Here is an 82,111-nt window from a genome sequence, read left to right as displayed (position 1 = left end):
GCACCGCGGGGCTGAAAGACCGCACTGCGGCAGGCGCGCACGACAGGTGTCGCGCCTGCCGTCGTCCGACTTCGAAGGGACGACGAGGAGTAATTGTCAAGACCTGTGGATGGCCGTCCTTCTTCGATGCGCGCAATAGCGATGCGGTGGAACTTGTGGCGGACCGGTCGCCGTACTCGTTGCGGCGGGGCTCCTCATCCCCCTTCTCCCCGGCGTCGGACCCGTGCCTGGCGACAGCGTACGCATCCTCCTGCTTGCCTCCGGAGCCCTCGCCCTGCTCCCAGCCGCCACCACCGATCTGGCCCGCAGCAACGTCCAAGGCGCGCTGGACAAAGCTCTGTTCAGCCAAGACAAGATCTAGGAAGACGGCTTCCGACGGAGCTGAAGTTTCCAACCGCACGTTACTGACACCGGGTCCGACCACGCCGCGTTCACACCTGGTCAGCGCATTACGTCTGCCGGTGCCAGGACTCGGTCCAGTGGACTCGTTGGTCGGGGTCGTGGGCGGGGCGCCACAGGGGTGAGGAGGGGCCGTGGTGGAGCAGGTCGGCCAGCGGCGCCGCGAGGACGGGGACGTCGTACGGGAAGCGGGCCAGCAGCCCGGCCCCGGCGCGCAGGGCGCTGATCCGGTTGGTGACACCGGTGGGTCCGGTGCCGTCCAGGACGAACAGGATCCGGGGGAAGAGCGGGTAGCGGCGCCGCCACTCCTCGACTGCCGGTTCCTGGAGGGTCGGCCGGCGTCCCGGGTGCACGGGTACGTAGTGGTGGAGGCGTTCGTAGGAGGTCAGTTTGGCGGCGAGGCGTTCGGGGCCCGTGGTGGCCCGGTCGACTTCCACGAAGGCCCGCAGCATCGCCCCGTTGTCGCCGTCGGCGGGGCCGCGCCAGTAGTACAGGAGCGCGTCGGGGATGACGGCCTCGCCGCTCCCGATCGGATGGTGGACTTCGGTCATCCAGTCCAGCGGCTGGCACACGTCGCCGCGGCGGCGGGCGTCCTCGAGGAAGACGAGCGCGGTCTCGGTCACGGTCAGCGCGTGGCCCATCTTTAGAAGTCGTCTCATTTGGCGCGTTCGATAGTCTGCGGTCGTGGACATCGTGGAGCGGCTGGTGCCGGATGAGTTGTGGGAGTTGTTCGCGCGGGTGGTGCCACCGGCCCCGACACGGCCTCAAGGTGGTGACCGACGGCGGTATAGGGATCGCGAGGTGCTGGCCGCGATTGTGTTCGTGGCCACGTCAGGGTGCACGTGGAAGCAGTTACCGCCATCCTTCGGCCCGTCGGGGCCGACCGCGCACCGCCGGTTCAGCGAATGGAGCAGGGCCCGGGTCTGGGCCAAACTGCACCGCCTGATGCTGGACGAACTCGGCGCTCGCGGAGACCTGGACTGGTCGAGGTGCGCGGTCGACTCGGTGAACATGCGGGCCTTGAAAGGGGGGACCTGACAGGTCCGAATCCTGTCGACCGGGGCAAGAAAGGGTCGAAGATCCACCTGATCACCGAGCGGACCGGTCTGCCCATCTCCGTCGGTATATCGGGCGCCAACCTCCACGACAGCCAGGCCCTGCAGCCCCTGGTCCGCGGGATCCCGCCGATCCGCTCCCGCCGCGGCCCGCGCCGACGCAAGCCCGCCAAGCTGCACGCCGACAAGGGATACGACTACGACCACCTGCGTCGATGGCTGCGCAGGCGCGGCATCACCCACCGCATCGCACGCAAGGGCATCGAATCTTCCACGCGACTGGGCCGCCACCGCTGGACGATCGAGCGCACCATGTGCGCCACGAGGCGCTCTGTTTGTATCCCCGGCTCAGCCGGGAGGAACTCGGAAGGAGGTTCTTGGGCCTGATGACTTACCTGGATCCGAAAGGTGAAGGGGACAACAGCATGTCAGGAAACCAGTGACCGGGCTCAGTTGTCGGAGACGGTGTGCCGGGAGGCCCGCGCGATATGGCGAAGACTGGATTGTTTGAAGCCCAATCTCCAGCAGATGCAAGTTCTCATCCGCCGGAAGGACAGCTGAAACCGGCGCCGCACCCTGCACGGGGTTCGATCGTGCCCCCGTGCACCTCCGGGGTGCGGAGCGATGCCCAGCGAGGGCATTCAAGGAGATGAGTGGGACGCCTAACTCGCGCTAGAACGTACAGACAGGGACGAACGTGGGATCGCCTACGGGACGCGAGTCCTAGGGCGACGGAGGCCCCGTAGTAGTCGCCGGATTAACGCCCGGCCAGGGAGGACGGGAAAGCCGTCCACAGGGCGAAGGGGGCCAGGTGACTTGGACACACCAGACCCGGGAGGTATGCGAAATGCAGATCGCCGCAACGGCGCTGTGTGTCCTGCGCGAGCAGCCTGAACCGCTCACGCAGTAGTCACTGGAGAGCCGGATGACGGGAAACCGTCACGTCCGGTTCGGCGGGAGGCCGCGCGGAACAGGACCTGCCACGGCAGGCACCTCGCCGCGCGGCCGACCCAACGGCCTGGCTCGCCGGCTGCCGTCGGCTCCACCGCCGCTACGAGCGCAAGGCTGAACACTTCCTGGCCTTCACCGCTATCGCCTGCACCCTCATTTGCTACCGCCGACTCGCCAAATGAGACGACTTCTACAGGCTGGCGATGCTGTCCTGCACCGACTTACCCCAAGCCACACCTTCGGCGTGGGTGTTGGCGAAGTCCGGATCCACGTAGATGTGGACCCTCTTGATGAGTTCACCCTCGAACTCGAACACATTGCAGAACAGCCCGAAGGAGGAAACACCGTCAGGGAAATCCACGCCTGACGTCGTGGTTCCCCTTTCCACCCCCTCGACGATCACGTAGTTCCCGGACGACAACACGGTGAAGCCCTCGATCTCGTGCTTGAGCGACGCGATTCCCCGACCGAGCCCCTGAGCGAACGCTCCGATCTGCGCCTTCCCACGTGCGATGCCAAACTTCGGGTAGAACATACGAGCATCGTCCGTGAAGACGTCGATAACCGCAGGGTTGCCGGCGTCCACCATGCGGAAGTAGTTGATAGCAATCTCTTCGCGACGCTTCTGAATATCGCTGGTGGCGTTCACTTTTCCTCCTGGTACGTGGTGTGTTGTGGTGCGCTCTCGCGCTGGTTGAAGGGCGCGGTCAGACCTGCGCCATGCCTGCGTCGACGAGCCAGTCGACACCGTTGACGAAGCTGGAAGCGTCCGAGGCCACGAACGTCGCCACGGCGGCGATCTCGTCCGGGCGGCCGATCCTGCGGAGCGGCACCTGCGAGGCGAGCTGGTGGGCCGGGCCTACGGCGCCGACCAGGCCCGGGGTCTCGGTCGGGCCCGGGGTCAGCACGGTAACCCGGAACTTCCGTTCCTGCGCGCTGAGCGCCCAGCTGCGCACCAGGTTGCGTACTGCTGCCTTCGATGCGCCGTAAGTTGCCAGGCTCGTTCCGGGAGAGATCGCATTGGTCGACCCTATATTCCGCGCCATCTGCGGTGTCACACTGCGAGTAGTCGAGCAAATACACGCTGCCGCCGCGAGATCATCGTGGCCGAAGACTCGGTATCAACTGGGCTTGTGCGGACGAAAGGGAGCTCCTCCACTCGTCCCAGTTGCCGCACAACGTGCCGCCTAAATCAGGTAGTTGGCGAGCCGTCATCGGCGCTGCAACTCGCTTCCAGGTTCACTCGCCCCGACTTTACTGTTCTGGACGCGCTGAAGCGGAGCCCCGGGGCTAGGGTGAACTTCGCAGGATGTACCCAGTTCCGTCACAGCCCTAACCGGCGTGACGCGTGAGGTTACAAGCCAGCTTCGAGAGGACATCAGACCATGCCTTTCGCCGCCACCAACGACGGTACGCAGATCTTCTACAAGGACTGGGGGGCAGGACAGCCCGTAGTCTTTTCCCACGGCTGGCCGCTGACCGCGGACGCCTGGGACCCGCAGATGAAGCTCATGGCGGACAACGGCTACCGGGCCATCGCGCACGACAGGCGCGGGGGCGGGCGTTCCGGGCAGACCTGGGACGGCAACAACCTCGACACCTACGCCGATGACCTGGCCGCGGTCATCGAAGCGGAAGATTTGCAGAACGTGATCCTGGTCGGTCACTCCACCGGCGGCGGTGAAGTCACCCGATACATCGGCCGTCACGGTACGAGCCGGGTCGCCAAGCTGGTCCTCCTGGGCGCGATTCCGCCTCTCATGCTCAAGACGGAAGCGAACCCCGAGGGTCTGCCGCTCGAGGTGTTCGACGAGATCCGCGAAGGCGTGGCGACGGACCGGTCTCAGTACTACAAGGACCTGAGCGTCCCGTTCTACGGCGCCAACCGCGAAGGCTCCACCGTCTCCCAGGGCACGCTAGACGAGTTCTGGCTCTGGAGCATGACTGTCGGGATCAAGGGCGCCTACGACTGCATCAAGGCGTTCTCCGAGACGGACACCACCGAAGACCTCGAGAAGGTCGACGTGCCCACTCTGATCGTGCACGGTGACGACGATCAGATCGTTCCGATCGTCTCCGCAGGCGCCAAGTCCTCGAAGATCGTCAAGGACGTGGTTTACAAGGTCTACGAGGGCGCGCCGCACGGTCTCGCCATGGTGCCCAAGTACGCCGAGACCTTCAACAAGGACCTCCTCGAGTTCGCCCGCAGTTGAAGTCGGACCGCTGGCCCCGAAGACGCGGGCCGAGGCTCCGCTCGCTTCGGACCGCACCGTAGCCGATCCCGAGCCCCGAGCTCTGTGAGCTCGGGGCTCGTACTTTTCAGAGGCTGCTCGAAAGAACGGCCGTTCTCGCAGGTGCCCCGTCTCCGCTCGTCAGCCATCCCAACTGCAGCTTGCTGCAGCGCACACGACGAACGTCCCGGAATTGCCCAGGCCCTGTGTAGATACGCGGATTACATGGCCAGAGAGCAGAACGGTGAAGCACTGCCGGAGTGACGCCGTACGAGAGGATCGCACCGGCCGAGATCTCTTGCCGGCGGCCGCAGGTACGCACGACAAGCAATACGCGCAGGCCGCCAGGCTCCGGACTTGTGTCCGCGCCCTGGGGGAAGTCAACCTCCTCCCGGGGCAACTCGTTTGGCATCCGCCAAGAACTCGGACCGGGGCAGGTTCCCAGCCGTGCAAGTGCTTCACCATTTACCCGGTTTGGCGGCTTGAGGCTGGGCGGCGCTCAAACCGCCGTACCGGAGGCAGCTCCTTCTCCGCGCTCGGCGTCCATCTGTGTGATGGGAGACCATGATGGCAGCTCCTCTACTGATAGCAGCCGGTGCTACCGCTACCACCCTGCTCGGGGGGTGGGTCGCGCAACATGTGGGTGACCGACGACATCTCGTGCTCGGCCTCACAGCAGGATTGATGCTGGGAATTGTCGGTTTCGACCTGCTACCCGAAGCGCTGGAAACGAACGAGACGAAGACATTCGGGGTCCCTGTCCCGCTGCTCCTGTTCATAGCCGGATTCCTTGTACTGCACGTAACGGAACGCTGTGTGGCTATCCACAGGGCACATGAAGAGGAGTACGGGCCTCACTCGCACCCGTTCTCAACGCCTCACCATCATCATGGTCATGCACCCCGAGATGGGCGAGCCCAAGGGCTGGGAATTGCTGCGGCGGGCGCGCTAGTGGCGCATAGTTTTCTTGACGGATTCGCTATCGGAGCGGCGGCTCAAGCGGGCGGGACCACAGGCACCGTGGTCGCCATTGCCGTAATCTCCCACGACTTCGCCGACGGGTTCAACACGTTTACCATCACCCAGCTATACGGTAACGACCGACGGAAAGCTCTAGCACTTGTCGTGGCCGATGCCGCTGCTCCGATCGCAGGCGCGTCAGTGACTTTGGCATTCACCATCTCCGAACACATCCTGAGCATATTTCTTGGCTTCTTCGCCGGTTTCCTGCTCTACCTGGCGACGTCAGACATTTTGCCTGAGGCACATAGTCCGCATCCGACCCGGGCGACCCTCTTGTTCACCATCGCGGGAGTGGCGTTCATGTGGCTGGTCATCGGATTGGCCAGCTGATCTCAGACACTCAATCGCCATGCCCTTCCCCTGCAGTGCAGTCTTTGTTCCGATCCACGATCGCGGATCGCCCCCCCCAAATCCAGGTTCGCATGTCATGACCGGATCAGGAACAGGCGCTGAGCTTGTTCTTTATGGTCCGAGCTCAGATGTCCCGCTTCCGCGCCGTCAGCTGGAACAGCCGAGCGGTGTGCATGTAGGGCGGACGCGCAGTCGTGGCGAGTTCCAGTTGCTCAAGGTCGGCGTAGAACGTCGGGTCGTACTTTCGCGCGTCGTCGGTGATGTAGTCGCAGAAGCTGCGGATGCCGTAGTGCTTTACGTCCTGACAGCCGAGGCCTTGCAAGACAGGGATGATCTCTTCGGCCGTGTGGAGTGTCACCGCCGAGTTGAATATCTGGGTCCGGGACTGGTCTGTGCCGAGCGAGGCCAGCGCGGCGGCAGGGTCGGCCTCGCGAAGGGCGATGGTTAGGGCGGCCGAATGACGGTTGATCGCCATCATCGAGAACAGCCCGCCGGACTTCAGCGGCGCAAGGGCCGTGGCGAGGACGCCCGGCACGTCGTCCACGTACTGGAGAAGGTTGTGGCACAGGACCACATCGAAGGCTCCATCGGCGAGATCGGCGGGCAGAGCGGTCACGTCGGCGCGCACGCAGGTGATCAGTTCTGTCAGGCCAGCCGTCGAGGCTCGTTCGGTCGCAGCGGTGAGCGAGCAATGCTCAATACCTGTGGATCGGCCTGACGGAAGGAGGCGTACCTTCCCGATGGATCGATCGATAGGTCATCGAGCAAGGCCGACGTTCGCAGCATCGGTCGGGAAGGCACGCCCGTGCTTACGGTAGTCAACGAGGACGGCACGACGCCAAGCGGCAGCTCGCTGCTGGATGAGATCGTCCGTGAGGGTGCCCGGCGGATGCTGACCGCCGCGCTGGAAGCCGAAGTCAACGCCTACATAGCCGATTTGTCCCACGAGCGGGACGGTGACGGGCGTCGGCTGGTGGTCCGTAACGGCTACCACCAGCCCAGGAAGGTCACCACCGTGGCCGGAGCTGTCGAGGTCAAGGCGCCGCGCGTTAACGACAAGCGCGTCGACGAGGCGACAGGCGAGCGCAAGCGGTTCTCGTCAGCGATCCTGCCGCCATGGTGCCGCAAGTCCCCGAAGATCGCGGAGGTGCTGCCGCTGCTCTACCTGCACGGCCTGTCCACCGGCGACTTCGTGCCCGCGATGGAGCAGTTCCTGGGCAGCTCGGCGGGGTTGTCGCCGGCCACCATCACCCGGCTGACCACGCAGTGGCAGGCCGACCATCGGGCGTTCATGGACCGCGACTTGTCCGCCACGGACTACGTCTACGTGTGGGCCGACGGAGTCCACCTGCGCATACGGCTGGACGAGGCCAAGGCCGCCGTGCTCGTCTTCATCGGCGTCCGGGCCGACGGCACCAAGGAGCTCATCGCCCTGGACGACGGCTACCGCGAGTCGGCCGAGGCATGGGCAGCACTGATGCGTGACTGCGCCCGCCGGGGCATGCGCGCCCCTGTCCTGGCGGTCGGCGATGGCGCGCTCGGGTTCTGGAAGGCCCTGAGGGAGGTCTTCCCCGGCACCGCCGAGCAACGATGCTGGGTGCACAAGACCGCCAACGTCCTCGACGCGCTGCCCAAGTCCGCTCAGCCCGCAGCGAAGAAGGCGATCCAGGACATCTACAACGCTGAGGACAAGAACCTTGCCAGCGCGGCGATCCGCGTGTTCGCCAAGCTCTACGGGGCGAAGTTCCCCAAGGCCGTCGCGAAGATCACCAATGACGAAGACGTGCTGCTTGCCTTCTACGACTACCCCGCTGAGCACTGGATCCACCTGCGGACTACCAACCCGATCGAATCGACCTTCGCCACCGTCCGCCACCGGACGAAGGTCACCCGGGGCGCCGGCAGCCGCGCGGCCGGGCTGGCCATGGTGTTCAAGCTGATCGAGTCCGCCCAGGCCCGCTGGCGCGCCGTGAACGCACCCCACCTGGTCGCTCTCGTGCGCGTTGGAGCCCGCTTCGAGCGCGGAATCGTCGTCGAACGCGACGAGGTAGCAGCCTGAACAGCCCCAGCCGCTGACCCGACCGGTCCGGTTACGCCAGGGCAGTCTGGGGCGTCGGCAGCTCTGGTCCGGTGGAGTCGTGCGACATATCCGATCCAGGAAACACCTGCAGTCGGTCAGCTGGCCAGGGCGATGGCCGCGTCACCACGATGGGGCGGCGGGGCGCAGCCCGTCGAGAAGCAGGCGGAGCACCGCCTGTGCCTCCACCTCCCAGTCGGGCAGTTCGTGCGAGGTGCAGACGCCGCCCATGGCTCGGAAGACGGTGTGCGGACTGACGTCGGCACGGATCTCGCCGGCCGCGACGGCGGCGGCCATGATCGAGGCGAGTGCGTCGACCATGGCCGCCCTGGCCTGAGCGAAGACCGGTGATCCGGAGTTCATCACCGTCTCCAGCGCGAGCGCCATGCCCCGGCTGGCCGCGGAGTGCGCGACGAGTTGCTGCAGGAACGCGCGCAGCGCCTGCTGCGGAGGCAGCGTGGCCAACAGGCCAGGTACCGCCGTGCACAGCTCGTCGACCCGCTGGCGGTAGACGGCCTCGACCAGGGCCTCGCGGGTGGCAAAGCGCCGGTAGAGCGTGCCTACTCCCACACCCGCGCGGTGGGCGATCTCCTCGATCCGGATGTCCACCTCCCCGGCCTCGAACGCCTCGCGTGCGGCCGCCAGCAGAGCGTTGCGGTTGCGCAGGGCATGCGCGCGCAGCGGTCTGTCGGCTGCGGATTGCGGGTCCGGCCCGGCTGCCGGAGCGGTGGTGTCCGCGCTGGTATCCATTCAGTGCCTCCTGCCGTCGCCAGCATACCGGAATCTGATTCCGATATGCTTATCGGAATTAGATTCCACTTTTACGACCCTGACAGGGGCAGACTCATGCGCTACACCACCTTCGGCCGACGCACCGGCCTGCGCGTATCCGAACTCGCGCTCGGCACCGCCAACTTCGCCACCACCCGCGCCACCAGCCAAGACCGCGACCAGTATCGGGCGATCTTCGACGCCTTCGCCGAAGCCGGCGGCACCTTCCTCGACACCGCAGACCACTACCAGGGCGGCGAGGCGGAGCTAATGCTGGGCCAACTGCTCGCCACCGACCGGGATCACTTCGCGCTGGCCAGCAAATACACCCGTGGCAGCGCCGAACGCACCGGGATCAGCGACACCGGCAACAGCCGCAAGACGATGGTCCGTTCGCTGGAGGCGAGCCTGAAGCGGCTCGGCACCGACTACCTCGACATCTACTGGGCCCACCTGCCCGACACGATCACCCCCGTGGAGGAGATAGTCGCCGCCTTCGACGACCTGGTGCGTGCCGGGAAGATCCTGCACGGCGGGCTGTCTAACTTCCCAGGCTGGCGGGTCGCGACCGCCGCGACCATCGCCGACCTGCGCGGCCGAGCGGCGATCATCGGCATTCAGACCGAGTACAGCCTGGCCGAGCGCACCGCCGACCGCGAACTGCTCCCCATGGCCGAGGCGTTCGGCCTCGGCGCCGCGCTCTACTCCCCGCTGGCCGGCGGCCTGCTGACCGGCAAGTACCGGCACAGCGACGAGGGCCGCCTCAGCAGGTGGGGCGCCGGGGTGCGCACCGAGGACAGCGCGCAGAAGACCGCGACCCTCGACGCCGTCCTCGCCATCGCCTCCGAGACCGGAGCCACCGCGGCCCAGGTGTCGGTAGCCTGGCTGCGCGCCCACGCTGCCCGCTCCGCCACCGCTCTCGTCCCCGTCGTCGGCCCGCGCACCACCGCGCAACTCGACGAGTATCTCGGCGCCCTTGAGTTCACCCTGAACGACGAGCAGTACCGTCGGCTACGTCAGGCCAGCGACATACCCCTCGGCAGCCCGCACGAGACTGCCGCCGCGGGCCTCCCGGCGAGTCTGGGCGGCCAGGCTCACAACGTTGATCGCCCACTCGTCCCCGTAGTCTGACCCGAGACGGCTAACGCCCGTTCCGGCCGAGGACCGGGAACGGGCGTCGCCACGAAGTGACCAATCCACAGGTCTTGACAATTGCTCGTTGGGGTGGGGCCGGTCGAAAACCGTGGTGGGATCAGGCCCAGTTGCCGGGCCAGGTCCTGAACTCAGTTCAGGATGGCGAGTGTGATGCCGGGCCGGGGCACCCACTTTGTCCTGGCTGGAACGGGCCTCGAAACTACGGCTGGATACCGTCGATCAATTTCGGGCTGTGGCGTGCTGCCCGTGGGAAGGCCTTGGACGTCAGACGTCGGTCCGTGGTCAGGGGGACGGAGCAGTGAGCAAGGTACGGCATGAGATAGAGACCGAGTACCGGCAACTGCAGCAAAGGCTTCTCGCCTGTCATGGCGAGATGGCCCGGTATGAGGCAGGGGATGAGAACTTCGGTGCCGAGTACGCCCGCCTGCTCCAGGCGGCCGACGAGCTCTTGGCATTCGAAAAGACCATCCCCGCCAAGCTTGCTGAGCCCGAGCGGCAGCTGAGCGAGCGCATCGTGCGGATCTCGTGGCTCGGACAGACCGCTGTCGCGCTCGCGCTGATCGTGCTCACCTTCGCCCTGGGGCACTCGGCCTGGTGGCTGGTGGTGTTGGTACCCCACTGCATCGCCACACTGTCCCTCTCCTTCCAGAAGGTCACGCACAAGAACCACCGCTTCTACCGGCACTTGACCATCGGCCTGCACCTGGAGTGCTTGCTGGTCGCGCTCATCACCTTGAGCGTGATCTCACTGTGGTTCGTGATCCTCGCCATCATCGGGTGGCTCGTCCTCGCCGTCACCGTCAGCGAAGGACCGGGCGACACGGTCAAGAAGGGACAGTCCAGGTGAGCCTGAGCGACGACTACAGCTACAAGATCCGGAGCCTGGACAGCCGCATCGAGGACCTGGAAAACGACCTGGAGTCACTGAAGACAAGCTTCGGCTACATCGACGACCTCGAACACGAACTCCGCAGCATCCGCAGCGCAGTGAGCGACGCGGACAACAAGGCCGACGAAGTCCGCAGCAACCTCGAAGACCTGGACACCGACGCCCGCGGACACATCGCCGACACCGACCGGGCCCTGAAGAAGCTGACCGCGCGCATCCAGCTGATGGAGGCGAACCTGACGGCCGCGGACAAGATGCCCCGCGCCGACTTCGACTCGTTCCCCGCCTCGTGGCGCGCCCTTGGCGTACTCGCCGGCAAAGCCCGCGCAGCCCGCACCATGCTTCTCACACACGTTGAGCGGGACAGCAATTCCTCCTCCATCCACTCCCACCAAGAGGCCGTCGAGCAGCGCGACGAGCAGTACGCGGCCGTCCTGACTGCTGCCGAAACCCTGGCCAGCACAGCGTTCGACGCACCCCAGCACACGCAAGCCAGCCAGGCCTTCACCACGGCCCGACGCCAGGCTGACCAGTACGCTCGAACGGCAAGCCATCGTGCCCCCTACGCCTTGCACGCGCGGGCCGCGCTGGCCCGGGACCGTGAGACGCGAGTGCGCGACGCGGAGCTCCTCACCGAAGGCGTCGAGGCTCAGAAGCAGCTGCACCAGAAACTGCGCAATCGCATCTCGGACGCGATCCGGGACAGGTCTCTGCTGCCCATGTGGTTCGTGACGGTGCTCGGCCCGGTTGCGCCGACCCGCAAGACAGAGGACTGGCTGGAGGCAGCGACATCCCTGCTTGCCTACCGCATCACCTACAATATCACCGACCAAGTCCTCGCCCTGGGCGGAGAACCAGACGACGATGATCCCGGGCGTGATCAATGGCATCAGGAACTGACCGAGGCACTGCGCCACTGGTAACGCCCGGCGAGCATGCCGTCGCGGCACAGTGCCGCGACTGGCCGAGGTGGTTCTGGGTGCGATGTGTCGGTTTGGTGTCAGTGGTGGGTGGCGGTGACGGGGTGTCAGTCGGGGGTGTTTGTGCTGGTGGGTGCTGAGGTTGGGAGGGGTCGCTGACGTGGGGTGGTGTCTGTTGTGGGTGTTGCTGTCGTGGGGCGGTACACACCTTCTCGTGTCGTTGCCACGGGAACGGTGCTTCTGATCCTTTTGCGGGGAGGGTCTGGACGCCGCGGTGCAGAAGGCGTTCACCCGCCCGGTGCCCAAGAGCGCGGGTGCGGTACCTGGTCAAGCGGCTGGGGGGCGCCAAGGCGGTCGCCCAGATGCTGCGGGTCTCCCAGTGCACCGTGGAGCGGTACGTGAAGGAGCAGATCAAGAAGCCGCGCCCCGATCTCGCTGCCCGCCTGGAGCGCGAGGTGAAGGCACGGTGGCAGCCGCAGACCCGGGCCAGGGCCCGGCAGAGGGCGGCGACGACCGGCGGCATCGTCATCGACACCCGCGCCCGGCTCGGCTACACCGCGCCGATCGGGTCGACGGACCAGGACCGTATCCGACACCTGACCGTCGCCCTGCCGCCTCACTACGCCGCGCGCCTGTTCGACGCCCAGGAGCAGGGCGCCACCGAGCAGCGCCTCCAGGAACTCGCCGCTGAGGCACTCAAAGAGGTGTACTTCCAGGACGGCGGCCGCCGCGCCGGCAGCCTGGAAGAGGTGCGCTTCACGGACATCGAGCACTTCGAGTTCGACCTGTAGGCAATCCGGTGCACGTCCGTCATGCCAAAGGGACAGCCCCCCGCCCGCCCGGGCGGAGCGTGTGCCGTCGTTGGCGACGCCGCACCGTGCAGTGAAGGACGCCCGCACCTCGCGCCGTCAACCGCACTCCCTCGGTACCGCTCGCCGGGCACGCCATCTGGCAGCAGATATACCTGCCCCGCAACAACTCTCGGCATCCCGGGCCCTGTCCGCGATGTCTGACATAGCATCCCGGAGGCCGGGCACGAACCGCGCAGGTTTGACGAGGAGATCATGTGCAACGGATCGTCAGGTGGAACGCGGGATTGTCCGGCAACCGCTGGGAGTTACCCGGCGATCTCTGGAACGACCTCGACTACGGACACGTCGGCTACTTCGACCTGACTGCCGAGAATCTGGGCAAGGTCTCCCCGGAACTGCGAACAGCCCTGACGAGCAACGGCCGGGTTGGGCGGATCACCGATCACAGCTTTGTCGTTGAGGGCGCCCACCGGATCTTCACGTTTGTGGTGTCGTTCGACTGACCGCGCGGATACGGCACGGCCCGTAGGCCGTGGATCACGTGGTTCACCGACTGCGCGACGAACACGGCAGTGAGTTTGGTCCGCCGACTCTTGTTGCTAGACAGGAACACTCCGGGTTTCATTTTGGTCCCGTCCGGCAGAACCTCGACGTGGGGGCGGCCGACAGGCCCTGCAGGCCGGTGCGGGGCGTCATCGCGTTCTTCCCAGGAAGGCGAGGCCCCGGCCGGATGGGGTCGCTGCCCGGGTCGCGTGCTCCCGCAGCCCCTATGAAGGGGGGCACGGCTACGTCCCGCTGCGTCGGCCATCGCCTTTCCCGAGTGCGGCCGCCTCGGCCGCCGCCGCCCTTGCCTCGTCATGGCGTCCGAGCGCGGCTAGGTGGCGCGCCTGCTTGCGCAAAGCCTTGGCGAGGACGGAGACGTAGATACCGGGCTGGTCGGCGGCTAGACGGCGCCTGATGATGACGGCTTCAGCGACGGCCGTCACTGCCTCCTCATGGCGGCCCACAGCGGATAGCCGGGTCGAGAGGTTGCTCAGACAGGTGGCGAGGTGGGGCTCGTGGACTGCGGGCCTGACGGCGGTCAGGCGGCGCCGGATCGCCACCGCCTCGACTATCGCAGTGAGGGCCTCTTCACGGCGGTCCATCTTGCCCCGGCGGACGGCCAGGTTGTTGAGGCTGAAGGCCAGGGCGGGGAGAGTGGCGTCCGGAACGCTGTCGGCGAGCCGGCGGCGGATCTCCACGGCTTCCTCCGAGGCGGCCAACGCCTCCTCGTGGCAGTCCGCGGCCACCAGACGCGTCGACAGATTGGTGAGGTTGACGGAAAGGGCGAACCAGTGCTGCTCCGGCTGGACGGCGACCAACTCGCGGCGGATTGCGACCGCCTCGCGCATCGCGTCCAGTGCCTTCGCCGTCCATTCAAGCTCTCCCAGCCGGAGCGAGAGGTTGTTGAGGCTTTTGGCGAGATCGTTGCGGTAGAGGTCGGGCCGTTCAGCGGCCAGTCCACCACGGATCTCCACGGCTTCCCGGGTCGCGGTCAGCGACTCCTCCTGTCGTCCCAGCGCGGCCAGACGCAGGCTCAGTCCGTTGACGCTCTCCGCAAGGTGCGCCCGGTCCTCAAGCGTGGGCGGTGACCCCCGCGCGCACAGCTCGCGCCAGATAGCCACCGCCTCCCGGCTGGCGTCCAGTCCCTCCTCGTACTGGCGTAGCGCCCCGAGCCGGTACGAGGCGCGGTCCAGGGCGAGTGCGTAAGAGGCCGGCCGGTCGCGGCCGCCGTCGGCGTGGTCGCGGTGGTGCTGTACCAGCCGCAGCAGCAGCCGGGCAGCGACGCCGGCGAGGTTGTGGCTGTGCGGCGGCAGACGGTCAGCCAGGTCTTCCAGGAGGGCGCGGGGGGTGTCCGGGTCGTCGGAAATACGCCGCAGGGCCTCGACCAGCGGCTCTGGATTCTCGGTGCGGGTGACGACCTCGACGGCCGGTGCGGCGAGCAGCCCGGGGTGCGCGGCGCACAGCGCGGTCAGACCGGGACCGAGCCGGTGGCGCAGGTCGGGCTGAGAGGCCGCCCGGGCAAGGACGGTGAGTAGCCGTCCGGCCTGGGCCGGGCCGGAGCCGGGCAGCAGACTTTCCGGCAGGCGCGGATGACGGTGCACGTGGCGCCCAAGGAAGCGCTCGGCGAGCCGGTCGGGTTGGAGACCGTCCCACACGCGGGCGTCGTCCGGCGGATACAGGGCGCGGATCCAGGCGCGCACGGCGCCCCGGCGGTCGCGGGGCTGGTCGGACAGGTTCGGCACCCTCGCGAGGAGCGCGTCTGCCTCGTCCCCGTCGTCAGCCCCGTACAGGAACGCGGCGGCCAGAGCGTCGACGAGGGTGCTCATGGAGAGCTGCGGATGGAGGTGGCGCGCGGTCGCGGCGGCCTTCCAGTAGCGACGCTCGTGGACCAGCAACCGGTCCTCGACGGTGCTGGCACCGCCGAGGACCGGCGTGTCCGAGTAGCCGTGGGTGTCCGGCTCGTCGGGACCCGTTTTGGTGGCCGCGTCGAGGAGGTCCGCCAGCACAGTCATGTGCAGGGTGAGGGCGCTCGCCAGGCCGGGCCCGTCCAGCGCCGGCACGGACATGCTCGCGGCCAGCGCGGACCAGGGATGTTCCTGCCAGCCCTGCACACTCCGTAACTCGGCGGCGAATCCGTTCGCCGCCTCGCGGTAGGCCGCCTCCCGGTTGCTGGATTCGGGCTCGAGCGGCTTCAGCGCAGTCACCGACGCTCCGTCGAGTAGATCCTCGGCCTCGAAAGTGTCGCCGCGCAGGTCGTCCCACCAGTCCTCGGAGGTCCGGGCCAGCAGGATAAGTTTGATTCGGACCGCCCCGTCGTTCCTGGCCAACAGCCTTAACAGAGCAGTCAGTTGGCCAGGACGTGTCTCGGCGTAGTCGACGACCACCAGTGTGGGAACCGCGGCCGACGCGAGCACGGCCAAGTCTGCGGCTGAGGCATCGGTGCGCAGCCACAGCGTGGCCCACCGGGGCGCACCCTGTTCGAGTCCGGTGGCGAGCTGATGGGCGAGACGGGTCTTGCCTTGTCCGGCCGGACCATGCACCAGCCAGACGCCGAATCCCGGCGTGTCGCACCATGCGCGCATCTGTCTCAGCAACTCCTCCCGGCCCCGGAACGGCACCACTGCGCGCCGGGCCCGCAGCAGCACGGCAGGGGAAGCCAGGAGTTCCGTTGCAGGGCGGGTGTCGTTGGTGTCGGCCAGATGCCGCCACTCCACCGGCTCCAGCGGTTCCCCGCCGCCCGACGCCGCTCCGTACTTGGCCAAGGCCGCCCGGAAGGCCGGGTCGTGGTGGAGGACGTAGGCGGGTACGACGCCGAGGCCAGCGTGTCCGAATCCGGCGAGGTCGGCGGCGACAACCCCGGTGAGCAGGCCGCCGCTGAAGACCGCGGCCCCAGACAGGCCACCCCAGGGCGACGTGCCGTCGGCCGTCGGCACGGGGACCTCGCGCAAGGTGACAACATGCCGGTTGTCCGCCCGGCCAGTCAGGGGATTAAGGGTGCCGGTCGCTTGCCACATCTCGCGGGGACCGTTGGGACGCTGGATGGCCTCGGGCGTCCCGGCGAGCTCGCAGGGCGTACCGGGCCGGTCGGTCACCAACCGTCCCCAGCCGGGCGCGACGCCCTCCGGCGGCACCCACGCCGGATCGGTGACGGACAGCAGGGCCGCATCGTCCCGGCCGCCCGAGGTGCCGCGCCAGACCACGGTGGCCCGGCAGGCTGCCCCGTCACCCGGCCTGAACACCTCGGTCCTCGCAGCGCTCTGGACGACGTGCGCCGACGCCAGCACCAGCCGGGGCGCGATCACGTACCCCGAGCCCCGTTCACCTGAGCCCTCCACGGCCACCACTCGCTGACGGTGCATCGGCCCCCTGACGGACGCTTCGGGAAGTGGTGCGGGGCGGCTCCTGAGCTGCCCCCTGAACTCCGGATCAGTCCGGGATGCGGTCCGCCGTGTTCCCGGGGCCGGCAGGCCACTGGGCGCCGCCGCCGACGAGTAGGTCACCGCCGGTGGCCTTGCGCGGTGTGAGCGTGAACGACACGCGATGGGTGCGGCCGCGGGAGATACCCGCCTCGGCTTCCGCTCCGACCGCCCAGAGCCGGAAGCCTGCTTTCGCCTTCGCGTCCGCCCTGATCTCCACCTCGAACTCCATCTCCACGGGCCCGACCGCGAAGACGAGGTCGGGGTGGTTGCCGCCCACCCCTGCCGCCTCGATCAGCTCGTCGCGTACCGCGGCGACCGCCTCCACCAAGGGAATGTCCACCGAACCCTGTTCCTCTCGTCCCGCCCCGCACGTCGCCGACACCACCGTAGAGCCCTTGTGTCCTTTGTACAGACGAAATGGGCAGCCACGAGCGGACGCAGTCAGTCACGCTGTGCCGACCGCCGGGCCCGCGTAGAAGCCCGCCCGCAAGGCCGTCACGGGGGATGAGGATGTCAGTGAGGGCGCCGGGCCGGCAGGTTGGTGAACCCGTTTCGCAGATCTCGATTGTGCCGACCGGACGTTGGTGAGTCGATGGTCACCACAGGCGCGGGGCTGCCGCCGAGACGGCGGGCAGCCTCGGATCGCCAGAAGGCACCGTCACCGCCGTTACGCCCACTCCATGCCGAGCTTCCGTAGCGCGTCCAGCTGGTCCTGGGCGAGTTTGTCGCGCCTCGACTTGGTGTTCGAGACCCACACGCCGAGCCGGACCGATACTGGCTCGGTTTCGCTGTCGATGGTGATCTCTTCAGCGTGTCCGCGGGGTACGGGCCGGTGTGCGCCTTCCCGTTCGATCCACTGGGCGAGGGCCGCAAGGCCGCGTTGGAAGGCCTGTTCCGCCTTGCCTGAGCCATTCGCAGGCTTCGCCGCTGGGGCGGGAGCTGGGGCCTGAAGTGGTTGTACGCCCAGCTGGGACAGCCGCTCCTGCTGCTCGGTGGACAGCTGCGCCCAGGTGCCCGGACTTTTCTGCCTCTCCAGCCACCGCCCGATGTCGTCACCGTCCATCAGCACGCCGGGCCGGATCTCGGGCAGGCTGCCGTCGGCGTTGACTAGGCCGGCGAGGACGCGGTAGTGGCGTTGCCAGTCCAGTGGCCACGGGCAGTTCCAGTCCTTGTCGATGGCGGTCAGCTGCGCGGCCCGCGCTGTGGCGCGCTCGGGGTCCTTCCCGAGGCCGCCCGTGCGGCGGAGGTTGGCCGCATGCTGCCCGATGGGCACCATCGCGTCGCCCTCGCCCCACACCTGGTCCTGACGGGGAGCAAGGTGCCCGGTGGCCTGCCGGTAGGACCGCAGTGCGGCGAGTTTGGTCTCCCAGGCTTCTTCGCCGGGTTCCCAGACCATCCCGGCTTCCGGCGCGTCCAGCAGTTCCTTGCGTCGTTCCTCCAGTTACCCGGCCCGCAGTGCCTTCCGCTGCTGGTGCACCCATCTGCCGAGCGGGAAGTCCTGCGTCACGCCCACCGTGGTCTCGGTGTCGTAGGGCACGGCGTGCAGGCCGGTGATCTCGTGTTCGGCCCGCCAGCGGATGAGGGCCTGGTAGCCCTCCAGCCACACCAGTGACTCCGGCCGGTACACCCGCGTACGGAGGAAGGCCGCGATGGTCGCGGCGTCGCGCGGGCTGGAGAAGTGCAGCAGCGCGGACTCGGCAGCCGCGTCGGTGTCGTCCTGCTCCTGGTCGTCGCTCTCGCCGCCGGCCCTGACGATCCGGCCCTCCTGATCGCGCCGGACGTGGATCTTGCGTTTGCCGCTGGTGAGGGCGCGGGAGGCGAGCTGCTCGACCAGGCGCTCATCGTGCGAACGCAGACCTTTTATCTCAGGGAGGGCTGTCCGGTAGGCACGTTTGGTGTGGTGGAGCCTGCAGCCGTAGAGGGTCATGGTCTGGTCATTTTGTGATGGTTTGCGCGGTTGTCGGTGGGTGGGAGTAGGGTCGCGTGGCGCGGTTCCCGAACGGGTGAGAACCGATGGGATGTCGTGGGGGAGTGAGGCTGGGTGGGGCTGGCGGGTGGGGCTGCGGATAAGGCGGGTAACCGGTACGAGGACTGGTGGACCGCGCTGCGGGTGGCGGAGTTGCTGCGGGGGCGGGCGTCACGGATTCGTCTGGAGCCCCCGGGGCCGGCGGGCGCCGGCATCGAGTTCGAGCTCGAGGCGGACGACGGCACGTGGTGCGAACAGGTGAAGGACGTCCCCTCGAAGGGGCCGTGGACCCTGGATGCTGCGGGGAAGATCCTCAAGGCGGTCACGGGACATCTCGCGGAGGGCAAGAAGGTGCGCCTCGTGCTGTCCACAGGGGCTCCTGAACTGCACGATCTTGCCCAGCGGGCCCGGCCCGCCGAAACACTCGCCGAGTTCGAGGGCATCATCACCAAGGCCCAGCTTCCCCAGTTCGTACAGGTGCTCGGGAACTGGTCTGTCAACGAGGTCCCGGTCGGCCGGGAGGTCGGCTGGCGGTATCTGCAGGCCGTGCACGTGGAGCACTACTCGCCGGAGGCGCTGCGCCGTTTGGTGGTCTCCGAGTATGAGCTGCTGTTCGTCGGCGATCCGGAAGTGATCGTCAAGCAGCTGCGCGGCTATCTCGACGAGCACCTGCACCAGCGCCTCACCGCCTCCCAGATCCGCAGCCACCTTTTGACCGTGCCGGGAGTACGCCCACGCCTGCTGGCCGGTGACACCGGAACACTCACGGCGCTGGCCGGGACCTTCGAGCGCTTTGTGCGGCGCGTGCTGCGGGATGAGCCTGTGTTCGGGATGGCCGCCCGCCCGCACGCGGAGCGGTTGTACCAGCGCCTGGTGGCCGAGGACGGCCCGCAGATCGTGGTCTGCGAGGGCGGCGCTGGCCTGGGTAAGTCAGCGGTCGTCACCGACGTCCTGGTCCGGCTGACCGAGCAGGGATGGCCGACGGCCGCGGTCCGGATGGACGGCGCCGACGCGAGCGTGCAGACGGCCAAGGATCTGGGGACCAGGATGACCCTGCCGGACTCGCCGGCGGTGCTGCTGGCTGGGGTCGCGGACGAAGCGCCGGCGCTGTTGGTGATTGACCAGCTGGATGCGGTCAGCACCTACAACGGCAGGATGTCGGACGCCTACGAGGCCGTGGAAGACGTACTTGCGCAGCTGGTCATCGCTCCGAACGTCAAGGTGCTCCTTGTAGCGCGCACCGTCGATATCGACAACGACCGGAGGCTGTCCCGTCTGGTCGCAGACCCCGCCCGGGCAGTCCGCTTCCCCCTCAGCGTCCTGGACCTGGAACAGGTGCGGGCTGTCCTGTCCGCCAGCGGGACGGATCCCGACAGCCTGGGGCCGGTGACGCTGGAGTTGCTGCGAACTCCGTTGCACCTGTCGATCTTCAGCCGGCTGTCGCTCTCCGCACGAGCGGCTTCGTACCGGACTTTGCAGGAGCTGTATGCGTGCTACACCGATGAACGGCGCGAGGAGATCGAGCGCCAGGTCACCGCGCTGGACTGGCGTGGGATCACGGGCATGCTGTGCGCGTCCATGAGCGAACGGGAAACGCTCCAGGCACCCATGGCTCTCCTCGACGGTTTCGCCCGCCAGCACATCAAGGTGCTCGAATCGCACGGTGTACTGGTGCGCGACGGGGAGCAGATCGGGTTCTTCCACGAGACGTACTTCGATTTCCTCTTCGCCCGGTCTTTCATCTCCACCGGAGAGGACATCCACGATTTTCTGGCCAATTCAGGTCAGTACCTGTTCCGTCGCGCTCAGACCCGGCAGATCCTCGAACACCTTGCTGGCACAGACCCTGAACGTTTCCGCGCCACAGTCGCCCGGCTCCTGGGCTCCGACCGGATCCGCCTGCACCTGCATGATGTGATCATCGCGGTCCTTGGGCAGCTCGATGCCGCGCTGTCTGACTGGAAGGCCGTCGAACCGGTCGCTTGGGGGCAGGCTCCTGTGGCGGGCAAGGTACGAGGTCTGCTCGCCCTGCCGCAATGGTTCGACGCCGCCGACCACGATCAGAGGTGGGAACGCTGGCTGGGCGCGCCGCAGAGTGCCGATGCTGCGTTCCCTGAACTGCTAGCCGTCGCGCGCCACCGCCCCGAGCGTGTTGCGGAGCTGGTGCGACCGTATGTGGGCACCACGCCACAGTGGGGACAGCGGCTTCTGCGGCTGATTGAGTGGGCGCTCACACCCGACCTTGTCGACCTCGCCGTCGACCTGGTCGAGAGCGGACATGCGGATGAGGCGCGTGGACCCATCGCGGTGAACAGTGACTTCTGGTCACTCCTCTATGGCTTGGCCGAGACTGCTCCCGCTCCCGCTGCGCGTCTTGTAGGTGCCTATCTGCGGCGTCACCTTGTCCGAGCGCGCGCCGATGGCTCCGGTGACTCCTTCGAATCCGGGCACTTGTCAACGCATTCGCAGGTTGCCGATACGGTCCTCTCCCGCATCGCGGAGGCCGAGCCGGAAGCCTTCGTGAGCCAGGTCCTGCCCTTTGTCATCGACGTGGCTACGGCAGGCAGCACGGGGCGCACCGATACCTACGCCCCCAGCGGCCGGTGGGCTCACCGCCTTGTGGGCGGCCACGGCGTCGACGCTGCACTGCTGGCCGCCCTCGACACGGCACTGCGCTCCCTGGCTGCCAACTCCTCGGCTGCCGCGGCGGACGCCTTGCAGCAACTGACTCCCTCACCGGTTCACGAGCTGCGCTTCCTCGCCTGCCGTGTCTACGCCGTCATGGACCAGGCAGACGAGGCGATCGCCTGGCTCCTGAACGATGAACGCAACCTGCGCCTGGGCTGGCTGAGCAGCGCGCGCTGGGCCTCGCGTGAACTCATCGAGGCAACCACGCCCCATTGCAGTGACGAGACGTTGGAACGTCTGACCGCGATGCTGCTCGACTTCTACCCGGCGTGGGAACACCGACGGCAGAAAGGGCAGCGCAGCGACTGGGGCTGGAGCCAGTACGAGCTGTTGTCGGCGATCTGCCCCGCGCGCCGTAGTGACGCGGGACGCCGCCGAATCGCCGAATGGGAACGCAAGTTCCCTGGCCAGGTCCCGTCGTCACCGACACCAATCCAGACGGGGTTCGTCGGCTCGCCGATCAGTGACCATGCGGCCCGGCACATGACCAATGAACAGTGGCACCGAGCCCTGAACAAGTACGCCCAGCCCCAGACCGAACGACCCTGGCCTCCTCAAGGGAGTGCTCACGAACTGGCCCAGACGCTGAGCAGCCGCGCGCAACAGGAACCCGAGCGCTTTACCAACTTCGCCTTCACGCTTGACCCCGAGGCACCGGCCGCTTACCTGTGCGCGATCGTGGAGGCGGTCACGCCGCATTTGGACGCCGACCGCTGGGAGCAGTTGGCTCTCCACACCCACCAGACCCTCGGCCCCGCCGCCGCGCCCACAATCTGCCGCGCCCTGCAGTCGGCTCCGCAGAACTTCACTGCTGCTTCGCTGCCGGCCCTCGACAGCTACACCACGGATCCCCACCCCGAGCAGGACATCCGCGACGCCGATGCCAAGGGAACCCGAACGGATCTGCTGACCGCCGGCATGAACGCCACCCGCGGCCAGGCAGCGCTCGCCGTTGCCGCCCTGCTCTTCCACGGCAGTGAGCACCTGCACGCCTTGACGCCCCTGGTCACCCGCCTCGCCGACGACCCTGTGCTCGCGGTCCGAGTCTGTGCCGCCCAGGCCGTGCTGGCCCTGATGAAGCACGACCCTCAGATTGCGCTGGACACCACCGAGCAGCTTCTGAACCACCAGGACGCCAACGTCTACAACGCGTCCACCACCCAACGGCTGCTCATCAACACACTGGTCCGTGAATCCTCACGTTTCGCTGCCCACCTCGCCCGGGCCCTCCAAGGGCCGGGCGATACGGCCGAACTCGCCGGCCAGTCCTGGGCTGTTGCCACTATCCACGGATGCCTCACCCCAGACCTCCCGAACAGCACGCACGAACTCAACGCCCTCGCCCGCCGTGGGGCGGCAGCAGTCTTCGCCGACAACATCGACCACTACCCGCACCTTGTCCCGCTGTTCAACGACGACGACACTGACGTGCGAAAGAACGCCTCCCAGGGCATGCGGCAGGCATTCGACCTGCTTCCTGCGCAAGCCGACGAACTCGTCAGGGCTTTCCTCGATAGCGACGCGTTCCCCGACCACCTCGAACATCTGGCCTTCGCTCTCTACGACCACACCGGCCCCCTTCCCGCCGTGGCTATTGACGCCTGCGAGCGCATCGTCCAGTACGCGGGCAAAGACCTCGGCGACCTGAGAACCCACCGAGCAGCGGACGGCCACTACCTGGTCTCGGCGGTCCTCCGCCTCTACCGTCAAAGCCCGAGGCCCCAACGGATCCAATGCCTGGACATCATCGACAGGCTCTCGCAAGCAGGTGCCTACGGGTTGAACGCGGCTTTGGAGAACGAGCGCTGACCCGACGAATCCTCAGCAACCCGACAGACCCTGCTGCTAAGCCCAGTCGACTCCGAGTTCGGTGAGTGCGGTGCGCTGGTCGTGGGTGAGTTTGTCGCGGCGGGTTTTGGTGTTGGAGATCCATACGCCGAGTTTGTGCTGGTGTTCCTGGCCGTCGATGACGACGGCTTCGACGTGTCCCCTGGGTACTGCCTTGTGGGCGCCCTCGCGCTGGACCCACTGGGCGAGGGCCGCCAGACCGCGCTGGAAGCCTGATGCTTTCCCGGATGCCTTCGAGCCGTCCGTGGTGGCTGGTGCGGGCTGTTCGGCGGGCTTCACTCCCAGGCTTGCGAGTCTGCGCTGCTGCTCCTCGGAGAGCTGGAACCACTCGCGGGACTGTCGTTGCAGCCATCGTCCGAGGTCGTCGCCGTCGAAGAGCACTCCGGGCTCGACGGCCGGGAGGATGCCGTCGGGTTCGTCGGCGGTGAGGTCGGCGAGGACGCGGAAGTGGCGCTGCCAGTCCAGCGGCCAGGGGCAGTTCCAGTCGGTATCGATCGCGGCCAACTGCGCCGCCCGTACCGCGGCGCGTTCGGGGTTCTTGCCGAGGCCGTGGGTGCGGCGGAGGTTGGCCATGTGCTCCCCGACCGGGGCCAGTTCGCTGTCGGCGTTGCCCCATACGGCGTCGCGTCGGGGGGGCGAGGTGGCCGTGGGCGCGGTGGTAGGAGCGCAGGACGGCGAGTTTGGTCTCCCAGGCTTCCTCGCCGGGTTCCCACACCATTCCGGCCTCGTCGAGGAGGGTTCTGGCGGTGGTCGTCGAGTTCACCAGCGCGGTAGGTCCGCTGCTGCTGGTGGACCCAGCGCCCCAGGGGGAAGTCCTTCGTGACGCCCACCGTGGTCTCGGTGTCGTAGGGGACGGCGTACAGGCCGGTGATGTGGTGCTCCTTCCGCCAGCGCAGCAGGGCCTGATAGCCATCGAGCCACACCAGGTGTCGACGGTCGCGTAATTGGTTCTGGCCGCGATTCCGTGAATTCGGGGTCATGATCGAAGCATGAGTCGAAGCGCGATAGGTGTCACAAAGGCAGGTTTGTTGTCACCGAGGTCGGCGGCTATGTCCTTTACCGAGAGTCTTGTCCGCCGAACCCGGAGTCGTGTCCCTCGACGGGCCGATGTGGTCGACGCTCCGGAAGTCGTGTGATCGCGGCGCTCACTGCCAACCCGAGCGTGACACCGACAGCGGCGGCGACGCTCTGCGCCCAGGCATTGTCGAGCGAGTCGGGCAGGACGGCGCTGGTGAGCCGGGTGGCGCCCCACAGGACTGTTACCGCGGCCAGTGCGGCCGGCCAGCGGTGCGGTACCCCGTCGCTGATGTCGTCGACGATATAGAAGAGGAGCAGCAGCGCCATGAGGAAGCTGCCGTCGAAATCATCCCAGCCGAGCGCGGTGAACCCGGCCCCGAAGGCAAGCGCGAACAGCCAGAGCCCCACCAGTCGCCGGACGGACGTGGGCGGCTGTCGCCTCGCACCATGCCAAGGCCAAAAGAACCGTGTGATGTGCTGGACGATCGCGTACTTCTGCATGACTCGCGTCCTGATCCCCCGGGGTAGCCGACTCCTGCCGACGCTCAGTGGTAGGACGCACAGGAGCAGGACGCGGTTGTGGTGAAGTGTCGCCGCATGGAACCGCCTCGGGGAGCCAGAGGCTGTCGATCTTCGCCCCTGGTGACAGAAGGGCTGCCCAGTGAGCATGTGTGACAAGCCGCGGGCTTCGCTGGTGACAACCAGGCCGCTTCCACGGTCCTGTACACCGGTTCTTCTGGCTCCCCTGGTGACAACTTCCGTGCTTCGGCTCAAAGCAGGATGCGGGTGCGCAGGAGGCGGAACGAAGCTCGGCCGTACATGGCCCGTTTGATCGTCTTGATGCGATTGACGTGGCCTTCGACGATGCCCGAGCTCCACGGGAGAGTGAGGCCGGCGGTGACGGCATCGAGGTCGAGGCACAGGCCCTGCGCGAAGGACAGGATGGGGCCCGGCGCGTCGTGTTCAGCCTGGCGTACCCACTCCAGTAACTGGTGGCCGCGCCGCTGTTGGAGCAGGTCGTGGAAAGCGCGGGCGAGATCGCAAGCCCGGGTGATGTCGGGGCATGCCAGCCGTACTTTCAGGAGTTGCTCCTCCTCACGGGGCTTCAGAGCGCCGCGAGGCAGCATGATCCACGTGGTGATCTTCCGTGGGCTGGGGACGGCTCCGCGAGCGGGTTCGACGGTCCCGGTCCTGAGGCCAGCCACGTAGCGGCGTACTGGCAGATCGCTGCCTTGGTAACCGCGTTGGCGGATCTCCCGGAAGAGGTCGGTCGGGCTGGTCACGCCGTCGGTGAACCGTTCGGTCAGGTAGGCGGTGTACGGCTCCAACACGCCTTTGGGGCGCCCGTGCCGGGCAGAGGCCAGCAGCTCGTCGAGGTCGGTGTCGCGGAAGCGGCGGACGGTCTTGCGGTCCAGGTGCAGGCGGCGGGAGATCTCGGAGACGGAGCATCCCTGCCCGAGCAGACGGTGGATGTCGGAGTATCGGGCGACGGTGCGGACAGGGATCTTCGTGGGTGGCAGAGTCGGCGGAGGCAGAGGGTTGATGATCCGCCGGGGCTCTGTATTGCGGTCGGCTTCGGCCTGTTTGCGCAGGCAGGAGCGGTGCTGGTGGCACGTCTTCTCGACCGCGGAGGAGAGGTTGTTGAGCAAGTGCCAGCGGTCGGCGATCTCCTGGGCGTTTGGCGCTGCCTGGCGCACGGCGCTGGAGTAGGCGCTGGCCCGGTCCCTGCAGATGGTCTCCGCGCCGGGGTGTTCGCGCAGCCAGGTGGCGAAGGTCGCGGCGTCCCGGTCGGGCAGGACGTCCACCACCCGGGCCGCCTCAATGTCGACCAGGACAGTGCCGTAACGCCAGCCCTTGCGGAAGGCGAACTCGTCGACTCCCAGCACCCGCGGCGCCTGTTCGGGCACCACCGGGGCCGTGAGCAGCCCCAGCAGGTGGGTACGGCCGGCGGGTAACTGGAGGACCCGGCAGAGGCGTTCACCGGGGCGGCCGCCCAGGAACGTTGCGATCGCTTGCATCCATCGCCGCAGGCCGACGCTGTGGCGACGGTACCGCTCGCTCAGATCCGGGACCTGCTCGACGAACGTCCGCCGCTGGCACGAGGCCCGCTCGCAGAAGAACCGGCGCACGCTGAGCCAGATCGCCAACGGCCGTCCCACCACAGGTCGTTCGGCTACCCGGCGCACGTACCGAGAGTGCACGCGACGTCCCTGCCAGCCGCAGTCCGGACAGACTGGTGGCCGCCCGCACGACGACGCCTCGACAGCGACTCTCTCCGCGCTGACGTGCACCGCGGTGACACGCACATCGATCCCGGGAAACAGCACATCCTCGATCGCCACGGCCCCCATACCTGGGCAATCCCCACGAGAAACGTTCCCGCACTCGCACGACGACCCGGGGATTCACGGAATCGCGGCCAGAACCAATTGCATGACCGCTGACAATTCCGACTACTACGGACCCGAATCCTCGCTCATACATAGCTTCGGGCCGGTCACGGAATCCAGCCCGCCACCACGCGCTCGGCCACCGAGAAGTCGGTCCCGCAGTCCGGGCAGGCGGCCCGTCCGAACAGGTAGCGGACGCCCTGAGCCAGGCCCTCTTGGCCGTCCGCCAAGGTCCGTGTGAACAGCCTCTGCGACAACCCTGCCAGCTCCTGCACTCGTGCCGGATAGAGAGGCGACTTCTGCACTTCTTGAATCGCGTAGTCGTCAGTGCAGCAGAAGGATTCGTCTTGCCCGATCACCACGAACATGTTGACGCCACAGTCGGGGCAGTCGACCTCGTACTCCCCGGCTTGCAGGCCGTCCAGGGAGCGGTCCCAGATCTCGACGCCCTCGAAGGAGAGCAGGGCCTGCAGCAGGTTCACGTACTCCCCGGCCTCGGCCGTCTGGCTCAGGCGGCGATCGGTGAGCTCGTGCAGAACCGCAATCGGATCCGCGAAGACCGTCAGGGGGCTGCCAGGCTCGGCCCGCCCCGGCGAACAGGCAGCGATTGCTCCCGCCGCAAGCAGCACCGAGCCCAGGGTCTCCGGGCTGCCCGAATTCCCGATCTCGGCCAATCGCGGAAGTGCTGCGAAGCTGGCGGTGAAGGCGGTGTCCAACTGCGGGCACAGGTGGTCCATCAGCTCGGACCACACACCGCTCGGATTGGCCTCGAACCGGTCTAGGAGGCCAGGCACGTGTTCCGCGGAGCCGCACGCGTCGGTGAGTGTCGACCAATCCGTCATGCGGTCATCCAACCAGGTGGCTCTCGATGAGCCACGCCGGGTCAAGCGACTCCAAGATCATTCACGGAATCGCGGCCAGAACCCATCCTCGGCCTGACGATGGAGTGGTACAAGGAGCAGGGCTGGCTGGAGCGCGGCCGGTGTATCCAGCTCGACATCGGGACCAGCTGGCACAAGGGAATATCCTCCTACCGAGGAGGATTCTGCCGATGATGATCACGATCATCTCCGGTGCCATGGGTCTTGCCGGAGCGACGGCCACCCACCTGGTGACCAGGAACCGCGTCGGACGAGAGCGGGTGCGGCTGGGCTTGGCCGCGGGCCTGACGAGCGTCCTGCTCCTGACCGTCTGGGCGGTCTGGCGAAATCAGTTTCCGGCGACCTTCGCCCCCTTCGTCCTGATCATGCTTTGGACAGGCATTGCCAGGAGCAGGAAACAGCCGGAAGAGGGCAGCAATCCCGCCGCCCTGTGACTCGAATTCCCACCGCTGAACCGTGCTCCCTGCCCCAAGTGCCCGGACAGGGAGCACGGAGCCTGGATCCTCGGCGCCGTCTCCGGGCTGTACTGGTGGATCTCCGGAAGGCTCTACTCGGTGTTGAACGAGAATCCGAGTCGCGGAGTCAAGTTTGACGTCGGCGCCCTCTGGTTCAGCGTCAGCCGCGAGTAACCAAGGGCACATATAGGAGGGGGAGGGCCGTCGAAGTGACGGCTCCCCCCCCGTGTCGCTGACGACACGACATTGAGCCTTTTCCATCATCGGTCTGAGCTGGCCAGATGCAGGGCGAAGACGGCCTGGACGAGGGCGGTGATCCGGGTTGTGGAGCACCGGAGCTTACGCAGGAGCCGCCAGCTCTTGAGGGATGCCATGGCCTGCTCGACGAGGGCGCGGATCTTCGCGTGCGAGCGGTTCACCGCCTTCTGCCCTGGGGAAAGCGTCTTCCAGCGTCCCCAGTACGGGACGCGGACCGTGCCGCCGGCGCCCCGATAGCCCTTGTCGGCCCAGAAGGTGACGTCGGCCTGAGCAAGGGCATGGATGATGCCGTGTTCGCGGGCCGCGCGGACGTCGTGGACGGCTCCGGGCAGGGCCGGCGAGACCCACAGCAGCCGGCCGAACGCATCGGTGAGGACCTGCACGTTCATGCCGTGTTTCTTATGTTTCCCGGAGTAGAAGGGCCGGTCCGCGGCGATGCGGTCGATCGGCAGCAGCGTCCCGTCCAGGAGGACGAACGCCCTCGTCGACGCGGTGCGGACGGCATCGGCCAAGGTGGGTGCGAGGGCGGCCAGGAGGTCGACGGCCTCGGTGACGTAGCGGTATGCGGTCGTGGTCCCGATGCCGAATCCGGCGGCGAGCTGGGAGTAGGTGTGCCCCATGCGCAGGTGGACGAGTGCGAGGAGGGCCTGGCGGCCTGCGCTGAGCCTTCGCCAGCGGGAGCTGATCGCATGGCGGTGCCCCCGCAGATGGTCGGCGAGGAAGCGGAGGGTGGAGCTGGAGACGTCCGCGCCGGACGGGTAGACAAGCATGCGAAGCCTCTGGTGGACGCGTTTCTCTTGGTCGAAAACTCATCTACCAGGGGCTTCGCCTGGCTGTCAGCTCAACCAGCGGGCTTGCCACACAGGTTGGGCAATGCCATTCGCTGGCACACTGGTTACCGTGTCCAACTCCTACGCGCAGCCCATCCTGAGAACAGCGGACCTCTCCGAGGGGTTGTGCACCGTCGAGAGGTTGCTTGGAATCGCTGACCTGGGAGACCTTGAAGTCGATTTCGATGTGCGGATCTCCTCGACTCGCTCGCTTTCGGCGGTGCTGGCCGTGTTGCCGGATGCCGAGTGGTGGGCGGAAGGGGGGAGAAGCGGATCGTCGGAGCGTAGGGATGATCCATCCGCCTTCTTGCCCATCCGGCTGCGAGGCTGGGCTGGGGCACCGGAGACGGTGAAGCCATTTCTCCAGGCCGTTGGCGACAGCCCAGCGACGGTGCGATGGGACTTCAACGCCTGGCCCGAGGCTCCCGAGGTAGGTCTGGGAGTGGGCGGTACCCGCGGAGCATTCGTCACACTGTGTGTCCATGCCCGAGACCTCGACCTCGAGGAGCCTGCGGCCGACTGCACCGTTTTCGTCCACGTCAAGCAGGTCGAGGCCGAACGTGCACCGTGGCTGGCAGCCCAAGTCGGGTTGCGGGTGATCGGCGACTTGGTGATGGCGCCGTACTGAGTGGGCGGTTCGTGAGTTGATGTCCGTTCCGGACTTGGTTACCGCTTCTTGCTGAAGGTGCCGGGCTCGGCCTCGGTGAGGATTCCTAGTGTGACCAGGCGTTTCATCTTGGCGCGGGTGCGTTCGACGTGTTTTGGCAGCAGCTCGAAGTCGAGGGCCTGACAGATGTCTCGAGCCCTCAGCGGGCCGGTGGTGTCGTTGAAGACGGCGAGGATGCGCGGGTAGTCCGGGTGCTCGGGCAGCTCCAGACTTCCTGCTGGGGCGACCGTCTGGGCCGGGATCCGGTCGGCGAGGCCGGTGATGGTCGTGCGGGTGATGGCGAGGTGTTCCAGACGTAGTTCGGCCTCACGGAGCTGGGTCTGCAGGACGTCGATCTGGGTGCGGAGATCGTCGGCCAGGGCCCGGGCGGCGTCTTCCTGAAGGTCGAGTGCCTAGAGGAGAGGGTTCAGGTTCACGCGCCGGCTACCCGCGGCTCGCGCCAGGTGAGCGTGTTCATGTCGGTGAGCCGTCGGGCCATAACGTGGGTCATGGCCCAGTAGACGCGTGAGGCGGAGGAGGCCGGGCGGTGTTCGTAGTCGCGGACCAGCCGCCGGTGCAGTATCAAGATCCCGAACGTCTGCTCCACCCGCCACCGCTTCGGCTGCGGGACGAATCCCTGCCCCTCGGGGTTCCGCTGGACGATCTCGACGTCGATGCCGAGGGCGGCCCCGTGCGTGACGACCTGGTTCTTGAAGCCCTGATCGACCAGGGCCTTGCTGACCGAGCCGCCGGCCGCGACGGCGACCTGGTCGAGCAGAGTGATGCCGGCGGCGTTGTCGTGGACGCTCGCGGCCAGCACGGTGACGGCGATGACCAGGCCGAGGACGTCCACGGCCAGGCCCCGCTTGCGGCCCGGTACCCGTTTCGCGGCGTCTTTGCCAGTCGTGGCCGCGGGGACCCCGGTGGCCGCCCGGACACTCTGGGTGTCCAGGATCACCAGGGTCGGGTCCTCTAATCGCCGGTTCCTCTCCCGCACCTGGCAGCGCAGGAGTTCATGGATCTGCTGGTCGGTACCGTCGTCCCGCCAGGCGGCGAAGTAGTAGTACGTCGCGCTCTTCGGCGGCAGGTCGTTCGGCAGGAGAGCCCACTGGCAGCCGGTCCGGGACTGGTAGAGGATCGAGTTCACGATCTCCCGCATCGAGTAACGGCCCTGATGGCCGCTGACGGAACGATGCCGGTTCTTCCAGGCCGTGAGCACCGGCTCGATCAACGCCCACTGCCCGTCCGTCAAGTCGCTCTGGTACGGCTTGCGTTCACTCACCCCACCGATCCCAGCAGGCCACCGGCATCGGACCGGCACGTTCCGACTTCACCCACACCATCAGGTGACACCAGACCACTCATAAACTCACAAACCGCCCACTGATTCCACCCCGTGCCTGGGGGACCCGATTTTGTAGATGAGAAATGACTCCACCTGGCGGGCCCGCTGCGACGGATTGAGCCCGTGCCGGGGGCAGAGCCTGTTTCTGAACTCTGGGACTCGCGAGCGCATCCCGTCCGCAGGTGATGCGTTGGACAAGCCATGGGATGAAATCAGCGGGGTCGGCTGAGGTGCGGGCGTGTGTGCGGCTGTCGGCGAGGTTGACCACAGCGGGCGGCGGTCCGGAGCGGCGTGGTGGGGCTGAGCCGGTCGCGGCGCGAACAATGCATCGAAGGCGACGGCCCGGCCGCTGGGCAGTGCAGCCGGATCCCCCCTCGGGTGTCCGGGCTGTGCAGCACAATGAGTTGCATGACAAGACTTCGCATCGCGCTCGCCAACCTCGAAATTCCCGAGAATCCAGAAGACTCCGTGGTGCGAGCCGAGCGCGCGGTCAGAGCCGCTGCTGCTGCCGACGCGCGTATCGTGTGCTTCCCGGAAGCGTACGTGCCGGGCTACCCATGGCCGCCGCAATCGCGTAAGGCCGTGAGCGCCGACTTCTTAGAAGCTGCGCACGAGCGCATCGCCCAGGCCGCGCGGGAGAGCCACATCTATGTGGTGCTCGGTACAGAGCGGTATGTTTCCGACAAGCCACGTCTGACCGCGCTCGTACTTCGACCCGACGGCGATCGAGCGGGTTATCAGGACAAGGTGCAGCTCGACCCTGCAGAAGATTCCACATACGAGGCGGGCAGCGATCGCCGGATATTCGAAGTCGACGGCTTCCGCTTCGGCATTGTGATTTGCCACGAGGGCTTTCGCTATCCGGAGACGGTACGCTGGGCCGTTTGCAACGGCGCCCAGTTGGTGTTCCACCCGCACTATAGCGAAGCAGAGCCCGGCGCGTTTCAGCCAACTGAGTTCGCCGACCCGAGAAACTCCTTCCACGAGAAGGCATTTCTGTGTCGCGCCGCCGAGAACAATTGCTACGTCGCCGCCGTCAACTGCGCGAGCCCGGGATCGCCCACGACGTCCGCCGTAGTGCGGCCGGACGGCATGCTGCTTAGCCATCAGCCTTACGGAAAGCCCGGGTTGTTGGTCTGCGACATCGATCCCGCCGAAGCCACGCCACTGCTCGCGCAACGCCTGAAAACCTGTTCTTGAGTTGTCGAGCAGGGTTCGAGTCGTTCGACCTTGCCGTTTGACTGGGGTCGGTGCCGCACGGCCCACAGATATGGACACCTCGATAACGGGGGCCTCCAAGACAGCTGACCCAGCCTGACGGGGAACGACCTACAAAGCGCCAAAACGTCCCTGATCAGAGGCACTCGTGAACACCCGGGCGGGCGTGTCAACGCCTCATCGGCCGGGCAAAGGGAGCCGACGTGCCCGGCCCCGTAGGACGGCGCCGTCCGGCCGCGTTGGCGAAGGCCGCGAAGTCCTTGGCGAGTTCGCGGTTCTCCTTCAGGTCGTTGCCGTCCTGCTTCCAGTCCAGGTCGTCGCTCTCGCCGAGCTGCACGTCGACGGCCTGCTGGAGCATGGCGGCGGTGACGCGACCGGGCAGGGCACCGACGGAGCGGTGAAGCGACGTGTAGGCCATATCCGAACCCTATGGCTGTGCCCGGCCGCTCGGCGGGGCACAGCCAGGTTCGGCGTCGGAGCCCCTGTCAGCGGGTGAGCCACAACGAGGCTGCTCCGGCGATCGTCGTGAGGGGGGTGTGTCAATTTAACGGCCCTGTCTCACATTCGGTGGTGACGGAGAGTCGTGAGGGTCGTTGAAATTCGCGTGACGGATGTCAACGAGCTTGTGCAGACGGTGTTTTCGGGTCTGTTCCCGCTGGCCATAGACGACGTGGTCGACGAGGGTGAGCGGATCGTGGTTCGCGCGCGGACGCCGCAGGACATGGCGCCGTGTCCGGTGTGCGGGGTGCCGTCGGGGCGGGTGCACGGCTATCACTGGCGGACTGTGGCTGACGTGCCGGTCGACGGGCGCCGGGTGGTGGTCCGTGTGCGGGTGCGGCGCCTGGTGTGCCCCACCCGCGGCTGCCGCCACACCTTCCGCGAGCAGGTGCCCGGAGTCCTGGACCGATACCAGCGACGCACCACCCGCCTGACCAGGCAAGTCAAGGCCGTAGTCAAGGAGTTAGCGGGCCGGGCAGGAGCACGCTTGCTGGCGATACTCGCGGCAGGCGTCTCGCGTCACACGGCTCTGCGCACCCTGTTGCGCATCCCGCTGCCCGCAGGACGGACGCCCCGAGTGATAGGCGTCGACGACTTCGCTCTGCGTCGGCGGCACCGCTACGCCACCGTGATCATCGATGCCGAGACGCATGAGCGGATCGACGTGCTGCCCGACCGCACGGCCGACACCCTGGAGGCATGGCTACGCGAAAATCCGGCCGTTGAAGTCGTGTGCCGCGACGGCTCTGCGACCTACGCCGAGGCCATCCGTCGCGCTCTGCCCGGCGCGACGCAGGTCGGTGATCGCTGGCATCTGTGGCACAACCTGTGCGAAGCCGCACTGAGCGAGGTGAAAGCGCACAGCACCTGTTGGGCCACCGTCCTGGACGCACCCCTCTACGACGGCCCCCGTGCACAGACCACCCTGGAACGCTGGCACCAGATCCACGACCTGCTCGACCAGGGCGTGGGCCTGCTCGAATGCGCCCGCCGTCTGCAGCTGGCCCTGAATACCGTCAAACGCTACGCCCGCGCCGATCGGCCCGAGCGGATGCTCCGCGTCCCCAAATACCGTGCGAGCCTTGTCGACCCCTACCGCGAGCACCTGCGCAAACGCCGCACCGAAGACCCCGCCGTCCCGGTCAAGCACCTCTTCGAAGAGATCAAAGACCAAGGGTTCACCGGCTGCCTCAACCTCTTGCACAAGTACATCAACCAAGGTCGCGCGGACGCCGACCGCAGCCACATCTCCCCGCGCAGACTCGCCCGCATGCTCCTCACTATGCCCGACAACCTCAAGGCGGAACATCAGCACCTACTGGACCGGCTCGTCGCGGCCTGCCCCGAGATGACCCAACTCGCCGTCTGCATCAGGGACTTCGCCCAGCTCCTGAAGCCTCAACCAGACAATGCCGACGCGCTCGAGCTCTGGATCACCCAGGTCCGCACTGCCGATCTGCCGCACCTGCATGCCTTCACCCGAGGTTTAGAACGAGACCTCGACGCCGTGATCGCCGCGTTCACACTTCGGTACAGCAACGGCCCCACCGAGGGCGTCAACACCAAGACCAAGCGGATCGCGCGCCAGATGCACGGACGAGCAGGCTTCACCCTCCTCCGCCACCGCATCCTCCTCGGATAGCGACACCCTCCGTCACCACCGAATGTGAGACAGGGCCGTTAGATTTACACTCCCGACGGAGCCGGACTCACCCCTGCACCGACTGTTCGCGCTGGTCTCCTACCCGGACGGCGCAGACCCGGCCGAGGTCGTGCGCACGTTCCTGGCCAGCCCGGAGCAGGCTGCCGACATGCAGGGCTTCGACCTGTCCGACCTGGTCGGCGTCGAGGAACTCCTCCTCGTACCCCGCCTCGACGTGGCACCCAGCCTCGTCCCTGGAAGCTAGACATCCACGACCGACCTGCCCCGGTCACAGGCCACACGCCCTGCGACCACGCGTCCTCGGCCGCGTGGTCGTCCGCCGGCGACGCCAGGGGGCCGCACTGTGACCGGAGGTCCTATTCCGGCCGTTGGGGGACGAATGCCACCCCCATCGCCTGGTCCAGGATCTCCGGCAGCGATCGTGGCTGATCGTTTGCGGTCCACGCGGCCAGTGCGGCCTCGACGCAGCCCAGAGCCGCGGCGATCACGGCGTCGGCGCGCGGGTCGGCGGCGTCGGCCGGGTCGGCCCCCAGGCGGCGGGCGATCTCGGGGCGCAGGAGTTCGTGCCAGCGGGCGTTCTTCTCGCGGTGCCGGGCCGCCAGCGCCGGCGTGTTCACCATCAGGCGGGTCAGGCGCCGAGTGCGCTCGTCATGGCCCTCGTACTGGTCGATCATCGGATTCAGCGCGTGCCGGATCGCGACCCAGGGTGCTTCGTCGGCCGGGCGGGCGGCGAGCGCGTCCCGCAGGTACTCGGGGGCGTCGGCCGTGGGGCCGAAGAGGGCCTCCTCCTTGGAGTGGAAGCACCGGAAGAACGTGCTGCGCGAGATCTCGGCGGCCGCGCAGATGTCGTCGATCGTCGTCTCTTCGTAGCCGTGTTCGAGGACCAGGTCCTGGACGGTCACGGCCACCTCGGCACGCATGGCCTGGCGTGCTCGCGCGCGTGCGCCGCCTGCGGTTCGGTCCGGGGTCATCACTTCAAGGTACTACAGGCCATTATTGGTACTGTGTCTCACTAATGGGACTCAGTACCTCTCCAGGAGGAGTGACAAGCGATGAGTGACACCAAGGTGGTCGTCGTCACGGGCGCGAGCGACGGCATCGGGGCGGCAGCCGCGCGGAAGCTGCACGCGGACGGGCACACGGTCGTTGTCGTGGGCCGCTCCGCCGAGAAGACCCGCACCGTCGCCGCCGAAATCGGGGCCGACCGTTTCGTCGCCGACTTCACCCGCCTCGACGACGTCGAGCGTCTCGCTGCCGAACTGCGCGCCGCATACCCGCGGATCGACGTGCTCGCCAACAACGCCGGAGGGGTGTTCGGCACCCGGACCAAGACCGTGGACGGCTTCGAGAAGACCTTCCAGGTCAACCACCTCGCGCCGTACCTGCTTACGCGGCTGCTCCTGGACGTCCTCACCGCCTCACGGGCGTCGGTGCTCCAGACCTCCAGCACGGTGCGGTTCGCCAAGGAGATCCACCTGGACGACCTGGACCACGACCGCGCCTACGACCCGGTCCAGGCGTACGGTGCGTCGAAACTGGAGAACATCCTCTTCACGACCGAACTCCACCGGCGCCACCACGCCGACGGCCTTTCGGCGGCCTGCTTCTACCCGGGCAACGTCCGGACGAACTTCGCCTCCGACACCACCAGCGCGATCATGCGCACGGTCCGCTTCCTCGGTACCAAACCGGTCATACGGAACGTCCTGCTGGCCACGCCCGAGCGGGGCGCGGACCAGATCGTGTGGCTCGCCGAGGGCACACCGGGCACGGACTGGCGGTCAGGTGCTTACTACTACAAGCGCGAGGACGTGCCGCCCAAGAACCCGCAGGCCCTCGACGCCGACTTCGCCCGCAGACTGTGGGAACGTTCCGAGGAACTCCTTGCCGGGCGACTGCCCGCATCAGCCTGACAGGCACCGCGAAGGTGACGCGCAGTTCCTCTGGCTCCAGCGCGAGACTCCAGGCCAAGCCCGAGAGAACCTCGCGGCCGTGGAGCTGCCGGGCTTCGCCGCGCTCGAAGCCGAGGCACGCTGACTGCCATCGGATGCGTGGGTGCTGCCGCAGCGGGCGTCGCCCACCAGCTCCACCGGAATCCCTGAAACTCGAATCCCGCCCATGCCACACCTTCCACCTACGCATCGGCTCCACGCCCTGATCTCGGTCGGCGTCGAAACCGACGGCCGCCGCGAGATCCTCGGCCTGGACGTGGCCACCGCCGAGGACGGCGCCGGGCAGGCTGGTCTTCCTGCGCTCACTGATCGCCAATGGCCTGTCCGGCGTCCAACTGGTTATCTCCGACGCGCGCATGGGCCTGGTCGACACGGGTCGGAACCCGCACCCCATTTCCCTGGACGCAACCGCCGTGCGACACCGAGAGACGATCTGTGAACCGGCGTTGATGATTGAAGCCACCCCTGAGCGCCGCACCATTGAATGGTGCACGTTCCGAATATGAGCCCTTCACCAGCGAAACCGAGCGGGTCGGCTGGTCTCGGTCAGGCTGCCGAGGCGGTCAGGACGGCCTTGGCAGCCTGCCGGAGATTCCTGATCATCGGGTTCGGGTCGCCCTTGCGGCTGACCAGGACGACCGGGCTGGGGGGAACGCCCTCGATGGGGATGGTGACGAGGTTGGGACGGAGTGAGCTACGCCGATCGCCGACCGGTAGCACGGCGATCGCCCTGCCGCTTGCGACGAGTTCGAGCTTGTCCTCGTAGCTCTCGATCGGTGGCACGCGGGCCCCGAGGATCCGGTAGGAAGTCCAGTCCGCGGTCTCGAACGCGCACGGCGCCGCCTCCTCGCCGGCCAATTCTTCCGCGATCACCGACGCGCGGTCGGCCAAGGGATGGCCGAGCGGGACCACGAGCATCCGGGGCTCCTCGTACAGCGCCGTGGTGAACACGTCGTCGGCGACGAGCGGCAACGGGGCCCGCGCGATCAGGGCGTCGACGCGCTTGTCGGACAGTGCCCCGACGTCGCGGCAGTTCAGATGCCGGGTGGCGATCTCGGCGTTGGGGTAACGGCGGCGCAGTTCCCGCACGGCGGCAGTGATCACCAGGTCTTCGACGTAGCCGATGACGATGCGTTCGGTCCGGGCTTGTTCACGCACGGCCAGCTCGGCCTGGCAGGCGGCCTGCAGCAGGGCTTGGGCTCGGGGGAGGAATGTCTGGCCGGCCGGAGTGAGCCGGGTGCCCTGGGGGGTGCGGTCCAGCAGTCATGTGCCGAGATATTTCTCGAGCCGTTGGATCTGACGGCTCAGCGCCGGCTGGGCCACGTGCAGGTCGGCGGCGGCCCGGCCGAAGTTGCGGCAGCGGCGGAGGGCAGCCCTGAGCAAGAATCGGTGCATGCCCCTCTCTGGCCGGCTTGCTGCTGCCGATGAGATACACGCCTACCTCATCCGGCAGTTGAACCTCGCGCTACGCCGCCCCGGCATGTTCGGGAACGAGTCCGCTCTGCGGACGCTGCTGGACCACCTCCTGTTCGTAGAGGAGCGGGCCTTGACCCTTGATCCTGGACACACGAGACACTGGATCCTGAGGATCTGAGAACGGACATCTCGTGGTCATGAAGAACTATCCGCCGCAGTTCAAAGCGGACGCGGTCGCGCTGTACCAGTCGCGGCCCGAGGCGACGATCCGGCAGGTTGCTGCCGATCTGGGTATCAACCCCGAGACCTTGCGGAACTGGGTTCGGGTAGCCGGCGCGAGCCGGCCGCGGGGACGCCGGACGGAGGTGGCGACCGAGCCGCCGACGCCATTGGAGGCGGAGAACGCCGCTCTGCGCCAGAAGGTCCGCGAGCTGGAGGAGGAACGCGAGATGCTGCGCAAGGCGGCGAAGTATTTCGCCGGGGAGACGCGCTGGTGAGGAGCCGTCAACTAACTACTGGCGGATTCGGGCTTGCTGAGGTTGATGGTGTGGTAAGTCGGCATCTGTGCGGATTTTGGAAGCAACACTGGCAGTACTGGACGTGAAGTTCGCCGAGATCCTGCCGCACTTGGACGAGCGGCAGCGCCGCCTCTATTTGGCATCCGAGGCTGCCGCGCTCGGGCACGGCGGGATCACGGCAGTGGCCAGACTGGCGGAGGTGTCGGAGTCGACCATCGCGCGGGGCCGCGACGAACTCGCGACCGGGACACCGGTACTGGGGCGGGTGCGCCGCTCCGGCGGCGGACGCAAGTCGGCCGCTGAACGTGATCCCGGTCTGGTGCCGGCACTCGCGGCCCTGATCGAGCCACGGGAGGTCGGCGACCCGGTCTCCCCGCTGCGCTGGACCACTGCCTCGCTGCGCGACCTGGCCCGGGAGCTGGCCGCGGCAGGCCATCCGATCAGCGCCCCGGCCGTGGGCAACCTGCTGCATTCGATGGGCTTCAGCCTCCAGGGCATGGCCAAGACCCGTGCCGGTAGTCAAGTCCCGGACCGTGACGCCCAGTTCCGGCACATCAACGCCACGGCCGAGCGGTTCCTGTCCCAGGGACTGCCGATGGTGAGCGTGGATGCGAAGAAGAAGGAGCCCATCGGCGACTTCGCCCGCGCGGGCCGCACCTACCGCCCAAAGGGAGCGCCGATCACGGCTCCGGACCACGACTTCGTGGACCCCGACACCCCGGTCGCCATTCCGTACGGCATCTACGACCTGGGACAGGACACCGGCTGGGTGAACGTCGGCACCGACCGCAACACCGCCGCCTTCGCGGTGGAGTCCCTCCGCCGCTGGTGGAACCAGCAGGGCCGGCAGGACTATCCCGACGCAACCCGGCTGCTGGTCACCGCAGACTCAGGAGGGGCGAACTCCGCAGGCTCCCACCTGTTCAAGATGGACCTGGCCGCCTTCGCCGACGAGTGCGGACTGACCATCACCGTCCTGCACTTTCCACCGGGAACATCAAAGTGGAACAAGGTGGAGCACCGTCTGTTCTCCCGCATCACCCACAGCCTGCGCGGACGGCCCCTGACCAGCTACGAGATACTGCTCCAGAGCATCTCGGCCACCCGCACCCGCACCGGCCTGACCGTCAGTGCCGTCCTTGACGAGAACGACTACCCCACCGGGCGCACGCTCACCAAGGACGAGCGCAAGGCCGTCCTGCAGCGCGTCCAGCGCGACGACTTTCACGGTGAGTGGAACTACACCATCGCTCCATACGACCCCCAGCAGGCACCGTCTGCTGAGCCGGACGGGGCGAAGGCACCGCCGATCCCGGCCGAGGCCACCCACCTGCTCACGCACCCCGCTCTGACCGGCATGTCCCGCGAGCTGTTCGACCGGCTCGTGGAGGAACTCGAACCCTGCCGCCGGGTCCTGGCCGAGGCGGAGCGGGAGAAGAGGAAGGGCCTCAACCGGCGTGGATACAACCCCGGGTTCGGTTTCCTCGACCACCGCCATCGCGTCCTGGCCGCCGTCTTGAGCCGTCGCAACACCGTCACCCTCACCCTGACGGCCCGACTGCTCGGCCGGGACCGCAACACCCTGAGTTATCACGCTCACCGGACCATGCCCCTGCTGGCCTTCGCCGCGGCCCCCGACATCACCGCGGCCATCATCCAGCTGTGCGTTCTCATCTGTGTTGCGGTAGAGAGATGGCTTTGACCTGCGATGCTGCAAGTTACTGAGATACGCTCCGGGAGCTTTGTTGAGGCCGATCAGGGCTTTGACCTGTAGTACCGCAAGTCTGATGAGAAACCAGTAGTTGTGTTGAGAATCCTGGTAGCGGCAAGCGGGGTGGCTGACCGGCTACCGTCGGCAGCGTGACAGCGCACGCCGTATCCGGCTCTCCGGTCCCCGCCCGACTGACACCGCTCATGGCCGCCTACCAGGAGTTGGACCTGTGCGCGCCGGGCCAGGAGACGGCGCGCGGGCGGCGGTTCAACGCGTTCCTGGCCGAGGTGCTGCGCTGGGGCGGCCTGCGGGACGTGGTCAGCGACCAGCGCGGGCTGGAAGGCCGGGATGAGACCGATGTGTCGTTCATGCTCGGCTACACCCCCTACATCCTCGAGGCCAAGTGGCAGCATGCACCGGTCGATGCCGGCGCGCGGTCGAAGATCAAGGAGAGGCTGGAGGGGCGGCCGCCGTGTGTCCGTCCCGTTCTGGTGTCCATGTCCGGCTTCACCGAAGCGGTGCGCAAGTGGGCGGACTTCCATGCGGGTGTGGTGTTGCTGGATCGCTCGAATGTCGAGGCCATGGTGTCCGGGCTGATCAGCGCAGAGGTTCTCTTCTACCGGCATCTGGCCGTCACCAGCCGACGTGGCGGTTCGTACGTGCCGTTGGCGGACCTGCTGCCAGAACCGGAGGTGGGGCCGCCGCCGTCATTCCTGCAGTCCCCGGCGCACGGCATCGACGGATTCCCCGCGATCCCCGAGCCGGGCGTCACGGTCACACATGTGCTGACCGCCGACGGTGCCTGGGCGGAAGGCGAGATCAGCGGCCTCGCGTACACCGGCGGTAGGGGACTGCTGTGGACGACGATGTCCGGCATGCTGTGCGTCGAGCCGGCAACGGGCCGCAGCTCTTGGACTGCGGGTCCCGCCTTCTGTAAGGGGCCGGCCCTCGTGACGCCTGACAGTGGCATCCTCCTGCACAGTGAAGAGGCGGTCCTGCGGATGACGGGCAATCACGTGCACGTGGTGGGCGGCGGGTTGAAGGGCCATGGTCGGCTGATGCCCGGCCCGAACGGCACCGCCTGGGCGTTCACCACCCAAGGGCCGCGGACCGCGCAAGGGTTTGGCGGGCACACGCTGACCCGGCTGGGCGACACGCTCGCCGACAGCACCTCCTACGAGGTCGACTTCGCCGGGGGAGTCCACGAGGCCGCACTGACCCGGTCCGGCACCCTCTTCCTGGCGGGCGGCGGGCGTGACGTCACGACCCGCCTTGAGGAGGGTCTGCACTGCCCCAGCGACCGGTGGGCCAACTCCGCCCCGCTCACCCCGCAAACAGCCCTGGCCGTCGGCGAGCACACCATCCTGCTTGCCGGCCCGACCGGGCAGGGCATGGAGAAGTCCCTTGTCGCCGTCGATACCCGTACCCACCGCTCGACACTGCTGCTGCGGTTGCCGAACACCACCTACATCACCGGCCTGGCCGCCGCAGGTGAGGACACCGTTTACCTGCTCACCGACATCCGCGGCAACGGCCAGGCCCCGCGCCCCCACCTGCTGCACGTCACCATCCCGGCCTCCGCCCGCCCGTAAGCCGTCGCGCACTGCCCTCGCATGGAGAGCCGGTGGCGGCCGCTCGGGCACTGGGGCCCAGGATGTGCGAGCACGGTGCCATCCTTGTGCCGTGATCACGCCCGACCAGCTGCGCAAGCACTCCAAGAAACTCGTCCTGGACCCGACCGCGACGCAGTTCCTCACCCAGGCCGAGCATGAATGGCCTGCCGCGTCCGCCCGGTGGGCCGCCCACACAGTCGAGAAACTCCTGGCCGCTTGCCCGCCGCCCACCACCCTGGAGCCCGTGGAAGCGGGGGAGTACTTCACCCTCCTGCGCCAGACCCTCGAGCAGGACCTGCGCGCTGTGGCCCAGTCCTACCCGGCCGTCCAGTGGCTGTGGTACCTGCGCCGCCTGCCCGACCTCTTCGAGGGCGAGCTGCCCACCACCGGCCCCTACGACCGCGGTCTGATGGAGCTGATGGCCACCACCAGCACCAAGCCCTGTTCCGCTCTGCCCCACAGCGGCGGGCAGATCGCTTTTCCCGTCACCGATGGGGTGGTCCGTCGCGTGCTGCGCCTGGCCATGACCACCATCGTCCTCAGCGACATCCACTCCCGACTGCGCCGGGCCGGCAAAGGGATCGCCTTTCAGCCGCAGCCCGGCCACCACCTGCCGGTCAACGTGCCCACCGCGCATCTCGAGGAGGCCATCGCCCTGTACGACCAGCGTGTGGCCGCCTTCGGCGCCGGGCTGCTCGGCGCTGGCACTCAGGTCTTGTCCGAGGACCATCACGAGGACGATCCACTGCCCATCATCGCCGTGGCCCCCCTTCCCACCTGGCAGGGGCTGCCGTCCTGGCAGGGCACCCCCGACGACGGCACTCCCGTCGTCGTGTGGGGCCGCTTCGCCCCACGCGGCCTGTCCCTGGGACAACTACGCAATCTGTTGACCCTCAGTAACCCTCACGCTGCCTGGTGGCAGCCCCAACTGCCAGCCCTCGTAGCGCTGTTGCAAGCTCTCAGCCTCTACCTCCTTCACCACACCCGTCATGGCTGGCTCAGCCTGACCCGCTACGGCTACGTCACTTTGGGCCGCGACCTGCTCACCGGCTACCTCGCCCATGTACTGCCCATGCTGCGCAGCGAACTGGACACCTGGTTCCCCGACCACCATCTGACCGAGCCCGACACCGTCCTGACACTGCTGGACGAGCTGCCGATGACCACATGGCCGCTCACCCCACCCCCCGTGCTGCACCACGCCGGCCCCGACATCGTCGTCGACCTCGATGCCGCCACCCGCCACCTGCTCGCCCTGTGCACCATCGCCCCCGAGGGACAGGGCCCGCTGGTCAACATCCGGGCCGAGCACTTCGAGCAGACCGTGCAGAGCCTCATCGACCGCTCGCCCTGGAGACCCTCACCCCACGCCCCCCGCCGCGGCCTCCAGCCGCGCCCGCACGGCCAGAACGTCCTCACCGACTTTGACGCCGTCGGCGAGGACGGCGACACCCTGCTGCTCGTCTCGTGCAAGAGCCGCCCCTACACCGGCCTCTACGACGCCGGCGATTTCCGTACCGTCCGCAACAGCGCCAGCCTCATCGAGCAGTCCGTCGCCAAGTGGCAGCAGGTCACCCACACCCTCACCGAGCAGCCTCAGGGCACCAACTACGACCTGACCCGCTACCAGCGCATCCTGGGTGTGGTGTGCCTGCCCCACACCCCCTACACCCCACTGGGCGATGCCACACAGATCATCGACACCCGCCCGGGCGGACAGACCCTGCGCAGGGCCTGCGGCTACAACGAACTGGCCGCGTGGCTGAACGCCCCAGCTGCCGACTGAGGCATCCACCAGCAACACAGCCGACCCGGCGCGGCCGGAGCATCGCGGCCCACAGCCACAGCCGGGCTCGCGGGCGGCCGCCGACCAGGCACCCGCCCCCCACCGGGGCGAGCCCGTGCCCGCATGCGACGGCGCAGACCACGCGGCACGCGGCGGGCCATCGACCGAGGCGAGGCCGCCACACAGGACTCCTGCCACGACGACCCGGATCCCGCACCAGAGCCTTTGATCACCAGTCGAGGTCGTCGAACAGGCTCCGGCGGGTCGCCGCGTCCTCCTCGCCGGCTGTCTGCACGTTCACTGTGGTGGCGGTGCTGCGGTCCCAGTTCTCGTCGGCGGCACTGGGCGGAAGGTCCTGGCGGCCTTCGTGGTAGAGGTCCGACGTGTAGTCGAACTCGCCTGCCGCCTCGTCGTCCTCGCGCTCCTCAAAGGCCCGGCGATACCAGAGCAGAGCATCCTCTACCGGATCGTCGTCATCGCCGGTCGCACCAGCCAACCAGTCGTCGAGCAACTCATCGCGGCGCGCGAAGAGTTCGCCACGCACGTGGGCGAACAGGCGGTCACGGTCCTTACCGGTGAGGAGGATGTGCCACGCCTTCTTCTGCCAGTCCTCGTCTTCGATCCAGGAGGCATCGGGGGCGGAGACGGCCAGCTTCATCATGTGAGAGATGGCCTGCTGCCGTGCCTGTTCGGGCAGCAAGCCCGCTTGGTGCAGCCGCGCCAGTACCGGCGGGCGGGGGTCGTAGCAGGCAGGAGAGCCGAACTGCACGAGCATGTTCAAGAGTTGCGGATCTGCACAGACGTATGCGCGCAGGAAACCCTGGCTGCTGTTCTTCCCCAGGTAGGCCAGGACACTCTGCTCCCGGTCATGGCGCTGCTGCCACGACTCGAAGCGTCCGGGTGGCTGACGCCGCGCGGCCAGTCGTTGAGCCGTCGCGTGATAGAGCGGGGGAGGGATGCGCAGCAGGGTGCCCTGACGCTGCCTGCTGCTCGGCTCAAGACAGTCCGTGCGCGACAGCAGGGCCTGATCGCTCATGCCCATGAGGACTACGGGCAGGAGGTGGGGCTGCGTGGTCAGCCAGGAGGCGAAACCCTCCCGCAGCGTGGGGTGATGGAACGTCCAGTACGTCTGCCCGTCGACCGAGGTGTTCAGACGCAAGAAGGTGCCGCTCAGCGTGACCAGAGCCCTGCCGACGCCACCTGGAGTGGACCCGGCGCGCTCGACGATGTCGCGGTCGCCCGCATCGAAGACGAAGGGGCTGGGCAGGCCAGGCAGTGCTCCGTCCCGGCGCGTTGCGTAGGTGAGCGCGAGTGCCGCGTGAGCGTTGGCATCCAACTGGTCATAGACATCCCGGAGCAGCTGAGGGGACTCGACCATGAAGTCCGTGATGCCCTGCCGGGTCAGAGACAGACTGGAAGTGAACGCCTGCAGCCCCAGGCGGCGTGCGGCCTCGGGGCGGAAGGGGGCGGCGTCAGCGGCTGCTTCCAGGTGCGGCTTCATCCGGGCGCGCACCTCTTGGGGCTGGTCGCCGGCGGTGAGGTGGTTGTACAGGATCTGCTGGCGCTCCGCGCGCGTGAGATCGGCGACGTCGACGGTGACGTGCTGCTCATGCAGCAGCGGATAGGCATACGGCTTCAGCAGCGGCCGGGCCTCGTTGTAGATGTAGCTGCGGGAGGTCAGCACCACCCGGGCGCCGTTCTTGACCGCGCTCATCACGTGCGGCAGGTCGCGTGCCCAGGCGTGGGTGAGGTGATCCTCGTGGCGGACCGCGCCGAAGGCGTCGTCGAGCCAGAACAGCTGTTCCTTCTCGTGTGGGTTCCACCGCTGCACGAGCTCTTCGGAGGTGCGTGCCTTGATGGCCGCGCAGCCCCAGTTGTCGGCCGCGCTGATGGCCAGCATCAGTGCGATGACGGATTTGCCGACGGCCGGGTCACCCAGCAGCAGCACGAAGCCGTGATCCCGCAGTGCGCGGGCCGCCTTGCGGTACGCGCCGGTGACCACGAACGTGGCCACCTGCTCGGGCGCGGACGCCATGAGCACCGAGGCCTGGGTGTAGGCGCGTTCGTCGAGGATCTGCGACAGATCCCCCAGCCCGTAGACGCGGGGGACGAACATCCGCAGCCCGCGGTGCGTGGCGATCATGTCACTGAGCCACTGCCCGTCCCACACCAGCGGATGCGCCACCCCGCACGCGCGCAGCCGCCGGCGGATCTCCTCCTCGGAGGCGCCAGTGACCCGGGCGTTGGTCAGCAGCACATAGGTGCCGCACATCCCCCGTTCCACCAGCGCGGCGGCCTTGGTGAACTCGTCCTCCAGCTCGGACGGGGCGAGCGTGGCGCCGGCCTTCTTGGTGTGCTTGCACTGCAGCACGAACGGCCCCGGCGGCACACTCTGCACCCCGTCCGGCTCGGCCGGCGGCTGCCAGATGCCGTAGAACGCGCCGTCCCGGCCCCCGTCGTTGGAGTCGGCGAACGCTTGCACCGACTGCCCCCACACCTCCCGCAGCACGGCCGCACACAGGTCCTGAAAGGCCCGCCATCCCAGTGTGTGCAGTGCGAAACGGGGCGAGCCGGCAGCGACCACCTCGCCCCTCACACGCCGTCCTCGCCGTCGTCGGGATCAGGCAGCGCGGCCATGGCCTCCCACATGGCCTCGTCGTCGTAGTCCGGCATGACCAGGTCCGGGGTCAGGCTGTCGCTGTCGGGGTCCAGTTCCTCGGACTGGGCCAGCACCTCAACCAGGAACCCTCGGGCGGCCTTCAGCAGGCCGGGATCCTCCAGCCACAGCCCGAACTCCAGACTGCGGCGGGAACTTTCCGTGCCGTTGGCGCTGCCCAACCACAGCCGGTGCGGCCTGAAACCGGTGACGTCGGCCACCCCGCCCAGCGCGTCCTCGTCGTGCCACCACAACTCGCCCAGCAGCAGCATCTTGGTATGCAGGATCGGCACGAGATGGTTGTCCACCTTGCGGTAGCCCAGGGTGCGGAGCGCCGACAGCCGGAGGTCCTCCCGCGGCGAGCCGGGTCCCAGCACCGGCGCCTTGCCGTCCTGATGGAAACGCAGCTCCTCCAGCTCGGATAGAGCCTCCGCCGGGAAGCCGGCCGCGTCCTTAACGGCATCGGTCACCTTGCCCAGCTTGGCCCTGGCGCGCTTGCCCCGCGGCTGCTTGCTGACCACCACACACGCGGCCGGGAACTCGGCGATGCGCTGCAGCAACTCGGTGTCGTCCACCCACAAGAAAGCCCCGAGCATCGCCGGGCCCAGACTGCGCGAACGCCGCTGCTGCTGCAGATCACGGCGGAACGTGTCGATCCCCTCGATGAGCCCGGCCAGCACGTTCGTCCCGAACCGGGCGCGCTGTCCCCCCTGCTCCAACACCGTCTGAACGTCGAACTGATCGGAAAACGACAGACCCATATATCCCCCCTGTGACGTGTGCATTATGACGCACGGTCACCGGCTCCCGGCTCGCTTGCTGCACGGACAAGCTCCGCCGCTCAGGCGACCCCGGCAGGACCTGCCGGCCGCAGTTCGACCTGTCCTCCGGGGGGGGAGTTCCGGCAGGTCATCAGGGCGCCGGGATGCATCTGCGGATGGCGTGAAGGCCTTTGTGTGCTGGCGGGGCGTCGGCGATGAATGCGGCTGTTGCTGTTGTTGGCGGAGAGTCGAGGGTTATTGTGTGCTTTCGCTGCGCTCCGAGACCGGTCGGGTACGCGGCGGGTGGAGCGAAGATCGACTGCGGCAAAGAGGTCGCAGACGGGGGGACCGCGTGAGCGATGAGTCTTCACGGCTGTGGTCGGATGAGCCGACGCGCTTGGACCTGCTGTCTTTCGACGCCGTGGCCAAGACCGTGGTCCAGGCCGTACTCGACGACGCACTCGACCCGGTGACGGTGGGGATCTCGGGTGCCTGGGGAAGCGGCAAGACCTCGGTGCTGCGCCTGATCGAGGACGCGCTTGCCCCACAGCCCCCCGAGACAGACGCGACCATTCTCGTGATCAGCACGGATCCGTGGCGCTACGACCCTGGCGTCGGCGCCAAGGAGACCCTGATCAGCGAGGTGCTCGCCGCCGTCGCCGCCGAACTCGCCCGTAGAGAAGAACCAGGCCAGACCCCCAGCCGCACCAGGGCGCTGCTGACCAGGCTGAGACAACGGGTCGACTGGGCGAAGGCCCTGCAGGTGGCGGCCAGGACATCGCTGACCCTGCAACTGCCGTCCGCCGACGACCTCACCAGCCTGGTCAACACCGAGCCGGATAACCAGGACACCGGCGCAGCAGAACCGCTCCCTCGCGGACTTGAGGAGTTCCGCACCGAGTTCAGCACCCTGATGGAGTCTGCGGAACTCGGCCATCTCAGGCGGGTGGTCGTGCTGGTCGACGACCTCGACCGCTGCCTGCCCGACACGGTCGTGGACACACTGGAGACGATCCGGCTGTTTCTGGCTGTACCGAAGATGGCGTTCGTCGTCGCCGCTGACGAGCACCGGGTGGCCGATGCGCTGCGGGTCCGCTTCCCCGATCCCGGCAACGGACAACAAGCCAGCAGTGAGCGGTACGCCGAGGAGCCCGCCAGTCTCTACCTGCACAAGATCGTGCAGACCACGGTGCCGCTGCCCACCCTGAGCCGGTTCGACACCGAGGCGTTCCTCGTCCTGCTGCAGCTCTCCCAGCGCCTGTCCGATCAAGACCTCACCCCCTACATCGACGCCTGCGTACGCCTGCGCCGGGAGAAGGGCCTGCTGGACAACCTGGCCGCGGCCGTGAACGGCAACGACATCTCCGCCGAACTGGCCTTTGCCTCGCGGATGACTCCCATCCTCTACGAGAAGCTCCACGGCAGCCCCCGCCGCATCAAACGGTTCCTCAACGACCTGCGGGTACGGCAGTCCGTCGCCGACCATCGCGGCATCGTGCTCGAACCGGAGATCGTCGCCAAGCTCATGGTGCTGGAGAAGCTCCTGCCTGACGCGTTCACCACCGTGCTGGGCTGGCTGGCGCGCGGTGAACTGCGCTCACGCCTGACCAAACTGGAAACAGCCGCCGGCCGGCCCGCCTCCGATCCCACCACCCCCGACGCCGCCGGGCCCCCGGACGAAGAACCCGCCCCGGCGCCCGAGGAGGAGACCGAGCCGACGACCTTCGACGACGAACTCATCCGATGGGCCAAACTCCCCCCAGGCCTCGCCACCGTGGACCTGGCCCCTTATCTGTACCTGGCGGCAGCGTTCTCCGGCGAACAACTCCTCGACACGGGTCTGCCGGGCAGGCTGCGCGACATCGCGGCCAACCTGCTGTCCACGGTGCGTCTTGACCAACGCCGAGTGACCGACCCCGACATCGCCGCACTCGGCGAGGACGACGCCTTGAGCCTGATCGAGTACCTCGCCCGGGCAGGCCGGGACCGCCCGGCCGAACAGACCGCCGCCGTGCGCGGCGTCGTGCGCATCACCACCGCCTACCCCGCCACCACTGACCGGACCGCACGGCTCCTGCAGTCCGTCCCGGCCAGCGAACTGGAACCGGCCACCATCCTGACCGTCCCAGCCGACACCCCTGCCTTCCGCAGCGTTCTGGAACACTGGAAGGCTCACGCCCCGGCCGACCCGGACCGGATCAAGCGGGCCCTGGAGATGGCGCTGAGCACAGGAAGCCACGCCTGATGGGCACCAAAGGCTCCTACACCGGAAACGGCACACAGGCCAGCAAACAACTGCAGCAGAACGTCACGCAGTGGCTCGACGCCCTCGCCGACTCAGGCCCTGGCGCACCCCCTAAACCCCCCAGCCCGGACCAACTGCTGCCTGCCCTCGGCCTGTTCAGGCCCTCTGGCGGGCACGCAGACGGCCCCGGCGGCGGAGCGGGCGGAGGAGGCGCCGTCGGCGGAGGAGGCCGTGCCGGGGGAGCCCAGCGCACGATCGCCCAGTCCTCCCGCACCGCGGGCCGCGCGGCTGCCGCGGCCTACGCCTACCGCACCGCCAACGTGCAGGCACTGCAGGAACTCGGCCTGGACTACGCAGAACTCCAGGCCGCAGCCAGCGATCCGATCGACTGGACCCGCCGGATCGTTCAGGCCGCCTGCGGGCCGCTGTCCGACGGCACCATCGAGGACCAGGAGCGCCGCTTCGTCGCCAGCGAGGTGGCCCAATGGGTCCTGGAAGCCGGTGCCGACGGCGCACCGCCGAGCCCCGAGGACGTCGTCCGGGAAACCCTGGCCCTGATCATCTTCGAGGCGGTCATCGGTGAGACCGCAGCGGAGATGAACGACGGCACCCGCCCTGCCTGGGCCACCGCCGACGGAGAACGCCAACTGCGCGAGACCGCACGCGTCCTGGCCGAGCGGGCCTCCCTCACGGTCACCGGCCCCAGCACCGCAGAGATCACCCGGGCCGTCGAAGAGGGCATCAACGCGATGCGGTCCATCTGGATGGAGCCCTGATGCCTGCCTACACCCTGCGCCTGGACGCGGACACCGCACCATCCGAGCCCGACGGCATCACCCCGTTCTGGTGGCCGTCAGGCCCGGGCGGCTCCTTCGTCTCCACCCTCGGACCACGCCTGGGAGCACTCGGCCCCGTCCCCGAACCCAACATCGAACTGGTACGCCTGGCCGCCCTCGTCTACGCCGCCGACCGCACGACACCCCGCCGTGCCGCCCGCTCGAACTGGACCCAACGCACCTTCGAACTGGACGTGCCCGTCTACGCGCCAGCCCGCTGGGACGTGCTCCGTGAACGGCTCGAAGCCCTCCTGGGATTCCTGTCCGGCGATCGGTGGTCGATCCGCTTCCACCGAGCCGACCCCCCGCAAGAAACAGTCCGCGCCACACCGTATCCCGGGGTCCGGCGCGTAGTTCTGCTCAGCGGCGGCGCCGACTCCGCGATCGGAGCCCTGCTCTCCCGCTACGACCTCGGCCCAGACGGGCATCTCCTGCTCTCCCACGTCGGCGCCACCACCCTCGCGCCGATCCAGCGCGACATCGCCGCTTGCATCGCCCGCCTCATCGACGGACCCCAGCAGTACCACCGGGCCCTGCGGTTCTCCCGCAGAAGCCATCAGCCCACCGGCGCCAAGCTGCGCAACGAGTACTCCACCCGCACCCGCTCCCTGCTCTTCCTCGCCCTCGGCCTGGCCGCCGCAGCGGTGGAGAAGGTACCGCTGTGGATCCCGGAAAACGGCTTCGCATCCCTCAACGTGCCGCTCACCGCCGACCAGCGCGGCGCCCTGTCCACCCGCACCACCCACCCCCTCTTCCTGCAGACCCTGGCCGCCATCGCCCGCGATGCCGGAGCCCACGCCGTCATCCACAACCCCTTCGCCACCCACACCAAAGGCGAGATGTTCACCCAGGCCGCCAAACTGGTCGGCCCCGCCCCGGCCGCCGAGCTGCTCAGCCGCACCCACTCCTGCGCCCACACCGGACACCGCAGCCACCGCATCCCCGTACGGACCCACTGCGGAGTGTGCTTCGGCTGTCTGCTGCGCCGGGCCTCCTTCCGCGCGGCCGGCCTCGACGACTCGACCGACTACCTCCACGCCCGGCACGACGAGAACCTCAAGACATACCTGGACGGCAAGTCGGTCGAACCGTCACTGCGCACCTTCCTCGCCCGCGGCCTGCACCCGGCCGACATCACCACCCTGAACCTGCCCTCCGACTACCCCACCCGCCAGGCCTACGAGCTGTGCCGGCGGGGCATCGCGGAACTGGAGCTGCTGTACCCATGAGGCCGAGCGCACTGCCGCCGCTGGACCTGCACGCGCACATCGACACCAGCGTCCCGGCCCACGACCTCGCCGGCCTGGGCGCAGTCGTCTTCGCCGCCACCCGCTCCCTGACCGAGGCCGCCCAAGCCGTCCAGCGGCACGACGAGCGGATCATCTGGGGAGTCGGCATCCACCCCGGACTCGCCCGCAGCCACACCGGCTTCGACCCCGACACCTTCACCCAGCTGATCGACCGCACCCCCCTGGTCAGCGAGATCGGACTCGATGGCAAGAGCCGTGTCCCGATGGACCGCCAGCAGGCCACCCTCCGCCGGATCCTCGCCGTGCTCGCCCACACCCCGCGCATCGCCAGCATCCACAGCTACGCCGCCTGCGCGCAGGTGCTGGACGAACTCGAACGGTCCCCGGCACCCGGCATGGTCCTCCACTGGTGGCTCGGCGAACCCGCTCTGACCGCCCGCGCCGTCGGCCTCGGCTGCTACTTCTCCCTCAACGCCTCCGCCATACGCAACACCACGCTGCTGGAAGCCATCCCCCTCGACCGTGTCCTGACCGAGACCGACCACCCCTTCGGAGACCGCAGCTCCAGACCACCGCTCCCCGGCAACGTCGCCCTGGTGGAGCAGGCACTCGCGCGCCACCACCAGATGACACCCGAGGACATCCGCCGGATCGTGTGGTGCAACCTGGCCACGCTCGTGCGCGACACCCGATGCTCAGCTCAGCTCAGCCGACGCGTGCGATCCCATCTCGCCTCACTCCCGCTGTGATGAGCGGATCAGCCTGGTGAGCAGCCTCGTTCTTCCGGGTTGGTCACACGACGAGCCGGTGGAGCGGCGTCATGCCGGTATGGCGCCAGTGAGCCGGAGCCGGCGGGTTGCCGCCACCACCGGCGATGAGCATCCCGAGCTCTTGGCGAGTACGAGGGGATGGGGCCCCGGTCACCACGCCGTGTCGTTCTCGTCTGCCACGGGAAGGTCAAGGTAGCGGGCGGCGTCGTGCAGGACGTCGCGGGTAATGGCTTCCGTGCGGTCGAGGATGGCAAGCTGGCCGGCCATGCCGACCAGAGGGGTGAGATGTTCCATGAGCCCGTCGGTGATCCGGTAGATGTCCTTTTCGTAGTCCAGGAGGCTGCCGGGCTTGTGGTGCCGCAGCCGCAGCCGGCCGTCGAGGGTGGCCACGGTGCTGACCCATTCGTCGGGGTGCTCCTTGCAGCGGGGCGGCAGCCGGTTGACCCACAGGGTGGGCACCGAGCGCGGCCGGATCGGGGCGGTGGCCTCGGTGGGACGCCGCAGGGCGGGGAAGCGGGCGGCGCGGGCTTCCCGGAGGATGTCGCTGGAGCCGATGCCGCTCCAGAAGACGGTCAGCCCCAGTTCGTCGGCGAGGTAGTCGAAGAAGTCGAAGGTCGGCTGCAGGTCCTCGGTCCGCAGACGGTCGATTCCGTCGACGAGACAGACCTCCGTACGGGCATGGCGCATGACGTGGACGGCGGGGCCGGTGAAGTCCTTCATCCGCTGTACGGGCCGTTGTTCCGTGTCGGAGCGGTACAGGTCCCAGCCGATGAACACCGCCAGGGCCGCGGACCAGTCGGCGGACGAGCCCTGTTCCGGAGGGGCGTTGACACAGACCACCGGGATACGGTCGTCGTCGATGCCGTGAAGCTTCTCGCGGCGCCCCTGGTGGGCCAGCCCGATGTGGTGCAGCAGGGTGCGCTTGCCGGTGCCGCGGCAGTCGCTGTCGATGGCGACGTGCTGGCAGGGGTGGCGGCGTTCGCCGTTGAGGCGCAGCAGCCGCCGTGCGGTCTTCAACCCTGTGGCGATGTCGGTGGTTTCGACGAGGCCGAGCTGGGCGTGGTAGCGCACCCGGGGGTCGTCCTCGTCGGGTGTGGAGTCGTCGGCCGCCGGGATCGGGGGAGGGGAGGGCTGGTGGCGCACGCGTGCCCGCCAGCCGGACAGGGTGGTCGGCGGCCCGACAGGGAGGATCGGTGCCGGCGCGGGAGGCGGGGCGCTTCGACCATCGCGTACGGGGGTTCTCACTGGTTGTCTCCTTGCCGTGCGCTGTCCGGTTCATCGCCGGGCAGGCCGCCGGGCGGAGTGGCGGGGCCGCTGCCGGCCCGGAAGGTGTCCTCGGGGCGCGGCCTGCTGTCGGTGCCGCCCGCAGGCCCCGGGTCGGTGGAGGCGGCGCGGTGGAGGCCGGGCAGGGACGCCAGGAATTCCTCAAGGCTCTGGCCCGCGCCCCGGGCGGGCTCGGAGGGGTCGAAGAGATCCCCGGCCGGGCGGTCGAGGGACCGGAACGGGCGGACGGAGTCCGGGTCCAGGGGCGGCATGTCGTCGTCGTAGGGCTCGTCCGGCGCTGGCAGCGCCGGACGGGACGGCACAGCCGTGCGGGGGGCCGGGCTGCTCGCGGGGGCGGCCTGCGGGCCGGCAGCGGCGGTGCGCAACAGCTGGGCGGTGGCGCGGGTGATGGCGGCCTCGTCGCGGCGGCTGCCGCCGCCGGCGAGGTGGAGGTGCAGGGCCTCGGCCCAGGCCTCCTCGGTCCACCGGTCACTCAGCAGCCTGCGGTGGATGAACGGGACCTCGATCCACGGGTCGGTGCCCGGTTCGGCCCGGTGATTGAACAGCCAGGCAACCTCGGGATGGTCGGGGGAGTAGTGGACCTCCCACCGGCCCTGCTGCGCCGTGATCCCGGAGGATCCGCGGCAGGGGTCCAGCTTCCCCCGGCCGAGGTTGTAGGTGCGGTTGTTGATCTGGAAACCCTTGCGGCTGACCCGCACCCACACCGCCGGCAGCAGCTTGCGGTTCTCCTGCTCGGCCAGGGCGGTGGACCGGTAGCCGCGCAGGGACACCAGCGCCGCGTACATCTGGTTCGGAGTCAGACGCAGCCCCGGCGTGAAGGGGGAGCGGAGCGCCCCGTGGGGGGTCTGCTGCCAGTGGAGGACCACCCACTGCTCGAACAGCTCCTGGAGCTCGGGGATCGTCCACAGCGGCTGCTTGCGGACGCGTTTGCCGCGCAGGTCCAGGCGGTGGTGGGTGTAGGAGGCCAGGTACTGGCTGAAGCCGGTCTTCACCGCCCGCATGGCGCGCTCCACGATCGCCTTGTCGGCGGCGGTGCGCAGGCGCGCCTCGCGCACCTCGATGCCCAGGGAGTGGCAGGCGCGGGTGAAATCCTCCGAGACGAACGGTGAGCCGTGGTCGACGACGAGTGTTTCCGGCTTGATCACGGGCCGTGCGGCGGCACCGGCGAATCGGGGGTCGGCGGCCAGAAGCTCCTCGAAGGGCAGGTCGGAGCCTTCCATGAACGTCTCCGGCGCCCAGCCCGGCCGCGCGGGAAGCGGGGCTGTGGTCTGGGCAACGACCTGCATGGTGTCGAAGGAGCGGGTGGCCCGCCCGGCGAGCCACCGTCCGGTCCCGCCTGTGCGGGCGACCCGCTTGGGCACGATCAGCGAGCCGACGATGCTGCGGGTCGCGACACAGATCGCGATCGTGAGTTCCACGGAGATAACCCGTCCGTCGTCCCCGAGGACGAGGACGTCCAGCCCGGTGGTGTCGATCTGCACCAGTTCCCCGGGCCAGCGGGCCCAGGTCGCCCGCCGGGCCCCGGGCCGCGCCGGCGAGATCGCGGACCCGGCCGCATGCCGGGCCGCGGCGTGGTGCGCGTTCTCCGCGGTGATCCCCAGCCGTTCCAGCAGCCGGTAGAACGTCGCCGGACTGTTCACCAGCCCCCGGGCGGTCTTCGGGTCGACGAGCAGGTGTGCGTAGCGGGCCCGGATCGTCTGCTCCACCCGGTCGATCAGCCGGGACAGCGTTCCCGGTGACAGGCCCCTGGCACGCTCGTCGTCCAGGATCTCCCACACGATGTCGACCACTTTCCCGTCGACGCGTCCATGCGAGGTCGCGGTGCGCAGGAGCCGTTTGTCGACCAGGCCCATCAGGCCTTCTTTGCGCCAGGCCGCGCACTTTCGTTCCACGGTGGCCGCGGACACCGCCGTTCCGGCCTGGGTGAGCTGGTCGGCCTTGGCCTGGTACCGCTGGCGCAGGGTCCGGAGCTTCGGGTCGAAGGCCGGCTTGGGCGCGGTGGTGGCGGGAACGTTCGGGGCCTGCTGGTGCAGCACCTCCTTGACATGCCGCTCCCACTTCTCAGCGGCCCTGCGTACGTCGCGGGGCAGGGCATGGAACTCGCCGATGCGGCCGGGCAGCGTACTGCGCGGGGCCGCCCGGTTCAGCACGGCGAAGTCGGGGGCCGAGGTCACTGCCGTCTGCAGGATGATCAGTGGCTCTGCCGGTTCCCCGGGTTCCACCGGCTCCGCGACGTCGAGGAAGAGACGAGGTCCGTGGAAGGCGGTGACCACCCAGGCAGCGCCACGGAAGCGGATGGTGTCCCCCAGCGCGATGGTGTCCGCGGCGGCCGGCACTGCCGCTGCGACGTGCCGGGGAGCTGCGGTCACGCGACCTCTCCAGCGCAGGCCCATGCCGTCGACGACGGTGTGAGCGGGATGCTCGTGTCGGTGTGCAGACGCCGCGCCCAGATCAGGTGATAGGCGAGATCCAGCCCGAGCAGCGAGGGCAGAGCGGCGGCGCGCACCCCGGAGCGGATGGTGCGCGGCGAGGTGAACTGCTCGGCCAGCACCTGGTCCTGCCCCGCCGTGAGCCACCGTGGACTGCGGGCGGCATAGAGGAGTTGGAGATTGTCCAGCTCCACACCGTCAGGTGGCACCAACACCCGGACCTGCCAGCCGGCGGCTGACGCCGCCACGGCCAGCACCTCCTGCTCGTACCGCCATCGGTCGGTGAGTTCCTCCGGCTGTACGCAGATCACTTCGCGCTGTCCTGCCCGGGAGACGACGAACGCCGGCCGCACGCTGTGACGGCGCCCCTGTCCGCTCCAGCGCAGTTCCATCGGCGCCGCGCTGCGCAGTCCCACCGTGGGATCGCGGTCCAGGAGGATGGCGCAGTGCTGCTGACGCAGCGAGCCGCACGCCAGTAACTGGTCGGTGGCCGATGCCCACGCGTTGGTGACGAACGACTGCCGTCCCGGGTAGGGGATCGGCCGGTCCAACGGGGCCAGCTCTTCGAACGGCACCTCGGCGGCCCTGGTCACCGCAAGCTCACGCCGACGCCCGAACCGGTCCACATAATGGATGGCGATATCGCTCGCGCTGACCGGGATCCCCAGCATGTCCGCCCCCCTCCTCCGCCGGTGCTGCGGGCCACAGCCGCGCGTGTCCCCGCTCCAGCATCCGGGCAACGAGGAGATGTCCGCAGCGACTTGCGTCTCCACCCTCCGATCGGGGAAGCGTGCGGGCGTGTGTGCGAATCAAGGGAGGTCCCGCCCGTGCGGGACTTCATACGGCGGTGAACGGATCGCTCCAGTCCCAGGGCAGGCAGCAGCGGTCGAGTGACGCCGGATTCTCGTCGCCCTGATGGATCAGCGCCGTGACCGGCCGCCGCTCACGACGCCGGCCGCTGCCCTCACGGTCCCCTGCGGCCGGTGCGCACTTGTGGTGCCGGCCGAGCCACTCCGCCACCGGCACCTGCCATCTGCCCGGTGGCAGCCCGAGCTCACTAGCCAGTTGGGACAGCTCGGCCACCAGAGCAGCCTCGGCCGCGGCCCAGGGCCCGCCGGGCAGAGCGCCCCGCTGCAACTCGTAGCGCAGCAGCGCCCGGGCCACCTGCAGCACCTCCGGATACACCAGCAGCCATGCCGTCTCGACGTCTTCGGGCTGCAGCCCTGCCCGCGCGGCCCGCTCGGCCCACCGGCGGGCGTGCGGGGCACGGCGCCACCACCATCCGGCCAGAGCAAAGGCGTCCGCGACCAGCACGGCTGCGGTGGGTCCGAAGCGCCGCTCGAGCCTGCCCCGCCTGCGGTGCGCGCCGACGGACTCCGGCAGCCGGGCCAGATCGACGCCTCCCGGGCCGCCCTGGCGCACATGGGTGAACCGGCCGTGCCGCTCGCAGATCCTCCATCTCTCCGGCCAGACCAGCCACACCTCACCCCAGCCCCCGCCCCGCACCGCCGCGCACAACCCGCAGGCCGGCACCAGACAGTGCGCCAACGGCTCCCACGGCCACTCCCACCGCGCCCGCTCGCCCGGCAAAAGATGCGGTGCGCGCAGATGCGGCAGAGCCCACCGCAGCCGCGCGGACGGCACACCGAGCATCTGCGCGAGCCGGTCCGCCGCCGCGCCACTCAGGAGCACTTCCGCCAGATGCGGGCGCAGGGCCTGCTGCCCCGGCGGCCCGTCACCCAACTCGGCGAGCAGGAAGCCGACCTCCACCCCCTGCACACCGGCCACCCGCCACAAGAACGAACAGTTCGACTCGTGCGCCACAAAACGAACCGGTTGCCGCGACAGGCTCCCGCCCCACACCGCATCCCCCAACATGTCGCCCGCGCCCGGGCTCAGCGGCCACCCGGCCACAGCACCCCCGCACAGCCCTTGTCGATCCTTGCCGTCCGCCCGGCTGATGGGCCGCGGGCAGCGCCCCGCCGTATGGCTGTCCCGGCCCTGGTGCCCTCGAAGCCCGTGCGGCACTGCGCCCTCTCTACCACGGCGCACCGCTCCTCGACCGGAGGGTTCACCCCCAGGGGTGAGGAGGCCCGTATTGAGCACCCAGTGCCGTACACCCGTCCGCATCCTGCCCTTTGAAGCATCATCAGCTCGAGCGGGGGAGCCATCCTGTGCTGCACGACCTGCCTGCCGAACGCCTGCCCAGCGAACTGTGGACGCGCCAGCGTGCGGCGGCGGACTGCGTGCTCAACGCGTTCGCCATGGGATCCGAACGCCAGCAGGTCATCATGCCGTGCGGTACGGGAAAGACCCACCTCGCCGTCCACATCGCCCACGAAATCACCTCCGGCAGCCGCACCCTGACGGTGATGCCGACCCTGGACCTGCTCAACCAGACAGCCCGCGTCTGGCACACCTCCGGCCGGCCGGGCCACTTCTTCGGCCTGTGCTCCGATAAGCAGACCAGCGAGCCCGTTCTCAGCGGCGTGCTCACCATGACCAACGACCCGGCCTGGCTGGCCGCCGCCGTACGCGACGCAGACGGGCCCGTCAGCGTCTTCGCCACCTACGCCTCGCTGCCCAAACTCGTTGAGGCCCACCAGCGCCATCTGCTGCCGCGCTGGGACATCGCTGTCGTCGACGAAGCCCACCGAACCGCCGGCGCCCGCGCCAAGCCGTGGGCCGTCATCCACGACGACGACGCCATTCCCGCCCGCCACCGGCTCTACCTCACCGCCACACCCCGTATCTGGGACGTCAACCGCGGCATCACCACCGAGCCGATCGCCTCCATGGACGACGTCGACCTCTTCGGCCGCATCGCCTACCGCTACTCACTGGCCGAAGCCATCCACGAAGGACGGCTCGCCGACTACCGCATCGCCGCCCCCGAAATCCACAACCCGCAGCTGCACGCCTTCCTGGCCGGGCGCACACGCAAGGGGGCCCGCCGCACCCCCCAGGCCGACGCCATGCGCGTGGCGGCGGCCCAGCTGGCCCTGCTCAAAGCACGCGAAGATCACGCGATTCGCCGCGCGGTCGTCTTCAGCCGCAGCATCATCCAAAGCGAGGCCTTCGCCGAAACCTTGCCCGAAACCGCCGCCGCCATCCCCGGCGGCCACGCCGAGGACCTGTGGGTCACCAGCGTCCACTCCCGCAACCGCCGCCGTGAGCGGCAAGAGCGCCTGGCACGATTCGCACAGCCCCCACCAGACAAGCGCGCCGGCCGGCTGGCGGAGCTGAGCGTGCTGTGCAACGTCCGCCTGTGCGTCGAAGGCGTCGACTTTCCGCTGGCCGACTCCGTGCTCTTCGCCGACCCCAAGCAGAGCACCATCGACATCGTCCAGGCGATCGGCCGCGCGCTGCGCATCGGCCCCAGCATGAACAAGATCTCCACCCTGGTCATCCCCGTATTCTTCGGGCCCGGGCAACGCGCCGAGGAAGCGGCGTTCGGCACCCCGTACCACCTGCTGCACCAGGTCATGATCGCGCTCAAGGCGTACGACGAACACTACTTCTACCGTCTCCCGGTCAACGGGCCCCGACTGCTGCTGCCCACACCGGCTTCCGCCATCCGGCCCGCACGCGCCCCGGAGATCGCCCCGCACCTGATGCTGCGGATCATGGAACCGGAGCCCGACGTCTGGGAGACCGGGATGGCCTGCGCGCAAGCCTTCTTCGACACCCACGGACACCTGAGCGTCCCCAGCAACCACATCACCCCCGACGGCTTCCACCTCGGCTGCTGGCTCGGCTACCAGCGCGCCCTCAAGGCCGCCGGCAACCTCTCCGCAGCCCGCGCCGCCGCGCTGGCCACCTGCAACATGCCCTGGGCGCACCCCAAGAACAGCACGGAGACCTTCCTGGAACTCGCCCAGGCCTACGCCCGCGAGCACGGCCACCTGCTCCCGGCACCGACACAGACCTACCGGGGCCGTCCCCTGGGCCAGTGGCTCGCCGAACAGCGCCGCCAGGCAGCCGACGGCACCCTGCCCGCCCCCTACCAGCGCGCCCTGAAGGACATCGACCCCTGGTGGAACCCCGCCTGGCCCGAAGAGTGGCAGCGCATGTGCGCCCGCGCCCGCACCCACGGCAAGACCCTGGCCATCCCCACGGGCACGCTGCCGGCCGACGCCGACGCCCTCACCCGCTGGCTGGACGAGCAATTCGACACCTTCCCCGCCCTCGCCGAGGGCCAGCAGGCGCAACTGGCCGCGCTGCCCCTGCAGCACGACCCCCTGGCTCTCGCACTGCGGCGCCCCCTCGCCAGCCAGGCCGCCCATCACGCCCGCGGCCTGCGCGCCGCCCGGCGCTTCTACCGCGCCCACCAACACCTGCGCGTTCCCGTCGCCTACCTCGACGACCACACCAACCCGTGCTTCCCACTGGGCAAGTGGATCGCCGACCTGCACGTCCTCGCCAACGCGCGCCTCCTCAGCCGCGAAGAGATCGACTCCGTCGAAGCCCTGGCCATGGAATGGGCCCCAAGGCCCCAGCATGGGCGCACCCCGGCCACGCTCCCTGTCACATCAGCGGACACCACCGACAAGCACCCGCCTGCCCAGTGGCCGCAGCCGACACCCGGTATCGCCGACTCGCATGAACACGGTCAGGATTTCTGGGTCGCGGGCCGCGAACCGTCACCCCCCATGCTGCCCGACGTCATCCTCAACGGCGGCCGACGCATGCTGCTCAGCATGCCGGCCGGGGCAGGCAAGACCATGACGGTAGCGACAGCGGTCCATGAAGCCGCGAGCCGCGCGTGCCTGGTACTCGGGCCGGACCGGACCTACCTCCACCACGTGGTCAAGACCTGGCGCATGGTCAGCCGGGGGCCCCTCGTGGGCATCAACATCCGGCCCACCAACAGCGGCAAGGCGGGCGAGAAGCTGACCACCGCAGACCAACTGGCCGACTGGGTGGCACAACAGCCTCCGGGAGCCCTCGTGGTGGCCCGCTACAGCGATGCCGGGCTCATCGCCGAAAGCCACCGCGACCACCACCTGCCGCCCTGGGAACATCTCGTCGTCGAGGAAGCCCACCGCACTGTTGACGGCATCACCAGCTCGGACCATCCGCACGCTGTGATCCACTACGACGACGGCATCCTCGCGTACAAGCGTGTCTATCTGACGGCCACACCCCGCATCCCCAGCGAGCTGCCCGGCCCCGGCGACAGCCGAACCGAGACCGCCTGGGCCGTGGACATGCCCTCCCAGCCGATCTTCGGCACCCACCACCCGAGCGTGGACCGCGCAGAACTGGTGGACAAAGGACTGCTCAGCCCATACCAGCTGATGCGGATCCGAGTGCCCGAACTGCCCAGATTCCCCATCTGGCGGCCCCAGGCCCTCGGCGCAGCCCACCTCATCGAACAGCACCGCCTGCGCCGCGTGGTGGCCGTACTCCGGGACCGGAAGCAGGCCGAAGCCTTCGCCTGCCAACTCGCCGTCCGCATGCTCGACGCGGAGATCATCATCCCCGGGCAGGGAGCCGTGCGCTACCCGCACAACCAGCCGGTGATCCGCTGCCAGCGCGCGACCGACCCCACGCCCCCCGACCTCGACGCCCTCGTGCTCCCCTCCAGCGCCTACACCACGCTGGAACTGGTCGACGCCCTCTCGCCCCTGCTGGGCCAGCACTCCGAACGTGCCGCGCAGACAGCGATCATCGTCCCTGAACCCTATGACCCCGACGTCGACGCACCCCCCACCGCGCCCCCTGCCGTCCTGCGCCGCATCGCAGCGGCACTCTGGGTACACGACCCCGCCGGCCCCCGGTGACACCCGCCTTGCGGCCGGGCCGACGGGGAAGCAGCCACCGCTGCTGTACCCCGTTACTGTGCCGGGTCGGACGAAGACGTCAGAGGGAAGAATCCGAAGCGCTGGCCGTGGGCCTCACGGCTGAACATGTAGACCTGCCCTTGATCGAGGACGTCGGAGGGCGGGTCGGTGTTCTCCACGACGACGGCCTGGCCGTGGAAGGCGTTGAGCAGGTGCCGGTAGAAGTGCTGGGGCACGTTCTGGCGCAGGTCCGCCTCCTGCACCCCGGGTTCCCGGAAGGTGACCAGGGGGGAGTCCAGCACGATGAACCCGGGATGGCTGCGCCGTTGCTCCAGGCAGTAGTCGGCCAGGGCGGTGGTGAACGCGGCGTGCAGGACGGCGCGCATGCCCTTGCCGTGGCCGGAGCGGGACCGGTCGCCCACGTACAGCTCCGCCGTGTACTGGTCGTAGGTCACCTCTTCCTCCCGCCGTACCCGCCAGGCATCCAGCGTCCGCTCGATGGTGCGATCGAAGCCGGTCAGCGTGGCGGGCGGGATGCCACGGCTGGGCTGCCCGCCCGGCTGGGCCTCTTCGGAGACCAGTTGTGCTCTGACGTCTTCCAGCTCCTCGATCCGTGCGTGCAGGCCGAGTTCGTTCTCCAGGCGGGAGCGGGTGGCCATCACCTCGGCCACCTCGTCCTGCAGGGGGGTGAGTTCCTCGCGTTCGATGCGGGTGATCTCGGCGTCCGCCTGCTCGGCCAAGGCGGCCTGTACGGCCTGGTCCTCGGCCACGTACGCGCGCTGCGAGCGCAGGTCCTCGATGGTGACCAGCAGGTCGGCCAGGAGCGTGCGGGTCTTAGTGCTTTCCGCGGTGACGGCCTGGTGCAAGGCGGTGGTTTCCATGGCGTCGTGGCCGGCTTGCTGGTGGTGGGGCTCTGCGCCGCAGAACACGCACGGGCCGCTGCGGAAGTAGCCGAGCAGGCTGCCGGCCTCGCTGACCATGCCCAGGCGGGCCAGGTCGGACTCGTACTGCGTGCGCAGCAGCTCGAACCGGCCCAGCAGGTCATCGGTCTCTGCCAGGCGCTGGGCGTAGTGGGCCAGCGCCACGGACAGGGTCGCGCGGTCGGAGGCCGCCTGAGCGTGGCGGCGGGTGACGTCCCGCAGCGACTCGGCGCGGTTTTCTTGATGTTCGAGCAGCCGCCGCAGCTGTTGCTGCAGCTGGCTCTGGTTGGCCTCGCGTGAGGCCAGTTGGCGTTGCAGTCCGAGGATCAGATCGTCCAGCAGGCTGATCTTGCCTTTGTGGACGCGGCGCTGTGCCTGGTTGAGGCGGCTGGGCGAGGGCTGCTCGCCCGCCCCGGTGAGCAGGAGCTTGAGGGACGACTTGTGCGCGGTCTGGCCGCTGGTGCCCGAGGTGCGCAGGACGGGGGAGACCTTCGAGACCATGCGGGTCTCGCTGATCAGGCACAGGTGCAGCAGGTCCCGGAAGCCGGCGAGTTTGGTGCCCCCGGAGTCATTGGTGGCCAGCAGCGAGCCGTCGAGCCCGATGCGCTCCATCAGGTAACGGGAGAGGTTCTTGGTGGTGCGGGGGCTGTGCTGGGCCGAGAGCACCAGGTCCGGCGACCGGTAGACGAGGTCGCGGATATCGTCCTCGAAGACGCTGACCCGCCCGGACTGGGGCGCCCGCATCAGGGTGATGACCGATGCGTCGGGCAAGGCGATGCCCAGCAGGATCTGCGAGTAGCCCTCGGCCTCGGGGATGAGGTTCAGCTTGCGGGCGCCGAGCATGTAGTCGATCGACTCGGTGACGAAGGACTTGCCGGTGTCCGAGGCGCCGTAGACGATCGTCAGGCGGGGATCGAAGTCCACGCGGGCCGTCTCGCGACCCATGCCGGCGTAGGTCAGATGCAGCAGGCGCAGCTCAGTCATCGTCGCCTCCCCGGCGCGGGAGACGGCTCTCGAACGTCTCCATCCACCGCTGGGTGATGTCGTCCGTGGCGGCGCGGCTGTCGGCCGGGGCGCCGTAATGGAAGGCCAGCGCCCACTGCGCCCGCTCCCGCAGGGCTGCGACATACGGGGCCTCGAGCAGGTCGAGGAAGCCCGGGCCTTCCTCGCTCGCCCGGTACATCAGCCCGCCGTCGTCCGCCTGCACGTCGGCCAGGCCCGCGCGCATCAGCACCACCAGTCCCTGCTCGAGCAGCTGGCGCTTCATGGCCAGTTCGCCCGGGCCGGCCGGCAGTGACGGGTGCACGCTGGGCGGCCCGTCCATCTCGCCGCTGTGCAGCATCGCGTAATCCAGATACACCAGTTGAGCCAGGTCCAGGGGCCGGGGAAAGGAGGCGGCGAGCAGCACCAGAGCGCGCACACCGACCTCCAGCGGGCTGTTGAGCGCTCTCACGTCTCCTCCTCGACCCAGGTCAGCCGGTCGTCGTTGGCGAGCTGGTGACAGATGCCCATACGGTCAATGGTCTCCACCACGTGGACCAGGACGTTCGTTCCCAGCGGCATGTCGCGTGCCGCGTCCTGCACCGCGTTGAGCCGGTCGAATCCGGTGGCGAAGTCCCGCCAGGTCACATTGACGACACCGTCGTAGACGTTCTTCTGCAGCGACTCGAAGGTGCCCTCCGGCACGCTGTCGCGGGCGAACACCCGCAGTTGCTCGGCGCAGTAGAAGGCTTCCCGCTGGTGCTGCAGGTGGGGGCCCGCCTTGGAATGCGCGCGAACCTGCCCCATCGCTGCGGGGTCACAGCCCCATTTCTCCTGGTAGACGTCCAGGAGCTTTTGGATATACCGGGTCTCCACCGGTGTGTGTTCCGGCGGGGGAGCCTGACGGGCTTCGCGGTCCGGCAGCCGCGTGCCGAATCTGCGCACGTGATACGGCGTGGTGGCGTGCTGTTCGAGGATCCGGTCGAGATTGGCCGCCTCGAAGCGGGCGAAGTCCGTCTCCCGGGCCAGCTCCAGCGCCGCGCCGAGCGGATCTGCGCCGTACTCCGCGGTCAGCCGGTCGGTGCCCTTGGCGGCCCAGTCGAGGAACGTCTCCTTCAGCTCCGCGGGTTTGGCCAGCAGCTGCGTGAGGGAGGCGCCGATCCTGGGTGCCACGAAGACGTAACGCTCGGGCAGTGTGCGGTACTTGCCGTCGGCTACCACCGCGATGATCTTCAGTATCTCGACATAGGCAATGGCCGGGGTGAGCGCCTTCCCGTAGTGCTTGCACTGATAGCAGTGCCACCGGTCGTCCGTCCGGTGCGCCGTGAGGAACGCGGCGACATCGGCGCCGCCGTCGTGGGCGCCGCCCAGCTGCATCACGTCCACGTATCCCTCCTCCCTCAGCGCCAGCAGCCACTCGTAGACGAACTCCTCGAACTGAGTCGGCGAGTGATGCGCAAGGATCTGCTTGGGCGTCATCGCGGGGCCTGTCGCCATCATGGGGGACAGCACTGTCACTGGGACCTGCGACGGCTTGGGGACCTCGGAGAACAGCGGCTCGGCGGAGCCGTCGGGTGAACTCATGCATCCCCCGTCGCATGATCATGATCGTTGCCCAGAGCACGTTCTTACCATCGCCCACCGCGCCCCGAAAGTGTGCATTCCGCCATTCAGGACCCATGTGGCCGAGGTGCAGGCAATGGCTGGCGCCTCGGGGTGAGGGGGTCGACTGCGAAACCCTCGCATGGCGTTCGGTGGCCGTGCTGCTGCGCGCGACGGGCGGCCGACTCGGCGGCCATCTGCGCGGCGGACGACGCCGCCGGAAGCCTTCCGTCGCCGGGTGGATCCTCAGCCAGCCTGTCACACACCGACGGCTCCCCGGCGGCTGTGCGACGGAAGGCGCTGGTTGATCTGGGCACGCCGCATGACGTGCGCGCGTGACGCTGGCCTTTCCTCGGTTCGCGGCCGCGGAGTGAAGCAGTGCGGGACGGCCGCGGCGACGCCGTGCACTGGCGCCGGAGTGGGCGGGCACGCCTGCTGTGTCAGGTCCTGGCGCAGAGGCAGTACGCGGGGCTGGAACTGCTTGTTCCTGTTGAGGGACGCCTTTCCGCTCATACCGTGAGGCGCTCATGGGCGGCTTCCCTGTCTGTGATGCCGCTATCGCAGGCGACCGGGTCTGGGCCGGGCCGGGTCGCGAGGTGTTGCGGGCGGCTGGGGCGGAGGCAGGTGCCAGACCACCTCGTCGGTCTCCCGGTGGTGGTGCCAGGCTGTCAGGATGCGGGCGGCCACCAGCCGGTCGAGGAGTTCCTCGGTCTGGTGGCAGGAGTGCCCGCACAGTCGGGCCAGGATCTCCAGGTCGGCGCTGTGGCGGGCGAGCGCAGAGGTGTGCGCAGCCAGTACCAGCGTGGTCAGCTGCAGGGCGGAGGGGGCGGTGGGCGGCAGCGCCAGGGGCATCGGGTACGTCGCCCAGTGGGCGGCTCGGTGGCGTGCGCTGCGGCCGGGTGCCTGGTCCAGGACCGCGGGATCGAGCAGACGCACCGTCAGGTGCGCCGGCCTGGGGGCAGGCAGCTCCAGCCAGCCGGCGTGGGCCAGTTCCTCCCACAGCTCCCGGCGTCCGTGCAGACGCATGCCGCGCAGCAGTCCCGCCGGCAGCCGGACGTGTCCCCGGCTGTCGGCACGCAGCGCGCACTGCAGGGCCAGGAGGCGGGCCGCGGGAGAGGCGAACTGGGGAAGCGCCGTTGCGAGGTAGGTGAGCATCTCCCGTACCCGCAGTTGCTCATGGAAAGTGGAGGGCGAGGCGGGCGCGGGGGCGGGGGCCGAGGTGCGTTGCGCGGCGTGGGGCCGGTGCGGGCCGAGCAGGGTGTCCGGTACGACGGCGGTGTTGCTCGTCGCTGCGGCGCAGGCTGCACACGTGTCGGCCAGCCGCCAGGCGCGGCCACCCCGGTCGCGGGTCAGAGCGAGCAGCACCGGCCCCGCACAGCCACGGTGCCGCGGATGCCAGCAGCACCCCTGCGCCCGGCACTGACAGGTGCGCAGATGTCCGGGCAGTACGTCGGTTCGGGCGTGGCAGGCCAGATGCGCCAGGACGGCAGACCGTGCGGAGGAGGCCTGGAGGGGAGGGGTGTGGGCGGTGCAGTGGACGCAGACGAGGCTCGGCCCGCCCGCCCGTGGGCGCAGTTCCACCGTCCAGATACGCCGCACCGTGGTGTGCGCGCCGGCCAGCCTCATCGGCCTGTCGCCCTCCTGTCTGTCGGTGCGCGGGCGTCCCAGCCACAGGCGTCTGGGACGCCCGCACGGTAGTGCAGATTTCTGCACCGCGAATGTCACTCCCCCTCCGGCAGATAGTGCAGAAGTCTGCACTGACAGGGCAGGGTCCTGCACCGTCGGATGGTGGGGTGACGATCTTGCCGCCCGACCCCGACCTCACCGCGCTGCGTGTCGAACTCGCACGCCTGCGGGGCGAGCGCGGCTGGACCTTCGACGAACTCGCCGACCGCAGTGGTCTGGCCCGCCGCACCCTGATCGACCTGGAGCACGGCCGTACCACCGGCAGCGTCACCACCTGGCACGCTCTCGCCCACGCCTTCGATGTCCCCATCGAGCACCTGATGGGCACCCTCTGTGACGACCACACCCCGCCCGGGGCGAAGGACTCCTGACCCCGCCGAGCCCCCGTTCGTGAATCACCCGAACCGGCGAGCAGGCACCGAACAGTCACGCGGAAACTCGCATGCGCGTTCGCCCTGGATGGGCTGCCCGGGGGACACGTCCCCGCCGTTCCCGTCACGTCGGCGCGCCGCCTGGCACGGTCCGGGCCATGTGCCCCAACACCGCCTCCACCGGCCGCCACTGGGACGGCAGCCCCCGCGCCACCCGCGCCCATCGCCCGCTGCGGGTGGCCGACACCAGCCCCAGCCGCCTGCTGCGCTGCGGGCAGAGCGCCCGCTGCCGCCTGTGCGGCAACCGCATCGACGTCTACCCGCGCAGCGACCAGCGGCCCATTGCCCTGCACCCCGACGAACTGGCCACCGCTCAGATCCCTGAACCCTGTCGCTGGCACCTGAGCTGCGGCATCGCCCACCCGCACGGAGACGGCAGCGCCTGGTGCCGCCTCCCGCACACCGTCCTGTGCCCCGGCCGCACCACACCGGCAACCGCCCAGCTGAGCCCGCGCCTCGAAGCGGTACGCCGCCAACTCGCCGTCCGCTCCCGCCGCCTGATCGACACCGGCGCCTTCACCCCGCCGGCCCCGTCCGCCCCCGCCTGCCAGGAGCAGGTTTCCGACATCCGCCGCCCCGCCCGGCCCGTCGTGCAACTGCTGCTGGGCCGCTACCTCGCCGACCTGCCACTCGAGGAGATCCGGTGCGTGGCCCAGACCCGCCAGCGCCACCGCTGCTCCCAGCACCTGCTCACCTCCCACACCCCCGCAGGCCGCTGGATCCTGCTGCCCGCCGGCCCGCAACGCGGCCAACTGGCCCTGCCCACAGTGCTGATGGCCGTCTACGACCTCAGCCGCCTGTCCTACCCCGAACAACTGCGCTGGCGCAGCCAGCGCTGCCCCGTCCACGCCGCGGCCCCCGGTGCTGCCGACCTCGCCCTGACCGGATGGCAGGTCTTCGATCCCCTCCGGCACGCCGAGCACATCCACACCCGCCTCCCGCACGCCTCGGCCAGCCGCCCGCGAGAGGCATGACGATGCCCCACCACGCCCTGGAGATCACCCTCACCCGGCCCCTCACCCCGGCCGAACTCCACACCGCCGCCCGCGTACTGCCGCTCGCGGCCAACAACGACGCCACCCGCCTGATGGCCCTCGTGCACGCCAAATCCCCCGGCCGGGCCGCCCGCCGCCTGCGCCACCGGCTCGGCGAACGGCTGCCCGTCGATGTGATCACCACGCACTACCCGGACACGGCCGGGCGGGTCCTGCTCAACGTCGCCTTTCCGCCCGCCGTCCATGCCGCCATCCGTCACGCCGCCGGACAGGCGGGACAGTCTCCGGGGCTGTTCCTGAACCGGTCCCTGGAGCGTGCCCTGGCCCGGCACGCCAGCGAGGAGGCCGACCGCCTCGACCGGGCCGTGGGCGAACTCCTGGCCCACACCACCTCCGCTCACCTGCTGACGGCCCTCGGACGTGCCCTCAGCCGCTATCCCGGAGCCGCGCAGCCGTGAAAGCGACCGACGAACAGATTGCCGCAGCCGACGCCTTCCACACAGGCGACCACGTGTCCCTGCAGGCCGGTGCCGGGACCGGCAAGACCACCACCCTGGCCCTGCTCGCCCACACCACCACACGCCGGGGCCGCTACCTCGCCTACAACCGGGCCATCGCCCAGGACGCGGCGAGTCGCTTCCCGAAAAACGTCTGGTGCAAGACCGCCCACGCCCTGGCCTACGCCGCCGTCGGCCACCGCTACACGGCCCGCCTGAACGCACCCCGCCGCCCGGCCTGGCAGACCGGGCAGGCCCTCGGCATCACCAAAGCCATCCGCATCGGCGAACGCGACCTCTCCCCAAAGGCCCTCTCCTACGCGACCCTGCGCACCGTGGCCCGCTTCTGCCACACCGCCGACGACGCTATCGCCTGCCACCACGTCCCGCAGCTGCGCGGCCTGGAAGACCGCGGCCTGCGCAACGAACTTGCCGCCCATATCGTGCCGTTCGCCCAGAAGGCCTGGGTCGACCTGCAGCACCCGGACGACGGAGCGGTCCGCTTCGACCACGACCACTACCTCAAAATCTGGGCCCTCACAAGACCGACGATCGATACCGACTTCCTCCTGCTGGACGAGGCCCAGGACACCAACCCCGTCGTCGAACAGGTCTTCCTCGCCCAGCGCAGCCACGCCCAGCTGGTCATGGTGGGCGACTCCGCCCAGGCTATCTACCACTGGCGCGGAGCCAGGGACGTCATGACGGGCTTCGACGGCACCCGGCTGGCCCTGTCCCAGTCCTTCCGCTTCGGCCCGCTCCTCGCCGACGAGGCCAACCGCTGGCTGGCCATCGCCGAGGCCCCGATCCGGCTGACCGGCACCCCCGCGGTACCCACCGAACTCGGCCCCGTCGCCCAGCCCGACGCGGTGCTGTGCCGCACCAACGTCGGCGCCATGGCCCAGGCCATGGAACTGATGGCCGCCGGACACCGTGTCGGGCTGGTCGGGGGAGGAGACAGCCTGCGCGCTCTGGCTCTGGCCGCCCGGGACCTGAAGGAAGGGCGCCGCACCACCCACCCCGAACTGGTCCTGTTCCCCTCCTGGGGCGAACTGCAGGACTATGCCGCCCACGATCCGGCCGGGCGCGACCTGCGGCCCTTCGTCGACCTGGTCGACACCCACGGTACGGACGCCATCCTGGCTGCCGTTGCCCAACTCGCCCCCGAACATCAGGCCGAGGTGACGGTTTCGACCGCCCACAAGGCCAAGGGCCGCGAATGGGCCCATGTGAAGATCGCCGACGACTTCACCCCGCCCAAGGACAGCGATCAGCACGACGGCATCGGCCGCCCGGTACCCGGCCCCATCGACGACAGCGAGGCCCGCCTCGCCTACGTCGCCGTCACCCGCGCCCGCCACCGACTCGACATCGGCGGCCTGTCCTGGATCCACGACCATCCCGACGGATCGCCCGGCGCGCCCGTGCATATCGAGCAGCATGCTCACCCCACCCCGGCAGTGGAGCGAGCACCAGCCGCTTCTGCCGCATCCCGGGCCCAGCCCTGGGCCGAGAGTGGATGACCAACGCCGGACAGTGCGCCGCACGCCCTGCCTGCGGCCTACTTACCTGCCCGGCCGCTCACCTGAGACGACTCTTTGTCTGCGGCACCCCAGGGGCTGAGCATCAGGGGGCAGGGGAGAGGCTGAACGAAACGCCGGCCAGTCCCTGCCGGGCTCGGCTCACCCCGCGGTGTGCCCGGTGTGGAGCCCCGATGCACCGCGCCCGCCTCCCGCCGTTCCCCGAACTCCGGCCCAGGCCACTATGCGAATCACTCATCAATAATGCATGAATCGCATGACTTTGGTAGGATGGGGTCATGGGGATGTCCTTGCCGGAACGAGTGCGGCTGGTGGTGGCGGCACTGATGCACGCCTCGGGCGAGTCGCAGGCGAGGCTGGCTGAGGCGCTGGGGGTGACGCAGGCACAGGTGAGCCGCCGTCAGTCCGGGGCCGCCGCCTGGAGTCTGGCCGACTGCGAGGCGCTGGCCGCGCACTACGGCATGGATGTCCTGGACTTCCTGGCAGGTCCGACCCGGGCGTGCGAGGCACTGCCCGACGCGCGCCGTGCCGGACGGCGGCGGCCGCCCGTGAAGGGAGAGGTGCGGTGAAGCCGCAGTTCGAGGCGATCGACGCCCTGCTGGCCGCGGCCCGCAACGAGGCCGAACTGCCCCCGGCCGAGCAGCGCCGCGCCCTGCGTGAAGCGCTGGACCTCTCCCGCGCGCAGGTGGCCCGGGCGCTGGGGGTGAGTCCCTCCACGGTCGGCGGCTGGGAAGCGGGCCGCGACCCGGCCGGTGACGTCCGTGAGCGTTACGCCTACTTCCTCAAAGGCGCTCACGCCAAGCTCGCCGACTTGGGTGCCGCCCGGCAGGCCGAAACCACTGCTCACGCCGGCCTCCCCCAATCCGGGCCCGCCACGTCGGGCGGCGATGATGCGACGGCTGCCAAGCGGCCGGTTCCGGCTGATCAGTCGTACCCGGCGCCGGAAGCCGACGACGTCGAGGACCTGGGAGTGCCCCGGCCGTGCGTTTTGTGCGGGCAGTCCGCCCTTCACCAGGTCGCCGGATTCCCGCAGCACCTGGACCCCGCCGAGTGCGCGCCGCAACCGGCCCCGCCGGCCGTGGCTGTTCCGGCGAGCCGTCCGCCCCGCCCCGCCGCGCCGGTGAGAACCGTGTCCGGCGCCCGCCGTGTGCAGGCCGCCTCCGACCTGCCGGATCCGATCGCAGAAGTTGTTGCGGCCGCACTGGCCAGACACGAGGGCGATGTGGAGGCCGCGACGGCAGCGCTGGTCAAGCGGGCGATCCCGGACGCGATGGCTCTGCTGGACAACTGCCGCAAGGGCGGCCGCTACGCCATCGTCGCCCACCCCTGGATCCCCGACATCCTGCGCAAGTCCTCCGCCCGCGGCGCCGACCAGATCTGGGAGGCACGTCCCAAGTGGACCCGTCCCGAACTGCCTGCCGGCACACACGACGTGACGGCCCTGGACATCAACGGCGCCTATCTCAGCGCGCTCAAGACGCACCTGCCGATCGGCCAGCTGGAACACACAGCCGGCAACCACCACGACCGCCGCCGCGCCGGCGTCCACCTGATCACCCCGCCCGCATGGGAGCACGACGCCTATCTGCCCAACCCGATCGGCAACCGCGACGAGCCCGGCCCGCTCTGGGTCACCGAACCCACCCTGCGCCTGCTGCTGCGCCTGTCCGGCCCCAGGTACGGACTGTGCGAACCGCCGCAGATCCACGAGTCGTTCACCTCGGGCGCGACCGAGAGCCTGCTGGAGAAGTTCCGTATCGCACTGAAGGACGCCCGGGAGAAGGCGCTCGCCGAGGGCGACGAGGTGACGCTGGAGTATGTGAAGGCGATGTACTCCAAGTTCGTCTCCACGATGGGGGAGTCGAACTACAACCGGGAACTGTACCGGCCCGACTGGATGCACCTCATCCGCTCCCAGGCCTTCGCCAACCTCTGGATGAAGGCGCACAAGGCGCACGACGAGGGCTTGACGGTCGTCCGCGCGATGGGCACCGACGAACTCCACGTCATCGGCACCTGGCGCCGTGTCTTCCCCGAGGGCCGAGGGGTTTTTGAGGTGAAGGTCAAGGACGTCTACACCGTCGGCGCCCCGCCCGCAGACCCGGCCGCCGCCCAAGAAGCCGATGACTGAGAACCGACAGGGAAGAAGGACCTTTTAAGTGCCCGAGCGTACAGCCGAGTTCGGCAAGTACGGCGCCAGCGGAATCAAGGGTCACGAGGCCATCGCCCGTCAGCTCGACGCCCTCGCCGACTTCATCGCCACCCCCGTCACCACCCGGCGCGGCCTCATGGCCCGCCTGCACTACCTCACCCGCACCCCCCACGCCCGCGCCGCCGCCCACGACGCGGGCTTGACCGTCACAGGCCGCACCCTGAAGGCATGGCTGGCCGGCACCCGCAGCCCGACGACGCAGAACCTCGCCCGGATCGACGCCGCCTACCGCACCGTCCGCCGCCGCAACGTCGCCCGCTACCTCCTGGCCCGCCTCAACCGCGCCGGCCGGGGCACCCGCGTCGAGATCCACCCGCTCAACCAGTCCGGCGTGCGGCCCTCCCACCAGCGGGTCGTGGAACTGCGCACCCTCAACATCCGCCACTGGGAGGCCCTCGTGGCGGCCTGGTCCACCGGCGACGACCGGGCCTTGGACGAGGCCTGGATCGAGCAGATCGTCGACCTCGGATCACAGTGGGGCCAGTACGAATACGTCACCAACATCGGCTTCGCTGCCTGACCCCCGCAAGTCCGCATGTCGCGTATCCCACCCCGGCAGTGCGTGACATCGCCCCGGTCGACCGACGTGCCCGCCAAGGCGAACGGGCGCTCCAGCGCCGCGATACGCCGTCGCCCTCACCGTAGAACCCGGCGTACAGCCCGACTCGGTTGCCGCTCTTTACCTTCGCAGGTCAGGGCCCTTTTCCGGGCTGATCAACCCCTCGGGGCCGAAGCTCAGTTGGCGACGGTGAACCGCCGCCGGCGGTGGGCGGGCCGCTCAGCTCTGTCGATCAGGGCGACCGCGTAGTCCTCGGCGGAGATGGCGTCACCCGCAGGGGAGTCGCCGCCGAGCCGGTACGACCCGGTCCGCTCGCCGGGCTGGATGACCGGGGGCGGTGACAGGAAGGTCCACTCGACGCCCTCGGGCTGGGCCCGCAGCATGTCGAGGGCCTCGGCGACGATGAGCGCCCAGGGCTTGTGGGTGTCCGGGACGCCGGGCATGTCGACCAGCCGCCCCCCGTCGGCCACCAGCGACCCGGCGCCGCCCACGACGATCAGCGGGGTGCCGCCGGAGGCGTCGGCCAGGTTCCGCGTGTGGTCGATGAACTCGCGCAGGTTCCCGCTTTCGCGGTTCGACCCGAAGTTCGGCCCGATCGCCGATACGACGACGTCGGCGTTGGCGGCGACGGTCTTGGCCAGGTCGGCGTTGCCCGCGTTACCGCGTAGGGCCATGACGCCCTCCGGCAGGCTGCCGCCGGACCGGGTGATGCCGGTGACCTCGTGGCCGCGCGCCAGCGCCTCGGCCACCACCCGGCTTCCGATCATGCCGGTTGCCCCGTAGACCGCGATCTTCATGGTCTCTCAACTCCTTCGCCGCGAGTAGGCGGCGAAACTATCCATTGAGCCCTCCGCACCTGGCAGGGTGGGCGGCCCGGCGGCGCTCAGGCCCAGGGAGCGGGCGGGTTTGAGTCGGTGGAGGCGCCCGTGACGTCGAGGTCGACGGAGAGCCGGGCCCGCTCGTGCCTCCTACCGGAAGATCTGCCGCTGTGCGGCGGGTTCGTGACTTTCCCGCCGTCGGGGGGTGAAGGCCCGCAAGGATGAGACGACGCGAAGCGGCGGACACCGCCGTCACCCTCGTCGCCGGACTGTCCCGGTGGTCGACGGACTTCCTCTGCCAGTGACCCCCGGCCGCACCCTGAACGCGCAAGAGGACAAGAGGAGATGCGATGAGTAACCACGACACCCCACTGCCGCCCCACGTCCCGGGCATCGCCGAAATGCAGCTCCGGGCGGCGAGCGGGCACTTTGCCGACGAAGCAGCGATCTTCATCCTGCAACCCCACACCCTGCAGGTCCGCGATGCCCAGGATCAGGTCGAGATCCCCGACGCCGTCGAGTACCTGGTACGACGCACGGGTGGACAGCAGCTCACTATGACGTCCCTCTTCACCCCGCAGCGCACCCCGGGCTGGAGCGCCGAGCTGCGACTGCCCGACGAGGCCCTCGTGATCCGTTTCCCGGACACGAGCTACCTCTACGACGGCTCCATGCCGTCGCAGTCCACGTGGCAGCGCGCTGTCGCCGCCACCGGTGACGTCGTCGTCATCACCGGGCCGATGGCCGACGTGGACTGCATCGACCCCGCGATCCATGCCGGGCTCACCAGCTACGTGCGCGTACCGCTGTCGATCGAGCGCTGACAGCCCAGGCCAAGGCTGTGCCGACGACGGGGATGCGGTTGCCGACGACGCGGCCTGTAGCCTTCAGGGCAGTTCCCACGCCTGGAGCCAGCCGCTGCAGGTGGAGACGAACATCGTGTGGCCCTCGACGGCCGGCTGCCCGCCGCCCTCTTCGCTCCACCGCTCCAACTGCTGTGCCAGGGTTCGGCGGGTGCCCGGGTCCCAGCTGTGCAGGACTCCGGTACGGTCAGCCGCCCAGATGCGATCGCCCGCCACGAACGGCGCGGCGGTGAAGGCGCCGCTCACGCTCTTGCGCCACAACTCGCCACCCGAGGAGGGATCGAGGGCCACCAGCCGCCCCGGGGCGAAAGAAGCGATACAGACGCCGTCGTCGGTGACCAGGGGAGCCGTAGTGATGCTCCGGGAGGCCTGAACGTCCCACCGCAGGCGTCCACCCTCTGCATCCCAGGCCAGCGCTCGGCCGCACCGGGTTGTCAGATGAACCGCCGTACCCGCATGCACCGGTGCTGCTGCCGCTTCGCCGGTCAGTTCGTGGCGCCACAGCAGCCCTCCGCTGATGCGGTCCAGGGCGACGATCTCCCGCTTGTGATCCGGTGTGTCGACAACGGCGGTGAGGACCTGGTCGCCGGCACTCCAGTGCGCGATGGCGCACGAGCCGCTTGGCCAGCACCACACCGTACGCCCGCTCCTTGCCTCGAAGGCAGCAAGAACCTGCTGCTCGCCCGCGGCTGCCGACGGGGCCTGCAGCAGCGCGAACACCGTGCCGCCATGAGCTTGGGGCGCTGCCGCGACCTGCAGGCGGTTCCCGGCGTACGACCACAGCACCGCCTTGGAGGCGACGTCGTAGGCGCTCAGCCCCGTCGCGGGGTGCGCGGCGAACAGCACCCTGTCCGACACCGCGGCCAGGCCGTCCTGCATGCGCAGGCGTAGCGGCGCGCTGCGCTGACCGGTGTGCAGATCCCGGGCCCGGGCATGGCCCAGAGGGTCGGAGGCGAAGCACGCCCTACCGGCGACCACCGCTCTGTGCCCGCCGCCGCCCTTCTTGCCCCAGCGTTGGTCGCCGGAGTCGACATCGAAGGCGAGCGTCCAGCAGCCGTCGACCACCACCACGGTGCCGTCGTCCACTTGGGGCTGGTGGGCCGTCCCGGACAGCAGACGTGCCTTCCACCGCAGCTTGGCGCGTGCAGGGCGCCGGCTCGGCCGTGGCGTTCGCGTCGCTGGCCGGGCGGGCGCAGCAGCGGCGGGGGAGGGCAGGTACGCCGGGGCGAAGCAGTCCAGTCCCTGGAGGTCAGCGTGCAGCCGGGACAGATCCACCACCGCGCCGCCGGGAGCATAGGCGCCCACTTGCTCCGCGAGATGGGCGAACAGGGCGTGCGCCGCGTCGTTGCTGCGCTGCGGCGTCACGTCCCGCAGGCGTTCGACACTGTAGGTCCGGTCCGTGCAGTCGGCGCCTTCCAGGCGCATCTCGGTCAGACGCAGGACCGACAGCAGCCGCCAGGTCTCCCGCGCCGCCTGCGCCGACCACTCGGGGATCAGGGAGGCGACGATCGCCTCCAGCTGGGTCAGCCGGTTGCGCACCGCTGCCTGCAAGCTCCCCGGACGGCGCAGCCGGTCCTGAAACTCCGTCCAGCTGCCTGAGGCCGAAGCCATCTCGGCCAACGCCTTGAGCTGCTGAGCGGGAACACAGGAGGGCACCACGGCCAGAGCGAGCTTCCAGCGGCCGCTGTCCACCAGCGCCCGCCTGGTACACGCGACGTGCAGGAAGTCGGCGATGAGCTTGACGGAGTCCGCCTCGCTCGGTACCAGCTTCGGCTTTCTGCGCACCCCGATGGACAGCACAACTTCCGTCTTGTTGGGTGCCGTTCCGACCACAACGATGTCGTCCACACGGCTGACGGAACGCGCCTGAAAACGGATCCGGACCGGTGTCACGGCGTCCCCCAGGCCAGGCACCGGCGTCCCGGTCAGCAGATGTGACAACAGCACCGCTCCATAGCGCTGCTCCAGGATGGTCCCGCCACCCCCGGTGGAGTAGGGGCTGGCGCCGGCCGGACCCGGCGAACCGTCCTGCTGCAATGCGCCGCGCTGAACGGGCAACGCGGCCGGAGCGCCGATACTGCGACGGTAGGACACGTCCCTCCCCATGGGTGATCCGTGACAGCCGGCGCACGCCGGGCCGGCCAAGGGGGAGTGACCCAACACGCGCGCACGCGCCCCGGTGCGTGAGTCCATCGGAGTGTCGCGCCTTGGGCGCACTGCCCCCTCTGGGCAACGCGCCATCGCACAGTCGGTTACCGGCTCTTTGGTACCGACGGCCCCTGGCCGGGGCTCGGGCGCCCGCCGATACCGGCGGCTCGGCTGGTGCTTCCGCTTCTCCACCGGCCCGCAGGGGTACGGACGCCGCGCCGTGGGGCCGCCGGACGACCCCCTAGCGACGGCGGAGCGGGCAGACAGCGTGAAGCGCGAAAGGGCGGAATGAGCGACGGCCGGCGACATCGACCTCCTCGAAGAGACCGATCCCTTTGGCCTGTCCGAACGTGTGTCCGGAGTTCATTCGGGCTGCGGCTCCTCATTGTTCACTGGATGAACACTGTCGTTGTGCGGGCCGAACGGCCTTCCGATACTTGCGTCGCAGTGTCGGCCACGGGTCAGCGGCCGACCGTCTCAAGGGGATGCCGACGTGATCATCCAGGACGAAGAGCAGCTCACTGCCGCGGTACTTGCCGAGACGGAGCGGGCCGGCGACCCGCGAGTCAAGGAGATCGTCCAGGCACTGGTGCGCCACCTGCACGATTTCGCTCGCGAAGTGCGGCTGACGGAGAAGGAGTTCGACGCCTCCATCAACATCGTGACCAGGCTTGGCCAACTCACCACGCCCAGCCACAACGAGGTGAGGCTGATGGCGGGCTCGCTGGGCCTGTCGACGCTGGTCGCCCTGATGAACAACGGCAGCGAGGACGAGCCGACCTCGGCGAACCTGCTCGGTCCGTTCTGGCGCCAGGGCAGCCCGGTGATGAAGAACGGCGAGTCGATCGTCCGCTCGCCGACCGAGGGGCCGCCGCTGTTCTTCACCGGCCGGATCGTCGACACCGATGGAACGCCGGTCGCCGGCGCGGAAGTCGACGTCTGGCACGCGTCACCGGCAGGTCTCTATGAGAACCAGGACCCCGGGCAGGCCGAGTGGAACCTGCGCGGCAAGTTCTTCAGCGATGAGGAAGGCGTGTTCGCCTTCCGCAGTATCAAGCCTTCCGGTTATCCGATACCGATCGACGGGCCGGTGGGAGATCTCCTGACCGCGCTGGAACGCCATCCCTTCCGGCCGGCGCATCTCCATGCGCTGATCCACAAGCCCGGTTACAAGACGATCGCGTCCCAGCTCTACAGCCACGACGACCCGATCCTGGAGACCGACGCGCAGTTCGGCGTCGTACAGAGCCTGGTCGGCACGTACGTGCGCCACGAGAACGAGCCAGCGCCCGGCACTGACGTGACCGAGCCCTGGTACAGCCTCGAGTTCACTTTCGTCGTCGAGCCGGGTGAGGCATGGCTGCCGACCCCGCCCGTGTCGGGCAAGCGCGGCACCACGCCGGACGACGTGTGACCCGACTGCGCCGTCGCCGGGCGGGGGCGGCGCTGTGCCGCCGTACGCCGTGCGACTGCACTCCGTACCCCGAGAGGAACCCCGTTGATCACCGAAGCAGAACGTCGCGCGGCCGCAGTTGCTCTCATGCGGGCAGACGGTGAGCGTCAGCCGATCACCCAGCTCAGCCGGACTTACCCCGATCTGGAGATCGCCGACGCCTACGCCATCCAGCAGCTCTGGGCGGCGGAGCGGGTGGCGGCCGGTGCACGGCTCGTCGGGCACAAGATCGGACTGACGTCCCGCGCCATGCAGATGGCCTCGCAGATGACGGAGCCCGACTACGGCTTTCTCACCGACGACATGCTCGTCAACGACGGCGCCTGTCTCGACGCGAGCCGCTACATGAAGCCCCGACTGGAGGTCGAGCTGGCGTTCGTGCTCGGCGCCGACCTGCACGGGCCGAACCTGCGCGTCCACGACGTCCTGCGGGCGACGGAGTACGTCGTTCCCGCACTGGAGGTCATCGACTACCGCACCGAGGTGCCCCGCGCGATCACCGACACCATCGCGGACAACGCCGCCGCCGCGGCGATGGTCGTCGGCGGCCGGGTTGTGCGCCCGATGGACGTCGATGTGCGCTGGGTGGCCGCGACGTTGGCGAAGAACGGGGTGATCGAGGAGTCCGGCGTCTCGGCCGCCGTCATGGGACACCCGGCGGCAGGCATCGCCTGGCTCGGGAACAAGCTCGCCGCGGTCGGCGAGCACCTCCAAGCCGGTCAGCTGTTGCTGTCGGGCTCGTTCACCCGGCCCGTCCCGGTCGAAGCGAACACCGTCATCCACGCCGACTTCGGCCCGTTGGGCTCGATCGGGGTGTCGTTCCGGTGACCGTGCACCACCCGATCGGCACGTCGCGGCCCGCACCGGGCCAGTGGCCCCTGCCGCCGAACGTATTCAAAGCGGGGCTTGCCCGAGGCGAGCAGATGATCGGCCTGTGGTGCTCGCTGGCCGATGCCTACCCGGCCGAGATCGTCGCCGGTGCCGGCTTCGACTGGCTGCTTCTCGACACCGAACACTCGCACGCCGATGTCGCGACCGTGCTCGCACAGCTCCAGGCGGTCGCCCCCTACCCCTGCTCACCCGTGGTGCGTCCTGCGGTCAACGATCCCGTCCTGATCAAGCGGCTCCTGGACGTCGGCGCGCAGTCGTTGCTGATTCCCCAGGTGGAGTCGGCCGAGGAAGCGCGCGCCGCGGTCGCCGCCACCCGTTACGCCCCCGCGGGCGTCCGTGGCGTGGCCGGCTTGACCAGGGCCACCCGGTTCGGCCGGGTCAAGGACTACGCCACGCGCGCCCACAGCGAACTGTGCGTGCTCGTCCAGGTCGAGTCGCACCACGCTCTGAGAGAGATCGAGCAGATCGCGTCCGTCGACGGCGTGGACGGCATCTTCATCGGCCCCGGCGACCTGGCCGCCAGCCTCGGCCACCCCGGGGACCTGAACGCTCCGGCGGTCATCTCGGCGGTGGAGGAGGCGATCGGGCGGGTACGTGCGGCTCGCAGACCGGCCGGCGTGCTGACGACCGACCCCACGTTCGCGCGCCGGTGCATCGACCTCGGGACCACGTTCACCGCCGTCGGTGTGGACGTAGGCCTGCTGGCGCGCGGTGCCGACGCCGTCGCCCGGAGTTTCACACAACAGGTCACGGCGACAGCTGCGCCGGTCGCCGCGAACCAGGATCTGGTGTGAAGTGCCGCGTCGCGCCCGGGGCGCATGCGCGTGACGGAGAACGGCTGGCCGTCCGGGCGGAGCGTTCCGCGGAGCGTGCCCCGTCCTGGGATGCCTGGGACGTGCCGTCCAGGGCCCGATGTTCACGAGGTCTCGCGGGTGCCTTCGCGCTGGATGCCCGACTGCTCGATGACCCGGGGTCATGGGTCGGCGTGCAGGATTTCCTGGGCGGCCGCCGTCTGTGGATGAACGTCCGGTCAGCGTGAGGGGTCTGTGCGGTGGACGCCGTCGCCGTGGTCGGGGGCGATGGTGTGCAGGATGCGCTGGCCGATGTGGCCGAGCTGCCTGACCTGCGCTTTGGTCAAGGGGTCGAACACCAGCCGGCGCACTTCCGCCACGTGGCCCGGAGCAGCGCTGACGATCTTGGCGTACCCCTCGTCGGTCAGGGTGGCCAGGGTGTAGCGGCCGTCGGCCGGATCGGGGCGGCGGTGGACGTAGCCCTTGCGTTCGAGGCGTGCCACGACCTGGGACAGACGGGAGAGGGAGCCTTCGGCGTACGCGGCGAGCGCGCTCATGCGCAGTTCACGCTGCGGAGACTCCGACAGCGCCGCCATCACCCCGTACTCGAAGTGCGTCAGCCCTTCGCCGCGCAGTTGCGTGTCGAGTGCCTGTTCCAGGCGTCGCATGATGCCGACCAGGCCGAGCCAGGCGCGACGCTCCTCCTCGTCAAGCCAGCGGGGCGCCTCGTCGGCCGGGGTGTTCGTCATGCCCTCCACTGTACCGACGCTTCATGCTTGAAGTGAACCCGCCCCGCGATCACTTGAAGGTTGAAGTCATTGCCGCTACTTTTGACTTAAATCTTGAAGTGACTGCCCGGGGTTCCGAGCAGCGTCGCAACCTTGAGGAGTCCCTCTGTGAAGCTGCTCGTACTCGGCGCCACCGGTGCTACCGGACGCCTCGTCGTCGACCAGGCACTGGCCGCGGGCCACACCGTGCGGGCGCTCGTCCGCTCACCCGGCAAGCTGAATGCGCGGCCCGGCCTCGACGTCGTCGCCGGTCAGGCCACCGACCCCGGTGACGTCACGCAGGCCATGACGGGCGTCGGCGCGGTGATCAGCACGCTCGGCGCCACCGGCGGAACCGTCATCACCGACGCCACGCGGGCCGTCATCTCCGGTGCCGCCACCACCGGTGTCAGCCGGTTCGTGGAGCTGTCCTCATTCGCCGTGCTGCGCGAGCGCCTGAGTGCACCCGCCAAGCTCATGGCCGGCACCGCCATGGCCGCCATGGTCAAGGACAAGGCCGCCGCGGAGGACTCGCTGCGCGCCAGCGATCTCGACTACACGCTCGTCCATGCAGTCCGCCTCACCAACGGCCCCGCCACCGGCACCACCGAGCAACTGCCCGAGTCGGCCACCTTGCGCATGGCCGACACCATCAGCCGCGCCGACGTCGCCGCCTGGATGCTCACCGCCCTCACCAACCCCACCACCAGCCGCCGCTCTGTCGTCATCGCCGGCTGACCACAGCCGCAGCCTGAACCGACCCACGCCCTGCACCGCCCTCACCCGATCCGGAGAAACATCATGAGTGGACAGCTCGCTACCCGCCCGGCCCGCCCCGGCGGCCTCGTCGTCGCCGGCGGCCTGATCGGCACCGCTGTCGTCGCCGTCGCCCTCAACGCCATCGTCGCCGCGATAGCCCACGCTGCGGGTGCCTCCCACGATTTCCAACCCCTGCAGCTCTCCGCCTACGCGCCCCTCACCGTCATCGGCGTCCTGGCCGGCGCCGTCGGCTGGGCGATCGTCCGCGCCCGCTCGGCACGCCCCTCCCGGCTGCTGCGCATCCTCGTGGTCGTCGTCGTCATCCTCAGCCTGATCCCGGACATCATGGTCGGCGTCTCCGACAGCAGGCCCGGCACCAGTTGGGGTGCCGTCGTCGCCCTGATGGTCATGCACGTCGTGGTCGCCGCCGTCGCCGTCCCCGCGTACCACCCCCTTCTCCCTCTCCCCGCCGCCCAGGACTGACCTCATGCGTCCCGCCCGGACGGGCGCGGCTTCACCCCTTCATGTCCCACTTTCCGCGCAGCCGCAGCTGCACCCTTTCGAGAAAAGTGCGATGACCTCCATGGAAAACTCCACCACGGCCTCCGCCGCAACCCACCTGAAGAAGCGCTCCACGCGTGTGGCGGTGATCGCCGCGGCGGCCGTCCTCGCCTCGGCACCGTATGCCTCCGCGGCGACACAACAGGCGTCCTCCAAGCCGGTCGTCACCGACGTGAGAACGCTCGCCGCACTGGACTTCACCGCCGGCGAATCCCCGGAGAACATCACTGTCGGCCCGGACAACTCGCTGACCGTCTCCACGCTGGGCGGGCACACCGCGGCGGGCGAGCGCCCGGCACTGTTGCGGATCGACCCGTCCGGGCA

The 82,111-nt window shown here is 68.9% G+C and carries 68 protein-coding genes and 6 pseudogenes (1 of these 74 cut by a window edge); 42 read left to right on the top strand and 32 right to left on the bottom strand.

What is annotated here, in order from left to right:
- Both ACWDEW_RS32815 and ACWDEW_RS32810 read right to left on the bottom strand, forming a co-directional pair.
- Positions 1-424, bottom strand: a 424-nt coding sequence (locus ACWDEW_RS32815; RefSeq protein WP_450517563.1) for a hypothetical protein, incomplete at its 3' end; no start/stop codon positions are given.
- 25 nt (positions 425-449) lie between these two features.
- Positions 450-1,058, bottom strand: a complete 609-nt coding sequence (locus ACWDEW_RS32810; protein WP_450517561.1) for a replication-relaxation family protein — start codon at positions 1,056-1,058, stop codon at positions 450-452.
- 25 nt (positions 1,059-1,083) lie between these two features.
- Here ACWDEW_RS32810 and ACWDEW_RS32805 point away from each other — a divergent pair.
- Positions 1,084-1,769: pseudogene (locus ACWDEW_RS32805) on the top strand (IS5 family transposase); the annotation flags it as partial.
- 701 nt (positions 1,770-2,470) lie between these two features.
- Positions 2,471-2,587: pseudogene (locus ACWDEW_RS32800) on the top strand (IS5/IS1182 family transposase); the annotation flags it as partial.
- Between the two features lie 8 nt (positions 2,588-2,595).
- Here the strand turns inward: ACWDEW_RS32800 and ACWDEW_RS32795 are convergent.
- Positions 2,596-3,054: a nuclear transport factor 2 family protein gene (locus tag ACWDEW_RS32795; RefSeq protein ID WP_097227248.1), complete on the bottom strand. Its 459-nt coding sequence runs from the start codon at positions 3,052-3,054 to the stop codon at positions 2,596-2,598.
- A 58-nt stretch (positions 3,055-3,112) separates the two neighbouring features.
- Positions 3,113-3,451, bottom strand: coding sequence for an SDR family NAD(P)-dependent oxidoreductase (locus ACWDEW_RS32790; RefSeq protein WP_450517575.1), 339 nt, complete (start codon positions 3,449-3,451; stop codon positions 3,113-3,115).
- Between the two features lie 339 nt (positions 3,452-3,790).
- Here ACWDEW_RS32790 and ACWDEW_RS32785 point away from each other — a divergent pair, with 339 nt between their 5' ends.
- Positions 3,791-4,618, top strand: coding sequence for an alpha/beta fold hydrolase (locus ACWDEW_RS32785; RefSeq protein WP_450517559.1), 828 nt, complete (start codon positions 3,791-3,793; stop codon positions 4,616-4,618).
- A 585-nt stretch (positions 4,619-5,203) separates the two neighbouring features.
- Positions 5,204-5,989 (top strand): ZIP family metal transporter, encoded by a 786-nt coding sequence (locus tag ACWDEW_RS32780; protein WP_450517573.1) that lies wholly within the window; start codon positions 5,204-5,206, stop codon positions 5,987-5,989.
- A 145-nt stretch (positions 5,990-6,134) separates the two neighbouring features.
- Here the strand turns inward: ACWDEW_RS32780 and ACWDEW_RS32775 are convergent, their stop codons facing one another.
- Positions 6,135-6,710, bottom strand: coding sequence for a class I SAM-dependent methyltransferase (locus tag ACWDEW_RS32775; protein WP_450517571.1), 576 nt, complete (start codon positions 6,708-6,710; stop codon positions 6,135-6,137).
- 105 nt (positions 6,711-6,815) lie between these two features.
- Between ACWDEW_RS32775 and ACWDEW_RS32770 the strand changes: the two genes are divergently transcribed.
- Positions 6,816-8,069: an IS256 family transposase gene (locus ACWDEW_RS32770; protein ID WP_450517557.1), complete on the top strand. Its 1,254-nt coding sequence runs from the start codon at positions 6,816-6,818 to the stop codon at positions 8,067-8,069.
- A gap of 141 nt (positions 8,070-8,210) precedes the next feature.
- Here ACWDEW_RS32770 and ACWDEW_RS32765 read toward each other — a convergent pair whose 3' ends face one another.
- The gene (locus ACWDEW_RS32765; RefSeq protein WP_450517556.1) at positions 8,211-8,837 is read right to left on the bottom strand and encodes a TetR/AcrR family transcriptional regulator; all 627 of its coding nucleotides are present in this window, start codon (positions 8,835-8,837) and stop codon (positions 8,211-8,213) included.
- 96 nt (positions 8,838-8,933) lie between these two features.
- On the opposite strand from ACWDEW_RS32765, the gene ACWDEW_RS32760 reads away from it, so the two are divergent.
- The 5 genes and pseudogenes from ACWDEW_RS32760 (at position 8,934) to ACWDEW_RS32740 (ending at position 13,137) form a co-directional block, all read left to right on the top strand.
- Positions 8,934-9,989 (top strand): aldo/keto reductase, encoded by a 1,056-nt coding sequence (locus ACWDEW_RS32760; protein ID WP_450517554.1) that lies wholly within the window; start codon positions 8,934-8,936, stop codon positions 9,987-9,989.
- Between the two features lie 322 nt (positions 9,990-10,311).
- Entirely contained in the window at positions 10,312-10,860 is a 549-nt protein-coding gene (locus ACWDEW_RS32755) for a hypothetical protein (protein ID WP_450517553.1), read from the top strand.
- Positions 10,857-11,825: a hypothetical protein gene (locus ACWDEW_RS32750; RefSeq protein ID WP_450517551.1), complete on the top strand. Its 969-nt coding sequence runs from the start codon at positions 10,857-10,859 to the stop codon at positions 11,823-11,825. The genes ACWDEW_RS32755 and ACWDEW_RS32750 overlap by 4 nt, the downstream gene beginning before the upstream one ends.
- 259 nt (positions 11,826-12,084) lie before the next feature.
- A pseudogene (gene tpg, locus ACWDEW_RS32745) lies at positions 12,085-12,613 on the top strand (telomere-protecting terminal protein Tpg).
- A 275-nt stretch (positions 12,614-12,888) separates the two neighbouring features.
- Positions 12,889-13,137 carry a hypothetical protein gene (locus ACWDEW_RS32740; protein ID WP_450517550.1) on the top strand — a complete coding sequence of 83 codons (249 nt, stop codon included), beginning with the start codon at positions 12,889-12,891 and terminating at the stop codon, positions 13,135-13,137.
- Between the two features lie 282 nt (positions 13,138-13,419).
- Here ACWDEW_RS32740 and ACWDEW_RS32735 read toward each other — a convergent pair whose 3' ends face one another.
- The 3 genes and pseudogenes from ACWDEW_RS32735 to ACWDEW_RS32725 form a co-directional block, all read right to left on the bottom strand.
- Positions 13,420-16,536: a tetratricopeptide repeat protein gene (locus tag ACWDEW_RS32735; RefSeq protein WP_450517548.1), complete on the bottom strand. Its 3,117-nt coding sequence runs from the start codon at positions 16,534-16,536 to the stop codon at positions 13,420-13,422.
- A gap of 67 nt (positions 16,537-16,603) precedes the next feature.
- Positions 16,604-16,936 (bottom strand): trypco2 family protein, encoded by a 333-nt coding sequence (locus ACWDEW_RS32730; protein ID WP_450517546.1) that lies wholly within the window; start codon positions 16,934-16,936, stop codon positions 16,604-16,606.
- Positions 16,937-17,263: 327 nt separating this feature from the next.
- A pseudogene (locus tag ACWDEW_RS32725) lies at positions 17,264-18,457 on the bottom strand (helicase associated domain-containing protein); the annotation flags it as partial.
- 180 nt (positions 18,458-18,637) lie between these two features.
- Here ACWDEW_RS32725 and ACWDEW_RS32720 point away from each other — a divergent pair.
- A complete protein-coding gene (locus ACWDEW_RS32720) occupies positions 18,638-23,059 on the top strand; it encodes a hypothetical protein (protein WP_450517544.1) in 4,422 nt (1,473 codons plus the stop codon).
- 36 nt (positions 23,060-23,095) lie between these two features.
- Here ACWDEW_RS32720 and ACWDEW_RS32715 read toward each other — a convergent pair.
- The 4 genes and pseudogenes from ACWDEW_RS32715 to ACWDEW_RS32700 all read right to left on the bottom strand — a co-directional run.
- Positions 23,096-24,024, bottom strand: a pseudogene (locus ACWDEW_RS32715) (helicase associated domain-containing protein); the annotation flags it as partial.
- A gap of 130 nt (positions 24,025-24,154) precedes the next feature.
- Complete coding sequence (locus tag ACWDEW_RS32710) at positions 24,155-24,616, bottom strand: hypothetical protein (RefSeq protein ID WP_317888581.1); 462 nt, start codon at positions 24,614-24,616, stop codon at positions 24,155-24,157.
- A gap of 269 nt (positions 24,617-24,885) precedes the next feature.
- The gene (locus ACWDEW_RS32705) at positions 24,886-26,466 is read right to left on the bottom strand and encodes an ISL3 family transposase (protein WP_450517542.1); all 1,581 of its coding nucleotides are present in this window, start codon (positions 26,464-26,466) and stop codon (positions 24,886-24,888) included.
- Between the two features lie 146 nt (positions 26,467-26,612).
- Complete coding sequence (locus ACWDEW_RS32700; RefSeq protein ID WP_450517541.1) at positions 26,613-27,347, bottom strand: hypothetical protein; 735 nt, start codon at positions 27,345-27,347, stop codon at positions 26,613-26,615.
- Positions 27,348-27,556: 209 nt separating this feature from the next.
- Between ACWDEW_RS32700 and ACWDEW_RS32695 the strand changes: the two genes are divergently transcribed.
- The gene (locus ACWDEW_RS32695) at positions 27,557-27,820 is read left to right on the top strand and encodes a hypothetical protein (protein WP_450517540.1); all 264 of its coding nucleotides are present in this window, start codon (positions 27,557-27,559) and stop codon (positions 27,818-27,820) included.
- 281 nt (positions 27,821-28,101) lie between these two features.
- Here ACWDEW_RS32695 and ACWDEW_RS32690 read toward each other — a convergent pair whose 3' ends face one another.
- Positions 28,102-28,869, bottom strand: a complete 768-nt coding sequence (locus tag ACWDEW_RS32690) for an IS5 family transposase (RefSeq protein ID WP_450517538.1) — start codon at positions 28,867-28,869, stop codon at positions 28,102-28,104.
- Between the two features lie 130 nt (positions 28,870-28,999).
- Here ACWDEW_RS32690 and ACWDEW_RS32685 point away from each other — a divergent pair, with 130 nt between their 5' ends.
- Entirely contained in the window at positions 29,000-29,557 is a 558-nt protein-coding gene (locus tag ACWDEW_RS32685; RefSeq protein WP_450517536.1) for a hypothetical protein, read from the top strand.
- A gap of 451 nt (positions 29,558-30,008) precedes the next feature.
- Here ACWDEW_RS32685 and ACWDEW_RS32680 read toward each other — a convergent pair whose 3' ends face one another.
- Positions 30,009-30,857, bottom strand: coding sequence for an IS5 family transposase (locus ACWDEW_RS32680; protein ID WP_450517534.1), 849 nt, complete (start codon positions 30,855-30,857; stop codon positions 30,009-30,011).
- Between the two features lie 471 nt (positions 30,858-31,328).
- Between ACWDEW_RS32680 and ACWDEW_RS32675 the strand changes: the two genes are divergently transcribed.
- Positions 31,329-32,120 carry a carbon-nitrogen hydrolase family protein gene (locus ACWDEW_RS32675; RefSeq protein ID WP_450517532.1) on the top strand — a complete coding sequence of 264 codons (792 nt, stop codon included), beginning with the start codon at positions 31,329-31,331 and terminating at the stop codon, positions 32,118-32,120.
- A gap of 187 nt (positions 32,121-32,307) precedes the next feature.
- Here the strand turns inward: ACWDEW_RS32675 and ACWDEW_RS32670 are convergent, their stop codons facing one another.
- A complete protein-coding gene (locus tag ACWDEW_RS32670) occupies positions 32,308-32,556 on the bottom strand; it encodes a hypothetical protein (RefSeq protein WP_450517530.1) in 249 nt (82 codons plus the stop codon).
- A gap of 186 nt (positions 32,557-32,742) precedes the next feature.
- Here ACWDEW_RS32670 and ACWDEW_RS32665 point away from each other — a divergent pair, with 186 nt between their 5' ends.
- Together ACWDEW_RS32665 and ACWDEW_RS32660 are read left to right on the top strand one after the other, a co-directional pair.
- On the top strand, positions 32,743-34,278 hold the full coding sequence (locus ACWDEW_RS32665; protein ID WP_450517569.1) for an ISL3 family transposase: 1,536 nt from the start codon (positions 32,743-32,745) through the stop codon (positions 34,276-34,278).
- Positions 34,279-34,408: 130 nt separating this feature from the next.
- Entirely contained in the window at positions 34,409-34,543 is a 135-nt protein-coding gene (locus tag ACWDEW_RS32660) for a hypothetical protein (protein ID WP_450517528.1), read from the top strand.
- A 112-nt stretch (positions 34,544-34,655) separates the two neighbouring features.
- Here the strand turns inward: ACWDEW_RS32660 and ACWDEW_RS32655 are convergent, their stop codons facing one another.
- Complete coding sequence (locus tag ACWDEW_RS32655; protein ID WP_450517526.1) at positions 34,656-35,270, bottom strand: TetR/AcrR family transcriptional regulator; 615 nt, start codon at positions 35,268-35,270, stop codon at positions 34,656-34,658.
- Between the two features lie 81 nt (positions 35,271-35,351).
- On the opposite strand from ACWDEW_RS32655, the gene ACWDEW_RS32650 reads away from it, so the two are divergent.
- Together ACWDEW_RS32650 and ACWDEW_RS32645 are read left to right on the top strand one after the other, a co-directional pair.
- A complete protein-coding gene (locus ACWDEW_RS32650) occupies positions 35,352-36,212 on the top strand; it encodes an SDR family NAD(P)-dependent oxidoreductase (protein ID WP_450517525.1) in 861 nt (286 codons plus the stop codon).
- Between the two features lie 232 nt (positions 36,213-36,444).
- Positions 36,445-36,619, top strand: a pseudogene (locus ACWDEW_RS32645) (transposase); the annotation flags it as partial.
- Positions 36,620-36,797: 178 nt separating this feature from the next.
- Here the strand turns inward: ACWDEW_RS32645 and ACWDEW_RS32640 are convergent.
- A complete protein-coding gene (locus tag ACWDEW_RS32640; RefSeq protein WP_450517523.1) occupies positions 36,798-37,409 on the bottom strand; it encodes a LysR substrate-binding domain-containing protein in 612 nt (203 codons plus the stop codon).
- Between the two features lie 105 nt (positions 37,410-37,514).
- Complete coding sequence (locus tag ACWDEW_RS32635; RefSeq protein ID WP_450517522.1) at positions 37,515-37,646, bottom strand: helix-turn-helix domain-containing protein; 132 nt, start codon at positions 37,644-37,646, stop codon at positions 37,515-37,517.
- On the opposite strand from ACWDEW_RS32635, the gene ACWDEW_RS32630 reads away from it, so the two are divergent.
- The 5 genes from ACWDEW_RS32630 (at position 37,645) to ACWDEW_RS32610 (ending at position 43,295) form a co-directional block, all read left to right on the top strand.
- The gene (locus ACWDEW_RS32630; RefSeq protein ID WP_450517520.1) at positions 37,645-37,845 is read left to right on the top strand and encodes a hypothetical protein; all 201 of its coding nucleotides are present in this window, start codon (positions 37,645-37,647) and stop codon (positions 37,843-37,845) included. The two genes, ACWDEW_RS32635 and ACWDEW_RS32630, sit on opposite strands and share 2 nt — an antisense overlap.
- A 19-nt stretch (positions 37,846-37,864) precedes the next feature.
- Positions 37,865-38,164 (top strand): transposase, encoded by a 300-nt coding sequence (locus ACWDEW_RS32625; protein WP_450517518.1) that lies wholly within the window; start codon positions 37,865-37,867, stop codon positions 38,162-38,164.
- A 73-nt stretch (positions 38,165-38,237) separates the two neighbouring features.
- Positions 38,238-39,887, top strand: coding sequence for an ISAzo13 family transposase (locus tag ACWDEW_RS32620; RefSeq protein WP_450517567.1), 1,650 nt, complete (start codon positions 38,238-38,240; stop codon positions 39,885-39,887).
- A gap of 158 nt (positions 39,888-40,045) precedes the next feature.
- A complete protein-coding gene (locus ACWDEW_RS32615) occupies positions 40,046-41,488 on the top strand; it encodes a restriction endonuclease (RefSeq protein WP_450517516.1) in 1,443 nt (480 codons plus the stop codon).
- Positions 41,489-41,579: 91 nt separating this feature from the next.
- On the top strand, positions 41,580-43,295 hold the full coding sequence (locus ACWDEW_RS32610; protein WP_450517514.1) for a hypothetical protein: 1,716 nt from the start codon (positions 41,580-41,582) through the stop codon (positions 43,293-43,295).
- Positions 43,296-43,524: 229 nt separating this feature from the next.
- Here the strand turns inward: ACWDEW_RS32610 and ACWDEW_RS32605 are convergent, their stop codons facing one another.
- Both ACWDEW_RS32605 and ACWDEW_RS32600 read right to left on the bottom strand, forming a co-directional pair.
- On the bottom strand, positions 43,525-45,879 hold the full coding sequence (locus ACWDEW_RS32605; protein ID WP_450517565.1) for an nSTAND3 domain-containing NTPase: 2,355 nt from the start codon (positions 45,877-45,879) through the stop codon (positions 43,525-43,527).
- Positions 45,880-45,887: 8 nt separating this feature from the next.
- Positions 45,888-46,736, bottom strand: coding sequence for a hypothetical protein (locus ACWDEW_RS32600; protein WP_450517512.1), 849 nt, complete (start codon positions 46,734-46,736; stop codon positions 45,888-45,890).
- Positions 46,737-47,109: 373 nt separating this feature from the next.
- Here ACWDEW_RS32600 and ACWDEW_RS32595 point away from each other — a divergent pair, with 373 nt between their 5' ends.
- From ACWDEW_RS32595 to ACWDEW_RS32580, 4 genes are read left to right on the top strand one after another with little or no spacing between them, the layout of a single operon-like run.
- A complete protein-coding gene (locus ACWDEW_RS32595; protein WP_450517511.1) occupies positions 47,110-48,957 on the top strand; it encodes a KAP family P-loop NTPase fold protein in 1,848 nt (615 codons plus the stop codon).
- Complete coding sequence (locus ACWDEW_RS32590; protein WP_450517509.1) at positions 48,957-49,733, top strand: hypothetical protein; 777 nt, start codon at positions 48,957-48,959, stop codon at positions 49,731-49,733. Before ACWDEW_RS32595 ends, ACWDEW_RS32590 begins: the two co-directional genes overlap by 1 nt.
- Entirely contained in the window at positions 49,733-51,022 is a 1,290-nt protein-coding gene (locus ACWDEW_RS32585; RefSeq protein ID WP_398685671.1) for a hypothetical protein, read from the top strand. Before ACWDEW_RS32590 ends, ACWDEW_RS32585 begins: the two co-directional genes overlap by 1 nt.
- Entirely contained in the window at positions 51,019-51,792 is a 774-nt protein-coding gene (locus tag ACWDEW_RS32580) for a TatD family hydrolase (RefSeq protein WP_398685669.1), read from the top strand. The genes ACWDEW_RS32585 and ACWDEW_RS32580 overlap by 4 nt, the downstream gene beginning before the upstream one ends.
- A gap of 171 nt (positions 51,793-51,963) precedes the next feature.
- Here the strand turns inward: ACWDEW_RS32580 and ACWDEW_RS32575 are convergent, their stop codons facing one another.
- The 4 genes from ACWDEW_RS32575 to ACWDEW_RS32560 form a co-directional block, all read right to left on the bottom strand.
- Positions 51,964-52,956 (bottom strand): hypothetical protein, encoded by a 993-nt coding sequence (locus tag ACWDEW_RS32575; protein WP_398685667.1) that lies wholly within the window; start codon positions 52,954-52,956, stop codon positions 51,964-51,966.
- A 98-nt stretch (positions 52,957-53,054) separates the two neighbouring features.
- Entirely contained in the window at positions 53,055-55,466 is a 2,412-nt protein-coding gene (locus ACWDEW_RS32570; RefSeq protein ID WP_450517508.1) for a Mu transposase C-terminal domain-containing protein, read from the bottom strand.
- Positions 55,463-56,197 (bottom strand): hypothetical protein, encoded by a 735-nt coding sequence (locus ACWDEW_RS32565; protein WP_398685663.1) that lies wholly within the window; start codon positions 56,195-56,197, stop codon positions 55,463-55,465. Before ACWDEW_RS32565 ends, ACWDEW_RS32570 begins: the two co-directional genes overlap by 4 nt.
- Positions 56,198-56,363: 166 nt before the next feature.
- Positions 56,364-57,305: a hypothetical protein gene (locus ACWDEW_RS32560; RefSeq protein ID WP_450517506.1), complete on the bottom strand. Its 942-nt coding sequence runs from the start codon at positions 57,303-57,305 to the stop codon at positions 56,364-56,366.
- Between the two features lie 395 nt (positions 57,306-57,700).
- Here ACWDEW_RS32560 and ACWDEW_RS32555 point away from each other — a divergent pair, with 395 nt between their 5' ends.
- Positions 57,701-61,312: a Helicase associated domain protein gene (locus ACWDEW_RS32555; protein WP_450517504.1), complete on the top strand. Its 3,612-nt coding sequence runs from the start codon at positions 57,701-57,703 to the stop codon at positions 61,310-61,312.
- Between the two features lie 53 nt (positions 61,313-61,365).
- On the opposite strand, the gene ACWDEW_RS32550 is transcribed toward ACWDEW_RS32555, so the two are convergent.
- The 4 genes from ACWDEW_RS32550 to ACWDEW_RS32535 form a co-directional block, all read right to left on the bottom strand.
- Entirely contained in the window at positions 61,366-63,216 is a 1,851-nt protein-coding gene (locus ACWDEW_RS32550) for a hypothetical protein (protein ID WP_450517503.1), read from the bottom strand.
- A complete protein-coding gene (locus tag ACWDEW_RS32545; protein ID WP_120049511.1) occupies positions 63,209-63,685 on the bottom strand; it encodes an ABC-three component system middle component 2 in 477 nt (158 codons plus the stop codon). The genes ACWDEW_RS32550 and ACWDEW_RS32545 overlap by 8 nt, the downstream gene beginning before the upstream one ends.
- Positions 63,682-64,797, bottom strand: a complete 1,116-nt coding sequence (locus tag ACWDEW_RS32540) for an ABC-three component system protein (RefSeq protein ID WP_120049510.1) — start codon at positions 64,795-64,797, stop codon at positions 63,682-63,684. Before ACWDEW_RS32540 ends, ACWDEW_RS32545 begins: the two co-directional genes overlap by 4 nt.
- 573 nt (positions 64,798-65,370) lie before the next feature.
- On the bottom strand, positions 65,371-66,441 hold the full coding sequence (locus ACWDEW_RS32535) for a hypothetical protein (protein ID WP_450517501.1): 1,071 nt from the start codon (positions 66,439-66,441) through the stop codon (positions 65,371-65,373).
- A gap of 167 nt (positions 66,442-66,608) precedes the next feature.
- Here ACWDEW_RS32535 and ACWDEW_RS32530 point away from each other — a divergent pair, with 167 nt between their 5' ends.
- The 7 genes from ACWDEW_RS32530 (at position 66,609) to ACWDEW_RS32500 (ending at position 72,697) form a co-directional block, all read left to right on the top strand.
- Positions 66,609-66,872, top strand: coding sequence for a helix-turn-helix transcriptional regulator (locus tag ACWDEW_RS32530; protein ID WP_093457786.1), 264 nt, complete (start codon positions 66,609-66,611; stop codon positions 66,870-66,872).
- Between the two features lie 158 nt (positions 66,873-67,030).
- On the top strand, positions 67,031-67,906 hold the full coding sequence (locus tag ACWDEW_RS32525) for a DUF6083 domain-containing protein (RefSeq protein ID WP_450517499.1): 876 nt from the start codon (positions 67,031-67,033) through the stop codon (positions 67,904-67,906).
- Entirely contained in the window at positions 67,903-68,385 is a 483-nt protein-coding gene (locus ACWDEW_RS32520; RefSeq protein ID WP_120049508.1) for a hypothetical protein, read from the top strand. The genes ACWDEW_RS32525 and ACWDEW_RS32520 overlap by 4 nt, the downstream gene beginning before the upstream one ends.
- Positions 68,382-69,947: a UvrD-helicase domain-containing protein gene (locus ACWDEW_RS32515; protein ID WP_427168754.1), complete on the top strand. Its 1,566-nt coding sequence runs from the start codon at positions 68,382-68,384 to the stop codon at positions 69,945-69,947. Before ACWDEW_RS32520 ends, ACWDEW_RS32515 begins: the two co-directional genes overlap by 4 nt.
- A gap of 296 nt (positions 69,948-70,243) precedes the next feature.
- Positions 70,244-70,534, top strand: a complete 291-nt coding sequence (locus tag ACWDEW_RS32510; protein WP_120049506.1) for a helix-turn-helix domain-containing protein — start codon at positions 70,244-70,246, stop codon at positions 70,532-70,534.
- On the top strand, positions 70,531-72,096 hold the full coding sequence (locus tag ACWDEW_RS32505; protein WP_450517497.1) for a helix-turn-helix domain-containing protein: 1,566 nt from the start codon (positions 70,531-70,533) through the stop codon (positions 72,094-72,096). Before ACWDEW_RS32510 ends, ACWDEW_RS32505 begins: the two co-directional genes overlap by 4 nt.
- A gap of 28 nt (positions 72,097-72,124) precedes the next feature.
- Complete coding sequence (locus tag ACWDEW_RS32500) at positions 72,125-72,697, top strand: transcriptional regulator (RefSeq protein WP_120049504.1); 573 nt, start codon at positions 72,125-72,127, stop codon at positions 72,695-72,697.
- Between the two features lie 215 nt (positions 72,698-72,912).
- Here the strand turns inward: ACWDEW_RS32500 and ACWDEW_RS32495 are convergent, their stop codons facing one another.
- Complete coding sequence (locus ACWDEW_RS32495) at positions 72,913-73,533, bottom strand: NAD(P)-dependent oxidoreductase (protein ID WP_450517495.1); 621 nt, start codon at positions 73,531-73,533, stop codon at positions 72,913-72,915.
- Positions 73,534-73,904: 371 nt separating this feature from the next.
- Between ACWDEW_RS32495 and ACWDEW_RS32490 the strand changes: the two genes are divergently transcribed.
- Positions 73,905-74,378, top strand: coding sequence for a hypothetical protein (locus ACWDEW_RS32490; protein WP_120049502.1), 474 nt, complete (start codon positions 73,905-73,907; stop codon positions 74,376-74,378).
- A 63-nt stretch (positions 74,379-74,441) separates the two neighbouring features.
- Here the strand turns inward: ACWDEW_RS32490 and ACWDEW_RS32485 are convergent, their stop codons facing one another.
- Complete coding sequence (locus ACWDEW_RS32485; protein WP_450517493.1) at positions 74,442-76,511, bottom strand: outer membrane protein assembly factor BamB family protein; 2,070 nt, start codon at positions 76,509-76,511, stop codon at positions 74,442-74,444.
- Between the two features lie 547 nt (positions 76,512-77,058).
- Between ACWDEW_RS32485 and ACWDEW_RS32480 the strand changes: the two genes are divergently transcribed.
- The 3 genes from ACWDEW_RS32480 (at position 77,059) to ACWDEW_RS32470 (ending at position 79,703) form a co-directional block, all read left to right on the top strand.
- Complete coding sequence (locus tag ACWDEW_RS32480) at positions 77,059-77,979, top strand: dioxygenase family protein (RefSeq protein WP_450517492.1); 921 nt, start codon at positions 77,059-77,061, stop codon at positions 77,977-77,979.
- A 126-nt stretch (positions 77,980-78,105) separates the two neighbouring features.
- Positions 78,106-78,846 (top strand): fumarylacetoacetate hydrolase family protein, encoded by a 741-nt coding sequence (locus tag ACWDEW_RS32475; protein WP_246090764.1) that lies wholly within the window; start codon positions 78,106-78,108, stop codon positions 78,844-78,846.
- A gap of 95 nt (positions 78,847-78,941) precedes the next feature.
- Entirely contained in the window at positions 78,942-79,703 is a 762-nt protein-coding gene (locus ACWDEW_RS32470) for an aldolase/citrate lyase family protein (RefSeq protein ID WP_120049497.1), read from the top strand.
- A 236-nt stretch (positions 79,704-79,939) separates the two neighbouring features.
- On the opposite strand, the gene ACWDEW_RS32465 is transcribed toward ACWDEW_RS32470, so the two are convergent.
- Entirely contained in the window at positions 79,940-80,449 is a 510-nt protein-coding gene (locus tag ACWDEW_RS32465) for a MarR family winged helix-turn-helix transcriptional regulator (RefSeq protein ID WP_120054163.1), read from the bottom strand.
- Positions 80,450-80,596: 147 nt separating this feature from the next.
- On the opposite strand from ACWDEW_RS32465, the gene ACWDEW_RS32460 reads away from it, so the two are divergent.
- The 3 genes from ACWDEW_RS32460 to ACWDEW_RS32450 form a co-directional block, all read left to right on the top strand.
- Positions 80,597-81,205: an NAD(P)-dependent oxidoreductase gene (locus ACWDEW_RS32460; protein WP_162951928.1), complete on the top strand. Its 609-nt coding sequence runs from the start codon at positions 80,597-80,599 to the stop codon at positions 81,203-81,205.
- 63 nt (positions 81,206-81,268) lie between these two features.
- The gene (locus ACWDEW_RS32455) at positions 81,269-81,709 is read left to right on the top strand and encodes a DUF6069 family protein (RefSeq protein ID WP_120049495.1); all 441 of its coding nucleotides are present in this window, start codon (positions 81,269-81,271) and stop codon (positions 81,707-81,709) included.
- Positions 81,710-81,800: 91 nt separating this feature from the next.
- Positions 81,801-82,111, top strand: partial view of an SMP-30/gluconolactonase/LRE family protein gene (locus ACWDEW_RS32450; RefSeq protein WP_246090762.1) — the beginning only. The gene runs 724 nt beyond the window's last position; 311 of the gene's 1,035 nt are visible here — the first part of the coding sequence; its start codon is at positions 81,801-81,803; the stop codon falls past the right edge of the window.

The sequence above is a fragment of the Streptomyces sp. NPDC001100 genome (assembly GCF_053598575.1).
This window is presented reverse-complemented; position numbering and strand designations above follow the sequence as displayed.

Excerpts from the sequence above, each read along its gene's own strand:
- ACWDEW_RS32705 (WP_450517542.1), bottom strand. The coding sequence starts at position 26,466 with ATGGGGGCCGTGGCGATCGAGGATGTGCTGTTTCCCGGGATCGATGTG.
- ACWDEW_RS32760 (WP_450517554.1), top strand. The coding sequence starts at position 8,934 with ATGCGCTACACCACCTTCGGCCGACGCACCGGCCTGCGCGTATCCGAA.
- ACWDEW_RS32535 (WP_450517501.1), bottom strand. The coding sequence starts at position 66,441 with ATGAGGCTGGCCGGCGCGCACACCACGGTGCGGCGTATCTGGACGGTG.
- ACWDEW_RS32495 (WP_450517495.1), bottom strand. The coding sequence starts at position 73,533 with ATGAAGATCGCGGTCTACGGGGCAACCGGCATGATCGGAAGCCGGGTG.
- ACWDEW_RS32700 (WP_450517541.1), bottom strand. The coding sequence starts at position 27,347 with ATGACGGATTGGTCGACACTCACCGACGCGTGCGGCTCCGCGGAACAC.
- ACWDEW_RS32780 (WP_450517573.1), top strand. The coding sequence starts at position 5,204 with ATGGCAGCTCCTCTACTGATAGCAGCCGGTGCTACCGCTACCACCCTG.
- ACWDEW_RS32465 (WP_120054163.1), bottom strand. The coding sequence starts at position 80,449 with ATGACGAACACCCCGGCCGACGAGGCGCCCCGCTGGCTTGACGAGGAG.
- ACWDEW_RS32765 (WP_450517556.1), bottom strand. The coding sequence starts at position 8,837 with ATGGATACCAGCGCGGACACCACCGCTCCGGCAGCCGGGCCGGACCCG.
- ACWDEW_RS32550 (WP_450517503.1), bottom strand. The coding sequence starts at position 63,216 with ATGACTGAGCTGCGCCTGCTGCATCTGACCTACGCCGGCATGGGTCGC.
- ACWDEW_RS32490 (WP_120049502.1), top strand. The coding sequence starts at position 73,905 with ATGAGTAACCACGACACCCCACTGCCGCCCCACGTCCCGGGCATCGCC.
- ACWDEW_RS32670 (WP_450517530.1), bottom strand. The coding sequence starts at position 32,556 with ATGGCCTACACGTCGCTTCACCGCTCCGTCGGTGCCCTGCCCGGTCGC.
- ACWDEW_RS32650 (WP_450517525.1), top strand. The coding sequence starts at position 35,352 with ATGAGTGACACCAAGGTGGTCGTCGTCACGGGCGCGAGCGACGGCATC.
- ACWDEW_RS32695 (WP_450517540.1), top strand. The coding sequence starts at position 27,557 with ATGATGATCACGATCATCTCCGGTGCCATGGGTCTTGCCGGAGCGACG.
- ACWDEW_RS32810 (WP_450517561.1), bottom strand. The coding sequence starts at position 1,058 with ATGAGACGACTTCTAAAGATGGGCCACGCGCTGACCGTGACCGAGACC.
- ACWDEW_RS32600 (WP_450517512.1), bottom strand. The coding sequence starts at position 46,736 with ATGCACACGTCACAGGGGGGATATATGGGTCTGTCGTTTTCCGATCAG.
- ACWDEW_RS32475 (WP_246090764.1), top strand. The coding sequence starts at position 78,106 with ATGCGGGCAGACGGTGAGCGTCAGCCGATCACCCAGCTCAGCCGGACT.
- ACWDEW_RS32675 (WP_450517532.1), top strand. The coding sequence starts at position 31,329 with ATGACAAGACTTCGCATCGCGCTCGCCAACCTCGAAATTCCCGAGAAT.
- ACWDEW_RS32580 (WP_398685669.1), top strand. The coding sequence starts at position 51,019 with ATGAGGCCGAGCGCACTGCCGCCGCTGGACCTGCACGCGCACATCGAC.
- ACWDEW_RS32455 (WP_120049495.1), top strand. The coding sequence starts at position 81,269 with ATGAGTGGACAGCTCGCTACCCGCCCGGCCCGCCCCGGCGGCCTCGTC.
- ACWDEW_RS32630 (WP_450517520.1), top strand. The coding sequence starts at position 37,645 with ATGCCCCTCTCTGGCCGGCTTGCTGCTGCCGATGAGATACACGCCTAC.
- ACWDEW_RS32710 (WP_317888581.1), bottom strand. The coding sequence starts at position 24,616 with ATGCAGAAGTACGCGATCGTCCAGCACATCACACGGTTCTTTTGGCCT.
- ACWDEW_RS32470 (WP_120049497.1), top strand. The coding sequence starts at position 78,942 with ATGATCGGCCTGTGGTGCTCGCTGGCCGATGCCTACCCGGCCGAGATC.
- ACWDEW_RS32625 (WP_450517518.1), top strand. The coding sequence starts at position 37,865 with ATGAAGAACTATCCGCCGCAGTTCAAAGCGGACGCGGTCGCGCTGTAC.
- ACWDEW_RS32655 (WP_450517526.1), bottom strand. The coding sequence starts at position 35,270 with ATGACCCCGGACCGAACCGCAGGCGGCGCACGCGCGCGAGCACGCCAG.
- ACWDEW_RS32735 (WP_450517548.1), bottom strand. The coding sequence starts at position 16,536 with ATGCACCGTCAGCGAGTGGTGGCCGTGGAGGGCTCAGGTGAACGGGGC.
- ACWDEW_RS32590 (WP_450517509.1), top strand. The coding sequence starts at position 48,957 with ATGGGCACCAAAGGCTCCTACACCGGAAACGGCACACAGGCCAGCAAA.
- ACWDEW_RS32585 (WP_398685671.1), top strand. The coding sequence starts at position 49,733 with ATGCCTGCCTACACCCTGCGCCTGGACGCGGACACCGCACCATCCGAG.
- ACWDEW_RS32785 (WP_450517559.1), top strand. The coding sequence starts at position 3,791 with ATGCCTTTCGCCGCCACCAACGACGGTACGCAGATCTTCTACAAGGAC.
- ACWDEW_RS32510 (WP_120049506.1), top strand. The coding sequence starts at position 70,244 with ATGGGGATGTCCTTGCCGGAACGAGTGCGGCTGGTGGTGGCGGCACTG.
- ACWDEW_RS32790 (WP_450517575.1), bottom strand. The coding sequence starts at position 3,451 with ATGGCGCGGAATATAGGGTCGACCAATGCGATCTCTCCCGGAACGAGC.
- ACWDEW_RS32525 (WP_450517499.1), top strand. The coding sequence starts at position 67,031 with ATGTGCCCCAACACCGCCTCCACCGGCCGCCACTGGGACGGCAGCCCC.
- ACWDEW_RS32690 (WP_450517538.1), bottom strand. The coding sequence starts at position 28,869 with ATGCTTGTCTACCCGTCCGGCGCGGACGTCTCCAGCTCCACCCTCCGC.
- ACWDEW_RS32520 (WP_120049508.1), top strand. The coding sequence starts at position 67,903 with ATGACGATGCCCCACCACGCCCTGGAGATCACCCTCACCCGGCCCCTC.
- ACWDEW_RS32635 (WP_450517522.1), bottom strand. The coding sequence starts at position 37,646 with ATGCACCGATTCTTGCTCAGGGCTGCCCTCCGCCGCTGCCGCAACTTC.
- ACWDEW_RS32565 (WP_398685663.1), bottom strand. The coding sequence starts at position 56,197 with ATGCTGGGGATCCCGGTCAGCGCGAGCGATATCGCCATCCATTATGTG.
- ACWDEW_RS32540 (WP_120049510.1), bottom strand. The coding sequence starts at position 64,797 with ATGAGTTCACCCGACGGCTCCGCCGAGCCGCTGTTCTCCGAGGTCCCC.